The 113,206-nt window shown below is 67.9% G+C and carries 99 protein-coding genes and 1 pseudogene (2 of these 100 running past the window's edge); 50 read left to right on the forward strand and 50 right to left on the reverse strand.

The genetic code is table 11. From position 1 onward, the window contains the following. From ISP14_RS05045 to ISP14_RS05060, 4 genes are all read right to left on the reverse strand, one after another. Positions 1 to 369: the 5' portion of a ubiquinone biosynthesis accessory factor UbiJ gene (locus ISP14_RS05045; RefSeq protein WP_404536803.1), read on the reverse strand. It extends 294 nt beyond the left edge of the window; 369 of the gene's 663 nt are visible here — the first part of the coding sequence; it begins with the start codon at positions 367 to 369; the stop codon falls past the left edge of the window. Positions 370 to 440: 71 nt separating this feature from the next. Next, entirely contained in the window at positions 441 to 908 is a 468-nt protein-coding gene (gene trmL / locus ISP14_RS05050; RefSeq protein WP_404536804.1) for a tRNA (uridine(34)/cytosine(34)/5-carboxymethylaminomethyluridine(34)-2'-O)-methyltransferase TrmL, read from the reverse strand. 49 nt (positions 909 to 957) lie between these two features. Continuing rightward, positions 958 to 1,146: a hypothetical protein gene (locus ISP14_RS05055; protein ID WP_404536805.1), complete on the reverse strand. Its 189-nt coding sequence runs from the start codon at positions 1,144 to 1,146 to the stop codon at positions 958 to 960. A 35-nt stretch (positions 1,147 to 1,181) separates the two neighbouring features. After that, the gene (locus ISP14_RS05060) at positions 1,182 to 1,385 is read right to left on the reverse strand and encodes a hypothetical protein (protein WP_404536806.1); all 204 of its coding nucleotides are present in this window, start codon (positions 1,383 to 1,385) and stop codon (positions 1,182 to 1,184) included. 252 nt (positions 1,386 to 1,637) lie between these two features. On the opposite strand from ISP14_RS05060, the pseudogene ISP14_RS05065 reads away from it, so the two are divergent. Next, a pseudogene (locus tag ISP14_RS05065) lies at positions 1,638 to 4,509 on the forward strand (M16 family metallopeptidase). A gap of 94 nt (positions 4,510 to 4,603) precedes the next feature. Further along, positions 4,604 to 5,011 carry a DUF4156 domain-containing protein gene (locus ISP14_RS05070; protein ID WP_404536807.1) on the forward strand — a complete coding sequence of 136 codons (408 nt, stop codon included), beginning with the start codon at positions 4,604 to 4,606 and terminating at the stop codon, positions 5,009 to 5,011. A gap of 87 nt (positions 5,012 to 5,098) precedes the next feature. Here the strand turns inward: ISP14_RS05070 and ISP14_RS05075 are convergent, their stop codons facing one another. Further along, positions 5,099 to 7,180, reverse strand: coding sequence for a S46 family peptidase (locus ISP14_RS05075; RefSeq protein ID WP_404536808.1), 2,082 nt, complete (start codon positions 7,178 to 7,180; stop codon positions 5,099 to 5,101). 212 nt (positions 7,181 to 7,392) lie between these two features. Between ISP14_RS05075 and ISP14_RS05080 the strand changes: the two genes are divergently transcribed. The 6 genes from ISP14_RS05080 to pssA all read left to right on the forward strand — a co-directional run bounded on the left by ISP14_RS05080 (position 7,393) and on the right by pssA (position 14,159). After that, entirely contained in the window at positions 7,393 to 7,887 is a 495-nt protein-coding gene (locus tag ISP14_RS05080; RefSeq protein WP_404536809.1) for a MarR family transcriptional regulator, read from the forward strand. Between the two features lie 21 nt (positions 7,888 to 7,908). Next, positions 7,909 to 10,014 (forward strand): FUSC family protein, encoded by a 2,106-nt coding sequence (locus ISP14_RS05085; RefSeq protein WP_404536810.1) that lies wholly within the window; start codon positions 7,909 to 7,911, stop codon positions 10,012 to 10,014. Continuing rightward, a complete protein-coding gene (locus ISP14_RS05090; RefSeq protein WP_404536811.1) occupies positions 10,004 to 10,201 on the forward strand; it encodes a DUF1656 domain-containing protein in 198 nt (65 codons plus the stop codon). Before ISP14_RS05085 ends, ISP14_RS05090 begins: the two co-directional genes overlap by 11 nt. A gap of 25 nt (positions 10,202 to 10,226) precedes the next feature. Beyond that, a complete protein-coding gene (locus ISP14_RS05095; protein ID WP_404536812.1) occupies positions 10,227 to 11,258 on the forward strand; it encodes a biotin/lipoyl-binding protein in 1,032 nt (343 codons plus the stop codon). A 5-nt stretch (positions 11,259 to 11,263) separates the two neighbouring features. After that, positions 11,264 to 12,712: an efflux transporter outer membrane subunit gene (locus ISP14_RS05100; RefSeq protein ID WP_404536813.1), complete on the forward strand. Its 1,449-nt coding sequence runs from the start codon at positions 11,264 to 11,266 to the stop codon at positions 12,710 to 12,712. A 61-nt stretch (positions 12,713 to 12,773) separates the two neighbouring features. Continuing rightward, a complete protein-coding gene (gene pssA / locus ISP14_RS05105) occupies positions 12,774 to 14,159 on the forward strand; it encodes a CDP-diacylglycerol--serine O-phosphatidyltransferase (RefSeq protein ID WP_404536815.1) in 1,386 nt (461 codons plus the stop codon). Between the two features lie 134 nt (positions 14,160 to 14,293). Here the strand turns inward: pssA and ISP14_RS05110 are convergent, their stop codons facing one another. Continuing rightward, the gene (locus ISP14_RS05110) at positions 14,294 to 14,500 is read right to left on the reverse strand and encodes a YdcH family protein (RefSeq protein WP_367843160.1); all 207 of its coding nucleotides are present in this window, start codon (positions 14,498 to 14,500) and stop codon (positions 14,294 to 14,296) included. A gap of 104 nt (positions 14,501 to 14,604) precedes the next feature. Between ISP14_RS05110 and ttcA the strand changes: the two genes are divergently transcribed. From ttcA to ISP14_RS05130, 4 genes are all read left to right on the forward strand, one after another. Then, positions 14,605 to 15,435 carry a tRNA 2-thiocytidine(32) synthetase TtcA gene (gene ttcA, locus ISP14_RS05115; RefSeq protein ID WP_404536816.1) on the forward strand — a complete coding sequence of 277 codons (831 nt, stop codon included), beginning with the start codon at positions 14,605 to 14,607 and terminating at the stop codon, positions 15,433 to 15,435. Positions 15,436 to 15,499: 64 nt separating this feature from the next. Beyond that, the gene (locus tag ISP14_RS05120) at positions 15,500 to 16,702 is read left to right on the forward strand and encodes an amino acid aminotransferase (protein ID WP_404536817.1); all 1,203 of its coding nucleotides are present in this window, start codon (positions 15,500 to 15,502) and stop codon (positions 16,700 to 16,702) included. Between the two features lie 158 nt (positions 16,703 to 16,860). Further along, complete coding sequence (locus ISP14_RS05125) at positions 16,861 to 17,778, forward strand: recombination-associated protein RdgC (protein ID WP_404536818.1); 918 nt, start codon at positions 16,861 to 16,863, stop codon at positions 17,776 to 17,778. Between the two features lie 132 nt (positions 17,779 to 17,910). Continuing rightward, complete coding sequence (locus tag ISP14_RS05130) at positions 17,911 to 18,681, forward strand: M48 family metallopeptidase (protein ID WP_404536819.1); 771 nt, start codon at positions 17,911 to 17,913, stop codon at positions 18,679 to 18,681. 70 nt (positions 18,682 to 18,751) lie between these two features. Here the strand turns inward: ISP14_RS05130 and ISP14_RS05135 are convergent, their stop codons facing one another. Next, complete coding sequence (locus ISP14_RS05135; protein ID WP_404536821.1) at positions 18,752 to 19,186, reverse strand: hypothetical protein; 435 nt, start codon at positions 19,184 to 19,186, stop codon at positions 18,752 to 18,754. Positions 19,187 to 19,423: 237 nt separating this feature from the next. Here ISP14_RS05135 and ISP14_RS05140 point away from each other — a divergent pair, with 237 nt between their 5' ends. Both ISP14_RS05140 and ISP14_RS05145 read left to right on the forward strand, forming a co-directional pair. Next, positions 19,424 to 20,002 (forward strand): methyltransferase family protein, encoded by a 579-nt coding sequence (locus tag ISP14_RS05140; RefSeq protein ID WP_404536822.1) that lies wholly within the window; start codon positions 19,424 to 19,426, stop codon positions 20,000 to 20,002. A gap of 396 nt (positions 20,003 to 20,398) precedes the next feature. After that, entirely contained in the window at positions 20,399 to 21,484 is a 1,086-nt protein-coding gene (locus tag ISP14_RS05145) for an NHL repeat-containing protein (protein ID WP_404536823.1), read from the forward strand. A gap of 75 nt (positions 21,485 to 21,559) precedes the next feature. Here ISP14_RS05145 and ISP14_RS05150 read toward each other — a convergent pair whose 3' ends face one another. Further along, on the reverse strand, positions 21,560 to 22,546 hold the full coding sequence (locus ISP14_RS05150) for an alpha/beta fold hydrolase (RefSeq protein WP_404536824.1): 987 nt from the start codon (positions 22,544 to 22,546) through the stop codon (positions 21,560 to 21,562). A gap of 124 nt (positions 22,547 to 22,670) precedes the next feature. Further along, on the reverse strand, positions 22,671 to 24,536 hold the full coding sequence (locus ISP14_RS05155; RefSeq protein ID WP_404536825.1) for a M1 family metallopeptidase: 1,866 nt from the start codon (positions 24,534 to 24,536) through the stop codon (positions 22,671 to 22,673). 146 nt (positions 24,537 to 24,682) lie between these two features. Here ISP14_RS05155 and ISP14_RS05160 point away from each other — a divergent pair, with 146 nt between their 5' ends. From ISP14_RS05160 to ISP14_RS05175, 4 genes are read left to right on the forward strand one after another with little or no spacing between them, the layout of a single operon-like run. Beyond that, positions 24,683 to 25,366, forward strand: a complete 684-nt coding sequence (locus ISP14_RS05160) for a DUF3348 domain-containing protein (RefSeq protein ID WP_404536826.1) — start codon at positions 24,683 to 24,685, stop codon at positions 25,364 to 25,366. Positions 25,367 to 25,377: 11 nt separating this feature from the next. Next, the gene (locus ISP14_RS05165) at positions 25,378 to 27,540 is read left to right on the forward strand and encodes a DUF802 domain-containing protein (RefSeq protein ID WP_404536828.1); all 2,163 of its coding nucleotides are present in this window, start codon (positions 25,378 to 25,380) and stop codon (positions 27,538 to 27,540) included. Further along, positions 27,537 to 28,184 carry an OmpA family protein gene (locus ISP14_RS05170; RefSeq protein ID WP_404536829.1) on the forward strand — a complete coding sequence of 216 codons (648 nt, stop codon included), beginning with the start codon at positions 27,537 to 27,539 and terminating at the stop codon, positions 28,182 to 28,184. The genes ISP14_RS05165 and ISP14_RS05170 overlap by 4 nt, the downstream gene beginning before the upstream one ends. Continuing rightward, on the forward strand, positions 28,174 to 28,857 hold the full coding sequence (locus ISP14_RS05175) for a DUF2894 domain-containing protein (protein WP_404536830.1): 684 nt from the start codon (positions 28,174 to 28,176) through the stop codon (positions 28,855 to 28,857). The genes ISP14_RS05170 and ISP14_RS05175 overlap by 11 nt, the downstream gene beginning before the upstream one ends. Here the strand turns inward: ISP14_RS05175 and pip are convergent. The 3 genes from pip to ISP14_RS05190 form a co-directional block, all read right to left on the reverse strand. Then, positions 28,848 to 29,801 carry a prolyl aminopeptidase gene (gene pip / locus ISP14_RS05180; RefSeq protein ID WP_404536831.1) on the reverse strand — a complete coding sequence of 318 codons (954 nt, stop codon included), beginning with the start codon at positions 29,799 to 29,801 and terminating at the stop codon, positions 28,848 to 28,850. The two genes, ISP14_RS05175 and pip, sit on opposite strands and share 10 nt — an antisense overlap. A 34-nt stretch (positions 29,802 to 29,835) precedes the next feature. Continuing rightward, positions 29,836 to 31,533: an acid phosphatase gene (acpA, locus tag ISP14_RS05185; RefSeq protein WP_404536832.1), complete on the reverse strand. Its 1,698-nt coding sequence runs from the start codon at positions 31,531 to 31,533 to the stop codon at positions 29,836 to 29,838. 172 nt (positions 31,534 to 31,705) lie between these two features. Next, a complete protein-coding gene (locus tag ISP14_RS05190) occupies positions 31,706 to 32,200 on the reverse strand; it encodes an Lrp/AsnC family transcriptional regulator (RefSeq protein ID WP_404536833.1) in 495 nt (164 codons plus the stop codon). A 126-nt stretch (positions 32,201 to 32,326) separates the two neighbouring features. Here ISP14_RS05190 and ISP14_RS05195 point away from each other — a divergent pair, with 126 nt between their 5' ends. From ISP14_RS05195 to ISP14_RS05205, 3 genes are read left to right on the forward strand one after another with little or no spacing between them, the layout of a single operon-like run. Next, positions 32,327 to 33,238 (forward strand): DMT family transporter, encoded by a 912-nt coding sequence (locus ISP14_RS05195; protein WP_404536834.1) that lies wholly within the window; start codon positions 32,327 to 32,329, stop codon positions 33,236 to 33,238. After that, positions 33,235 to 34,071 carry a PhzF family phenazine biosynthesis protein gene (locus ISP14_RS05200; protein WP_404536835.1) on the forward strand — a complete coding sequence of 279 codons (837 nt, stop codon included), beginning with the start codon at positions 33,235 to 33,237 and terminating at the stop codon, positions 34,069 to 34,071. Before ISP14_RS05195 ends, ISP14_RS05200 begins: the two co-directional genes overlap by 4 nt. Positions 34,072 to 34,123: 52 nt before the next feature. Beyond that, positions 34,124 to 34,813 (forward strand): glutathione S-transferase family protein, encoded by a 690-nt coding sequence (locus ISP14_RS05205; RefSeq protein WP_404536836.1) that lies wholly within the window; start codon positions 34,124 to 34,126, stop codon positions 34,811 to 34,813. Positions 34,814 to 34,867: 54 nt separating this feature from the next. On the opposite strand, the gene ISP14_RS05210 is transcribed toward ISP14_RS05205, so the two are convergent. The 7 genes from ISP14_RS05210 to ISP14_RS05240 form a co-directional block, all read right to left on the reverse strand. Continuing rightward, entirely contained in the window at positions 34,868 to 35,488 is a 621-nt protein-coding gene (locus ISP14_RS05210; RefSeq protein ID WP_404536837.1) for a hypothetical protein, read from the reverse strand. A 98-nt stretch (positions 35,489 to 35,586) separates the two neighbouring features. Continuing rightward, positions 35,587 to 36,264: a Pr6Pr family membrane protein gene (locus tag ISP14_RS05215; RefSeq protein WP_404536838.1), complete on the reverse strand. Its 678-nt coding sequence runs from the start codon at positions 36,262 to 36,264 to the stop codon at positions 35,587 to 35,589. Between the two features lie 49 nt (positions 36,265 to 36,313). Next, positions 36,314 to 36,952 (reverse strand): TMEM175 family protein, encoded by a 639-nt coding sequence (locus ISP14_RS05220; RefSeq protein WP_404536839.1) that lies wholly within the window; start codon positions 36,950 to 36,952, stop codon positions 36,314 to 36,316. A gap of 10 nt (positions 36,953 to 36,962) precedes the next feature. Beyond that, positions 36,963 to 37,715, reverse strand: coding sequence for a bifunctional demethylmenaquinone methyltransferase/2-methoxy-6-polyprenyl-1,4-benzoquinol methylase UbiE (gene ubiE, locus ISP14_RS05225; RefSeq protein ID WP_404536841.1), 753 nt, complete (start codon positions 37,713 to 37,715; stop codon positions 36,963 to 36,965). A gap of 27 nt (positions 37,716 to 37,742) precedes the next feature. After that, on the reverse strand, positions 37,743 to 40,427 hold the full coding sequence (gene plsB, locus ISP14_RS05230; protein WP_404536842.1) for a glycerol-3-phosphate 1-O-acyltransferase PlsB: 2,685 nt from the start codon (positions 40,425 to 40,427) through the stop codon (positions 37,743 to 37,745). 94 nt (positions 40,428 to 40,521) lie between these two features. Beyond that, positions 40,522 to 41,475 (reverse strand): hypothetical protein, encoded by a 954-nt coding sequence (locus tag ISP14_RS05235; RefSeq protein ID WP_404536843.1) that lies wholly within the window; start codon positions 41,473 to 41,475, stop codon positions 40,522 to 40,524. Positions 41,476 to 41,822: 347 nt separating this feature from the next. Beyond that, a complete protein-coding gene (locus ISP14_RS05240; protein ID WP_404536845.1) occupies positions 41,823 to 42,692 on the reverse strand; it encodes a 5'-nucleotidase, lipoprotein e(P4) family in 870 nt (289 codons plus the stop codon). 125 nt (positions 42,693 to 42,817) lie between these two features. Between ISP14_RS05240 and ISP14_RS05245 the strand changes: the two genes are divergently transcribed. After that, on the forward strand, positions 42,818 to 43,852 hold the full coding sequence (locus ISP14_RS05245) for an AI-2E family transporter (RefSeq protein ID WP_404536846.1): 1,035 nt from the start codon (positions 42,818 to 42,820) through the stop codon (positions 43,850 to 43,852). 9 nt (positions 43,853 to 43,861) lie between these two features. Here the strand turns inward: ISP14_RS05245 and ISP14_RS05250 are convergent, their stop codons facing one another. Together ISP14_RS05250 and ISP14_RS05255 are read right to left on the reverse strand one after the other, a co-directional pair. Beyond that, on the reverse strand, positions 43,862 to 45,451 hold the full coding sequence (locus ISP14_RS05250) for a tetratricopeptide repeat-containing sulfotransferase family protein (protein ID WP_404536847.1): 1,590 nt from the start codon (positions 45,449 to 45,451) through the stop codon (positions 43,862 to 43,864). 144 nt (positions 45,452 to 45,595) lie between these two features. Then, a complete protein-coding gene (locus ISP14_RS05255) occupies positions 45,596 to 47,575 on the reverse strand; it encodes a UvrD-helicase domain-containing protein (protein WP_404536848.1) in 1,980 nt (659 codons plus the stop codon). Between the two features lie 113 nt (positions 47,576 to 47,688). On the opposite strand from ISP14_RS05255, the gene ISP14_RS05260 reads away from it, so the two are divergent. Genes ISP14_RS05260 through ISP14_RS05270 form a run of 3 tightly spaced genes read left to right on the forward strand, consistent with a single transcriptional unit; the run spans position 47,689 to position 50,604 of the window. Continuing rightward, positions 47,689 to 49,032: an NAD(P)/FAD-dependent oxidoreductase gene (locus tag ISP14_RS05260; RefSeq protein WP_404536849.1), complete on the forward strand. Its 1,344-nt coding sequence runs from the start codon at positions 47,689 to 47,691 to the stop codon at positions 49,030 to 49,032. Between the two features lie 18 nt (positions 49,033 to 49,050). Further along, positions 49,051 to 49,770, forward strand: a complete 720-nt coding sequence (locus ISP14_RS05265) for a thymidine kinase (protein ID WP_404536850.1) — start codon at positions 49,051 to 49,053, stop codon at positions 49,768 to 49,770. 60 nt (positions 49,771 to 49,830) lie between these two features. Further along, positions 49,831 to 50,604 (forward strand): hypothetical protein, encoded by a 774-nt coding sequence (locus ISP14_RS05270; protein WP_404536851.1) that lies wholly within the window; start codon positions 49,831 to 49,833, stop codon positions 50,602 to 50,604. A 75-nt stretch (positions 50,605 to 50,679) separates the two neighbouring features. Here the strand turns inward: ISP14_RS05270 and ISP14_RS05275 are convergent, their stop codons facing one another. The 6 genes from ISP14_RS05275 to ISP14_RS05300 all read right to left on the reverse strand — a co-directional run bounded on the left by ISP14_RS05275 (position 50,680) and on the right by ISP14_RS05300 (position 55,891). Next, entirely contained in the window at positions 50,680 to 51,279 is a 600-nt protein-coding gene (locus ISP14_RS05275; RefSeq protein ID WP_404536852.1) for a nitroreductase family protein, read from the reverse strand. Between the two features lie 168 nt (positions 51,280 to 51,447). Next, positions 51,448 to 52,275: a bifunctional DNA-formamidopyrimidine glycosylase/DNA-(apurinic or apyrimidinic site) lyase gene (gene mutM, locus ISP14_RS05280; protein ID WP_404536855.1), complete on the reverse strand. Its 828-nt coding sequence runs from the start codon at positions 52,273 to 52,275 to the stop codon at positions 51,448 to 51,450. Then, complete coding sequence (locus tag ISP14_RS05285) at positions 52,275 to 52,766, reverse strand: hypothetical protein (protein WP_404536856.1); 492 nt, start codon at positions 52,764 to 52,766, stop codon at positions 52,275 to 52,277. Before ISP14_RS05285 ends, mutM begins: the two co-directional genes overlap by 1 nt. After that, the gene (locus ISP14_RS05290; RefSeq protein ID WP_404536858.1) at positions 52,763 to 54,118 is read right to left on the reverse strand and encodes a GldG family protein; all 1,356 of its coding nucleotides are present in this window, start codon (positions 54,116 to 54,118) and stop codon (positions 52,763 to 52,765) included. The genes ISP14_RS05285 and ISP14_RS05290 overlap by 4 nt, the downstream gene beginning before the upstream one ends. Then, a complete protein-coding gene (locus ISP14_RS05295) occupies positions 54,118 to 54,858 on the reverse strand; it encodes an ABC transporter permease (RefSeq protein WP_404536859.1) in 741 nt (246 codons plus the stop codon). Before ISP14_RS05295 ends, ISP14_RS05290 begins: the two co-directional genes overlap by 1 nt. Before the next feature lie 274 nt (positions 54,859 to 55,132). Next, on the reverse strand, positions 55,133 to 55,891 hold the full coding sequence (locus ISP14_RS05300) for an ABC transporter ATP-binding protein (RefSeq protein WP_404536861.1): 759 nt from the start codon (positions 55,889 to 55,891) through the stop codon (positions 55,133 to 55,135). Between the two features lie 170 nt (positions 55,892 to 56,061). On the opposite strand from ISP14_RS05300, the gene ISP14_RS05305 reads away from it, so the two are divergent. Then, on the forward strand, positions 56,062 to 57,252 hold the full coding sequence (locus ISP14_RS05305; protein WP_404536862.1) for a DesA family fatty acid desaturase: 1,191 nt from the start codon (positions 56,062 to 56,064) through the stop codon (positions 57,250 to 57,252). 71 nt (positions 57,253 to 57,323) lie between these two features. Here ISP14_RS05305 and ISP14_RS05310 read toward each other — a convergent pair whose 3' ends face one another. The 3 genes from ISP14_RS05310 to rpmB all read right to left on the reverse strand — a co-directional run bounded on the left by ISP14_RS05310 (position 57,324) and on the right by rpmB (position 58,500). After that, complete coding sequence (locus ISP14_RS05310; protein WP_404536863.1) at positions 57,324 to 57,845, reverse strand: DUF3016 domain-containing protein; 522 nt, start codon at positions 57,843 to 57,845, stop codon at positions 57,324 to 57,326. Between the two features lie 239 nt (positions 57,846 to 58,084). Then, positions 58,085 to 58,252 carry a 50S ribosomal protein L33 gene (gene rpmG, locus ISP14_RS05315; protein WP_181303365.1) on the reverse strand — a complete coding sequence of 56 codons (168 nt, stop codon included), beginning with the start codon at positions 58,250 to 58,252 and terminating at the stop codon, positions 58,085 to 58,087. An 11-nt stretch (positions 58,253 to 58,263) separates the two neighbouring features. Next, positions 58,264 to 58,500 carry a 50S ribosomal protein L28 gene (gene rpmB / locus ISP14_RS05320; protein ID WP_192107688.1) on the reverse strand — a complete coding sequence of 79 codons (237 nt, stop codon included), beginning with the start codon at positions 58,498 to 58,500 and terminating at the stop codon, positions 58,264 to 58,266. A gap of 292 nt (positions 58,501 to 58,792) precedes the next feature. On the opposite strand from rpmB, the gene secB reads away from it, so the two are divergent. The 3 genes from secB (at position 58,793) to ISP14_RS05335 (ending at position 63,444) form a co-directional block, all read left to right on the forward strand. Further along, on the forward strand, positions 58,793 to 59,305 hold the full coding sequence (secB, locus tag ISP14_RS05325; RefSeq protein ID WP_404536864.1) for a protein-export chaperone SecB: 513 nt from the start codon (positions 58,793 to 58,795) through the stop codon (positions 59,303 to 59,305). Positions 59,306 to 59,314: 9 nt separating this feature from the next. Continuing rightward, a complete protein-coding gene (locus ISP14_RS05330) occupies positions 59,315 to 60,337 on the forward strand; it encodes an NAD(P)H-dependent glycerol-3-phosphate dehydrogenase (RefSeq protein ID WP_404536865.1) in 1,023 nt (340 codons plus the stop codon). Between the two features lie 92 nt (positions 60,338 to 60,429). Beyond that, positions 60,430 to 63,444: a DEAD/DEAH box helicase gene (locus tag ISP14_RS05335; RefSeq protein ID WP_404536866.1), complete on the forward strand. Its 3,015-nt coding sequence runs from the start codon at positions 60,430 to 60,432 to the stop codon at positions 63,442 to 63,444. A gap of 10 nt (positions 63,445 to 63,454) precedes the next feature. Here ISP14_RS05335 and ISP14_RS05340 read toward each other — a convergent pair whose 3' ends face one another. The 3 genes from ISP14_RS05340 to ISP14_RS05350 form a co-directional block, all read right to left on the reverse strand. After that, positions 63,455 to 64,138 carry an HAD family hydrolase gene (locus tag ISP14_RS05340; protein ID WP_404536867.1) on the reverse strand — a complete coding sequence of 228 codons (684 nt, stop codon included), beginning with the start codon at positions 64,136 to 64,138 and terminating at the stop codon, positions 63,455 to 63,457. A gap of 68 nt (positions 64,139 to 64,206) precedes the next feature. After that, positions 64,207 to 65,220 carry a glucokinase gene (gene glk / locus ISP14_RS05345; protein WP_404536868.1) on the reverse strand — a complete coding sequence of 338 codons (1,014 nt, stop codon included), beginning with the start codon at positions 65,218 to 65,220 and terminating at the stop codon, positions 64,207 to 64,209. Positions 65,221 to 65,316: 96 nt separating this feature from the next. After that, complete coding sequence (locus tag ISP14_RS05350; RefSeq protein ID WP_404536869.1) at positions 65,317 to 66,924, reverse strand: S53 family peptidase; 1,608 nt, start codon at positions 66,922 to 66,924, stop codon at positions 65,317 to 65,319. A 167-nt stretch (positions 66,925 to 67,091) separates the two neighbouring features. On the opposite strand from ISP14_RS05350, the gene hemB reads away from it, so the two are divergent. Beyond that, entirely contained in the window at positions 67,092 to 68,084 is a 993-nt protein-coding gene (hemB, locus tag ISP14_RS05355) for a porphobilinogen synthase (RefSeq protein WP_404536870.1), read from the forward strand. Between the two features lie 135 nt (positions 68,085 to 68,219). Here hemB and ISP14_RS05360 read toward each other — a convergent pair whose 3' ends face one another. Continuing rightward, positions 68,220 to 68,645, reverse strand: a complete 426-nt coding sequence (locus ISP14_RS05360) for a tautomerase family protein (RefSeq protein ID WP_404536871.1) — start codon at positions 68,643 to 68,645, stop codon at positions 68,220 to 68,222. 153 nt (positions 68,646 to 68,798) lie between these two features. Here ISP14_RS05360 and ISP14_RS05365 point away from each other — a divergent pair, with 153 nt between their 5' ends. Together ISP14_RS05365 and ISP14_RS05370 are read left to right on the forward strand one after the other, a co-directional pair. Continuing rightward, on the forward strand, positions 68,799 to 69,383 hold the full coding sequence (locus ISP14_RS05365) for a TetR/AcrR family transcriptional regulator (RefSeq protein WP_404536872.1): 585 nt from the start codon (positions 68,799 to 68,801) through the stop codon (positions 69,381 to 69,383). 163 nt (positions 69,384 to 69,546) lie between these two features. After that, a complete protein-coding gene (locus tag ISP14_RS05370) occupies positions 69,547 to 70,485 on the forward strand; it encodes an alpha/beta hydrolase (protein WP_404536873.1) in 939 nt (312 codons plus the stop codon). A 6-nt stretch (positions 70,486 to 70,491) separates the two neighbouring features. On the opposite strand, the gene ISP14_RS05375 is transcribed toward ISP14_RS05370, so the two are convergent. The 3 genes from ISP14_RS05375 to ISP14_RS05385 are packed head-to-tail and all read right to left on the reverse strand — an operon-like array spanning position 70,492 to position 71,787. Beyond that, entirely contained in the window at positions 70,492 to 70,872 is a 381-nt protein-coding gene (locus tag ISP14_RS05375) for a tautomerase family protein (protein ID WP_404536874.1), read from the reverse strand. Positions 70,873 to 70,903: 31 nt separating this feature from the next. After that, the gene (locus ISP14_RS05380; protein WP_404537135.1) at positions 70,904 to 71,455 is read right to left on the reverse strand and encodes a DUF4865 family protein; all 552 of its coding nucleotides are present in this window, start codon (positions 71,453 to 71,455) and stop codon (positions 70,904 to 70,906) included. Between the two features lie 5 nt (positions 71,456 to 71,460). Beyond that, positions 71,461 to 71,787 (reverse strand): carboxymuconolactone decarboxylase family protein, encoded by a 327-nt coding sequence (locus ISP14_RS05385; protein ID WP_404536875.1) that lies wholly within the window; start codon positions 71,785 to 71,787, stop codon positions 71,461 to 71,463. Positions 71,788 to 71,895: 108 nt separating this feature from the next. Between ISP14_RS05385 and ISP14_RS05390 the strand changes: the two genes are divergently transcribed. From ISP14_RS05390 to ISP14_RS05400, 3 genes are all read left to right on the forward strand, one after another. Then, positions 71,896 to 72,774: a LysR substrate-binding domain-containing protein gene (locus tag ISP14_RS05390; RefSeq protein ID WP_404536876.1), complete on the forward strand. Its 879-nt coding sequence runs from the start codon at positions 71,896 to 71,898 to the stop codon at positions 72,772 to 72,774. Between the two features lie 286 nt (positions 72,775 to 73,060). Next, a complete protein-coding gene (locus ISP14_RS05395; RefSeq protein WP_404536877.1) occupies positions 73,061 to 74,260 on the forward strand; it encodes a glycoside hydrolase family 27 protein in 1,200 nt (399 codons plus the stop codon). Positions 74,261 to 74,352: 92 nt separating this feature from the next. Then, positions 74,353 to 75,678, forward strand: coding sequence for an alpha-galactosidase (locus ISP14_RS05400; protein ID WP_404536878.1), 1,326 nt, complete (start codon positions 74,353 to 74,355; stop codon positions 75,676 to 75,678). Between the two features lie 76 nt (positions 75,679 to 75,754). Here ISP14_RS05400 and ISP14_RS05405 read toward each other — a convergent pair whose 3' ends face one another. Next, complete coding sequence (locus tag ISP14_RS05405; RefSeq protein ID WP_404536879.1) at positions 75,755 to 76,543, reverse strand: glutaminyl-peptide cyclotransferase; 789 nt, start codon at positions 76,541 to 76,543, stop codon at positions 75,755 to 75,757. A 98-nt stretch (positions 76,544 to 76,641) separates the two neighbouring features. Between ISP14_RS05405 and ISP14_RS05410 the strand changes: the two genes are divergently transcribed. Then, the gene (locus ISP14_RS05410; protein ID WP_404536881.1) at positions 76,642 to 78,480 is read left to right on the forward strand and encodes a monovalent cation:proton antiporter-2 (CPA2) family protein; all 1,839 of its coding nucleotides are present in this window, start codon (positions 76,642 to 76,644) and stop codon (positions 78,478 to 78,480) included. A gap of 105 nt (positions 78,481 to 78,585) precedes the next feature. Further along, complete coding sequence (locus ISP14_RS05415; protein ID WP_404536883.1) at positions 78,586 to 79,659, forward strand: glycosyltransferase family 9 protein; 1,074 nt, start codon at positions 78,586 to 78,588, stop codon at positions 79,657 to 79,659. A 25-nt stretch (positions 79,660 to 79,684) separates the two neighbouring features. Here ISP14_RS05415 and ISP14_RS05420 read toward each other — a convergent pair whose 3' ends face one another. Both ISP14_RS05420 and ISP14_RS05425 read right to left on the reverse strand, forming a co-directional pair. Next, positions 79,685 to 83,182, reverse strand: a complete 3,498-nt coding sequence (locus ISP14_RS05420) for an ankyrin repeat domain-containing protein (RefSeq protein ID WP_404536885.1) — start codon at positions 83,180 to 83,182, stop codon at positions 79,685 to 79,687. A gap of 79 nt (positions 83,183 to 83,261) precedes the next feature. Continuing rightward, the gene (locus ISP14_RS05425; protein ID WP_404536886.1) at positions 83,262 to 83,549 is read right to left on the reverse strand and encodes a YcgL domain-containing protein; all 288 of its coding nucleotides are present in this window, start codon (positions 83,547 to 83,549) and stop codon (positions 83,262 to 83,264) included. A 197-nt stretch (positions 83,550 to 83,746) separates the two neighbouring features. On the opposite strand from ISP14_RS05425, the gene ISP14_RS05430 reads away from it, so the two are divergent. After that, the gene (locus ISP14_RS05430) at positions 83,747 to 85,249 is read left to right on the forward strand and encodes an OmpP1/FadL family transporter (RefSeq protein WP_404536888.1); all 1,503 of its coding nucleotides are present in this window, start codon (positions 83,747 to 83,749) and stop codon (positions 85,247 to 85,249) included. A gap of 78 nt (positions 85,250 to 85,327) precedes the next feature. On the opposite strand, the gene ISP14_RS05435 is transcribed toward ISP14_RS05430, so the two are convergent. From ISP14_RS05435 to putA, 6 genes are all read right to left on the reverse strand, one after another. Further along, positions 85,328 to 86,737, reverse strand: a complete 1,410-nt coding sequence (locus ISP14_RS05435) for a coniferyl aldehyde dehydrogenase (RefSeq protein ID WP_404536889.1) — start codon at positions 86,735 to 86,737, stop codon at positions 85,328 to 85,330. After that, the gene (locus ISP14_RS05440; protein WP_404536890.1) at positions 86,731 to 89,193 is read right to left on the reverse strand and encodes a TonB-dependent receptor; all 2,463 of its coding nucleotides are present in this window, start codon (positions 89,191 to 89,193) and stop codon (positions 86,731 to 86,733) included. Before ISP14_RS05440 ends, ISP14_RS05435 begins: the two co-directional genes overlap by 7 nt. Positions 89,194 to 89,272: 79 nt before the next feature. Then, on the reverse strand, positions 89,273 to 90,415 hold the full coding sequence (locus ISP14_RS05445) for an SO2930 family diheme c-type cytochrome (RefSeq protein ID WP_404537137.1): 1,143 nt from the start codon (positions 90,413 to 90,415) through the stop codon (positions 89,273 to 89,275). 7 nt (positions 90,416 to 90,422) lie between these two features. Further along, on the reverse strand, positions 90,423 to 91,658 hold the full coding sequence (locus tag ISP14_RS05450; protein WP_404536891.1) for a parallel beta-helix domain-containing protein: 1,236 nt from the start codon (positions 91,656 to 91,658) through the stop codon (positions 90,423 to 90,425). 127 nt (positions 91,659 to 91,785) lie between these two features. Next, positions 91,786 to 92,871 (reverse strand): AraC family transcriptional regulator, encoded by a 1,086-nt coding sequence (locus tag ISP14_RS05455; protein WP_404536893.1) that lies wholly within the window; start codon positions 92,869 to 92,871, stop codon positions 91,786 to 91,788. 114 nt (positions 92,872 to 92,985) lie between these two features. Then, entirely contained in the window at positions 92,986 to 96,141 is a 3,156-nt protein-coding gene (gene putA / locus ISP14_RS05460; protein ID WP_404536894.1) for a bifunctional proline dehydrogenase/L-glutamate gamma-semialdehyde dehydrogenase PutA, read from the reverse strand. A gap of 210 nt (positions 96,142 to 96,351) precedes the next feature. On the opposite strand from putA, the gene ISP14_RS05465 reads away from it, so the two are divergent. From ISP14_RS05465 to ISP14_RS05485, 5 genes are all read left to right on the forward strand, one after another. Further along, positions 96,352 to 96,840, forward strand: a complete 489-nt coding sequence (locus ISP14_RS05465) for a DUF2244 domain-containing protein (protein ID WP_404536895.1) — start codon at positions 96,352 to 96,354, stop codon at positions 96,838 to 96,840. Between the two features lie 86 nt (positions 96,841 to 96,926). After that, positions 96,927 to 97,862 (forward strand): cytochrome c oxidase subunit II, encoded by a 936-nt coding sequence (gene coxB, locus ISP14_RS05470; RefSeq protein WP_404536896.1) that lies wholly within the window; start codon positions 96,927 to 96,929, stop codon positions 97,860 to 97,862. Positions 97,863 to 97,974: 112 nt separating this feature from the next. Then, entirely contained in the window at positions 97,975 to 99,591 is a 1,617-nt protein-coding gene (gene ctaD / locus ISP14_RS05475) for a cytochrome c oxidase subunit I (RefSeq protein WP_404536898.1), read from the forward strand. Positions 99,592 to 99,612: 21 nt separating this feature from the next. Next, positions 99,613 to 99,747, forward strand: a complete 135-nt coding sequence (locus ISP14_RS05480) for a hypothetical protein (RefSeq protein WP_404536899.1) — start codon at positions 99,613 to 99,615, stop codon at positions 99,745 to 99,747. A gap of 47 nt (positions 99,748 to 99,794) precedes the next feature. After that, on the forward strand, positions 99,795 to 100,682 hold the full coding sequence (locus tag ISP14_RS05485) for a cytochrome c oxidase subunit 3 (protein WP_404536900.1): 888 nt from the start codon (positions 99,795 to 99,797) through the stop codon (positions 100,680 to 100,682). A 229-nt stretch (positions 100,683 to 100,911) separates the two neighbouring features. On the opposite strand, the gene ISP14_RS05490 is transcribed toward ISP14_RS05485, so the two are convergent. Beyond that, positions 100,912 to 101,127, reverse strand: a complete 216-nt coding sequence (locus ISP14_RS05490; RefSeq protein WP_404536901.1) for a twin transmembrane helix small protein — start codon at positions 101,125 to 101,127, stop codon at positions 100,912 to 100,914. 56 nt (positions 101,128 to 101,183) lie between these two features. Between ISP14_RS05490 and ISP14_RS05495 the strand changes: the two genes are divergently transcribed. Genes ISP14_RS05495 through cyoE form a run of 4 tightly spaced genes read left to right on the forward strand, consistent with a single transcriptional unit; the run spans position 101,184 to position 104,564 of the window. After that, on the forward strand, positions 101,184 to 101,936 hold the full coding sequence (locus ISP14_RS05495; RefSeq protein WP_404536903.1) for an SURF1 family protein: 753 nt from the start codon (positions 101,184 to 101,186) through the stop codon (positions 101,934 to 101,936). Beyond that, positions 101,933 to 102,502, forward strand: a complete 570-nt coding sequence (locus ISP14_RS05500) for a hypothetical protein (protein WP_404536905.1) — start codon at positions 101,933 to 101,935, stop codon at positions 102,500 to 102,502. Before ISP14_RS05495 ends, ISP14_RS05500 begins: the two co-directional genes overlap by 4 nt. Continuing rightward, positions 102,502 to 103,665, forward strand: a complete 1,164-nt coding sequence (locus ISP14_RS05505) for a COX15/CtaA family protein (RefSeq protein WP_404536907.1) — start codon at positions 102,502 to 102,504, stop codon at positions 103,663 to 103,665. The genes ISP14_RS05500 and ISP14_RS05505 overlap by 1 nt, the downstream gene beginning before the upstream one ends. Continuing rightward, positions 103,662 to 104,564: a heme o synthase gene (gene cyoE, locus ISP14_RS05510; RefSeq protein WP_404536909.1), complete on the forward strand. Its 903-nt coding sequence runs from the start codon at positions 103,662 to 103,664 to the stop codon at positions 104,562 to 104,564. Before ISP14_RS05505 ends, cyoE begins: the two co-directional genes overlap by 4 nt. A gap of 9 nt (positions 104,565 to 104,573) precedes the next feature. On the opposite strand, the gene ISP14_RS05515 is transcribed toward cyoE, so the two are convergent. Next, the gene (locus ISP14_RS05515) at positions 104,574 to 106,172 is read right to left on the reverse strand and encodes a tetratricopeptide repeat-containing sulfotransferase family protein (RefSeq protein WP_404536912.1); all 1,599 of its coding nucleotides are present in this window, start codon (positions 106,170 to 106,172) and stop codon (positions 104,574 to 104,576) included. 455 nt (positions 106,173 to 106,627) lie between these two features. On the opposite strand from ISP14_RS05515, the gene ISP14_RS05520 reads away from it, so the two are divergent. From ISP14_RS05520 to ISP14_RS05530, 3 genes are all read left to right on the forward strand, one after another. Then, positions 106,628 to 106,834, forward strand: a complete 207-nt coding sequence (locus tag ISP14_RS05520) for a hypothetical protein (protein ID WP_404536915.1) — start codon at positions 106,628 to 106,630, stop codon at positions 106,832 to 106,834. A 174-nt stretch (positions 106,835 to 107,008) separates the two neighbouring features. After that, positions 107,009 to 109,648: a magnesium-translocating P-type ATPase gene (gene mgtA, locus ISP14_RS05525; RefSeq protein ID WP_404536918.1), complete on the forward strand. Its 2,640-nt coding sequence runs from the start codon at positions 107,009 to 107,011 to the stop codon at positions 109,646 to 109,648. A 245-nt stretch (positions 109,649 to 109,893) separates the two neighbouring features. Then, positions 109,894 to 111,552, forward strand: a complete 1,659-nt coding sequence (locus tag ISP14_RS05530) for a Na/Pi cotransporter family protein (protein ID WP_404536921.1) — start codon at positions 109,894 to 109,896, stop codon at positions 111,550 to 111,552. 53 nt (positions 111,553 to 111,605) lie between these two features. Here the strand turns inward: ISP14_RS05530 and ISP14_RS05535 are convergent, their stop codons facing one another. Beyond that, positions 111,606 to 112,226 carry a DedA family protein gene (locus tag ISP14_RS05535; protein ID WP_404536924.1) on the reverse strand — a complete coding sequence of 207 codons (621 nt, stop codon included), beginning with the start codon at positions 112,224 to 112,226 and terminating at the stop codon, positions 111,606 to 111,608. A gap of 79 nt (positions 112,227 to 112,305) precedes the next feature. Next, positions 112,306 to 113,206, reverse strand: partial view of a DNA primase gene (gene dnaG / locus ISP14_RS05540; RefSeq protein WP_404536926.1) — the 3' portion only. The gene runs 833 nt beyond the window's last position; the window shows 901 of its 1,734 coding nt (coding positions 834–1,734); the start codon falls outside the window, past its right edge; the stop codon is at positions 112,306 to 112,308.

A 113,206-nucleotide genomic window follows, 5' to 3' on the forward strand; every position in this document is an offset into this window, starting at 1 on the left:
TTTTTCCAGCCGCCGCGCGAGGTCGGCGTCGCCGGCGATCTCCACTTTGCCCGGTGCCACGCTGTCGTCGCCGCGGCGCAGCGCCATCGCCAGCAGGCTGCCGGGCGTGGCGGCCACACGCAGCGTGCTGGCGCCGGTTTCGCTTGCGTCCGGCGGTCCGACCTTGAGTTGGCCGTCCTCCACGCTCACGGCCAGCGCCAGTTCCGGGCCGCGCAAGTGCAGCAGCACGCGGCGGCCGTTCAGCGCGGCGAGCTTGTGCTGCGTGTCGGGATCGAGCGACAGCGTGTGGTTCAGCGCGGTTTCCAGCGCGCGTCCGGCCAGCTTGCGCAGCGGCGACGGCAGCCAGGCGTTGGGAGTGGGATCGGTCATGCCGCGATTGTAACGGGCGATGCCATCTCCCCAACCCCTCTGCCGCGCGTCCGCGGGCGGCAGGAGGCCTCTCAATCGGTGGCGCCGTCGAAACCCAGTTGTCGCCACGCCTCGTAGACGGCGACGGCGACGGCGTTGGAAAGGTTGAGGCTGCGGCTGTCCGGCCGCATCGGCAGGCGCATGCGCTGCGCCTCGGGAATGGCGTCGACCACCGCGGCGGGCAGGCCGGCGGTCTCGCAGCCGAACAGCAGTGCGTCGCCGTCGGCGTAACAGGCGTCAACATGGCGCGTGCGGCCGCGCGTGGTGAAGGCGTATACGCGCGGCTGGCCGATCGCGGCGAGGCAGTCGTCGAGACTGTCGTGCACCAGCACGCGGGCGTATTCGTGGTAGTCCAGGCCTGCGCGGCGCAGGCGCGCGTCGTCGAGCGCGAAACCGAGCGGTCGTATCAGGTGCAGCGCGGCGCCGGTATTGGCGCACAGGCGGATGACGTTGCCGGTGTTCGGCGGAATCTCGGGACGGAACAGGATGACATGCAGCATCCGGCGATTATCGCGTGCACAGTGGCGCGCGATCCAATCATGCGGGCGATCAGCCGCGCGACAACGGGCACTGCAGGTTGTTCGCCACGACGCAGGGGCTGGTCGAGATCGCCAGTGCGGGGGAGGCGGCCGGTTGCAGCGAGGCCGGGCTGGCCGTCAGCATCGAGCCCAGCACCAGGGTGCAGACCAGCAGGCAGGCGGCGAACAGGCCGTGCAGCATCAGGGTTTCGTGTTTCATGATGGTTCTCCGGGAATCGTGTCGTGGGGATGGGCTCAGCCCGGCAGCCGCGGGCAGATCACGCCGTCGGCGGGCAGTGCGCATTGCGCGGGCGAAGCCAGCAGGGCGCTGCCGACATTGCCGCTGGCGGCCAGCTGCAACGACGAGGGGACGGCTTTCAGCATCGCGCCCAGCACCAGGGTGCAAACCAGCAGGCAGACGACGAACAGGCCGCTCAGCATCAGGTTCTCGTATTTCATGGTGTGTCTCCGACAAAGGTAGGTAGGTCCTGCACGTAACGAAGTGCAATCCGCGTGCCAACTGGAAAATCAATCACAAGCAATTGAATTTGCTTTACTTTATAAATAGGAGGCAGCGGCTGGTCGCTTGTCCGCGGACAGTCGGACGGTTGGACCGGACAGCCGAGCGGACGCCCGTGCCCTTCGTCACTACCAAGAACTTGCGATCTCCCCTAGCCTCGGGCGACACCCGACCCAAAAAGGAGCATCACGATGGGAAGCAAGCCCCTGGCCCTGCTGATCGCGGGCCTGATGAGCGTCGCTGGCGGTGTCGCGCCGGGCGTGGCAGAGGCCGCGAAGAGCGCACCGGCCGCCCATGGCGTACCGGAAATCGCCTATACCCGCTTTACCTTAGCCGAACGGCCTCACGGTGATCGTGCACGAGGACCACAAGGCGCCGGTGGTGGCGGTGAGCATCTGGTACCACATCGGTTCGGCCGACGAACCCAGGGGCAAGACCGGCTTCGCCCATCTGTTCGAGCACCTGATGTTCTCGGGTTCGGAGCACCACAAGGGCACTTATTTCCAGCCGTTCGAGCTGGCTGGCGCCACCGACATGAACGGCACCACCTGGTTCGACCGCACCAATTACTTCGAGACCGTGCCGACCACCGCGCTGGACATGGCGTTGTGGATGGAATCCGACCGCATGGGCCATCTGCTCGGCGCGATCGGCCAGAAGGAGCTCGACACCCAGCGTGGCGTGGTGCAGAACGAGAAGCGCCAGGGCGAGAACCGGCCCTACGGCCGCGTCGACGAAAACATCCTCGCCAACACCTACCCTGCGAACCATCCCTACCAGCACGACACCATCGGCTCGATGGCGGATCTCGACGCGGCTTCGCTGGCCGACGTGAAGCAGTGGTTCCACGACAACTACGGCGCCGCCAACACCACCCTGGTGCTGGCCGGCGACATCACGGTGGCCGAGGCGCGCGCGAAGGCGATGAAGTACTTCGGCGATATCCCCGCCGGCCAGCCGGTAGCGCACCAGCAGTCGTGGATCACCCCGCTGGCCGGATCCACCCGCGGCGTGCAGCACGATCACGTGGCGCAGCCGCGCATCTACCGGACCTGGGTGGTGCCGCAGCTGGGCAGCGATGCGGCGATCCAGCTCGCCCTTGCCAGCGCGGTACTGGGCGGCGGCAAGACCTCGCGGCTGTACCAGCGCCTGGTTTACCAGGACAAGTTGGTGGACGACGTTTCCGCCGGCATCGCTCCGTTCGCGCTGGCCAGCCAGCTCCAGATCCAGGCCGACGTGAAACAGGGCGTGGACCCGGCGAAGGTGGAGGCCGCCATCGCCGACGAACTGAAGAAGTTCCTCGCCGACGGCCCCACCGCCGACGAACTCGAACGCGCCAAGATCGGCAACCGCGCCCAGTTCGTGCGCGGGCTGGAGAAGGTCGGCGGCTTCGGCGGCAAGGCGGTGATACTCGCCGAAGGTCAGGTCTATCGTGGCAACCCCGGTGCCTACCGGCTCGATCTCGAACGCGCCAACGCGGCCACGCCGGCCAGCGTCAAGGCCGCGGCCGACCAGTGGCTGAGCAAGGGCGACTACCTGCTTACCGTGCTGCCCGCCGGCAAGGGCTTCGATCCGGTGGCGGAGGACAAGGCGGTGAAGCCGCTAGGCGACGTCGCCGGCCGGCCGCAGCCGAAACTGCCGCCCGCGCACCCGTACAGCGTCGCCAAGAGCGGGGTCGACCGCAGCAAGGGCGTGCCGGAGGTCGACACGTTCCCCGCGCTGAGCTTCCCGCAGCTCGAACGCGGCAAGCTCAACAACGGCATCGAGGTGATCCTCGCCCGGCGCAACACCGTTCCGGTGACCCAGGTGCAACTGTTGTTCGACGCGGGCTATGCCGCCGATCAGGGCCACAAGCTCGGCACCGCGAACTTCGCCGCCAGCCTGATGAACGAAAGCACCGGCAAGCTCGATTCGGTGGAGGTGGCCAAGACCAAGCAGCGGCTGGGCGCGATCACCACGGTCGGTTGCGGGCTCGACAGCTGCAGCGCCTCGCTCAACGCATTGAACGATCAGCTCCAGCCCTCGCTGACGCTGTTTGCCGACATCGTGCGCGATCCGGCGTTCAAGCCCGCCGACATCGAACGCGTGCGCGGGCAGTGGCTGGCCGACATCGCGCAGGAGAAGACTCAGCCGGTGGGGCTCGCGCTGCGCACCTTGCCGCCGCTGCTGTACGGCGCCGACCATGCCTACGGCATCCCGTTCACCGGCAGCGGCACCGAGGCCAGCATCAAGGCGCTGGACGCGGATGACCTGCGCCGGTTCCAGCACAGCTGGCTGCGTCCGGACAACGTGAAGATCCTGGTCGCCGGCGACACCACACTGGACAAGATCATCCCTGCGCTCAACACCGCCTTCGGCGACTGGCAGGCGCCGGCTGGCGCGATCCCGCACAAAAACATCGCCCAGGTCGCCGCGCAAGCCAAGCCGCGCGTGTTCCTGATCGACCGGCCCGACGCACCGCAGTCGCTGATCATGGCCGGCCTGCTCGCGCCGTCCACGCGCGCGCCGGATAACCTGTCCATCCAGGTGGCGAACGGCGCGTTCGGCGGCACCTTCACCTCGCGCCTCAACATGAACCTGCGCGAGGACAAGCGCTGGGCCTACGGCGCGCAGAGCTTCCTGATGGACGCCCAGGGCCAGCGGCCGATGCTGTTCTACGCGCCGGTGCAGACCGACAAGACCGCGCCGTCCGCCGCCGAGGTACTGAAGGAGGCGCGCGCGGTAATCGGCGACAAGCCGTTGACCGCCGCCGAGATCGCCAAGATCAAGGACCAGCGCGTCCGCGCGCTGCCGGGCAGCTACGAGACCACCAGCGCGGTGCTCGGCGCGATGAACGGCATCGTCGAATACGGCCGCCCCGACGACTATGTGCAGACGCTGAAGCCGAAGCTGGAGGCGATCACCCCGGCCGAAGCCGAGGCCGCGATCAAGCAGATCGTCGCTCCCGGGGCGATGACCTGGGTGATCGTGGGCGACCTCAAGCAGATCGAGGCGCCGGTGCGCGCCCTGAACCTCGGCGAGGTGCAGGTGATCGACGCCGACGGCAAGCCGGTAGCGAAATAAGCCTGCGTACAGGCGCGATCAAGCATCGCGCGCTAGCATGGAGGCCGGGCGGTTCGCCGCCCGGCCTTTCATCATCCAGACATCGGAGCCGTCCATGCGCAAGACCGTGCTGCTGCTTGTTCCCACCCTGCTGCTGGGCGCCTGCACATGGGGCATCAATCCCACCCCGGCGTCGCAGAATGTGCGCACCGCATGGAACGGCGATGTCTCCGGCTGCCGCGACCTGGGCAAGATCACCGTCTCGGTGATGGATCACGTGGGTCCGGTGGATCGCAACGACATCAAGGTGCGCGATGAACTGCAGGTGATGGCGCGCAACGAGGCCGCCACCATGCACGCCGACACGATCAAGCCGCTGGCCGAGCCCAGCGACGGTTCGCAGCCCTGGGGCGCCTACCAGTGCGGCTCGCACCTGGTGACGCCGGCCGCCGCACCGGGTAACAACCCCGCCGCGCCTGCATCCAGCGGCGCCACGCAGACCTACCCGATCAAGGGCGGCTGAGTCCGCTCCGCCGAATCGCGAAACACAAAGGGCGCCGAATGGCGCCCTTTGTGTTTGTGGGCATCGGTACGCGCAGCGCGTGCCGGATTACAGATGCCCGTTGGCCAGCTCGTCTGCCAGTCGCGGCAGCCGGTAGACCTTGCGCACCGCTTCCATCAGCGCCGCGGTGTCCACCGCCACTGCACGGTTGTTGCTGCCGTCGTAGGTGAAGTCGCCGCCGATGGAGTGGATGTTGCCGTCGAAGATCAGGCCCACCGCGTGGCCGTCACGATCGATCACCGGGCTGCCGGAGTTGCCGCCGATGATGTCGTTGTCGGTGACGAAGTCGAACGGCGTCGCGAGAGCCAGCGAATCCTTCGCCTTGATCCAGCTGTCCGGCAGCTTGAACGGGTCGGCGCCGGTAGCGCGCTTGTAGGCGCCAGCGAAGTCGGTGAACGGCGGCACTTCGTGGTCACCCTCCTTCCAGCCGGCGACCTTGCCGTAGGACAGGCGCAGGGTGAAGGTGGCGTCGGGGTAGTTGCTGGTGCCTTCGCGCGCGAAGCGGGCCTGGGCGATCGCCTCGTCGGCCTTGGTGGTAGGCGCCTGCACCTCGTCCTCGAACTGCTTGCGCAGCTTGGTCGCGGTGGGCTCGATCCCGCGCACGAACGCGATCATCGGATCGGTGGACGCCTCGATGGCCTTCTCGCCGCCGTCCCATAACTGCTTGCGCACCGCGGGATCGGCCAGCTTGGTGCCGTCCACCAGGGTCTTCGCCAGTTCGTCGGGCGACTGCTTGCCCAGCGCCTGGTGTACGAACGCATCGTCGGCGCCGAGGATCTGGCGCATCTTTTCCATCGACCACGCCATCATGGTGCGTTCGTACTCGGGATACACCGGCACCTTGGCTTCCAGCGACTGCTCCACCGCGGGCAGGTTGGCGTTGCGGAACTGCGGCAGGCGCTCGGCGTCGGGCTTGGCGCGCTGGGCCGCACCGCGCACCAGGGTCATCGCGTCGGCGAACAGCTCGGTGCCCACGCCGAAGCCGCGGCCGCCGGCGATCATGCTGTAGCGGTCCTGCAGCTCCTTGCCCCGCTGCTGCGCCTTGGCCAGGTCCGCCCACGGATCGCCGTACTTCGCGCGGCGCGCCGGATCGGCAGCGATCCAGTCGCGTAGCGCGGCATCGTCCTTCTGCTTCTGCGCGATGAAGCGTTCGTTGGTGAGCGTTTCCAGCCAGCCCTTGAACACTTTCAGCGTGTTCTCGATGCCGAACTGCATGTCCTGCGCCTCCTTGGCCTGCTGCGCGCTGGCGCGGCTGTACTGCCACAGCACGCCGCGCAGGTCGGACAGGTAGCCGTAGACCGGAATCAGCATGTCGTCGCGCATGGCCGACAGCTGCAGCCACGGCGTCTGGCGCTGGGTGGAACCGGGGTTGCCGACCACGAAGGTTGGCTCGCCGGCCTTCGGGCCGTGCGTGTCGAACTTGAAGAACTGCGATGTCTTCGCCGGCTTGCCGTCCACGTAGGCGCGGAAGAAGGTGACATCGAGGTCGTAGCGCGGGAAGTTGAAATTATCGGGGTCGCCGCCGAAGAAGGCGATGCTCTGTTCGGGTGCGAACACCAGCCGCACGTCCTGATAGCGGCGGTACTTGTACAGCGCGTAGCGGCCGCCCTGGTATAGCGAGATCACGTCGCAGCGCCAGGTCTTCGCGTCGCCGGCCACGCATTGCTCTTCGATCTTGCTGTTGACCGCGCGCTCGGCCTTGATCCGCTCGGCGCCGCTCTTGCCGTTCGTCGCTGCGTTCACCTGGGTGGTGACGTCGGTGATCGACTCCAGCTGGTTGAGCTCCACGTCGGGGCACTTCGGCTCGTCCTGCTGCTTCATCGCCGTATAGCCGTCAGCCATGTAGTTGTGGCCACTGCCGGAAAGCTGGGACAGACAGGCATTGGCGCAATGGTGGTTGGTCATCACCAGGCCGTCGGCGGAAACGAACGAGCCGGAACAGCCCTCGGCCAGCCGCACCGCCGCGTGCTGGACCAGGTCGATCCACTGCGGCGTGGGCGTGAAACCGTAGCGCTGCTGCATCTGCTTCACCGGCAGATGGTCCAGCGTCCACATGCCTTCATCGGCCATCGCGCCGCCAGCGGCGCCCAGCAACAGACCGGAAAACCCAACGAGCAACCAGCGTTTCATCGCGTCCCCTCCGTGTGCGGGCGGATCGGCGCGGTTGGCGCGGGTCCGCAGTTGGCGTGTCGAACCGGCGGCCATCATGGCGCCTGCCACAGGGGTGGCGGAAGTGAAAGTCGGCAGGGGTACTTGCAGGTCGCCCGTCTGGGGCATAAAATTCACATCCATATATTTCATATGTGAAATATATACACAGACATCAAGAGCTACCTCCCATCATGAGCAGCTTCGCCCCCACCGAACAGCGCCTCGCTGTCACCTGCCGCCGCCAGCCCGCGTTTCCGCGCGAGCCGGCGGTGCTGGTGCGCCTGATCAAGCATCTGTACAAGCGTGTGCACGACGACGCCAACGCGCTGCTGAAACCGTGGGGAATCAGCCATCCGGAATACAACATCTTGATGATGCTGTACGGCACCGAGGGCTACACGCTGAATCCCTCACAGCTGGCCGAGGCGGCAGGGGAGAAGTCGGCCAACATCACGCGGCTTGCAGACAGCCTGTGCGACAAGGGGCTGATCGAGCGCACCGCGAGCGACGAGGACCGGCGCAAGGTCAGCCTGAGCCTGAGCAAGGCCGGGCTGGCGATGATCGACGACTTCATGCCCGGCATCTGCGCGTTGCTGGAACGCCAGACCGCCGGCTTGAAGCCCGCCGAGACGGCGCAACTGGAACGCCTGCTCAAGAAGTTCCTGGATCAGTTGGAACGGGACTGATGTTGGAGCAGGACTGAGACCATGGCACCGGCATCGACGAAGGTGGAGCAGGCGGCGCGCCGCTGGCCGACGCTTGCGGAGGCGTTCGCCGGCGAAGGCAGCACGTGGCTGTTCGTGCTCAAGTCGCTGCTGGCGCTGTACCTGGCCGCGTGGCTGGCGATGTGGTTGCGGCTGGAGCAGCCGGCCACCGCGATGATCACGGTGGGCATCGTGATGCACCCGCACAGCGGCATGGTGCTGGCCAAGAGTTTCTACCGCGCGATCGGCACGCTGTGTGGCAGCACCTTCGGGCTGGCGCTGCTGTGTGTGTTCCCGCAGCAGCGCGACCTGTTCCTGCTCTGCCTGTCGATCTGGGTGGCGCTATGCGCGGGTGGCGCCACGCTGTACCGCAACTTCATGTCCTACGGCTTCGTGCTGGCTGGCTATACCGCGGCGATCGTGTCGCTGCCGGCGATCAACGATCCGCTGGGTGTGTTCGACTCGGCGTTGATGCGCGTGAGCGAGGTGATGCTGGGCATCGTGGTGGCGGGCGTGGTCAGCGATCTGGTGTTCCCCGAACGGCTGCGTCCGGTATTGCGGCAAAGCGCCCGCGAACATTTCGCGCACTTCATCGACTTCGTGCGCGGCAGCACCGGCGGCAGCATTCCGCGCGCCGAGATGGAGCAGGCGCACCTGCGCTTCGTGCGCGCCGCGATCCAGCTGGAGAACATGCGCGCCTCGGTGATCTTCGAAGATCCCGAAATCCGCGCACGCAGCACCCGCATGCGTCTGCTCAACCAGCACAACATGGCCGCGGCGACCAGCTTCCAGTCGCTGCACCACCTCATCAATCGGCTGCAGCGTGAGGGCCGCACGGCCGAAGTGGATGCGCTGATCGCGCTGTACCGTCCGCTCGGCGCGGCGCTGACCACGGCGCCGGAGGATCTGCACGACCCTGCGGTGCTGGCGCCGCGCCTGCGCGAATGCGCGCAGCAGCTGCCGGCGCTGGAGGCGGAGTTGCGCGCGCGGCTGGCGCCGGGGCGCCCGCAGCTGGCCTTCGACACCGGCGCCACGCTGCTCAGGCGCTTCCTCGACGAACTGTGCGGCTACGTCGAGACGGAACTGGCGCTGCGCGAGCGCGTGCAGCGCGGCGGCGTGGAGCGCGTGCATTTCCGCCGCGGCAACGACGCCACCGGCGCCGCGGTGGCGGTGCTGCGCACCTTCCTCACCATGACCGTCTTGAGCACGTTCTGGATCGCCAGTGGCTGGGCCTATGGCGCCAGCGCGATGTTGCTGGCCACCATCTTCAGCGGCCTGTTCGCAGCGGCGCCGAATCCGCTGGCTTCCGCATTCAGCATGCTGGCCGGCTATACCCTGGGCATGCTGGCCGGTATCTATGCGGCGTTCTGGCTGCTGCCCGGCAGCGACGGTTTCATGATGCTGATCGCGGTGACCCTGCCGCTGCTGCTGGTCGGGCCATGGCTCAACGCCCGCCCCGAATTCGGTAGCGTGGGCGGCGGCTATGCCATCGGCATCGTCTACATCCTCGCGCTGAAGAATCCGATGATGTACGACCCGGCGCACGCGATGAACGACGCCATCGCACAGGTCGCCGGCGTGGCGCTGGCGGCGGTGGCCTTCGTGTTCGTGCCGCGCGTCACCGGCAGCGGCTGGCAGCGCCGCCGGCAGTTCCGCCGCCTGCGCGAGCAGGTGGTACAGGCGGCCAGCGCACCGCTGGAAGGTCTGCCGTGGCGCTTCGAGAGCATCAGCCGCGACCTGTTCCATCAGGTGATCGTGCACACCCGCCCGGGCAGCCGCCAGTCGCGCGAGTTGCTGGGCTGGGCGCTGGCCGTGCAGGAGAGCGGGCGCGCGCTGATCGAGTTGCGCCAGCAGCTGCATGCCAGCACCGCGCCGCCTGAAGTACACAAGGCCGTGGATCGCGCGGTGCAGGCGGTGGCGCAGTTGTACCGCAGCCCCGATGCCGCACGTCGCCAGTACGCCGAAGACGCCGTGCGCGAAGCGATCGACGTTTGCGCCGTCGCTCCCGCGCTGCGTCCGCACCTGTATCAATTGCTGGGTGCGCTGCGCGACGACGAATCGCCGCTGGCGACCTGGATGCCATCCATGGAGTCCCCCCATGCCCGGTGAAATCGCCATCTACGGCGTGCTGGTGCCCGGCCTGTTGCCGATCTTCCTCGGCAGCCTGCTGCTGATGGTGCTGCTGGACGTACTGATCGGCCGCTACGGCCTGTATCGCTACGTCTGGCATCCGCCGCTGTTCCGCCTCGCCCTGTTCGGCTGCCTGTTCGGCCTTGCCGGCTTGCTGCTCCGTTGACTGAAATCATGATCAGGCTTCACCCATGAACAAGACTTCGTTGATGCGTTTCCTGGTCACTGCCGTGGTGGTGGTGATCGCCGCTGTGCTCGGCCACGCGCTGTGGAAGCACTACCTGTATTCGCCGTGGACCCGCGACGGCCGCGTGCGCGCCGACGTGGTGCAGATCGCGCCGGACGTGGCTGGCCTGGTCGACGCGGTGCCGGTGCACGACAACCAGTCCGTGCACAAGGGCGACGTGCTGCTGGTGATCGACCCGTCGCGCTACCGGTTGGCGCTGGCCCAGGCCCGCGCCAACCTGGCCGCGGCCGGGGCCAGCGTGCATGCCGCCGAGGCCAACATCGCCGCGGCCACCGCTGCCACGGTCGCGCGCAAGACCGACTACGCGATGTACCGCGCGCAGGCGAAGCGGCGCATGCAGGTGCCGGCGGGCACCGTGGTGTCCAGCGAGACGCGCGACAACGCGGTCGCCGCCGCCGAAGCGGCGGAAGCGGCGTTGCACCAATCTGAGGCTGCGCTCAAACAGGCGCAGGCGGCGCACGACCAGGCGCTGTCGGCGCAGGTGCAGGCGCAGGTGGCAGTGCAGAACGCCGAACTCAATCTCGACCGCACCCAGGTGCGCGCGCCGGTGGATGGCTACGCCACCAACGTGCAGGTGCGCGTGGGCGACTACGCCAGCGCGGGTGCGCCGCGGTTGGCGCTGGTGGACGGCCACAGTTACTACCTCTACGGCTATTTCGAGGAAACCAAGCTGCCGCAGCTGCAGGTGGGCGATCCGGTGGACGTGCGCCTGATGGCCGGCGGCATCCACCTCGAAGGCCGCATCGACAGTATCGCGCGCGGCATCGCCGACCGCGACAACCCCGGCAGCCCGGAGCAGCTGGCCAACGTGAATCCCACCTTCAACTGGGTGCGTCTGGCGCAGCGCATCCCGGTGCGCATCGACATCGACGCGAGCCGGATGCCGGCGGGCAGCGTGCTGGTCGCCGGCATGACCGCGACCATCGAAGTGCACCCGCGCGACGGCGATCGCGCATCGCGGCAGACGCAGCCATGATACGCATGGCGCGAACGCTCGCGGTCATCGCGTCGGTGCTGGCGCTGACCGCCTGCGCGTCGACCCGCGGCCTGCATCCGGTCGGCCACGAAATCGCGCCGGACAGCCTGCAGACGCGGCAAAGCCTCGCCGGTGTGCAGGTGAGTCCCGCCGCATGGCCGCAGCAGGATTGGTGGCATGCGCTCGGCGACGCGCAACTCGATGCGCTGATCGCCGAGGCGCTGCGCGATAACCCTGGCCTTGCCGTGGCCGATGCGCGCGCGCGGCTGGCGCAAGCCGAGGCCCAGGCGCTCGACGCCGCACGCGATCCCAATGTGGAAGCCAGCTACGCCGCCACCGGCGCGCGGCTTTCCGAGAAGGAAGTCGGCCTGGTGCTGCCGGAGGCCGTGGGCACGTTCGCGTGGATGCAGAGCGCCGGCGTCGACTTCTCGTGGAACGTCGACTTGTGGGGCGGTCAGCGCGCCGCGTGGGAGGCCGCGCTCGGCCGCAGCCGCGCGGCGGAAGTGGATCGCCGCGCCGCGCGCATCCAGCTGTCGGCGAACGTGACGCTGGCCTGGATCCAGCTGCGCCAGGCCTTCGTGTTGCGCGATATCGCGCAGCGCGACGTCGAGCGCGCGGATCGCATCGCCGCGCTCACCCGCACCCTGGTCGCCAGCGGCATGGGCTTGCCCGACAACCTGTTGCAGGCGCGCACCGAAGCAGGCATTGCGCATCAGCATCTGGTAGCCGCCGACGCAGCCATCGACAGTGCACGCATCAGCCTTGCCGTGCTGCTGGGCAAGGGTCCGGATCGCGGCCTGCAGATTGCGCCGCCCGCCGAGGCGCAGCCGGTGTCGCTGGCAGTTCCGCCGGGCCTCGCGGCTAATTTGCTGGGCCGTCGCCCCGACCTCGTTGCCGCACGCTGGCGCGTGGAGGCGGCCGCACAGGACATCAAGGCGGCCAAGGCGCAGTTCATGCCCAACCTCAACATCAGCGCGATGGCCGGTTTCCTGGCGTTGGGCGATAACGTGCCGCTGTTCCAGTTGCCCGCGCGCACCTACAGCGTCGGGCCGGCGTTGTCGCTGCCCTTGTTCGACGGCAAGCGCTTGCGTGCCGGCCTCGATGCCCGCGATGCGCTGTACGACGGGGCAGTGGCCAACTACAACCAGACGCTGGTGCGCGCAGTGAATCAGGTGGCCGATCTGCTCAGTCTGTCGCGCGCCGCGCAGAGCCAGCTGCAGATGCAGCAGGACGTGCTGCGCAACGCGCGGCGCACCTACGACAACGCACAGATCGGCTACCAGGCCGGGCTGGGCACCGAGTTGAACACTCTGATCGCCCGCCGCGTGCTGCTCACGGCCGAGCAGAACGAAGCCGTGCTGCAGAGCCGGCAGGCCGAACTTGCAGTGCGCATGGTCGAAGCGCTGGGCGGCGGCTTCAAGGATGGCGAAACGCCGGCGACCGTCGCCAGATAAGCGCCGCCCGGGCGCCGCCACGGGTAGGCAAGTCCGCACCGGGTTTGCCATCATCCCGGGCATGAACAGCTTGTTGAATGCTCCGGGCCGCCTGGCGCGCCGTCTGTTGCCGCGTCGCCGCGACGCGGCAAGCCGGCTGCCCGCTTTTTCCGTGCCCGCCGCCGCCATCACGGCATTGCCCGATCCCGCGGCCTTTCGCCAGGCCTTGCTGCAGCTGATCGCACAGGCCGAGCGGCGCATCGTGATCGTGGCGCTGTACCTGCAGGACGACGACGGCGGTCGCGAAGTGCTCGACGCGCTGTACGCAGCCAGGGCGCGGCGCCCGGCGTTGCGGATCACGCTGTACGTGGACTGGCACCGCGCCCGCCGCGGCCTGATCGGCCAGCGCCAGAGCGAAGGCAATGCGGGCATGTACCGCGAGTACGCACGCCGGTTGGGCGAGGGCGTGGAGATCCGTGGCGTGCCGGTGCAGAACCGCGAGCTGCTGGGCGTGCTGCACCTGAAGGGCTGGGTGATCGACGATGCCGTGCTGTATACCGGCGCCAGCCTCAACGATGTCTACCTCGCGCGGCACGGTCGCTATCGGCTGGACCGTTACCACCTGCTGCGCCATCGCGGGCTGGCCGACGCGATGGCCGGTTTCGTCGAGCGCCACTTCGCCGGCAATCCGGCCGTGCCGCGGCTGGACCTGCCGGAAGCACCCGCCACCCGCACGCTGCAGCCGGCGATCCGCGAACTGCGCCAGTCGCTGCAGTCCGCCAGCTACGCCACGCCGGACGAAACGCCGCAAGCCGGCACGGTGGCGGTGACGCCGCTGCTGGGCCTGGGCCGCAACAGCAATGCGCTCAACGACGCCGTGCTGGAGCTGTTGCAGGAGGCGCGCGAACGGGTGGTGTTGCTCACGCCGTACTTCAACCTGCCGCGGCCGGTGCGTGCGGCGGTCGGTCAGGCACTGCGGCGCGGTTGCCGCATCGACATCATGGTAGGCGACAAGACCGCCAACGATTTCTACATTCCGCCGGAGCAGCCGTTCACCACGATCGGCCTGCTGCCCTACCTGTACGAAAACAACCTTCGCCGCTTTGCGCGCACGCATGCGCGCCAGCTCGCCAGCGGCCAGCTGAACCTGTGGCTATGGCGCGACGGCGGCAACAGCTATCACCTGAAGGGCCTGCTGGTGGACGACCACGCGGCGCTCGTCACCGGGCACAACCTCAACCCGCGCGCGTGGTCGCTGGACCTGGAGAACGGCCTGCTGCTGCGCGATCCCGCGCGGCACCTGCACGCGATGCACGAGGCCGAATGGGCGGAGCTGCGCCGCCACGCCACGCGGCTCGCCGACTACCGCGCGCTGGAAAGCCCGCGGCATTACCCGCCGGACGTGCGGCGCCTGCTGCGCCGGCTGAGCCGGGTGCGGCTGGACCGGCTGGTCAACTGGCTGCTGTAGGAGCGCACTCTGCCCGCGAAGTCTCAGCCAGGGGCTGACGACCAGCTATCCGCGGTCGAGGGTCGAATGGCGCAGTGAGCCGCGTGGGCTGTCGTCCGGGCGGCGAAAGGCATGAGGCGATACGGGGCCGGCGCTCAGGCGTCGAGGTCGGGGATCAACTTGCTTTCCAGCCGCGCGATATGGTCCTTCAGCAGCAGCTTGCGCTTCTTGAGGCGGGTGAGCTGCAGCTCGTCGCGGCCGATCGCGCTCGCCAGCTGGTTGATCGCGGCGTCGAGGTCGCGATGCTCCAGCCGGAGTTCGGCGAGCAACTGGGCAGTTTCGGCGTGGTCCTGTACCTGCATGACGATGTGCTGCGGTGCGGGCGATACCCCATAGTGTAGCGCCGCCGGAAGCGGGCGGAGCGGGCAGGTACAATAGGCGCCCCCCGTCCCCTCCTGACTCCGCCATGTCCGCGTTGCCCGAAACCCTTCCCGCGCCCGCCGCCGAGGTCGAGCGCCTCGCCACGCGGCTGCGTCACCAGGTCGGCAAGGCGATCACGGATTTCCGCATGGTCGAGGACGGCGACAAGGTGATGGTGTGCCTGTCCGGCGGCAAGGATTCCTACACCTTGCTGGACATGCTGCTGCAGCTGCAGGCCAAGGCGCCGGTGCGCTTCGAGCTGATCGCGGTGAACCTGGACCAGAAACAGCCGGGCTTCCCGGAGCACGTGCTGCCGGAGTACCTGACCTCGCGTGGCGTGCCGTTCCACATCATCGAGCAGGACACCTACAGCACGGTGACCCGGGTGATTCCCGAGGGCAAGACCATGTGCAGCCTGTGCTCGCGGCTGCGCCGCGGCTCGCTGTACACCTGGGCGGCGGCCAACGGCATCACCAAGATCGCGCTGGGCCACCATCGCGACGACATCCTCGCCACCTTCTTCCTCAACCTGTTCCACCAGGCCAGCTTGAAGGCGATGCCGCCCAAGCTGCGCTCGGATGACGGCCGCCACGTGGTGATCCGCCCGCTGGCCTACTGCCGCGAGAGCGAAATCGCCGAGTACGCTGCTCTGAGGGAATTTCCGATCATCCCCTGCAACCTGTGCGGCTCGCAGGAGAACCTGCAGCGCAAGCAGGTGCGGCGGATGCTGGACGAGTGGGAGCGCGACTTCCCCGGCCGCAGCGAGACGATGTTCCGCGCGCTGGGCAATGTGGCTCCGTCGCAGCTGGCCGACCGCAAGTTGTTTGATTTCGAGGGCCTCGGCGCGGGTGAGCGCACGGGCGGCGGCGAAATCTGAGATCATTGGGTGTTCGTCCGAATGGACGTCCATACTTCCATACGTGGCATCAGCGAGGAATAACGTGTCCATCTTTGCTTCCGTTGAAATGGCTCCGGGCGATCCGATCCTCGGCCTTACCGAAACCTACCTTGCCGATCCGCGCAAGGAGAAGGTGAACCTGGGCGTGGGCATCTATGTGGACGAGCAGGGCAAGGTGCCGGTGCTGGACGCGGTGCGCCAGGTGGAACAGGCGCTGGCGCGCGACAACCTGCCGCGCAGCTACCTGCCGATCGACGGCCTGCCCGCGTACAACCGCGCGACGCAGAAGCTGCTGTTCGGCGAAGGCGCGCCCATTCTCGACGCGGGCCGCGTGGCCACCGCGCAGACCATCGGCGGCAGCGGTGCGCTGCGCGTGGGCGCCGACCTGCTCAAACAGGTGCTGGGCGCGAACGCGAAACTGGCGATCAGCAACCCCAGCTGGGGCAACCACCACGTGGTGTTCCGCACCGCCGGCTTCCAGCTGATCGACTACCGCTACTACGACGACGCCAGCCACGGCCTCGACTTCGCCGGCATGCTGGCCGACCTCGGCAAGCTGGAACCCGGCACCGTGGTGCTGCTGCATGCCTGCTGCCACAACCCTACCGGCGTGGACCTGGACGCCGCGCAGTGGGCGCAGGTGGTGGCGTTGCTGAAGGACCGCGGTCTGCTGCCCTTCGTCGACATGGCCTATCAGGGCTTCGACCAGAACGCCACCGCGGATGCCACCGCGGTGCGCCTGTTGGCCGACTCGGGTATCCCCGCCTTCGTGGTGGCGAATTCCTACTCCAAGTCGTTCTCGCTGTACGGCGAGCGCGTCGGTGCGCTCAGCTTCGTGGGCGCGGATCGCGACGAGGCGGCGCGCCTGCTGTCGCGCATCAAGACCACCATCCGTGCCAACTACTCCAGCCCGGCCACCCACGGCGGCAAGCTGGTGGCGGGCGTACTGGAGAGCGCCGAACTGCACGCGTTGTGGGAGCAGGAACTGGGCGCGATGCGCGGCCGCATCCATGCGATGCGCGCGGCCTTTGTGGACAAGCTCGCCGCGCTGGGTGCGCCGGACTTCGGCTTCATCAACAGGCAGGCCGGCATGTTCTCCTACTCGGGCCTGAGCAAGGCGCAAGTGGACCGCCTGCGCGAGGAGTTCGCGATCTATGCGCTCTCCAGCGGCCGCATTTGCGTGGCTGCGCTCAATACCGGCAATATCGACTACGTGACCAAGGCCGTCGCGGCCGTCTGCCGCTGATGGCGTTGTCCCATCACCTGAACCGTTCGCGCTGAGCGTAGCCCGCACAGCGGGCGGAGTCGAAGCGCCATCGCACCGCGCGCTGCCCTTCGACTCTGTCCCTGCGGGACGACGCCCGGGGCGAACGGCGTTCGTGTCGAGCCTTTACTGGATAGAGCATGTTCTTCCGCAACCTCACGCTGTTCCGCTTTTCCCCTGCCGTCGCCGATGACCTGAAGCGCCTGGACGAAGCCCTGGGCGAGCATCGCCTGCGCCCCTGCGGCCCGCTGGAGATGTTCACCAAGGGCTTCGTGCCGCCGGTAGGCCGTGGCGACGAGGCGCCGCTCACCCTCGCAGTGAAGCACTGCACCTGGCTCACCGTGGGCGGTGAGGACAAGCTGTTGCCGGCCGCCGTGGTCAACGACGAACTGCAGCGCAAGGTGCGCAAGATCGCCGAGGAAGAAGGCCGCAAGGTGGGTGGGCGCGAACGCAAGCGCCTCAAGGAAGACCTGCTCACCGAGTTGTTGCCGCGCGCCTTCGTGCGCAGCTCGCGGATGTCCGCCTACGTCGACACCAAGCACGGCTGGCTGGTGCTGGATACCTCCAGCCGCAAGAGCGCCGAGAACGCGCTCAGCCAGGTGCGCGAGGCGTTGGGCAGCTTCCCCGCCGTGCCGCTGGCGCCGGAGGAAGGCCCGCGCGTGCTGATGACCGACTGGCTCGCCAACGGCACGCTGCCCGCCGGCCTCGCATTCGGCGACGAAGTGGAGCTGCGCGACCCGGCCAGCGCCACCGGCGCCATCGCCAAGTGCCGCCGTCAGGATCTCGATGCGGAAGAGGTGAAGGAGCACCTGCGCAACGGCAAGCAGGTATTCCAGCTCGGCCTGGTGTTCGACGACCGCATGAGCTTCGTGCTGGGCGAAGACCTGATCGTGCGCAAGCTGAAGTTCCTCGACGTGGTGATGGACGAGCTGGGCGACAGCTTCGAGGACGCCCAGGCCGAGGCCGACGCCGGCTTTGCCCTGCTCACCCTGGAACTGGAGCGGCTGCTCGCCAAGCTCGAGGAATGGTTCGGTTTGCCTCGTCCCAGCGACGGCTGAGATTGGCGCCAGATCACGCTTCCGTGGGGGCATGACCCGCAGCCCTTGCGTCGGGATGCGGTTCTCCCCACATACTGTCCGTCCGGGCACGCCCCTCCACGGCGTAGCTCCGGACGAGCAGGCAGCAGGATCATGGCGCAGCATCTCGAAGGCGACTGGCTGGAACTGGCGACCGCAGGCGGCAATACCATCCGCGTGCTCAAGGCCACCCATCCGCGTGCGCGGCGCCTGCGCCTCACCGTGACGCCCAAGGGCGCCCGCGTCACCTATCCCGACGGCACCCATCCGGCCCAGGTCAGCGCCTTCCTGCGCCACCACGCCGACTGGCTGGAACAGAAGCTCGACGAACTGAACCTGATCGTGAAGCCGTTGCCGCCGCTGCGCGTGGGGCATGCCAGCACGCTGCCGCTGCGCGGCGAGCTGGCCACGCTTGACTGGGCCGACGGCGCCTATCCGAAGATCGAGGCGCACGCCGAAGGCCTCACCCTGGTGATCCCGCGCCCGCACACCCGCGCCTTGCCGGTGGCGCGCGGCCTGCTCGCTTCGCATTTCGAATCCCTGATCCGCCGCGACGTGGCGCGCTGGCTGGCGTTCTACGTGCCGCAACTGGGGCTGGCGCCCACCGCGCTGAAAGTGCGGCCGATGAAGAGCCTGTGGGGCAGCCTCGACACCCGCGACCGCATCAACCTCGACCTCGCGCTGGCGTTGGCGCCGCCCGTCGCGTTGCGCTACGTGCTGGTGCACGAACTCTGTCATCTCCGGGTGCGCAGCCACGCACCACGCTTCTGGGCGCAGGTGGAAAGCCTGTTGCCTGACTGGCGCGAACAGCGCGACTGGCTGCGCGTCAACGGCGCCACGTTGAAGGCGGAGCTGGATCGGCTGGTGGCCGACGTGGCGGATTGAAGCGCTCGCGTAAGCCTGCCGCAGCGCATTCTCCGGGGCGCGACCAGATGGCCAGGTCCAATCGCAAGTATCAGTGCGGGTCGGTCCGATCCGCGGATATCCCGCGCCTCGCGTTCATTCGATGAAATGCCAGGTAGGCAAACGCCGCGAGCGCCAGGCATCCATATTCGTAGCTGACTCTTTTCAGACCGAGGGCGACGATATCTTTTTCGTAAACGACCACCGCCAGTGCCAACATCAGCAAGGGGTAGATGTACATGTACGCGTTGAGCGGTTTCTTGTAGCGAAGCAAGGTAAATACGGCCGGTATCGGAAGAGCGGCGCAGAGCAGATATCCCATCATCATCGTCGCGCCCATTCGGGCGCACTTTTCAAGCGGGCCGGAATCGCAGAAAAACACACTGATGAACATCATCCCGACGCCGAGGGCGGTCGGCCTTCCAATGGCAGGCACGCTCATCGCAAGCAAGGCGAAGCGGATGAACACCTCGAACTTTTCCCGCATGGCTGCGTCTCCTTGTCCATCGCGATGAGCGAACGACGTCTGCTTCGGGCCGAACACAGGCGCCCGGATCGAACTCGTCCGATCCAGGCGCCCATATATACGTCCCGGCCGTTATCGCGCAACGGTCCACCCGCTCCGGCCTGCGTGGCGTTCCGTCGAACGACCTGACAACCGTCACTCGATCATGGCATCGCGGCAGCGCATGCTGGCGGCATCGCTCCGGTGGGAGTCGCCGCCATGTCCTTTCCCTTCGCTACCGTCGTTGCCGCGGTCTGGCTGGTGTGGCTGCTGTACTGGTTCGTCAGCGCGTTCGGCAACAAGGCGGCCGCACGGGTGGACAGCTGGGGATCGCTGTTGGTGTACCGGATTCCGCTGCTGCTGGCCTTCTTGTTGCTGTTCGCCCATGGCGGCGGCACACACCTGGCCGGTTTGTGGCGGCGCTTCCTGCCGTGGTCGCAAGGCTGGGCGTGGCTGGGGCTCGCGCTGCTGCTGCTCGGGCTGGCGTTCGCCTGCTGGGCGCGGGTGGCGCTGGGCCGCAACTGGAGCGCCACGGTGCAGCTGAAGCAGGACCACGAGCTGGTCGTGGTCGGTCCCTATCGCTGGGTGCGTCACCCGATCTACACCGGCATGTTGCTTGGTCTGCTCGGCACGGCGCTGGTGTTCGGCGAATGGCGCGGCCTGCTGGCACTGGCACTCGTCGCCGCCGCGTTCTGGTTCAAGCTGCGTCACGAGGAAGCCTGGATGCGCGAACGCTTCGGTGCTGCCTATGTAGGCTACATGCGACGCACGAAGGCGCTGATTCCCGGTTTGTGGTGATCCCGGGAGATTGCGCGTCCGGCCTGGTGGCTGGTTGCCCGCATATGGGGCGTCTTTGCCTTGGACTCCGGCTGGGCTGGAGTGCCGTTCGTGACGCGAGGTTCCGGTCTGTTCACAACCATCCGACCAGCACGGGGCACTCAACTTGGCACCCGGCGTTTCATCTGCGCGCCGACGCTTTCGATTCGAGTGGCCGTTGCATAAGGCAAACGTAACGACCGCCTGAAGTGTCGTCGGTCGGACAGACAACGGCGGGATGGCTACACGGCAAGGACGGGAGGCTGCTACGCGGCAGGGTATCGCTCGCCATCGCGCCGGCCTCCGGGTCATGCATCGCGCTTGCCTCGCGGCGCCGACAGCCTTCTTTCGTCAGGCAACCCGAATGGAGGAATCTCCATGGCAAGCACCTCGATTTCCGTACTGATCACGCGCCGCCTCGCACTGGCCCTGGTCGTGGCCGGGATGGCCGCAGGCGGTTTGCAGATGAGGCCGGCATTCGCTCAAACCGACGGTGGCAACATCCTCGTCGCCGACCAGTTCAACAACCGCGTCGTCGAAATCAATCGCCAGACGCACCAAGTGGTGTGGCACTTCGGCAACGGCTCCGATCTGCCTGGCCCACACAGCGTGGTCGGTACCAACGACGCCGAACGTTTCGGCACGTTTACCCTGATATCCGGCACCGGCACGCCGCCGGGCCTGCCGGGTTGCGGCGACACGGTGAACGGTTGCCCCGACAACCGCGTGTTCATCGTCGACCACTATGGCGACATCATCTGGCAATACGGCCAGGCGGGCGTCGCGGGGGCGGGGCCGGACCAGCTCAACACGCCGGTGCAGGCATTGTTCCTGGTCAGCTTCCCGGGCCGGTACGGCCCGCACGTGCTGATCGCCGACCAGGCCAACCAGCGCATCATCCTGGTCAACCTGCGCAAGCAGGTCGTGTGGCAGTACGGCGCTACGGGCGTATCCGGCAACGGGCCGGGCCAGCTCAACAACCCGAACAGCGCCGAGGTGCTGACCAACGGCCACATCCTGATCGCCGACGAAAACAATAACCGGGTGATCGAGATCACACCGGCCGGGAAGCTGGTGAAGACATTCACCGCGCAAGGCACGGTGAGCGGCGCCGCCTTCGCCAGCCGACTGCCCAACGGCCACACGCTGATCACCGACTCCAACAACAACCGCATCGTCGAGGTGGACGGCAACGACAAGCCGGTGTGGCAGTACTTCACCAACACCGAGGCCGGCAGCAATCCGACGCCGTTGCCCACGCGGGCGGTGCGTTTGCGCAATGGTCATACGTTGATTAGCGACCAGTTCAACGATCGCGTGATCGAGGTCGACATGCTGGGCAAGACCGTGTTCACGCAAGGGGGCTTGAACACGCCGGGCAGCGGCTACGACCAGCTCAATGGCCCCTATGACGCCAAGCAGATCGGTGATTTCACCGGACTGACGCCGCCGTTCGGCGACTGAGGCGACGCGTATCTACCCGTGCCGGAATGCCAGGCCCCGCCACGTGGCAGGGCCTGGCTCTGATGAAGCGGACCCTCAGTGCGACAGCGCGAACGAGGTGAGGATCTGCGCGGTCTCCTCGGGCTTCTCCAGTTCCGGCATGTGGCCGCAGCCGTTGAGCGTGCTGGTGCTGATCGCCGGGGCGTGGGTGAGGCCGTTGCGCAGGCTGTCCTGCGCGGAGATGTCGATGATCTTGTCGTCTTTGCACCACAGGCCGAGCACCGGCATGGTGAGCTTGTCCAGGCGATTCTGCACGGCGAGGTATTGCGAGGGTTCGAGCAGTTCTTTGAACACCTTGGTGATGAAGGCGTGGTCCGCCACGTTGCGCGCCACCAGCACGTCGACAAAGCGGCCGGGGATCGCCGGCCGCTGCGCGAAGGCCAGGTCGGTGCCGCGCCAGAAGCCGGCGCGGTCGGAGAACACGAACGGATCCTTGCCGGCGAGCGTCTCGCGGGCGAAGGCGTTTTCCGTGAACTTCAGGCCGAACGCGTCGAACAGCGCCAGCTCGCCCACGTGCTCGGGATGCTCGGCGGCATAGGTGCCGGCGATCGCGCCGCCCATCGAGTGGCCGACCAGCAGGAAGCGGCCCAGGCCCAGCGTCTGCACGAAGGTCTGCAGCCGCGCGGCTTGGTTGTCGATGTTGTAGCTCGCGCTCATGTCGCGCGAGGACTCGCCCCAGCCCGGCAGGTCCGGGATGAGCAGGTGGAAGTGCGGCGTGAGCAGCTTGGCCAGCGGCAGCCACACTTCCTTGCTGTCGGCGAAGCCGTGCAGCAACACGATGGTGGGGCCTTCGCCACCCTCGTAATACGACCAGCGCGTGTCGCCGGCCTGCACCGTGTGTTTTTCGAGGTGAGCGGCCATCGCCTCGCGCGCGATATCGGCGCGGAACAGCCACTGCGGCGCGAACAGATAGCTGCCGCCCAGCAGCACGCCCAGCACCACGGCCACGATGGCGAGGAACTTCAGCCGGCGGAGCAGCATGCGCTGCCAGAGCGGGCGGGTGGTGGTGTCGGCGGTGGGCATGATCGTGATCCTGGGGGTGGTGCGCGCCTCCCCCATGTACGGGGAAGGGCAGGGATAGGCTTGCGCATTGGCGGGCGTCGGCGCGCCCTTCCGTCCCCCGCGAACGAGGGACGGGGTGTTCAGCCTACTTGGCGGCGGCTTGCTTGGTCTTCGCCTTGGCAAACAACCGCTCCACCGCTTGCTGGGTCATCGGGTGGTAACCGTCCTTCGCCTTGGCGTAAACCTGTTCGGCATAGGCCAGGCCATCGGGCGTTTTCGCGAACGCGCCGTACACCGGCATGGTGAGGTAGAGCCGGCCGATACGGGTCATGTGCTCGGCGGCGGCGGGCCACACGGCCTTGTCGCCGGCGGCGATGGCGTGCACGTACCAGCGCATGCCGATCTCGGCGTTGTGCGTGCCGGTGAGGTGCCAGGCGGCGTCGAGCTGCTGCATCTGTTCGAGCTTCGGCGCATCGGGCAGGCGGTCGAGGAAGTACATCCACTCCTGGGTGTTCCAGTCCTTCGCATCGAGCTTGGCGGCAGGCAGGCTACCGGCGAGGAAGGCGCCGCGCTCCTTGTCGATCATGTCGAAGCGCGGCGAGTCGGGCAGCGGCGCGTCCTTCGGGATGCCGGCGCCGTACACCCAGGCCCGCACTTCGTCCCAGCTCATCTTGCCGGGGTACTTCTCGATCAGGTTGGGCTTGAGGTACGCCAGCATCTGCTCGGTGGTGATGCTGTGCCAGGCGAAGTGGTCGAAGTAGCTCTTGAGGTAGGCGTCGAAGTGCTCGCGGCCGAATTTCTGTTCCAGCGTGCGCAGGAACCACGAGCCCTTGTCGTAGGCCACGTCGGAGAGCGCGTCATCGGCGCCCACGCCGCGCGGTTCGGGTGCCAGCTTCTGCGAGTTCGCAGGCATGTGGGCGATGGATTTCTGCAGCGCGCGGGCGGAAAGCAGCGCCTCCTCGTCGGCCAGGCGCTTGCCGTACAGCGCCTCGGTGATGCGGCCCTGCACGTAGGTGGTGAAGCCTTCGTTGAGCCAGCCGTCGCGCCATGCGGCATTGGTCACCAGGTTGCCCGACCACGAGTGCGCCAGCTCGTGCGAGATCACGCTGACCAGGCTCTTGTCGCCCACGATGATCGTCGGCGTGGCGAAGGTCATGTTGGGGTTTTCCATGCCGCCGAAGGGGAAGGACGGCGGCAGCACCAGCAAGTCGTAGCGACCCCAGCGGTAGGGGCCGTACAGCGACTCGGCCGTTTCGATCATCTTCTCGGTGTCGGCGAACTCGCTCGCGGCCTTGTCCACCACGGAACGCTCGGCGTACACCGCCGAACGCGGCCCGGTTTCCTTCACCGCGATGTCGCCGGCGGCGATGGCGAGCAGGTAGGACGGGATCGCGTGCGGCTGGTCGAACTTGAAGTCGCCGTCCAGCGGATGTTTCGCGTCGTTGAGCGCGCTCATCACTACGCGCACGTCCTTCGGCGCCGTGACGTGGGCGTCGTAAGTGAAGCGGATCGCCGGCGAATCCTGCAGCGGCACCCACGAGCGCGCATGGATGGATTCGGACTGCGAGAACATGAAGGGCAGCTTCTTGTCCGCCGTCTGCGCGGGCAGCAGCCATTGCAGGCCGGAGGCGTCGGGCGAGGTGACGTAGGCGATGCGCACCTGCGCCGGGTGCTTCGGCGTCTCGATGGTGAGCTTGCTGCCCAGTTCCTTGTCGGAGGACGCCAGCGCGTATTTCAGCGTTTGCGTCTTGCCGTCCGCGTCCAGCGCGTCGATGGAGGCGATCTTCAGATCGCGCGTGTCCAGCACCAGCGATACCGCTTTCGGATTCTTCCAGTCCAGCTTCAGCGTGGCCACGCCGTCCAGCTGCTTGTGCGGGAAGTCGATCTTCAGGTCCAGGTCGAGATGCGTCACCACCACTTGGTCGGGCTGGGCGTAGGAGTGCGGGTCGTTGGCGTGGGCGGCCAACGGCAGCACGAGGGCGCCGAGGGCGAGGAGGGGAAGCAGGCGCATGCAGCGGCTCCGGCAGGGAAACGGAATGCGGAGTATGCCACCGGCGCGCCGCCGGCCGCCTTGCTGAACGGCGCGGTGCCCGGGCTGCACCTGAAGGCGGCTGGCCGGCGCTGCCGTGTAAAATGCATCATTTTCAGTCTGATTCCATGGCGAAAGCTTCCACACGGGCGCCCGTGCTGGGCCCGGCGTTCATTCGCCTGCTGGCCCGCTTCGGCGATACCGATCTTCCGCGCACGCCGCCGGTGCTGACCGAACGGCTGGCCCAGTGGTTCGACTGGAACCGTGCCCTGGTTCTGTCGCGGGCGCTGGACGGCAGCCTGCCCGTTGCCGGAGACGGGCAGGATTTCGACGACGCGCAGGATGCCGAGTGCGTGGGCGTGCGCCAATCGCTGGTACAGGCGATCGATGCCGACATCGCGCCTGCCTCCGACTACCAGCCCTATCGCCAGCACTGCGTGGCCGCGCAGCGCGCGATGCAGGCGGCTACCGGCCTGCTGCGCGGGCGCCTGCGCGACATGCTCGCCCGCCAGTCGCCGGCCAAGGCGCGGCTGGCCGAGGTCGACGCAGTGATGGAGGCCACGCTCAGCCCGCGCGAACTGATGCTGCTGGCCAGGGTCCCCGGCCTGCTCGGTTTGCACTTCCAGCGCCTGCGCGATGCCGGCGCGCCATCCCGTGCCGGCGCCGATGCGCCGGACGACTTTCCCGCGACTCCCGCCGCCAGCCCGTGGCTGGCACGGTTCCGCCAGGACATGCGCATGGCGCTGCTGGCCGAACTGGAGGTCCGCTTCCACCCCATCGACGGCCTGCTCGCAGCGCTGCGCACCCGGTAACCGTATTGCCCATGTCCAGAAACCTTATCGCTCCCACCGTGTTCCTTGCCGGCCTGCTGGCCGTGTGCTGGATCGGCGTCGGCTACCTCGGCAACCACCCGCTGGCCGTCGCCGTCGCCGCGCTGATCGCCGCGTGCTATCTCGCCGGTGCGTTCGAACTGCTGCGCTACCGCGAGGCCACCGCCACACTGGTGCAGGCGTTGCCGTCCATCGAACAGGCCGGTACCGACCTCGGCGGCTGGCTCGGCCGCCTGCAACCGGGTCTGCGCAACAGCGTGCGTCTGCGCATCGAAGGCGAGCGCGCGGGCTTGCCCGCGCCGGCGCTGACGCCCTACCTCGTGGGCCTGCTGGTGCTGCTGGGCATGCTTGGTACCTTGCTGGGTATGGTGGCCACCTTGCGCGGCACCGGCCTGGCGTTGGAAAGCGCCACCGATCTGGAAGCCATCCGCAGTTCGCTGGCCGCGCCGGTCAAGGGCCTGGGCTTCGCTTTCGGCACCTCGATTGCCGGCGTGGCGAGTTCGGCGGCGCTGGGGCTGCTGTCGGCGCTGCTGCGCCGCGAACGCGCACAGGCCGTGCAGCAGCTGGATGCCGGCATCGCTGCGCACCTTGGCCAGCTCTCACCATCGTTGCAGCGCCGCGAGACCTTCCGCGTGCTGCAGGAACAGAACGCGCTGATGCCGGTGCTGGTGGAGCGCCTGCATGCGCTGGCCGAGACACTGGAACGCCAGCAGCAGGCCGCCGGCGAACGCTTGCAGGCCAGCCAGCAGGCCTTCCACCAGCGCACCGAGGCGGCTTACACGCAACTGGCCGCGACCCTGCAGCAGGCGCTGCACGATGGCATCGCCCAGCAGGCCAACGCCGTCGGCGCCACACTGCAGCCGGTGGTGGACACCACCATGGTCGGGCTGGCCGAACAATCCGGGCGCCTGCATGCGGCGATCGAACAGGCCGTGCGCAAGCAACTCGATGGCCTCGATGTCGCGGTGCAGGGTGCGGCCGGCGCGGCTCGCGACAGCTGGAGCGCAGCGGTTGCGGAGCAGCAGCGCGGCAACGCGGCGTTGGCCGATGGCCTGCAGCAGGCGCTGCAGCAGTTCGCCACGACCTTTGAGCAACGCTCGGCGGCAATGGTCGACAGCGTGGCCGTACGGCTGGAAGACAACACGGCCCGCACTGCCGAGGCGTGGAACAGCGCGCTCACCCGTCAGCATGAGGCGCACGACGCTCTGGCCCAGCGCAACGAACAGGCGCTGGTGGCCGCCTCGGCCAGCTTCGACCAGCACGCCCGCGCCCTGGTCGGCAACTTGCAGCAGTCGCATGGCGAACTGCAGTCGGCTTTCGCCGAACGCAGCGATGCAATGATCCAGTCGATGCAAGGCTCGCACGGCGAACTGCAGGATGTGTTGCAGGCACGCGACGCCGAGCGCCTTGCGCAATGGCGCGATGCCTTCGCCGCGTTGACCGGCGAACTCGGCCAGCGTTGGGAGCGCGGCAGCGAACAGGTCGCGGCACACCAGCAACAGGTCTGCGCCACGCTGGAAAAGACCGCGCAGGCGATGAGCGAACAGGCGCAGGCGCAGGCCCGCGACACCTTGGCCGAAATCGCGCGGCTGGTCGCCACCGCTTCCGAAGCGCCGCGTGCCGCCGCCGAGGTGGTGGCCGAGCTGCGGCAGAAGCTGACCGACAGCATGGTGCGCGACACCGCCATGCTGGAGGAGCGTGGCCGCCTGCTGGAAACCCTGCAGACCCTGCTCGATGCGATCAACCATGCCTCCACCGAGCAGCGCGGCGCCATCGACGCGCTGGTCGCCACCTCGGCCGACCTGCTGGAACGCGTCGGCAACCGCTTCACGGCGCAGATCGAGAGCGACACCGGCAGGCTCGACGAAGCCGCCGCCCACGTCACCGGCAGTGCGGTGGAAGTAGCCAGCCTGGGTGAGGCGTTCGGCGGTGCGGTACAGCTGTTCGGCCAGTCCACCGGGGCGTTGAACGAACGCCTGCAAGGCATCGAGTCGGCGCTGGACAAGTCGCTGGCGCGCAGCGACGAGCAGCTGGCCTACTACGTGGCGCAAGCGCGCGAGGTGATCGAGCTGAGCATGCTTTCGCAGAAGCAGATCATTGGCGAGCTGCAGCAACTGGCCGGCGCGCGCAGCAGCGCAGAGGCCGCCAGCGCATGAGCGACGAGATCGAGTTCGACGCTGAATCCAGCGCCACCACCTGGGCTGCGTTCGGCGACTTGATGTCGGTGCTGCTGGGTGCGTTCGTGCTGATCCTGGCGAGCGTCATCGGCACCCAGCTGTTGCTGCACAACCGGCTGGACGAGGAAGTGAAGCAGCGCCAGGCGGAGGCCGCCCGGCTCAAGACGCTGGAACAGGCGCTGGCCGCGCCGCTGGCCGCCGGCCGCGTGACCGTGATCGACGGCCGCATCGGCATCAGCGGCAACGTGTTGTTCGCGCTCAACTCCGACCAGCTGCAGCCCGCCGGCCGGGAGTTGCTGCAGAGCATCGCCGGCCCGCTGCGCGACTACCTGTCCGCGCGCGACGAAATCCTGATGGCCAGCGGTTTCACCGACAACCAGCCGGTGCGCGTGGCCAATGCGCGTTTCGCCGACAACCTGGAGTTGTCGGCCGCCCGTGCGCTGACCGTCACCCGCGCGTTGATTGCCGACGGCGTGCCGTCATCGTCGGTGTTCGCCGCCGCGTTCGGCGCCGAGCAACCGGTCGGTTCCAACGACGACGAAGCCGGCCGCGCGAAGAATCGCCGCGTGGAAATCGCGCCGGTCCCGCGCCAGCGGTCCGGCGGCAAGGTCGATGCGCACTGATCCGGCCGGTGTCCACGCGCGGCTCGATGCCTGGCGCCAGCAGGGGGTCGACCGTGTCGACCCGCTGCGCTTCGCGCTGATGAGCGCGCTGGCGCAACGCGCGGTACGTCACAACGGCCCGATACGGCACCGGCTGGACGCCCGCCTGCGCGAACTGGCCGATGCCTACGCCGACCTGCTCGCCGACCCTCCCGGAGCGAAGCCATCGCGAAGTGCAGGGGAAAGCCCGCTGAAGCAGTTGCTGGAGCAGTTCGCCGAGATGCCGCGCCTGAATGCCGCTGCGCTGGCCGCACCCGCGGCACAGGCGGGGGAAGCCGCTGGATCGGCGCCTGTCGCCGACGCCGCGCCGATGCCGGTGCTGGAGGAGTTCCAGCAACTGTGGAGCCGCATCCGCATCGACGGCCTGCTGCGCCAGTGCCTGGATTCGCTGTCCGAAGACGCCGGCCCCCTGCATTCCAGCGTGTTGACCTACCGCGCGATGATGCTGATGGGCGAAGTCTCGCCCGGGTACCTGCAACACTTCATCGCCTACACCGACGTGCTGACGTGGATGGAGCAGCTGGGCGGCGGCGCGGTCGCCGGCCACGATGCCGACGGCGCCACCGGTGCCCGCAAGCCTGCGCGTGCCGGTGGCGGCCGGCGGAAGAAGCCGCCGCCGCCGGATCAGCTGTAGCGGTCCGCCAGCTTGTCGGTGGCTTCGACCAGCGCATCGACGATGGCCGGATCGGCGGCGCTGTGGCCGGCTAGCACGATGCGCAGCGCGGCCTCGGGCCACGCCTCGTGCAAGTCGAGCGCGGTCTTCACCGGGCAGATGATGTCGTAGCGGCCGTGCACGATGGTGGCGGGGATGCGGCGTATCTTCGCGACGTCGCGCAGCAGCTGGCCGGGTTCGAGAAACATGCCGTGACGGAAGTAGTGCACCTCCAGCCGGGCCAGGCTCACCGCCTTGTGCGGATCGGCGAAATCGCCGCTGGCGTCGGGATCGTGGACCAGCGTGGTGCTGCCGCCTTCGTAGGCGCTCCAGGCCTGCGCGGCGGTGAGACGCGTCGCTTCGTCGTCGCTGTCGAGGCGTTTCCAGTACGCCTCGGTCATGTTGCCGCGCTCGGCCTCGGGGATGAAATCGCGGAAGCGGGCCCAGCGCTCGGGGAAGATGTAGCGTGCCCCGCCATCCGCTTCGTTGAACCAGCGCAACTCCTCGTCGCGGGCGAGGAAGATGCCGCGCAATACCAGGCCCAGCACGCGTTCGGGGTGCGCCTGGGCATAGGCCAGCGCCAGCGTGGAGCCCCAGGAGCCGCCGAACACCACCCAGCGCTCGATGCCGAGTTCCTCGCGGATCGCCTCGATGTCGGCGACCAGATGCGCGGTGGTGTTGTCGGTGAGATCGGCGAACGGCGTGGACTGTCCTGCGCCGCGCTGATCGAACAGCACCGCGTGCCAGCGCTTCGGATCGAAGAAGCGGCGGTGGTACGGCGCGATGCCCGCGCCGGGGCCGCCGTGCAGGAATATCACTGGCAAGGCATCGGGCGTGCCGCACTCCTCGACATACAGCGTGTGCCGCGCGTCGACGGCGAGGCGGCGGGTGCGGAAAGGTTCGATCTCGGGGTACAGCTCGCGCATGGTGCGTTCCGGGGGATGTCGGGTCTGCAGGGGATCAGGCGAATTGCAATGCCGCGGTGAGGTCGCCCGGCGCCGGGCCGCCGGCGTCGCGCATGGCTTCGTCTCGGATCGCGATGCCGGGCAACGGCTCCAGGCCGAAGCGGCGGTTGAGGAAGCGCTGGATCGAGCCGGTGTCGTAGATGGTGTGATCCACGTAGCCGCGCTTCGCGTGCGGCGAGATCACCAGCGCGGGGATGCGCGTGCCCGGCCCCCAGCGATCGCCCTTGGGCGGCGCCACGTGGTCCCACCAGCCGCCGTTCTCGTCCACGGTGATCACCACCAAGGTGTGCTGCCACAGCGGACTCTTCTGCAGCGCTTCGATGATGCCGGTGATGTGCGCGTCGCCGGCGGCCACATCGGAATAGCCGGCATGCATGTTGAGATCGCCCTGCGGCTTGTAGAACGCCACCGGGGGCAGCCTGCCTTTCGCGATATCGGCGATGAAGCGGTTGGTGGAGGCGTCGTTGCCGGTGCCGCCGTCGCGCAGGTGTCGCTTGCGTGCGGCGCTGCCGGGCGCGAACGCCTTGAAGTAGTTGAGCGGCTGGTGGTGGATCTGGAAGTTGGGGCCGTAGGGAAACGCGTCGTGGGTGCCGCGCACGCCCTTGCCGTCCAGCGCCAGTTGCCAGCCCCCGCCGTACCAGGCCCAGTCGACGCCGGCTGCGTCGAGCCGGTCGCCGATGGTGGCGTGCACCTGCGGCGGCAGCGTGCTGGGGTCGGTGGGATCGGCCAGCGACGGAGTCTTCGGATCCTCGGTGAAGGCGGGCGCATAGGGCGGACCCATCGTGTTCACTGCCCAGAAATCAGGCGTGAGCGCCATGCGCGAGGCGAACTTCGGTCGGCCCTGCATCGCGCTGGCGGGCGAATCCTCGGCCAGCTTGGGGAGGATGCCGGTGGGGTCGTCGCCTTCCAGTTCGGCGATCTGGAATTTCGCCGAGCCCTGGTCGGCGTCCGGAAAGAACGGCGGCTGCGCGGCGATGAGGTACTGGTGGTTGAGGAAGGAGCCGCCGAAGGCGCCCATGAAGAAGTTGTCGCACAGCGTGTACTGCCGCGCCAGCTGCCACAGTGCGAGCTTGTCCGCGCTGTCGCCGTAGTGGCCCATCACCAGCGCGCCGCTGTCACCCCAGGCCACGAAGCCATCGTTCCTGCCGCCGTTGATCTGCAGCTGGTTGTTGTAGAAGTTGTGGATCAGGTCGCGGGTAACCAGCGCCTGCGGCAGCGGCTCGCCCTCCGGCGTGGTGAGCGCGAAGGGCGCATTGGTGAGTCCGTGGATCGCGTCTTCGGTGATCTGGTACTCGCGGCCGTTGAGGGTTTGCTTGTGCGGCATCAGGCCGTGCCAGATCGGCGGCAGCGTGTCGAGCAGCTTGCCGTCGCGGTCGCGTTGCTGGAATTGCTCGGGCTTCAGCGCGGACAGCGGCTGCGCAAGACCGGGGAAACCGCCGAACAGGTTGTTGAAGCTGCGGTTCTCCGCGTAGATCACCACCACGTGGCGGATGTGCTTGCGCAAGGCGACATCCAGCGCGCTGTCGGCCGCGTCGGCCACGCGTGGGTCGTGGTTGAGCATGGAGGCCTTGCTGCTGCCCACGGCCAACGCAGCGCCGGCTATCGCGATGCCGCCCAGCAGCCGGCGCCGGGCCGGATCGATCGGTGCGTCGTCGATCGCGCTGGGTGGAACGGGCGGCAGCTTTTCGGTCATGGTGTGCACTCGTCAACGGCGAGAGGTAGGGAGTATGCACGCCGCGCGGCGGCCGCGGCTCAGGCGGAAGCGGCGCATGGGCCCGATCGGGGCCTGGCCGGCGCGACGGGACAGGCACGGTTCATGGATGAAGCACGCGAGGCGAACGGTGGAACGATTTCCCGGCACCGGTTCAGTCCAGCGGCAGCTTGCGCGCGGCATCCCACATCGCGCGGGTGATGGCGCGGTTCGCGTGCGGCGCCTGCAGCACGATCAAGGTGGTGGTGCTGATGCTGGCGTGGATCTTCAGCAGGCGGTCGAGCACGCTTTCCAGATGGCCGATGGACATCGCCACCACGCGCAGCAGGGCGGAATCCTCGCCGGCGAGGCGGCGGCAGTCCAGCACTTCGGGGATGTCGGCGACGATCAGGCCGATGCGTGCGCAGATGCCGCCGTCGCAGCGCAGCCGCACCATCGCCTCGATGCGGTAACCCAGTCGCTTGGGTTCCACCACCGCGCGATAGCCGGCGATCACGCCGGCTTCCTCCAGCCGTTTCACGCGCTCGGCCACGGCGGGCGCGGACAGGCGCACCTTGCGGCCCAGTTCGGCGTAGCCCAGGCGCGCGTCGCGCTGCAGGGCTTCCAGCAACTGCCAATCCTTGGCGTCCAGTTCGGGTTTCGATTCCAAGGCGGCATGCTCCGGTTTTTGTTTCGATCGATGGCGAAACATCGTGACGGCCTGTCGATGCATTATTCCTCGGCATCGCACGCAAGACTAGGATGCGCACTCCCCATCCGTCGCCGGAATCCCCCCATGAGCGTCACCGAGCGCCTCGATGCACGTGCCCTGATCTGCATCGCCATCGCGCTGATCACCTGGTCGTCGGCCTATGCCGCGATCGCGTACGCGCTGGCCTCGTTCACGCCGGGCGAGGTGGCGTTCTCGCGCCTTGCTATCGCCTCGTTGTGCTTCGCGGTGCTGCTGGCAGTCAAGCGTGTGCCGCTGCCGGCGCGACGCGACTGGCTGCAGCTGTTCGTGCTGGGGTTGATCGGGCTCACCACCTACCACGTCTGCCTCAACTGGGCGGAAACGCGCATCGCCAGCGGCACCGCGTCCATCATCATCTGCCTGGTGCCCGCGGCGACGGCGGCGGTGTCGGCGTTGTGGCTGCGCGAGCGCCTGAGTCTGCGCACCTGGACCGGCCTTGCCATCGCGCTGGTCGGTACGGTGCTGGTGGTGCTGGCCAGCGGCCAGAAGGTCGAGGCCGATCCGAAGGCGCTGCTGGTGCTGGTGTGCGTGCTGGCCTCGGCGATCTTCTTCGTGGGGCAGAAGCCGCTGTTCGCGCGCTCGGGCACGCTGGCGGTCACCGCCTGCACCTTCTTCGCCGGCACGCTGGGTTGTCTGCCGTTCGCGGGCGGCCTGCCGCAGGCGCTGGCGGCGGCGCCCTGGTCGCATGTGGTCGCGTTGCTGTGGCTGGGCATCGCGCCGAGTTTCATCGGCTACCTGGCCTGGAACATGGCCGTCCACCGCGCCAGTGCCTCGCGCGTGTCCAGCTTCATCTACCTTTCGCCGCCGATCGCCATCGTGATCGGCTGGGCGTGGCTGGGCGAAGTACCCGGCGCGATGGTGCTGGTGGGCGGTGCCATCGTGATCGGCGGCGTGGTGATGGCGAATGCGCGGCGCCGGGCTGCGCCGGCGCCTGCGGCGGTCTCGGAGCCGACGTGAGTTCCGGCGAGGTGCTGCGCATCGCAGCCTTCGCCGACGGCGATGCCGGCGGCAATCCGGCGGGTGTGCTGATCGCCGATGCCTTGCCGGACGCGGCGGCGATGCAACGGATCGCCGCCGAGGTCGGCTTTTCGGAAACCGCCTTCGCCACGCGCCAGGGCGATGGCTGGCGGGTGCGTTATTTCTCCCCCGAATCCGAGGTCCCGTTCTGCGGCCACGCCACGATCGCGCTGGGTGCGGCGCTGGCGCTCGCGCAGGGCGACGGCGTGTTCGCGCTGACCCTCAACGCGGCGAAGATCACCGTCGAAGGTCGCAGCGCGGACGGCGTCTTGAGCGCGGCGCTGCAATCGCCGCCGACCCGCAGCGCACCCGCGTCTGAAGCGCTGGTAGACGAGGCGCTGGCACTGTTCGGCTACACCCGCGAACATCTCGATCCACGCCTGCCGCCTGCGCTGATCCACGGCGGTGCGGATCATCTGGCATTGGCCCTGCGCAGCCGCGAAGCATTGGCGGCGATGGCCTACGAGCTGGACGCCGGCCGTGCCTTGATGCGCCGCGCCGGGCTGGTCACCATCCTGCTCGCCCATGCGCAGGCGCCGCAGTGTTTCCACACCCGCAACCCCTTCGCCTCCGGCGGTGTCTACGAGGACCCGGCCACCGGCGCCGCGACCGCGGCCTTCGCCGGTTACCTGCGCGATCTTGGCTGGCCGCACGGCGGCGACATCGAGGTGTTGCAGGGCGTGGACATGGGCTGCCCTTCGCGCCTCAAGGCCGAGATTCCGGCGGAGCCGGGCAGTTCCATCCGCGTCTCCGGCAGGGCGCGGCTGATATAGCCACGCGCGGCGAGGCCGACCGTATCGTTCGACAATCAACCGGGAGTGTGACGTGTACGAGCTCTATATCGCCAACAAGAACTACTCCTCGTGGTCGCTGCGGCCGTGGGTGCTTCTGCGCGGGCTAGGTATCCCGTTCGACGAGAAGCTGGTGCCGTTCGTCGGCGGCGCCGGGGTGAACTGGGATGCGTTCCGTACGTTCTCGCCGACCGGCAAGGTGCCCTGTCTGAGCGACGGCGACACCGTGGTGTGGGATTCGCTGGCGATCGCGGAATACCTGGCAGAGCGGCACGCCGGCGTGTGGCCGTCCGATCCGCTGGCGCGGGCATGGGCACGTTGCGCCGCCGCTGAAATGCACTCCGGTTTCGCCGCGTTGCGCAGCGCGTGCACGATGAACTGCGGCGTCCGTGTGCGCGTCGATGCGCCAAGCGAGGCACTGCGCAAGGACGTCGCCCGCGTCGACGAGTTGTGGAATGAGGGGCTGGCGCGCTTCGGCGGCCCATTCCTCGCCGGCGCGGCATTCACCGCCGTCGACGCGTTCTACGCGCCGGTGGCGTTCCGCATCCAGAGTTATGGCCTGCGGCTCGGCGATACAGCGATGGCCTATGCGCAACGCCTGCTCGACCTGCCTGCGATGCGCGAGTGGTACGAGGCGGCCCTGGTGGAGCCGTGGCGCGATCCCGAGCACGAGGACGAGGCGCGCGACGCAGGCAGTTGGCTGCAGGATCTGCGCGCGTCCTGATCGTGGATGCGCCAGCCAGCGCGGGATGGGTCCGCGCTGGCTGGGGTGCGTGGATCAGCGCTTGGCAGCGTTGTGCTTCACGCGGTAGATGCGTTTGCTGTTGCGGTTCTCGGCGTGCTGGATGCGCTTCTGTTCGCGCGGGCCGACGCGGCCATTGTTGGTGCCTGCAACGTGCTCCATGTGGTCGACGTGGGCCTGGCGGCCTTGCATGCGCGCATCCTCGCGGTTGGTGAGCTGACCGGATTTCACGCCGTTGGCCAGGCGCTGCTCCTGGTTGGCGTTGCGCTGCACGTCGGCCTGCAGGCGGCGCGATGAGGCCGAGTTCGGGTTGCCCTTGATCGCGTCGTGCTTGTCCTTGTAGATCGCTGCGCTGTCGCGGTTCTGCATGCGCTGGATCTGCGCGTTCTCGGCCTTGGTCATCGGGCCGTTGCGCATGTCGCGCTGTTCGGTGCGGTCCAGGTTCGCCTCGCGCTGTTCGAGGTTCGATGCCTGGCGCGTGCTGAGCTGGCCGGATTTCAGGCCTTGTTCGATGCGCTGCTGCTGGTTGGCGTCGCGCTGGGTATCGCTGGCTGCGTTCTGGGTGGGCGCGGTCTGCGCCTGCACGGCCGCCACACCGCCCAGCCCGCACAGGCTAAGCAAGCCAACGACCAGCCATTTCTGCGTATGGTTCTGCATGGTGTTCTCCTCCTCGTGGGTGCCGCCCGCTATACGGACGGTCTGAGTGCGGAGAACGGAGCATGGGCAGGGGCGATGACGATGTTTCCCGGCAGCGTTCAGCTGGCGCTGGGGAAAAGCGCGTGTCGACGCACCTGCCAGCGCGCCAGCGTGAGCAGCACCAGCGCAACCACCGCGAAGCCCAGCAGCATGCCGCAGCCGTCGAGCAGCACGCGCAGGTAGCCCAGAGCGGCCACATCGAGAAACGGGTAGGGATACCAGCCGTCCACTGCGCCGCGCGCCAGCGCGTACAGGAAATAGCCGATCGGGTAGAGCAGCCAGGCGCCAAGCTGGCGCCAGCGCAGCGCGCGCTTGTCCACCGCCAGCCACCAGTACAGCAGGCACAACACCGGCATCGCACGATGCAGGATCACATCGGCCAGCCACTGCCATCCCTGTGGATGCCACAGCGCATGCAGCAGCAGCTGGTAGACCAGCGCCACGATCACGATGCTCATCGCCAGTGCCGTGGCCGTGCCCGGCCGCAGGAAGAATCGTGCGAACGCGCCGCGTGGCCCGAGCGCCGCTGCCGCCAGCGCCAGGGTGACCAGCAGGTTGGTGATGATCGTGAAGAACCCCAGGCACAGCCACAGTCCCGGCAACCAGCCACGTCCGTACACCGTATCCAGCTGCGTCGAGAGCAGGTATTGCAGCAGCAAGGCGAAGGCGCCGAGCAAAGCCGAGGTGGCGGCGAGCAGACGATGCGTAGTGCGGGCCGGTTGAAGATCGGATGTCACGGGATGACCTTCAGGCAGTGTTGGCTTAGGGGCGTGACGAAGCGAGCCTTCAGTCGGCCATCGCGGCATTCATGCGCCGAAGGGCAAGGCGGCGGCCGATCGCGACATAGACGCGGGCGAGCACCGGGATCGTCAACAAGAGGAAGTTGTTGTTACCCGGCATATGCGGCGCCGCCAGCAGCGCGGCGGTGGCGGCCGTAGGCAGGGTCAGCGCGCGCCAGCGCATGGCGCTGACCTCCTCCGGCGGCACCCCGGGGCGTATCCGCCCGGGCCGGAGCGCGAGCTGGAACAGCAGCCATTGCAGCAGCCCAGCGGCGAGCAAGGTGGCTGAGTAGAACACTTCCGGTACGCGCGCGAGCGGGTTGGAGCTCATCAATGCCGTGGCGAAAGGCATGAAGGCGATCACCATCAGCAGCAGCATGTTCGGCCACATCAGCCGGGGCTCGTAGCTGTCCAACACGCCGAACAGCCGGTGGTGCGCGATCCACAGCGCGCCGATGGTCAGGAAGCTCAGCACGAAGCCCATGAAGCTCGGCAACAGGTGCATCAATGCGGCGAGGTAGGCGGCATCGTCCAGCGTGTCCAGCCGCGGCACGTGCACCTCGATCACCAGCAACGTGATCGCGATGGCGAACACGCCATCGGAAAAAGTCTTCAGGCGTTCCAGCTGCTGCGCGCCGTGGCTCATGCTTGGTCCTTCAGAACTTGTACGCCCGGTGGATCGCCACGATGCCGTTCGAGAGGTTGCGCACCTCGACCTTGCCGAAGCCGGCCCGCTCCATCATGCCTTTCAGCGTTTCCTGGTCGGGATGCTTGCGGATGGACTCGGCGAGGTACTGGTAGCTGCCGGCGTCGCCGGCGAACAGTTGGCCGAGCCTGGGCAGCACCTTGAACGAGTGGAAGTCGTAGAGCTTGCTGAAGAGCTCGCTCTGCACGCGCGAGAACTCCAGCACCAGGGCGCGGCCGCCGGGCTTGAGCACGCGGCAGATGTCGGCCAGTGCCTTGTCTTTGTCGGTGACGTTGCGCAGGCCGAAGGCCATGGTCACCGCGTCGAAACTGTTGTCCGGGAACGGCAGGCATTCGGCGTTGAGCTGGGCCCAGCGCAGGCCGCCGACCAGGCCGCGGTCGGTGAGGCGGTCGCGGCCCACGCCGAGCATGGCGGCGTTGATGTCACCGACGACGACTTCGCCTTGTTCGCCAACCACCGGCTTGAGCAATGCGGCGATATCGCCGGTGCCGCCGGCGAGGTCCAGCACGCGGTCGCCCCTGCGCACGCCGCTGATCGCCACGAAGTGGCGCTTCCACAGACGGTGGACGCCGAACGACATCAGGTCGTTCATCAGGTCGTAGTTGCGCGCGACCGAAGTGAACACCTCGCCGACCAGCTTTTGCTTGTCGGCGACGGGCACGTCGCGGAAACCGAAATGGGTGGTGCCGGGCTGTTCGTTCATGGCGTCACGCAAAGAGAGGGTGGGTTGTTACAGCGGCAGGTCGCCCTGGGTGCCTTCTTGTTCGCCCGCATCCGCGGTGGCATCGACGGCTTGCGCGCGATGGCCTTCGTGCTCGGCAGCCACATGGCGCTGGTGCAGTTCCGCGCTGGTGTCGGCATCGGTGGAGGAGGCAGGCGGCACGGGTGCGGCGGGTTCGAGCGCGATCTCGTCGGTCACCACATCCCGCTCGCCGCCGGGGGTGATCTTGAGGATGGAATGGCGCATCTCGCGCGACAGGATCACGCGCGCGTCGCGCACCATGTCGTCCAGCGCACTGTTGTAGTCCAGCTTGCCGGACTCGTCGGTCCACACCACCTTGCGCTCGCGCAACTTCTGGATGAAGCCGCGGAACAGCGCCTTGTCGAAGAACTCCGGCGCGTTGAGCTCATTGAGCAGGGACAAGCGCTGCGCGGTAAGCGTGCAGGTGTTCTCCAGCTCGGCGGCGGTGAGTACGTGCGGGCCGTGCTTGGCCAGCGCGGCGACCGCGATGTAGTAGCGCTCGAAGGCCTGGATCAGGCTGCGCGCGATCATCCGCAGCTGGAAGGCGCTGTCGTCCTGGCCCGGCGCGCGCTCCAGCATGCGGCCTTCGCCGGTGGTCTCGAGCAGGCCGCGGCGCACGAAGAAATCAATGGTGGCCTGCAGCTGTGTGCCGAAGCCTTCCTCGTCCCAGGCGAGGAACAGCTCGCCCTGCAGGAACGGATAGATGATGCGGCCCAGCCGCTGCACCGAGGCGCGCGACATGCGCCGGTTGTTGAGGAAGCAGCAGGCCACCCACGCGGCGGCGGCGGCCAGGTGCAGCACGTTGTTGCGGAAGTAGCTGAGCAGCACTGCCTGCTCGCCTTCCACGTCGAGCACGTCGCCCAATGGGTGCTTGATGCGGCGGATCCAGCCCATCTGCTCGCCGTAGGCGATGATGCCGGCGGGGTCCATCGGCGTCAGCGTGACGCGGTCGGAGTAGGGCAGTTCAAGCAGTAGCGACTTGGTGAGTTCGAGCTGCGCCAACAGATCGTTCTCGGCCATCGCGTGCTTGGGCGTGGCCAGCAGGATGAGTGCGAGCAGATTGATCGGATTGACGTCCGCAGCGCGGTTGACGTTGATCTGGATCTTCTCGGCGACCCGGTCGATCACCCCGCCCAGCCATTCGGGGCGGCTGTCGGGATCGGCGCTGGCGCTGCGCCAGTCGGCGCTGGCCGCATCCAGCAGCGGGGTCAGCTCGATCGGTTCGCCGAAGTTGATCGTGACGTGGCCGTAGCGTTGCTTGAACAGCCCGCCGACGCCGCGCAGCAGGGCGAACAGGGTTTCCTTTTCCTTGGGCTGGCCACTGAGTTCGCCCGCGTAGCTCTTGCCCTCCATCAGCTTTTCGTAGCCGATGTACACCGGCTGGAACAGCACCGGCCGGCGCGGCGCGCGCAGGAACGCACGCACGGTCATCGACAACAGGCCGGCACGCGGCGCCAGCAGGCGCCCGGTGCGCGAGCGGCCGCCCTCGATGAAGTATTCCATTGGCACGCCGCGGTCGATCAGCTGCGCCATGTATTCGTTGAAGATCACCGAGTACATCGCGTTGCCCTTGAACGTGCGGCGCATGAAGAACGCGCCGCCGCGACGCAGGATCGGCCCGATCAGCGGCAGATTGAGGTTGACGCCCGCGGCGATGTGCGGCGGCACCACGCCGGACATGTGCAGCTGATAGCTGAGCAGCAGGTAGTCGGCGTGGCTGCGGTGGCTGGGTACGTACACCACTTCGTGTCCGGGCGCGGCGGCGCGGGCCTTATCGAAGTGGTGCATCGCGATGCCGTCGTACAACTTGTTCCAGAAGTTCGACAGCAGGAACGTGGCCGAGCGCACCACCGGGTGCGAGTAGTCGGCGGCGATCTCCAGCATCATCTTCTGCGCGCGGCGCCAGGCCTTGGCCTCGCTGATCTTTTCCTTGGCGGCGGTGGCGGCGATCGCGGCGCGCACCGGCTCGGCGCGCAGCACGTCGTCCACCACGGTGCGCCGGTGCGAGAGATCGGGGCCGATCACCGCCGCGCGGATGCGCCGGAAGTGAGTGCGCAGCACCCGCGCCAGCTTGCGCGCGAAACGCGGCGGCGGCAGCTCGCCGGACTCGGCCAGCACCTCGCGCAGCGACACCGGCTCGGCGAAGTGCACCACGGTGTCGCGGCCGTTCAGCAGCAGCGCCAGCAGGCGGCGGAAGCGGCCCACCATCACCCAGTTCTCGGAGAACAGCACGCTGAACCAGCCGGAATCGCGGTTCGGCGCGCGGCCCACGTAGATCGACACCGGCACGATCTGGATATCGCGGTCGGGCATGCCTTCCAGCGAATGCACCAGCTGGCCCAGCGGTTCGTTCGGCGAGCGGTGGCGCTTGCGCCCGAACAGCCAGCCGTCGCGGCGCATCAGCGCGAATACCGAGCGCTTGCGGCGGGTACCGGCCAGCGGCTGCAGCGGACTCGGCAGGCCGGCCTCGCGACAGGCGCGATCGAGGATCAGCGCGTCGGAAAAGCCGTCGCGCTCGATCACGTAGCAGACCGGCACGCCGGCCTTGAGCAGGGTGGCCGGTTCGGCCGGGTCGCGGCGGATGCGCACCCAGGGTTGCAGCAGCTGCCCGGCCAGGTGGAACCACCAGGGGGCGCGGCGACGTGGAGAATCCGCGATGGATATGTTCTGCATCCGCCTATTCTAGTGGCTTGCCCGGAAAACCATGCTCGGGCGTGTGGAGGGGACGCTCCTGATCCCCCTGCCCCGCGGGGAAGGGGGCGGACTCTCAGTTTTTCGTGGCGGCGCTGGCAGCCACGGCCGGGGCCGGAAGCGCCGCCAGCGCCGTACTGCCGGCCGCCGCCGGCTGCTGCAGGCGCTCGTGCGCCTCACGCACGCTGCTGATCAGCGACTCGCTGTACCAGCGGCCGTCCTGTTGCACCAGGGTCGATTCGGCGGACAGCGGCTTGCCGAGCAAGGTGTAGTCGATCTTCACCACCGCACGGCCATCCTTGTTGGAGAGGGTGCTGAGCTTGACCGAGTCCAGCGCCTCGTCCACCGACAAACCGTAGATCGTCAGCAGCTGTTTGAGGCCGGCGTAGCCGGTGGTGTATTTCGCCATTGCCGTATCGAAGTCCATCGTGCGCAGCTGCTCCGGGCTCTTGAGATCGAGCTTGCGCGCGGTGGCGACCACCACACCCACCGCCTGCTTCGCCCTGGCCTGGTCGAACCACGGCGCCTGCTGCGCCCACGGCGCCAGTACGTCGAGCAGCTGGTTCGCCTGGGCCTTCTGTTCGCTGTCCAGGTTCTTGTTCTGCGCTACGCCGTTCTTCAGCAGGGCGTCGCCCACGCTGATCATCACTGGCAGCTGGTCCTTGTACTGCTGCTCCATCTGGCCGAGTTTGGGCTGCATCTCGGCATAGAGCTTGTTCTCCGCGTCGGGGCCGGTGAGCTTCTGCACGGCCTCGTCGAATTTCGCCTTGTCCGCGGCGCTGACCGGCGGCTGGTTCGCGGCGGTGTGGCGGCTCCAGTCCGTGCGCAGGGTGGCGTAGTCGGCGGGCGGCAAAGCGTGCTTCCACAGACCGTCGAAGTTGCCAGCCTTGAGCAGGTCGATCGAGCCTTGCACGGCCGCTTCCGGCGTGCTGCCGCCGACCTGCGAGGCCTCGTCCTTGCTGTGGCACGCGGCCAGCGCCAGCACGGCGAACAGGGGCAGCAGGGCGTGGCGAAGGGAGTGGAAACGCATGGGCAGATCTCGCGATGCGGGAGAAATGGGGCGCCGACCGGCGCAACGACGGGTCAGGGTAAGCGGCGTTGCAAAGGGGGACAAGGGTCGACCGCAGGAATTTGCGGCATCCTGTTCGATTGTGCGGCTATGGGTGGCCACCCGTTTGAACATCCGCGGCCGGATGGCCGAGACACCTAAAGAAAACCCCGCGGGCGTGAGCCTCACGGGGCAATCCGGCAGGGCCGGAAGGGAAATGGCCTTGCCTGCAGAAACTGGAGGTCAGCAGCAGGTAGGCACGACAGATATTACTTGGCTGTTAAATCTAAGGCAATACTTTTGTTATTCGCTATAACTATTTGTTTTTATTAGTTGTAGCGCAGAGCGTCCAGCTTCTGCTGGCGCCGCACCGCCGGTGGCGCGCTCCAGTCGTTGTTGAACAGTGCCGGCTCCCAGGAGCCGTAGGTGGGATTGGGCAGCACGAACCAGCGCGTGCCGATCCAGCCCATGTAGCCGTCGATGGCCTGCTTGCGGCCCGCCTCGGTGTTCGCAACGACATCGACGAAATCGCCGAGCTGGTCGCCGAACTGCATCAGCACGCGGTACTTCTGGCTCACCAGCTGCCGGCGGCAACCCTTCTCAGTGCCGATTTGCTCGCAGCCGGGTAGCACTGTGCCTAGCCCGAGGAAGGCCGCGGGGCCGGCTACCGGAAAGCCCAGCTTGCGCAGATTTGCCAAGGTGGCCGTGTCCAGGTCGGTGGCGCGGTTGGACAGGTAGATCACCGCGACGCCGTGCGCTGCGGCGAATTGGGTGAAGGCCAGTGCACCGGGCATCGCGCGGGCGCGTTCCTCCTTGCACCACGCCGCCCAGCTGGCCTCGTCGTACTGGCCACCGCTCTTCACCAGCCGCGCCTGGTAGGGGGAGTTGTCCAGCACGGTCTCGTCGATGTCCAGCACTACCGCGGGCGGCAAGCCCGTGACGGGCGCCGCGCGATCCTCCTTTGACAACGCATCCCATTGCGGGTCGCGCAAGGCGGCCAGCAGGTGCGACTGGGCTTCGCGATAGGTCTGCAAGTAGATCAGATCGTGCTCGATCGCGGTCTGCGTCCACGCCACTGCGTTGAGGTTGTCGTCGGCGGCCGCCGCTGCCATCGGGGCCGCGGCAGGACGTGACGGCGTGGCGGCGCAGCCGGCAAGCAGGGCGGAGGCGGCCAGGGCCAGCGGCAGATGGAGTCGCATGAGACGGGTATCTCCGGAAAGGGGCGGCGAGTCTTGCAGGATTTTACGACAGCGGTGTGTCCGGGGCTGGCTGCCGCCGTCGCCGGCTGACAGACTGGCGATCATCCCCCATCGCCGGAACCTGCATGAACGATCCGACGCCCGCCGCGCCCCGCGCCGGCTCACCCGCCATCCGTGCCACCAGCTACGTGCTGGCGGCGCTGGCGCTGTGGATGGTGTTGCAGCTGCACCTGCTCTCAGCCCTGCTGGCGGGCCTGCTGGTGTACGAACTGGTACAGACGGCGGTGCCGCTGCTGGGGCGTCGCATTTCGGGCGACCGCGCGCGGATGGTGGTGGTGGCGGTGCTGGGCGCGGTGGTGGTGGGGTTGCTGGTGCTGCTGATCCTCGGCGCGGTCAGCTTCTTCCGCAGCGAGCTGGGCAACTCCGAGCTGCTGTGGCAGCAACAGCTGATGCCACTGGTGGACAAGGCGCGCCAGCAGCTGCCGGTGATGCTGGTCGATCATCTGCCGGACAGCGTGGACGACTTGCGCGACGGCTTGCTCGCGCTGGCCAGCAAGCACGCGACGACCTTGCAGACGGCGGGCAAGGGCGCGGCGCGTGTATCGGTGCACATCCTGATCGGGTTGGTGCTGGGTGCGATCGTCGCGCTCAGCCGCACCCGTCCGGCGCACCAGGTGGGGCCGCTGGCGGCGGCGCTGGGCCAGCGCTGTCAGCGCCTGGCCGTGGCGTTCCACGACATCGTGTTCGCGCAGATCAAGATCTCGCTGGTCAACACCGTGCTCACCGCGATCTTCCTGCTTGGCGTGCTGCCGCTGCTGGGCATCCACGTGCCGCTTTCGAAAACCCTGGTGGCGATCACCTTCATCGTCGGGCTGCTGCCGGTGGTCGGCAACCTGCTTTCCAACACCGCCATCACCATCGCTGCGTTGTCGGTGTCGCTGGGCGTGGGCATCGCCGCGCTCGGCTTCCTGATCCTGATCCACAAGCTGGAATACTTTCTCAACGCCCGCATCGTGGGCTCGCAGATCCATGCGCAGGCATGGGAGCTGCTGATCGCCATGCTGCTGCTGGAGGCCGCGTTCGGCCTGCCCGGCGTGATCGCCGCGCCGATCTACTACGCCTATCTCAAGGGCGAGCTGGAAGCGCAGCGCTTGATCTGAGGCAGCGGCTCAGCTTGCATCCCCGATGCCGGCGCCGGCCAGCAGCCAGCGCAGATCGCGCAGCTGGGGTTCGTAGTGTCGCCAGTGGCCGATCGCACGCTGGTAGATCGGCGCGCGCACCTGCCAGGCATTGGGCGTGTTGACCGGCGTGGTATTGCTCTCCGAACGCAGGCAGGCGTCGTCCCAGGGCAGTCCGCAGAAGTCCAGCAGTTCGCGCGTGGCGGCTTCGGTGTTTTCCACCAGCGATTCGTAGCGCACTTCGTGGATGCGGCCGGGCAGCACCTTGCGCCAGTGCGCCATCAGGCGGTCGAACTGGATGACGTAGCGACCGATATCGCTGAGGTCGAAGGAATAGTCGTAGAAGCCCGATTCCTGGTCGAACAGGTGGCGGAAGTTGCCGATGCAGGTGTCCAGCGGGTTGCGCCGCAGGCAGACGATCTTCGCGTTTGGCAGCGCGCGGGCGATCCAGCCGGCGTAGAGGAAGTTGTGCGGCATCTTGTCGATGAAGCGGGGCGTTTCGCCGCTCACCGGCCGGGTGCTGGCGAGATAGGCTTCGCCGAGCTGCCGCCAGTCGATGTGCTGGGTGCGTGCGACGAGGTCGGCCTCGCCCAGCAAGGCGGTGGGACACCCCGAGGCCCGCTGTATCAGGGTGGGGAAGTTCTGCAGTTCGCCGGCGGACCGCACGTCGGGATGGCTGGAGAGCACGCGGTCCAGCAAGGTGGTGCCGGTGCGCGGCATGCCGATGATGAAGATCGGCTCGTTCGTGGGGTCGCCCGTGGCGGCGTCCGCGTCGGCGGCGGGAAAGGCCCGGACCAACGCGTCGAACATCGCCTCGTCGCGCGCGAACGTGTAAGGCCGCATGCGGCGGCCGGCTGCCTTGCCCTGTGTGTAGTGTCCGAACGCGGCCGGGTAGTCGGCGAGATCGTCGCATTCCTTGCCCAGCGCGATGTTGAGCAACAGCTGCGCGCCGGGATCGTTGCCGTGCTGCTGCAACAACTCGCGCATCCGTGCGACGTGGTTGTGTTCCGCGGTCTGTCGCTGCAGCTGGGCGAGCAGTACGTGCGCGTACCAGTGGCGCGGCTCGAGCCGGATGCAGGTTTCCAGTTCGTGCTCGGCGCCTTCGACATCGCCGAGGGCATTCAGGGCGTAGGCGAGGTTGAGATGGGCGATCGCGTGCTCGGGCGTCAGCGTCACGGCGCGGCGGAAGGCGTTGGCCGACTGCATCAAGGCGTTGGCCTGCCGGTAGACCATGCCCAGCGTATCCAGGGTGTGCCCATCACTGGGCGACAAGGTCATCGCGCGGTCCGCGACCAGGCGCGCCTCGCGGAATCGGCGCGCCAGCGCCAGCGCTTTTGCGTATTGCGCGGTGTAGTCGGCGCGGCGTGGCTCCAGGTGGGTGGCCTTCAGCAGGTGTTCCAGCGCCTTCGGCATGTGCTGCACGTACTGCATCTGCACGAGGGCCACGCCGATCATGAAGTGCGCGCGCGCATCATCCGGAGCGGCGGCGAGCACCTGGATGGCGCGTTGCTGCACGCGCGGCCAGTCGTTCTGGTTGAAGGCAGCGACGAGCTTGCTGAAAGCCCGGGTCGAGTCGATCACGGAATCCCCCTGGCGCCGGGGAAGGGAAGAGGCCGGCCGCCATCGGCACACTGAAAGGCACCCGGGCGTGGATGTCAACGGGCAGGGGGCCTGCCTCGGTTTGCCCTGCCTCGTGGCCGCCGGGTGGCGGTGCCGGGCGGGGGGTCACGTACCGGCCAGCATCGCCTTGATCCGCGCCATGTGCGATTCGGCGGTCTCGCGCACCGCTTCTTTGTCCGCCTCGGGGTCCTTGCCCTGCCAGTGCAGGTCGTCCTGCGGCAATTCGTGCAGGAAGCGGCTGGGCTGGTTGCTATGCACCTCGCCGTAGCGCTTCGTCTTCGCCGACCAGGACAAGGTGAGCAGCTCCTTCGCGCGGGTAATGCCCACGTACATCAGGCGGCGCTCCTCGTCGATCCGGCCCTCGTCAATGGCGCCGTCGTGCGGCAGGGTGCCGTCCTCGCAGCCCACGATGAAGACGAAGCGGAACTCCAGGCCCTTGGCTGCGTGCAGCGTCATCATGCGCACGGCGTTGCCGGGATCGTCGCGGTCGGCATGGCTGAGCAGGGCGAGCTGGGCGGCGAGGTCGCCGGCACTGTTGCCCTTCTGCATCGCGCGGAACCAGTCGGCGAGTTCCTGCAGATTGCCGAGCTTGCGCTCGCGCACGGACGGATCGGGCGTGGCGGCGGCGAGCTGCGCCGCGTAGCCGGTGCGCTTAAGGATGCGTTCGACCAGATCCGCCGCGCTTTCGTGCAGCGAGGCGCTGCGCAGCTCGTCGAGCAGGTCGGAGAACGCGGCCAGGGCGGCGGCCGGGCGCGGCGTGAGCTGGCGCAGCACGCCGTCGCTGCGGCTGGCTTCCAGCAGCGAACAGTGTTTTGACTGCGCCAGCTGGCCCAGCTTTTCCAGCGTGGTGGCGCCGATCTCGCGCTTGGGCACGTTCACCACGCGCAGGAAGGCGGCATCGTCGCTGGGGTTGGTCAGCAGGCGCAGGTAGCAGAGCAGGTCCTTCACCTCGGCGCGGTCGAGGAAGCTCAGCGCGCCGGTGAGGTGATAAGGCACCCGCGCCAGGCGCAGTGCCTTTTCCAGCGGCCGCGCCTGGAAGTTGCCGCGGTAGAGGATGGCGATGTCGTGCCAGCGCGCCTTGTGCTTTTCGGCCAGGGTGGCGGCGAGCGAGGCGATCTTCTCGGCCTCGTGCTCGGCCTCTTTGCACTCCAGCACGCGGATCGGCGCGCCTTCCGGGTGCTCGCTCCACAGCTTCTTTTCGTGCAGGTGCGGGTTGTTGGCGATCAGCTTGTTCGCCGCGCGCAGGATGCGCTTGCCGCAGCGGTAGTTCTGTTCCAGCTTGATCACGCGCAGCTCGGGCCAGTCGCGGCCGAGCTGGTCGATGTTCTCGGGGTTGGCGCCGCGCCAGGCATAGATCGACTGGTCGTCGTCGCCCACACAGGTGATGCGGCCGCGCTCGCCGGCCAGCGCCCTCAACAGGCGGTACTGCGCGTCGTTGGTGTCCTGGTATTCGTCGACCAACAGGTAGCGCAGGCGTTCGCGCCAGGCGTCGCGGCACTCGGTATCGCTTTCCAGGATGCGCAGCGGCAGGCGGATCAAGTCGTCGAAGTCGACTGCATTGAAGGCGGCCAGGCGCTGCTGGTACATGTCGTAGATCGTCGCTGCTTCCAGCTCGCGCGGGCTGCGCGCGGCGGCCAGCGCTTCTTCCGGCGACAGGCCGGCATTCTTGGCGCGGCTCAGCAGGTTGCGCAGGCCGAACAGCACGTCCGGCTTGACGCCCTTGGGCGCAAGTTCCTTGACGATGCCTTCGCTGTCGTCCGCGTCCAGCACCGAGAAGCCGCGGCGCAGGCCGGCGCGCGCGTGCTCGATCTGCAGAAACTTCAGCCCCAGCGCGTGGAAGGTGCACACGGTGAGCGAGGCGGCGTCCTCGCTGCTGATCAGCTTGCCCACACGTTCGCGCATTTCGCGCGCGGCCTTGTTGGTGAAGGTGATCGCGGCGATCTTCGCCGCCGGCAGCTTCCGCCGCTGGATCAGGTGGGCGATCTTCTGGGTGATCACGCTGGTCTTGCCGGAGCCGGCGCCGGCCAGCACCAGCAGCGGGGTGTCGCAGTGTTCGACGGCGGCCAATTGCTGCGGGTTGAGCATGGATCGAGGCAATGCGTGAGCGGCGGCCGATGGTAGCAGAGCGGACGCGCCGGACCAGGCCGGTCATAATTGGCGGACCAATCGCCAGGGTGGCGAAATACGAAGGACGCAGCATGACGGATCGGCTGGATGAAAGGGACGTCGAACCATGCGACGTGGTGGTGATCGGCGGCGGCCCGGCCGGCAGCACAGCGGCGACGTTGCTGGCGCGGCAGGGTTACCAGGTGATCGCCCTGGAGAAGGAGCGCCACCCGCGCTTCCACATCGGCGAGTCGCTGCTGCCGATGAACCTGCCGGTGTTCGAGCGGCTGGGCGTGCTGGAGAAGGTGCGCGCGCTGGGCGTGCATAAGGCTGGCGCCGATTTCGAGGCGGACAACGAGCGCGGCTACAACACCTACGCCTTCAGCGAGGTGGTCGGACGCAGCCCGCCGCACGCCTTCCAGGTGTGGCGGCAGGATTTCGACCGGATGCTGTTCGAACATGCGCGCGAGGCCGGCGCGGATGCGCGCGAGGGCCACGAGGTGCTGCGCGTCGAGCAGGCCGGGCCGCGCGAGTCCTGGCTGGACGTGCGCCGCGACGACGGCGGCCATTGCCGCATACGGGCGCGCTACGTGATCGACGCCAGCGGCCGCGACGCCTTCCTCGCCGGCAAGAAGAAGCTCAAGCGCCGGAACGCGGAACACCAGAGCGCGGCGATCTTTGGCCACTTCCACGGTGTCGAGCGGCGCGAGGGCGCGGACGCGGGCAACATCAGCATCTACAGCTTCGCGCACGGCTGGATGTGGCTGATCCCGCTGCCCGACGGCGTGACCAGTGTGGGCGCGGTGTGCCGGCCGGACTATCTCAAGCAGCGCAAGGGCCGCACGGTGGACTTTCTGCGGGAAACGCTGCAGCAGGCGCCAGCGCTGTGGCGGCGGCTGGAGCGGGCCGAGCTGATCGGCGACGAGGTGCGCGTTACCGGCAACTACGCCTACGACGCCGCATGCATGGGCGGGCCGGGCTGGGTTCTGGTCGGCGACGCGTTCGCCTTCCTCGACCCGGTGTTCTCCTCCGGCGTGTACCTGGCGATGAGCGGTGCCGAGCGGGCCGCCGCGCTGGTCGATCAGGCGCTGCGCGAACCCCATCGCGAGAAAGCGCTGCTGCGCGCCCTGGAACGGCGCCAGCGCAAGGGCATGCGGCGCTTCGCGTTCTTCATCTACCGCTTCAACGGGCCGGCGATGCAGTGGCTGTTCCGCCACCCCAGCCGCAAGTGGAAGATGGAGCAGGGTGTCACCTCGATGCTGGCGGGCGACGTGTTCGATTCGTTCCCGGTGTGGTGGCGCATCCAGCTGTTCCGGCTGGTGTACCTGGTCTGTGCGCTGCGCGATCGCCGGGGCTGGCTGGCTGAGCGCCGCGAGCGGCTGGCGCAGGCGAAAACCCGTTTCAGCGGCGGCACCTTGCCGGTGGACGAGGCCTGACGCGGTACCATCGGCGCCATGGCCAAGCTCTATTTCTATTACTCGGCAATGAACGCCGGCAAGACCACCACGCTGCTGCAGAGTGCGTACAACTACCACGAGCGCGGCATGCGGACGCTGATCCTCACGCCGGCGATCGATACTCGCACGCGGGAGATGCCCTCTCCTGGCGCTGCGCGCCACCCTCTCCCGCAGGCGGGAGAGGGAAAAGGGGCGCCGCCTGCGGCTGCGGACTACCCCATGGGTGTGGTGGCCTCGCGCATCGGGCTGAAGGCGAATGCACGGCGCTTCGCCGGTGAGGAGAACCTGCTCGCCCTGGTCGAGGCCGACATCGCCGCGCACGGCAGGCTCAACTGTGTGTTCGTGGACGAGGCGCAGTTCCTTACCCGCGCGCAGGTGTGGCAGCTCACCGACGTGGTGGACCGGCTGCGTATCCCGGTACTGGCCTACGGCCTGCGCACCGACTTCCGCGGTGAGCTGTTCGAGGGCAGTGGCTATTTGCTGGCCTGGGCCGACGAGCTGCAGGAAATCAAGACGATCTGCCACAGCGGCAGCAAAGCCACCATGGTGGTGCGCGTGGACGAACAGGGCCGCGCGGTCACCGACGGCCCGCAGGTTGAGATCGGCGGCAACGACCGCTATGTCTCGGTGAGCCGCGCCGAGTTCAAGAAGATCACCGAAGGCCACGGCCGCATCGAGTTGCAGCAGAGCGTGCTGCCCTTGGGCGAGCGGCACTGAAGAATCCGCGCCTCGCGGATTTTTCGACACAAGTTACCCAGGTTTTTCCAAGGCAGACAGATGACCGAAGCACAGCAAACCCCCGAGTGGCTGCGCCCCTACTGGCAACCTGGCGCCGACGAGGACGCGCTGCTGCAGTTCTACGTGTTCGGCAAGTTCGAGCGCGAGCTGGTGATCCCGGCCATGCGCTACGGCAGCCCCGGCCTGCCCGAGGGTGTGAGCCTGCAACGCTTCCAGAATCTGGAACTGCGCAAGTGGGAGGGCTACCCGCTGGCCGGCACGCTGGGTGAGATCCTGCGCGACGAGGTGCCCGAGACGTTCGAACAGGCACGCATCGCGCCCGATGTGCTGGTGATCCGCGGCCAGCTGCCGGACGGCGCCAGCCTCGACTACCTGCGCGACACGCTGGGCGTGCTCGCCGCCCTGCTCGACATCGGCGGCCGCGCCATCCTCGATCCGCAGATTCTCTCCCTGTTCGACGTGGAGGCGTGGCGGGAGCGGTACCTGGTGAAGGACGGCGCGCCACCGCGCAATCATGTGCTGATCCTGCGCAGCGACGAGGCGGACGGCGGACGCTCGCACGTGCACACCCGCGGCATGCGCAAGTTCGGCCGCCCCGACCTGAGCTTTCGCCAGGTGCCGCCGCAGGAGCTGGATCGCGTCGGCGCGCTGTGCGAGAAGCTGGTGGAGATGCAGGCGCTGGGCGTCCGCTTCGTCGCGGGGCAAGCGTTGGAAGTGGAGGGCATGGAGCAGGTGCTGATCGCGCAGCCCGGCGGCCGCTTCGACGATCCGGAGTTCAACAACCGGCACGTGGCATTCCGCTGGCCGTTCTGACCGGCGTCGCTACCTGCAGAAAGCGAAGAGGGCGGCCATGGGCCGCCCTCTTCGCAAGCATGATGCGAGCGAATCTCAGCCCGCGTCGATGAAGCGCTGGCTATCGTCCATGAAGGCCTTCTCGCCGAAGCCGGCTTCGTGCGAGCCGAACGGCATCTGCGCACGCAGCTTCCACGATGCCGGGATGCTCCAGGTCGCGCGGGCGGCGTCATCCACCAGCGGGTTGTAGTGCTGCAGGCTGGCGCCGATGCCGGCGTCGGTCAGCGCCAGCCACACCGCGAACTGCGCCATGCCGGCCGACTGCTCGGACCACACCGGGAAATTGTCCGCATACAGCGCGAACTTCTCCTGCAGGCCTTTCACTACGTCCTGGTCTTCATAGAACAGCACGGTGCCCACGCCGGCGGCGAAGCTGTCCAGCTTGGCGGCGGTCTGCGCAAAAGCCTCGGCCGGCACGATCTTGGCCAGTGCATCCTTGGCCAGCGCCCAGAACTTCACGCTCTGCTCGCCGAACAGGATCACCGCACGCGAGCTCTGCGAATTGAACGACGACGGCGTGTGCTTGATGGCGTCCTTGATGAGGTGATTCAGCGCAGCCTTGTCCATGCCCACGTTGCGGCCCAGCGCGTACTGGGTGCGACGCTTCTTGAAGTGTTCGATTACGGCGTTGCTCATGGGGATTCCTCCACGAAAGGAAAAGCCGAACCCGCGGAACGGAGGGCCGTTCCGATCTCGTGTGCGTGTCCGGGATGGCGCTTATGTTGGACGCGCCGCGCGGTGCCGGGTAGCCGGCAATCCGTGGTTACTCTGTTTCCCGTGGGAAACGCCGGCTCGCAGGACGCCCTAGCGCTGGCAGCGCGGGCACCAGAACGTCGAACGCTGCCCCAGCGTCACTTGCCGGATCGCCGTGCCGCATACCTTGCACGGCTCACCCGCGCGCCCGTAGACCATCAGTTCGCGGAAGAAATAGCCCGGCGCACCGTCGGGGGCGAGGAAGTCGCGCAGCGTGGTGCCGCCGCGTTCGATGGCCCAGGCCAGGATGCGCTTCACCTCGGCGGCCAGCCGCGCGTAGCGGGCGCGCGACACGCTGCCGGCTTCGCGGCGCGGATCGATGCCGGCGGCGAACAGCGCCTCGCTGGCGTAGATGTTGCCCACGCCCACCACGATGGCATTGTCCATCAGGAACAGCTTCACTGCCGCGCTACGGCCGCGCGACAACTGCCACAGCAGGTCACCGTCGAAAGCATCGGTGAGCGGCTCGGGGCCGAGTTTCGCCAGCAGCGCGTGGGTGGTGCCGGGCGCCTGCCAGAGCAGGCAGCCAAAGCGGCGAGGATCGGTGAAGCGCAACACGCGCGGACCTGCGTGTGCGCCGCGCGCAAGCACGATGTCCACGTGGTCGTGCGGGCCGACGGGCACGTCCGGCGGCAGCACGCGCAGCATGCCGCTCATGCCCAGGTGCAGCAGCGCGCTGCCGGCCTCGGTATGCAGCAGCAGGTATTTCGCGCGGCGTTCCACGGCATCGATGCGTTGACCGGGCAGCAGCTCGGAGACTTCGCGTGGAATCGGCCAGCGCAGATCCGGTCGGCGCAGGGTCACGGCCGTCACCCGGCGGCCGACCAGGTGCGGTTCGATGCCGCGGCGGGTGGTTTCGACTTCGGGCAGTTCGGGCATCAGTGCAAGCCGAGGTTTTGCTGCTTCTGCTGTGGTGCCTGCGGCATGAAGCGCAGCGATACCAGTGCCACGCGCTCGCCCACCTGCACATAGCACTGTGGCCCGGTGGCGGACATCGCGCCAAAGGCGAGGCGATGGCCGTCCAACGCGAGCACGGCCTTGGGCGGCGCGAGGCCGATCTTCGCGGCGTCGAAGTCGCCGATGGCGCGCCATTCCAGCACCGGCGCGCCTGCGGCTTCGACCAGCGTTTCGAGGTAGCGATCATCCTCGCGCCGGCCGTCGTCGCGCCACCAGTGGCCGTCATGTTTCGTGTAGTTCGCGGTGGCCGCGTTGCCGAGTTGCAGCGTCACCTGCGTGACCGCCGCCGGGTCGAGCGCGAGCAGGTTGCCTGGGGCGTCGCGTGCATCGTTCTGCCATTGCCAAAGCGCCAGTGCGACCAACACGGTCGCGCCGAGCAGCATCAGCAGGCGTGAACGCGCGGCACGCGTCATGCGCGGCGCCGGCGCCAGGCGATCAGGCCGCCGATCGCGAGCAGCAGCAACGGCAAGACCACCATGAAGCCGATGCTGGCGACGTTGAGTTCGGCCTGGTCGATGCGCAGCACGCGATCAGGCACGCCTTCGTGCGGCACGTTGATGAGCGCATCGTCGCCGAGCAGCCAGTTGAAGATGCGTTCGCCCAGCGCGCGGTTGCCGCCTTCGCCGAGATAGGCGTTGGAGAGGAAGTCGCCGTCGCCGACCGCTACCGCGCGCTGCTCGCGCTTGTCCGGGCTGGGCGAGAGCCGGTCCAGCGCGAAGGCGAAGTCCAGCGGGCCCTTGAACTCGCCGGCTGCGGCGTCGTAACGGATGGCCGAAGGGTGCGCGTTATCGATGGGATGGAATTCGGTCCAGCTCTGCGCGCTGGAGCGCAGCAGCGGCGTGGCCGTCCAGCCGCCCGCGCCGGTGCGCGCCAGCGCGGCGACCTGCGGGAAGCGTGTGGCGAGCTGGAAGCCGCGGGTGATCGGGTTGGGCGGATACATGCCCACCGCCAGCAGGCGCGGGTCGTCGAGGCCGAGCGCGGCGCCGCCGCCATCCACCAGCACGCCCGGCAGCACCTGGATGCCCAGCGCATCGGCCAGCGGCGCGAGGCCGAGGTCGCCGTTCGCCGGATCGCGCAGCCATAGCAGGTTGCCGCCGTCCTGCACGTAGGCGACCAGCGCCCGCACCGCACCCGCGGGCAGCGCTTCGGTGGGGCTGGCCAACACCACGAGGTCCGTGCCCTGCGGCACGGCGGTCGCCTGCGCGAAACTCAGCGGCACCGCGCGCAGGCCGCTCTCCGCGAGCTGACCCATCAGCGTGCCCATGTCGGCGTTGCCCTGGCCGCCGGGCAGGCGTTCGCCGTCGCCGGTGACGAAGGCGACGATGCGGTCGTTGCCGCGGATCAGCCGTTCCAGCGCGTTGGTGACGCTGCTTTCGGAAAGCTCAGTGAGCCGCTGTTGGTGGCCGCGGTAATGCAGGATCAGCTCGCCGTCCACGCCGATGCCCAGCTCGCGCATCTTGGCCGGGTCCTGCTGCGGATCGACGAAGCGCAGCGCGAGGTCGGGCTTGACCTGCTGGTAACGCTGCAGGAAGCCGGCGATCGCGGCGCGCAGGTCGCCTTGCGGTTTTGCGTAGCTGACGATTTCGACCGGACCGTCCAGTTTCGCCAGCACGGCGCGGCTCTGCGGCGATAGGCTCAAGCGGCCGTTCGCGGTCCAGTCGGCCACGTGCGCATAGCGCGTGCCGAGGTAGCCGATGGCACCCGCGCCGATGAGCAACAGCAGCGCAAACAACCAGCCGTCGAGGCGTTTCCACAGACGCTGCATCAGCCGCGCTCCTTGTCGGCCGCGAGCCGGCGGGTAGCCAGCGCGAGGCATACCGCGATCAGCAGCAGGAACCACAGGATGTCCGTCGTGGAGACCAGTCCGCGCAGCAGGTTTTGCACGTGCGTGCTCATCGCCAGCCAGTTGATGGCGCCATTGTCGAAGCCGGCCAGCTGCGCGCCGAAGTTCACCGTCAACAAGGCCAGCCCCAGCAGCAAGGCCACCACGGCGGCGATCGCCGGGTGCGTGGTGAAGGCGGAGGCCGCGATGGCAAGCGCAGCGAGCGCGGCGAGCATCAGGGCGATGCCGAGCGTGGCGGCGGCCAGCTTGCCCCAGTCCGGCGTGGTGGCATGCGCGAGCGAAAGCGGCATCGCCAAGGCCAGCAGCAGCCATAGCAGCAGCCACAGCAGCAGCACGGCGTACTTGCCCAGCACGATGCGCGAGGCGGGTACGCCGGCGGCGAACAGCAGCGGCAAGGTACCGTTGCGGCGTTCGCCGGCCAGCGTGGACATGCCGAGCAGCGGCACCACCAGGAGGGCCAATTCCCCGAGCTGGCCCAGCAGCGGCACGGCCACCAGATCCACGTAGCCGGGGCTATCCGGTTGCGCCGCGCGCTGGATCTCGCCGGCCAGGAATTCGCCGAGCAGGCGGGTGAAGCACCAGCCCAGCCAGGCCAGGCTCAGCGCCAGCAGCACCCAGGTCAGCGGTTGCACGCGCAGGCGGCGCGTTTCGAGACGGATCATTGAAAAGAGCCTGCTCATGGTCTCCAAGTGCCCCGCGTGGTCATCGAGTGGCCGTCAAGTGGTGGTGCGTGGTGCAGCGCCTGCCTGGCTGGCAGGCCAAGCCGCGCGCTGCTGCATGGCGGCCACTCGATGGCCACCCATGGGGCCGGGTCTGTTTGCCCCCATGCCTGCGTCATCACTCGGTCGTGGACGGACGTCCACTCCCTCGCTCTTCCTTGGCCTGCGCGCAAACAGTTCCCGGCGCGGGGCGCTTGGAGATCATGAGCAGGCTCTATCATGCGGCGCGGGCCGCCGGGCTGGTGCCTTGCATGGCGATCTCGAAGAAGCGGCGCTCCAGCGCGGCGTGGTCATCGGCGCGCACCGGGCCATCGTGGCGCAGGCGGCCCTCGTGCAGGATCGCCACGCGGTCGCACACCGCAGTGACTTCGACCAGCACGTGGGTGGACAGGATTACCGCAGTGCCGGCGGCGGCCTGCTCGCGGATCAGCGTACGCAGCGCGGTGACCTGCACCGGGTCGAGTGCGTTGGCCGGTTCGTCCAGCACCAGCAGGGCGGGGCGGTGCAGCAGCGCGCAGGCCAGGCCCAGGCGCTGGCGCTGGCCCTGCGAAAGCACGCCCGCCAGCCGCCGCGCCAGCGGTTCGAGTTCCAGCCGTTCGACGATGGCTGTCCGGGCGGTGCGCAAGGCTGCGCCACCCAGGCCGCGCAGTCGGCCGTGGGCGTCCAGGTGTTCGGTCACGGTGAGTTCCGGCCATACCGGCGCGCGCTCGGGTAGCCAGCCGATCAGGCGGCGCGCCAGTTCGGGACGTTCCAGGAAATCCTCGCCGTTCAGGCGAATGGCGCCGCTATCGGGGCGCAAGGCGCCGGCGACCATCGACAGCGTGGTGGACTTGCCCGCGCCGTTGACGCCCAGCAGGCCCAGCACCTGGCCGCGCGCCAGTGCCAGATCGAGGTCTTGCACGGCCACGCGTCCGGCGCGGCGGCGGGCGATGCGGTCGAGTTGCAGCACGGGTGGCGCGGAGTTGACGGAAGTCATTGCGCGATTGTCGATGCGGCCCCATCTTCACACAACCGGCCGCGGTCACGGACCGGCGATGTCTGGACCGGAGCGGCTTAACGAAAGCGCAAGTCGGCGTGCCCTAACATGCTGGCGGGTATGGCAAACCCCTTCTAGACTGCCCTTACTTTCACCCGAGTTCCCTCCCGATGTCCGATACCGTGCTGAACTTCCTGTCCAGCGGCCTGATGCACGCCAGCTGGGTCGGCATGCTGGTCTACCTGCTGGTGGCGACCCAGCTCACCATCTTCACGGTGACGCTGTACCTGCACCGCAGCCAGACCCATCGCGGCGTGGACTTCCACCCGGCGCTGGCGCATTTCTTCCGCTTCTGGGGCTGGCTCAGCACCGGCATGGTCACCAAGGAGTGGGTGGCGGTGCATCGCAAGCACCACGCCAAGGTGGAGACCGAGGAAGATCCGCACAGCCCGGTGATCTACGGCATCAAGAAGGTGTTCTGGGACGGCGTGTCGCTGTACCGCGACGCCTGCCACTCCAAGGAAGACATGCAGCAGTACGGTCGCGGTACGCCGGACGACTGGGTCGAGCACAAGGTCTACGGCGCCCATCCCTACTGGGGCCCGGCGTTGATGGTGGTGATCGACATCGCGCTGTTCGGCGTGATCGGCGCGGCGATCTGGGCCGTGCAGATGATCTGGATCCCGTTCTGGGCCGCCGGCTTCGTCAACGGCATCGGCCACTGGGCCGGCTACCGCAACTTCGAGAGTGCCGACACCTCGCGCAACTTGTTGCCGTGGGGCTTCTGGATCGGCGGCGAAGAGCTGCACAACAACCACCACGCCTTCCCCAGCTCGGCGAAGTTCGCGCTGCGCAAGTGGGAATTCGACATCGGCTGGGCGGTGATCTGCGGTCTGCGCTCCGTGGGCCTGGCCAAGGTGCTGCGCGTGGCGCCCACGCTGGACGTGCGCCCCAACGTACCGCTGCCCGACGCCGAGACGCTGAAGGCGGTGCTGACCCATCGCTTCCAGGCGATGACCGATTACTACCGCGGCGTGATCGTGCCCACCTTGCGCGACGAAGCGGCCCACGCCGGCGAAAGCATCAAGGCCGTGCCGCGCCGCATGCGCCGCGCGCTGGCCGACGGCGGTCGTTGGCTGGATAGCGACGGCAGCAGCAAGCTGCAGGCCGTGCTGGCCAAGCGCCCGAACCTGCGCGTTGTGTGTGACTTCCGCAACCGCCTCGCCGCCCTGATGGAGCAGCGTGGCGCCGAGCAGACGTTGAAGGGGCTGCAGCAGTGGATCGTCGAGGCCGAGCAGAGCGGTATCCGCGCGCTGCAGGACTTCGCAGCCAAGCTCAAGAGCTACGCAGTCGCCGCCTGACCGGGCATCGGCGCTTTGCTATAAAAAGGCCCGCCATCAAGGCGGGCCTTTTGTTTGTGCGGGCGGGGACCTCAGAGCTGGTCCGGTCCCTTGCGCAGCCAGCGGTCGAGTAATGCTTTTTCGTAGCGCAGGCCGTCACTGACCGATGTATTGATGCTGTCGGAAAGGAAGGCCGGGTCGCGCAGTTTGCGCGTACCTTCGCGCAGCACCCCGCCGTTGGCGTCGAGCAACTGGAAGCGCAGGTCGATGCGCGGCGGATAGATGTCCTTGACGATGCGTACGTTCTGCAACGGACCGGGACGCCACGGCTCGAAGTTGCCGGCGCGGTCGATGTCGGTCACCACGACGGCCAGGTGTTCGCCGGGCGGTAGCATCTTGCCGGCACGGGTCTCGATGTACGACTTGAGAATATTCAGGTAATCGTCGCTGCCAAGCTGGGGCGCCATCGAGCGCAGCTTGCGTGTTTCGCTGAACTGCTCGGGGTGGTCGTAGGTGACGGTGACGTTTGTGGGCACGGCATCTTTCGCCATCGCGGGCGCTCCGAGCAGCGCGAAGGCGGCGAGCAGCACGTGCAGGACGATGCGGCGGTTCATGGCGGTTTCCTCCGGCGAGGGTGGGCGGTGTCGCCCGGATGCAAACCATAACGCCGCTGCTTTGCCGTGGTGTACCGATGGTGTGGTGGTACGCGCGCCCGGTTCAGCTGCATCGGCAAGAAAATCGTCCGGACCGCTATTCCGACGCCGCGTCGGGGATGGGCCGAAAGGTGCTGCCATGGATGGCAGCCACAAAAAAACCCGCCACTTGGGCGGGTTTTTCCGGAAGCGGCGATCAATTACTTGATCTTGCCTTCCTTGTAGATCACGTGCTTGCGCACGACCGGATCGTACTTCTTGAACTCGAACTTTTCCGGCGTGTTCTTCTTGTTCTTCTGCGTGGTGTAGAAGTGGCCGGTACCGGCCGAAGAAATCAGGCGGATCTTGTCGTTTGCACCCTTAGCCATGACTGTTCTCCTTAGACCTTCTCACCGCGGGCACGCAGCTCGGCGATCACGGCCTCGATGCCCTTCTTGTCGATGGTGCGCAGCGCGTGGTTGGAAACGCGCAGCTTGACCCAGCGGTTCTCGCTGGCGACCCAGAAGCGACGCTCGTGCAGGTTCGGCAGCCAGCGGCGGCGGGTCTTGTTGTTCGCGTGCGAGACGTTGTTGCCGGTCTGCACACCCTTCTTGGTGACTTGGCAAATGCGGGCCATGATGAGCTCCGTAATATTCTGTTGACCGCCCGTTGGCCAGGGCGACATCGGCCCAGCGGCGCCATGCGCCACGCGATGCTGGAGGGTGTTGCGCTTGCTTCGCCGCGAGGCCCGTATCGCGTAGCGGGCTCCCCGAATGGCTCGGGTCGGCAGTGACAAGCCGCGCATTATCCCGCAGAAACAGGCCTGTGCGCAATCCACCGGGCCGGCCCGCGCCCCGGCGCGTATGCACGGGGACGGCAGGTATGAAACAATCAGCCTCTTTTGACGCCAGACCTATAGAGGGATTCCCATGGCAGAAGTCATCGCCAACGGCCAGGCCAGCGCGCAGGGCAACGCGCCGCAGCTGGTGCTGCAGAAGATCTACGTGAAGGACGTTTCCTTCGAGGTGCCGGGCGCGCCGCAGATCTTCCAGGAGTTCAGCGGCGAGAGCGACCAGGCCGCGCCGCAGGTGCAGCTGAACCTGGGCCACAAGGCCATGGACCTCGGCAACGACCTGTACGAAGTGGTGCTCAGCGTCACCCTGACCTGCACGCTGGGCGAGCGCACCGCCTACCTCGCCGAGGTGGAGCAGGCCGGCCTGTTCAGCATCTCCGGCTTCGCCGAGGGCGATCGTTCCGGGGTGATCGGCAGCTACTGCCCGAACCTGCTGTTCCCGTACGCACGCCAGGTGATTTCCTCGATGGTGCTGGAAGGCGGCTTCCCGCCCTTCCTGCTGCAGCCGATCAACTTCGACGCTCTGTACGCCGAACAGCAGCGCCGCATGTCCGGCGGCGGGGACGCACCGGTCACGCTCAACAGCTGAGCACGCCGCATGACGCATCCGACCCTGGCGGTACTCGGTGCCGGCTCCTGGGGCACGGCGCTCGCCGCCTTGACGGCGCGCAACGGCGTACCGACCCGCTTGTGGGGCCGCGATCCGGACGCGCTGGCGGCGATGGCCGCGGCGCGTTGCAACCAGCGCTACCTGCCCGGCATCGAGCTGCCGGCGGCACTGGCCTACGAGCCGGACCTGGCCAGCGCGGTGCGCGGCGCCGGCATCGTGCTGCTGGTGGTGCCCAGCCACGCCTTCGCCGCGATGCTGGACGATGTCGCTCCGCTGCTCGATGACGGTACGGCGATCGCCTGGGCCACCAAGGGCTTCGAGCCGGGTACCGGGCGCTTCCTGCACGAGCTGGTGACACGGCGCCTGCCGGGCCGCCCGGCCGCGGTGATCACCGGACCCTCGTTCGCCAAGGAAGTGGCGGCAGGCCTGCCCAGCGCGGTCACCGTGCATTCCGAGGACGATGCCTACGCGCAACGCCTCGCCGGCTTGCTGCACGCGCCGAACCTGCGCGCCTATTCCGGCCGCGACATGCTTGGCGCGGAACTCGGCGGCGCGATGAAAAATGTGCTGGCGGTAGCCACCGGCATCGCCGACGGCATGGAACTGGGCCTCAATGCGCGTGCTGGCCTGATCACCCGCGGCATGAACGAGATGTTGCGCCTCGGTGTGGCGCTGGGCGCGCGGCCGGAGACCTTGATCGGCCTGTCCGGCCTCGGCGACCTGGTGCTCACCTGTACCGGCGACCTCTCGCGCAACCGCCGGCTGGGCCTGGCGCTGGGCAAGGGCGTCGCTATCGACGAGGCGGTGCGCCAGATCGGCCAGGTGGTGGAAAGCGTGCTCACCGCCGACGAAGTGGCCCGGCTGGCCGACCAGCATGCGCTGGACCTGCCGATCAGCGCCGGTGTGCGCGCCGTGCTGCACGGCGAAGTCACCCCGGCCGAAGGGCTGAAGATGCTGATGGCGCGCGAGCAGAAGCCCGAATACCCGCACGGCCTGTTCGGCAACAGCTGAGCCCTGGCGCGCGAACGCGCATCCCGACACGCGAACTCCGCTACAGGCCTGCTAAGCTCGGCGTTTTGGTTGTCGCCACGGGGCGCATGCGCATGCAGCAGCCGGACGGGAAACAGCACGCCATGCCGCTCGCGGGCCGCGACGAGCGCCTGCCGTCCGCCTGGCAGCGCCTGCTGGAACTGCCCAGAGCGTCGGGCGGCGACGAATCGGTAGTGCTGGGCTTCTTCCTGGAAGTGATGCCGGAGGAGGGTGCCGCATGGGCGCACCTCGAAGTGGCGCCGGTGCTGCTGACCGTGGCCGAGCACGGCCGCTACGCCCGGCCGGCGCCGCTGGACAGCCGCCAGCTGATCCAGGCGCCGTTGCCGCCGCACGAGCAGCGTCTCGCCGCCGCCGTGCTGGGCCTGCCGCAGAGCCTGCGCAAAGGCCGCAGCTATGCGCGGCTGGGCGGTCACGTCGGCGATAGCCTGCTGATCGAATTGCTGGATACTGCGCCGTGCTTCCTCGGCGGCCTCGCCGGCCTGCGCCTGTCGCGCGGCAAGGCGCACCCGCTCAACTGGCACTGGCATCTGGAAACGGACGGCAGCCAACGCCTGTTGCCGCAGCTTCCACACAGCCAGCGCCTGTTGCGCATCGACGGGCTGTGGTACCTCGACGCCGAGCACGCCACGCTCGGCCATCTGGAGGCGGCGCCCGAGGAAACCGCCTGGCTGGAGCTGCCGCCGCTGAAGCACGAATACGGCCGCCGGCTCGCCGAGACGCTGCCGGCGAGCCGGTTGGCCGCGCGCATCCCGCCGCCGCAGGTATTCGACGAGCTGCATCGCGCCGAGCTGGCGGCCAAGCCGGTGCTGACCCTGCATGCGCTGACCCGCCACGCGCGCCTCGCCGCCGGTACGCCGCCGCTGGCCTGGGCGCGGCTGTCCTTCGATTACGCGGGCGAACGCCTGCCCGGCCGCGGCGGCGAGCCGCTGGTGCGTCGCGTGCGCAACGGCCAGCTGGTGGAAATCGCGCGCCGCCGCGCCGAAGAGCTCGCCACCATGGAGCAGCTCGAACGCACCGGCCTCACGCCCGCGGTGGATACCGAAGGCCTGCCCTGGGACATGGCCGATACCTTGCCCGACGATGCCTGGTTGTTCCCCGGCACCGGCCACGCCGGTGCGCTGGAAGTGAACACGCCCGCACGCTGGCTGGCGCTGCGACCCAAGCTGGAAGCCGAAGGCTTCGTGCTGGAGTACGCGCCGAGCTTCCCGTTCGAGGTGCTGGAGGGGCCGGTGCGCTGGTATGGGCAGGCTGCCGAGGATGCCGACGACCACGCCTTCGATCTGGAAATCGGCATCGAGCTGGAAGGCAAGCGTCACAACCTGCTGCCTGCGGTGGCGCAGGCGCTGGCCGAGCACCAGTTGAACCTCAGTCCCGCGCCGAACGAGCCGGAGGACGCGGTGTGGTACGCGCCGGTCGACGAGCGCCGCCGCGTGCCGGTGCGCCTCAAGGTGTTGCGCGGCCTGCTGGCACCGCTCGCCGAATACCTGGAGAAGCCGCGCAAGAAACTCCACCTGCCGCGCGTGCAGGCGGGACGGCTGGAAGAACTGGTCGAGGCATTGCCGGGCGACGGCGCGCTGGAGGCGCCCGAGGCGCTGCGCGGCTTCACCGCGCGTCTGCGCGATGCCGCCGAACGCGCCAGCGACGCGATTCCTTCGGGGCTCACGGTGGAACTGCGTCCCTACCAGCGCGAAGGCTTGCGTTGGCTCAATGCGCTGGCCGAGGCCGGCGTGGGCGGCGTGCTCGCCGACGACATGGGCCTGGGCAAGACCTTGCAGCTCATCACCCACCTGCTCGCGTTGAAGGAGCACGGCGCGCTCAACCAGCCTGCGCTGGTGGTGGTGCCCACCAGCTTGATCCCGAACTGGCAGGCCGAGATCGCGCGCTTCGCGCCATCGCTCAAGGTGCTCACCTTGCACGGCCCGCAGCGTGCCGAGGCCTTCGCCCAGCTGGGCGCGCAGGACATCGTGCTCACCAGCTACGCGCTGCTGCCGCGCGACGTGGTGCCGCTGCGCAAGCAGTCGTTCGCGCTCACCGTGCTGGACGAGGCGCAGCAGGTGAAGAACCCGCGCACCCAGGCGCGCCGCGCCCTGCTCAGCCTGCGCACGCGCCGCCATGTCTGCCTCACCGGCACGCCGCTGGAAAACCACCTGGGCGAACTCTGGTCGCAGGTGGATCTGTCCGTGCCCGGCCTGCTCGGCGACGAGAACGCGTTCCGCCGTTACTACCGCGTGCCGATCGAGAAGCAACGCGACGAGGAGTGCCAGCAGCGGCTCAACCGCCGCCTGGCTCCCTTCATCCTCCGCCGCACCAAGACCCAGGTGGCCGCCGAACTGCCGCCCAAGACCGAGATCACCCGTCGCGTGGTGCTGGAAGGACGCCAGCGCGAACTGTACGAAGGCCTGCGCCTGTCGCTGGCCGAGGAACTGCGCGAGGTGATCGCCCAGCGCGGTATCCAGCATTCCGGCATCGTGGTACTGGATGCGCTGCTCAAGCTGCGCCAGGTCTGCTGCGACCCGCGCCTGGTGAAGCTGGAAGCCGCGCGCGGCGTGCACGGCTCGGCCAAGTTCGAGCTGCTGATGGACATGTTGCCGCCGTTGCTGGACGAAGGCCGCAAAGTGCTGCTGTTCTCGCAGTTCACCGGCATGCTCAAGCTGATTGCGCACGAACTGGACCGCCGCCGCATCCCCTACGTCACCCTCACCGGCGAAACGCGCGACCGCGCCACGCCGGTGCAGCAGTTCCAGCAGGGCGAAGTACCGTTGTTCCTGCTCTCGCTGAAGGCCGGCGGCGTGGGCCTCAACCTCACCGCCGCCGATACCGTGATCCACTACGACCCGTGGTGGAACCCTGCCGCCGAGGCGCAGGCCAGCGACCGCGCGCATCGCATCGGCCAGGACAAGCCGGTGTTCGTGTTCCGCCTGATCACCGCGGGCACGGTGGAGGAGCGCATCGAAGAGCTGAAGGCGCGCAAGGCCGAACTCGCCGAGGCCGTGCTGGAAGGCGGCGGCAGCCGCGAGAAGCTCAGCTTCGACCAGTCCGATCTGGACGCACTGCTGGCGCCGGGCTGAGCGCGCGGATTCAGCCGCGCGCCGCCACCTCGTCGATGCGCTTGAGCATGTCCGCCGGATCCTCGTACACGCGGAACGCGCCGGAGCGGGCGAGTTCTTCTTCGCCATAACCGCCGGAGAGCAAGCCGATGCCCAGCGCGCGGGCGCGCTGCGCGGCGAGCATGTCCCACACGCTGTCGCCCACCACCATGGCTTTGTGGATGTCCACGCCCAGCCGCTCGGCGGCGGCGATGAACAGATCGGGATCGGGTTTGGCGTGGCGCACCTGGTCGCGGGTCACCACGGGCACCTTGGAGGGATCGACGCCGAGTGCCTCGAGATTGTGGATCGCGGTGCGCATCTGGCCGCTGGTGGCGATCGCCCAGGGAATCCCCTCTGCGGTGAGGTATGCCAGCAATTCGCGCGCGCCGGGCAGAGGCTTCACTCCGCCTTGCAGGTGCAAGCGGTTGAAGGCGGTCGCATGCGCGTCGTACAGCCGGGTGCGGCGTTCCTCGCTGATTTCCTGCCCGATCTCGCGCAGCAGCATGCGGGTGAACAGACCGCCGCTCATACCGATGCGGCGGTGGATGCGCCACACCGAGAGGTCGATGCCTTCGCTGTCCAGCGCTTCCTTCCACGCCAGCACGTGCTGGTAGACGCTGTCGACGAGGGTGCCGTCGAGGTCGAACAGGAAGGCGTTTTCGTGGCGTGACATAGGCAATCCGTGTCGAGGGCGAAACGGATGATGGTGCTGGTGCGCGCGTTATGCGCGCGTAAGTACCTTCAGTGCGACGACCGCAGGCTTTGGCCGGCAGCGCGCAGGGCGATCGCCGCCGCACCGAGCAGGCCCGGTTCCGGGTGCACGATCGCCAGCGTCGGCACCCGCTCCATCGTCTCGCGGAAGCGGCCTTTGGCTTCGAAGCGTTCGCGGAAACCGCCGCGATGCAGCCACGGCAGCAGAAACGGCAACACGCCGCCGGTGAGGTAGACGCCGTCCCAGCCGCCCAGGCTCATCACCAAGTCGCCGGCGACGCTGCCGAAGATGCCGGCCAGCGTCTCCACCGTGCGCACGCACAGCGGGTCGCTGCCGTCCTCGGCGTGTGCGGTGATGTCCTCGGGCGTGTATTCCTCGGCCGGCTGGCCGGCGATGTCGGCGAGTGCGAGGTAGAGGTTCACCAGGCCGTTGCCGCAGATCATGCGCTCGTTGGAGACGCGGCCGAAGCGCGCGTTGAGCCGATGCAGGATCTCGATGTCCTCGGTGGTGTGTGCGGCGAAGCCGGCGTGGCCACCTTCGCTCTCCAGCACGATCCACTGTTCGTCGCGCCACAGCAGGCCGGCCACGCCGAGGCCAGTGCCCGGCCCCATCACCACGAAGGTCTGGGGGTGCTCGCTGCCGAGTGCCGGCGCCGTCAGCGTGCCGACTGGCGACAATGCGTCGGCGGCCAGCAACGGCACCGCCATGCTCTGCGCGGCGAAGTCGTTGACCAGTTGCACCGCGTCCATGCGCAGCTCGGCCTGCAGTGCCGGCGCTGAAATCGCCCACGGATTGTTGGTGACCTTCACCGTCTCGCCGCCGGCGATGCGTCCTGCCGCGGCGATCACCGCCTGCGAGGCGGCGCAGCCGGTGTCGGCGAAGTACTGCCGCGCGGCGTCGGCCAGCGCGGGGAAGTCTTTCACCCGGTAACGCCGGATGCTGTCCATGACCAGCGGCGTGGCAGTGTCGGCGCCGGCCAGCGCGAAGCGCACGTTGGTGCCGCCCAGGTCGGCAAGCAGGGTGGAAGGGGTTCCGTGGGGCATCGGGGGGACAGCCTGTGGCAACGCGTAAAGGGTAAGCGTGCCTTGTCAGGCCGGTGCGCGTCCACTGTATGCATACGTATGGTGCGCGTAGACGACTCAGGCGTGCCGTCCCCGCCCGGGATGGTGCTTCTTGCCCGATCCGGCAGAAGGCGCGCCCGCCGCGGGCGGGCTCTGTGCCGCCAGCGCGGCCAGCAGCATCTGGCCGTCCGGGCTGCCCAAACCGGTGCAGGCATCCCAACCCGTGGCCGCGGCGTAACTGCCGTTGTTGCCTTGAGTGATGTCGTGGAAGGCGGTTTCGCCGATCTGGTAAAGCGCGGCGTGCACATCGCCCACGGCGCGCCCCAGCGACTGGTTGCAGCGCGCCAGCAGCGCAGCCCACAGTGGCGCCACTGCGCTGGTGCCGCCGATCACTTCGTCCTGCCCGTCCACCCGCACCTGGTAACCGGTGAGCGGGTCGGCGTCGCCGGCGACGTCGGGAACGCCGCGGCCCGCGTAGCCGTTTGCCGCCTTCGGTACGTTGCTGCCTTGCTGCCATGTCGGCAGCGCGTAGTCCACGCTGACGCCGCCGCCGGTGGCGCCCTCGTTGGCGGCGGTCTCGTTCCATACCGTTTCGCTGGTGATCGCGCTTGCGCTGGCGGTCAGCGTGGTGCCGCCGCAGGCCAGCGAATACGGACTGGAGGCGGGAAAATCCACGTGTGGCTGGCCGTCGCTCTCGCCGTCGCTGGAGCCGCTGTCGCCCGCGGCGGCGGTCACGGTGACGCCGAGTGCGGCGGCGTCTTCCAGCGCGCTCTGCATCGCGGCGAGCGAGCTGGCGCTCCAGCTGTCCTCCGGCCCGCCCCAGCTGATCGAGATGATCGATGGTTTGCGCGTGGCGTCGTGCGCCGCCTGCGAAATCGCTTCGTAGAAACCCTGGTCGGTGTTCGGCGCGAAGTACACCGCGATCGCCGCGCCGGGTGCCAGTGCGCCCACCATCTCGATGTCCAGCATCACTTCCGGATCGGCCGCGCCGCCCGGGCTGTTCTTGCCGCCGGCCACCGACACCGCGGTCACCGTGGGCGGCGTGGCGATGCCCAGCGCGGTGAAGTAAGTGGTGAGGTCGGCCTGGCTGAAGCCGCCGCCCAGCTCGATCAGCGCCACGCACTGGCCGCTGCCGTCGGTGTTCGGAGGGAAGGCGTAGAGCTGCCCCATCTGGAGTGGCGTGTAGGTCTGGTTCGGCGTCGCCAGCGCCTTGCGGAAGTGCGCCTTCGCCACCGGGCGGCGATCCAGGCCCAGCACCGCGAGTACCGAGGGCGCGAGCTCGGCCGGCAAGGTAGCTGCTTGTTCGCAACCCACGACGTAGCGGCTCAGGCCGGGCAGCCGGTAGCGTCCGAGCTGCACGCCGAACGCGCGCTGCAGCGCGTCCACCGAACCACTGAGATGCATCACGCGCCGATGCGGTTCGCAGCCGGTTTCTTTGAGATTGTGCAGGTTGGCGTAGTTGCGCAGCTTGTTGATGTCGGCCGGGTCGGCGCCGCAGTGCGCGCCGAATTCGCCGCGTGGCCAACGCGGGGACTGTGGCCATGCCGCCGGGACAGGCGGTTCGCCCATGCGCCGGAACACCACGGTGACCTTGAGCGGCGTGCGACTGGTGTGCGGGCCGAGGTAGCGCGCCCCGGCGGGAAGGGGACGGCCGGCATGAAGGGCGTGATGTGCGGGGGTATTCATGACGATGGCTCCGGTGGACACGCGGCGAGCCTGCACCGAGCCGTGTGTGCATGGCGTGCGTTTGATGTTGACGCTTCGTATGCCGCTGCTGCGGCAAACCGTCCCCATCGGCCGTGCTTCACGGCGTGCGGCGCTAAAATGCGCCGACATTCACGCGAGACCACGTCATGAGCTTTCCCGCGATCCGTCCACGCCGCATGCGCCGCGACGCCTTCTCCCGTGCGCTGATGCGCGAGCACAGCCTGTTGCCCACCGATCTCATCATGGTGGCCTTCGTGATCGAGGGCGAAGGCAGGCGCGAGGCGGTGCCATCGATGCCGGGCGTAGACCGGCTCTCCATCGACGAGCTGCTGAAGCTTGCCGGCGAATGCGTGCGGCTGGGCATTCCCGCGCTGGCGCTGTTTCCCTCGCCGGGGCAGGACGTGAAGAGCGAGGACGCGCGCGAGGCGTGGAACCCCGACAACCTCATGCACCGCGCCACTCGCGCGTTGAAGGCGAAGTACCCCGACCTGGGCCTGATCGGCGACGTGGCGCTGGATCCCTACACCACGCACGGCCAGGACGGCCTGATCGACGCGCACGGCTACGTGATGAACGAGCCCACCGTCGAGGCGCTGGTGAAGATGTCGCTGGCGCAGGCCGAGGCCGGCATGGACGTAGTGGCGCCCTCGGACATGATGGACGGCCGCGTCGGTGCGATCCGCGAGGCGCTGGAGGAAGCCGGCCATATCCACACCCGCATCCTCGCCTACTCAGCGAAATATGCATCTAGCTTCTACGGCCCGTTCCGCGATGCGGTGGGTTCGTCCGCCAACCTCGGCAAGGGCAACAAGCACACCTACCAGATGGACGTCGCCAACAGCGACGAGGCGCTGCGCGAAGTCGAGCTGGATATCCAGGAAGGCGCGGACATGGTGATGGTGAAGCCGGGCCTGCCTTACCTCGACGTGTTGCGCCGGGTGAAGGATGCGTTCGGCATGCCCACCTTCGTGTACCAGGTCAGCGGCGAGTACGCGATGCTCAAGGCCGCCGCACAGAACGGCTGGCTGGACGAGAAGGCCGTGGTGCTGGAAACGCTCACGGCGTTCAAGCGCGCAGGCGCCGATGCGATCCTCACCTACTTCGCAGTGGATGCGGCGAAGTGGTTGCGCGGAGAGTGAACCCAGCGCCATTCGCAGAACGGGCCTGTCATCCATAGACAGGCCCGCAGTACGGCCACTTTTCAAGGTGCTTCGATCACCGGGGCGCCGTTCCTGACGGTGTAGGCCATCAGAGACTTCAGGGGCCTGTGGGTATCAGCCCGTGGCGGCCTGCTGGATCGCGGCGCCCAGCTCTTCGTTGGTGTATGCCTTGCCGCCGATGCCCCAGGCTCCGTCGAGCGCGTAGGTCACGTTGACGAAGGTGCGTTCGCGCGGGTGCGGGCTGGCCTTGAGCCGGTCGATGATGTCGGTGACTTCGCCGACGAAGGCCTGCTTGACGCTGGCGTCGGGAAACGTCGTCGCCGGTACCTTCACCTCGACGACGGCAAGCGACTGCGGCCGGCCGCCGGCGTAGCTGGCCGACTCCGGGCTCACCGTCACGTGGCCGATGACGTTCGGCGTCATGAAGGCGTTGCCGTCGAGGCCATGCGCGCGCAGCAACGCATCGGCGATGAGGGGAAACACTTCGCGCTCGCCTTGCGGGGTGAGCAGGCCTTGGCTGAGCTGAATGGAAATGGGCATGGCAATAACTCCTAGGAAATCCGGTGGATTGATCGGGTCGTAAACCTTGCGACTGCGCCACGCTCGCCATATAACGACCGTGACGCGGCGATCGTTTCATAACGATCGTTATGTAGTCAAGCGCCACATTGCGATCGTTATCCGGAGGCTCCGATGGCACACAAGGCGGGACAGAAAGAAGCGGGCAGGGCGAAGATCCTGCAAAGCGCGGGGCGCGCGTTCCGCAGCCAGGGGTTCGGCGGCAGCGGCGTCGATGGCCTGGCCAAGGGCGCGAATGTGACGTCGGGGGCGTTCTATGCGCACTTCAAGTCGAAGGCCGATGCTTTCCGCGAAGCGGTCGTCGTGGGGATGGCGGATCTTCGGCATGGCGTCGAGCAGATGCGCGAGCAGCTGGGCAGCCGCTGGCGCAGCGGCTTCGTCGACTTCTACCTGGGCGACCGCCGTACCTGCGACCTGGCCGACAGCTGCGCCCTGCAAAGCCTCTCCAGCGAAGTGGCGCGTGCCAGCGACGAGGCAAGGCATGCGTACGAAGTGGAGCTGCACACGGTCATCGAGGCCATGGCCGCCGGGCTGGCCGGCAAACCCAAGGCGCGGCGCGAGGAGGCGATCGCGCTGCTGGCGCTGCTCGTGGGCGGGGTCACGATGGCGCGTGCAGTGCAGGACCCCGCCACCAGCGATGCGATCGCCGCGGCCGTGCGCAAGGCGGCGCTCGCGCTGGAAGGGCCGGAAGCGCGTTGATGCCATCGCAGCGGCGGGTCGCGGTGCCGATAGTGGCCGCAACGATCTTGCCCGCAAAAAACCACAGCGGCGGCCGCGGCCGGGCCGCGTCAATCGGCAAGCTGGCGTCTGGTTTTCCGCCTTGAACACGCATGCCTGGCCAGATGCCAGGCGAGGGAGTGTCATGAAGCTGTGGAGCGTTGCATTGTTGCTATGGGTCGCGGGTGCCAGCGTGCACGCGGAGTCGGCGGCATGGCAGCCGGGCGCCGGCCACGTGCAGATGCCGCTGTGGCCAGGCACGCCGCCCGACATGAAGGCGATGCCGGGGCCGGAGAAGGCGGAGACGGGCAGCACGCTGCTCGCCGGCAAGACCGTGACCGCCGTGCGTAACGTGTCGCAGCCCACCATGACGGTCTATGCGCCGCAGGGAAAAAACACCGGTGCTGCGGTGGTGGTGATCCCGGGTGGTGGCTTCGAGATCCTGGCCATCGACCTGGAAGGCACCGAGATCTGCGACTGGCTGACCTCGCGCGGCGTCACCTGCGTGCTGCTCAAATACCGCGTGCCGAGTGCACCGTACGACTGGCACAGCGACAGCCGGCCGCACAACTATCAGGTGCCGACCATGGCGCTGGAGGACGTGCAGCGCACGATGGGCCTGGTGCGCCTGCACGCAAAGGCATGGAACATCGATCCCCGCAAGGTCGGCGTGGTCGGTTTCTCCGCCGGCGGCTACCTGGTGGCGGAAATCAGCACGCACTTCGACAAGCGCTTGTACAAACCGGTGGACGCGGCCGACAAGGAAAGCGCGCGCCCGGATTTCGCGATGGCGATCTATCCAGGGCACCTCGCGCTGGACAACGGCAAGTTGAATCCCAACGTGCCAGTCAGTCACGACACGCCGCCTACCTTCATCGTGCAGGCCGAGAACGACAACGTGGATGGCGTGCAGCAGGCGTTGGTCTATTTCGCCGCGCTGAAGAAGGCCGACGTCCCGACGGAGATGCACCTGTATGCGCAAGGCGGCCATGCCTTCGGCGTGCGGCGCACGGACAAGCCGATCACCCACTGGACCGATCTGGCGGATGCGTGGATGCGGACGATCGGCGTGCTTCCCCGCTGAGGCCGTTCACGCGTACTGCGCGATGCCATTGCCGAACGACCAGTTTTCCTTGGCCGTCTCCAGCAGGTTGATGAAAACATCCTCGGGCCGCAAACCGGGGTCGGCGGCGAGCTTTTCGGCCACGCAGCGATAGAACGCCTGCTTCTGCGCCACCGTGCGTGAGTTGTTGCAGGTGATCTGCACGATCACCAGATCGTCGCTGCGCGCGATGCCGAGGTAATGCGGGTCGCAGTCGAACTCTTCGGCATCGTGCTGGTGGATCAGGATGAAGCGGTCGTCTTCCGGCACGTTGAAGGTTTCGCGCATGGCAGCGTAGATGCCGTTGCGCAGGGCGGCGAGATGGGCCGCGGACTTGCCGCGGCGCAGCGAGATACGGACGAGTGGCATGGGTTTTCTCCAGCGGTTGTCGTGCGGTGCGTCACCGCGGTTGCGATAAGTGGCCGACGCGGTAGGCCTGTCCTGCGCCAGCGAGTTCGGTGCGCATTTCCGGCCAGAGCCGGAAGCGCACCAGTGTCCAGTCGGCCGGGTTGCAGGCCGTCACCGCGGCAAGCGCGCCATCCGCCATGGCAGTGCGCGCGGCCTCGGCCTCCTTGCGCTGCCACGCCGCCAGGTCCGCGTGCCCGGGAAGCGGTGCGATCTCCCGCGTGGCAAAGGTTGCACCACGCAGGTCGCCAGCCAGTTCCGCCTGCCATGGTATCCAGCTGTACACCTTGGGGCGTCCGAAGTCGTGCGACAGCGCGGCGAAACCGGCGCCGCCGAGGAAGGCGCTCATGCCTGCGCTGTCGCGCCACAGGTAGAACGGTGCGTAGAGGTTGTCGCTGCCGGGCAGCGCGCCATCGTCCCGTGCGGCGTACAGCCACGCCTTGAATGCGAGGCCGGGGAAATCGTCCAGCAGATGGCCCTTGTCCGCGATGCGGTGGCGGATGATCGCCATGTCGTAATCGGCGGGCAGGGCGATGGTGTATTGCATCGCGATCACGATGTGCGCTCCTCTCGCAGCTTGCGCAGCACGCCGATGGCCGAGAACGCGCTTGGCCAGCCGGCGTAGAACGCGAGATGAGTGATGAGTTCGACCAGTTCATCGTCGCCAAGGCCGTTGTCGCGGGCACGGTCGAGGTGGAACGGCAGCTGCTCGGTGCGGTTCAAGGCGACAAGCGTCGCCACGGTGGCGATGCTGCGTTCGCGCGGGCCGAGTTCCGCACGCGACCAGATGTCGGCAAACAGTACCTCGTCGGTGAGGGCGGCCAGTTTCGGAGCGATCTCGCCGATGCTCTTGCGTGCGTAATGCGGGTCGTGGGCCATCTGGGAAATCTCCGGCGTGCATTTGACGGAAGCCACGATAGCGGCCGATGATGGTCCTGAAAATCGGGAAATTCAGCACTCATAATCCCGAAAAATAGGATCGTAGCCATGCCGCGCCTCAACTTCGATATCGACACCTTGCGCAGCTTCGCGACCGGCGTCGAACTGGGCAGCTTCGCGCAGGCGGCCGAGCGCCTGAACCGCTCCACCTCGGCGGTGAGCGCGCAACTCAAGAAGCTGGAGCAGCAGGCCGGCACGCCATTGCTGCGCAAGGCCGGTCGCGGCATGGCGCTCACCGAGGCGGGCGAAACGATGCTGGGCTACGCGCGGCGCCTGCTGGAACTGAATGACGAGGCTGTCGCCGCCATCCGCGGCGTGGAACTGGCGGGACGCGTACGGCTTGGCATGCAGGAGGACTTTGGCGAAAGCCTGCTGCCCGCGGTGCTCGGCGGCTTCACGCGGACGCATCCCAAGCTGCGCATCGAGGTGCGCATCGCGCGCAACGCGGAGTTGCTCGACGGCGTGAACAAAGGAAAGCTTGATCTGGCGCTGGCATGGGAAGCCGACGCGGCAGGCGCGCGCGCCGAACGCGTCGGGCGGTGGCCGGTGCGCTGGATCGGCGCGGCCGCAGCGTCGGCGACGAAGCCATACCGGCGCGGCGAGCCGCTGCCGCTGGCGGTGCTGGAATCGCCCTGTCTGCTGCGCAGCGCCGCCATCGATGCCTTGGATCGCGCCGGCATCGCCTGGCGCATCGCCTTCAGCAGCGCCAGCCTCGCCGGGACCTGGGCAGCGGTGAGGGCGGGATTGGGCGTGAGCGTGCGCACGCCGCTGGGGCTGCCGGATGGGGTCCAGGCGTTGACCGCGAAGGAAGCCGGGTTGCCCGCGTTGCCGATGCTGGGCTTGTCGCTGTATCGCGCTGAAGCAGAACCTGCACCCGCCGTGGCGCAACTGGCGCGCATCATCGTGCGGACGCTCGCGGCGCGCTGACCGCGGCCTGCACTTCCGGGAACGCTCGCCGGCGTTGGGCTGCGCATTTCCGGGGCGTGCCGCATGATCCTGGGCGGCTTGCCAAATATTGTATGTTTATATGATGATCGGTCATCTTACGTGAAGCGTCGCCCGTGGGGAGCGAGCTCATCCGGCAGTGAGCACCGGTCGATGACGGGCAACTCCGCGGCTGTCCCGCCAGGATTCGGCGGTACGGTTTTGGCCACACGTCGCACGCATACCCACCGCAGTGATTCGGAAGTCCTTGTCTCGGGAGTATCTGTCCATGAAGCGCGTGAACCCGTTCGTCGCCAAAGTCACCTTGTTTTCCGTGCTGTGCCTCGGCCTTTCGTTGCCGGCCGCCGCAAGTTCGCCGGAACGGCTGGGCGCCGTTCCGCAGATGGGTTTCAACAACTGGAACTCCACGCATTGCCGCGATGAGTTCAATGAACAGATGATCCGCGGTATCGCGGACAAGATCGTCAGCCTGGGCCTGCGCGATGCCGGCTATCGCTATGTCAACGTCGACGATTGCTGGGCGAACTGGCAGCGCGACAAGAACGGCAAGCTGCAGGCCAACCCCAAGCGCTTCCCTAGCGGGATGAAGGCGCTGGCCGACTACATCCATTCGCGCGGCTTCAAGTTCGGCGTCTATTCCAGCGCCGGCACCTCCACCTGTGAGCCGCTGCAGGAAAATCGCGGCTTCCCCGGCGGCCTCGGGCACGAGAAGGAAGATGCTGCGAGCTTCGCCGCTTGGGGCGTGGACTATCTCAAGTACGACAACTGCAACAACCAGAAGATCGCTGCCTTGCAGCGCTACACCGCGATGGCCGACGCGCTGCGCGCCACCGGCCGGCCGATCTTCTTCAGCGTCTGCGAGTGGGGCGAGAACAAGCCGTGGCTGTGGGCCGGCAAGCCGCCGGTCGACGCACAGTCCTGGCGCACCACCGGCGACATCAGCGACAACTATGCGTCGATGCTGAAAGTCTTCAAGCAGAATGTGGTGCTCGATCGCTACGCAAGGCCGGGGCATTGGAACGACCCGGACATGCTCGAGGTCGGCAATGGCGGCATGACCGATGTCGAATACCGCAGCCATTTCAGCCTCTGGTCGATCATGGCGTCGCCCCTGCTGATCGGCACCGACCTGCGCAAGATCAAGCCCGCGGCCTTGGACATCCTGCTCAACAAGGAAGTCATCGCTGTCGATCAGGACCTGCTCGGCGTGCAAGGACACCAGGTGCGCGACGCCAGCGGCATCCACGTGATCGTCAAGCCGCTCAAGGACGGTAGTCGCGCCGTGGTGGTGTTCAACGAAACTGACAATGCGCAGGACGTCAGTGTGACCCCGGCCGAGATCGGCCTGAAGGCGGGACGCTACGAGACGCGCGATCTGTGGCTGCACAGCGACCACGCCGGCGACGGCAGCATCGCGGTCAAGCTGCAGCCGCACGCCAGCGCCATGTATCGCATTCGCGGCGCGTAACCCTCGGTCGCGCCTTTGGACGCCCTGCAACGGGCGGCCAGGGGCGCCTGATCGGTCGTGTCCGGAATACCAACGCGTTAAAGGAAATCATCATGCCCAACATGCGCGTTGGAATTCACGGCCATGCATCCGTGCCGTGTGCGCTCGCGTTCCTGCTGTTACTGTTGCTGCCGGCAATGCGCGCCGCGGCACAGACGCCGCCGGGCAACGAGCCGGGCAGCCAGAAGCTGTTCAACATGGAGATGGGGCCGAACCGATCGATCTTCCGGCCGTCCCTTGATCCGGCCCGCACCGCCAACGGCCTGGCCATGACGCCGCCGATGGGCTGGAACAGCTGGAACAGGTTCGGCTGCCACATCGACGAGAAAACCGTACGCGCGGTCGCGGACGCGATGGTGGCGAGCGGCATGCGCGACGCCGGTTACCAGTACGTCGTCATCGACGACTGCTGGCAGGACAAACGGGATACCGACGGCAACATGATGCCCGACCCCGCCAAGTTCCCCTCCGGCATCAAAGCGCTGGCCGACTATGTGCACTCGAAAGGGCTGAAGTTCGGCATCTACTCGGATGCAGGCAGCATGACCTGCGGCAGGCGCCCTGGCAGCCAGGGCCACGAGTACCAGGACGCCGTGGCCTATGCCCGCTGGGGCGTCGACTACCTGAAGTACGACTGGTGCTTCACCGGCACGCGCAACAGCGAAGAGGCCTACGCGCTGATGGCGGACGCGCTGCGCTCCACCGGGCGCGACATCGTGTTCTCGATCTGCGACTGGGGCATCAGCCGGCCCACGATGGTCGACAAGTCCATGCCGTGGGAATGGGGCGCCAAGATCGGCAACCTGTGGCGCACCACCGAGGACATCTACGATGCCTGGGCGGGGCGCAAGGGCACCAGCCTGGGCATGGTCAACATCCTCGACCTCACCGAATCGCTATACGCCTATGCCGGCCCGGGACACTGGAACGACCCGGACATGCTGGAAATCGGCAACGGCGGCATGAGCGACGTCGAATACCGCGCGCAGTTCAGTCTGTGGGCGATGATCGCCGCGCCTCTGATCGCCGGTAACGATATCGCCCACATGAGCGACGCGACCCGCGCCATCCTGCTCAACCGCGACGTGATCGCCGTCGACCAGGACAACCTGGGTCGCGCGGGGCACCGCGTGCGCAAGAACGGCGATCTGGAAGTGTGGGCCAGGCCGCTGGCCGACGGCGGCCGGGCGGTGGTGCTGTTCAACCGCGGCGAGCATCCGGCGGACATCACCGCGGACTGGACCGACCTGGGTTTCCCGGCCACGGCTGCGCTCAAGGTGCGCGACCTCTGGGCGAACAAGTCGCTGGGTCGCGCCAGCGGCCATTTCACCGCGAATGTGGCGCCGCACGGCGTGGTCATGGTGCGGCTGGGCATGTGACGCGGCGGCTGCTTTCCTGGAGCCGATCCAGCCGGTAACCGCCGCCACGGCGGCACCCCGGGCCGAGGTCGCGGCATCAATGCTTGCGTCTGGATCCGGTCAGTTTGATCTCGTACAGCCTGGGCCAGCACTTGCCGGTGACGAACAAGCGGTCGTGCTGCTCGTCATAAGCAATGCCGTTCAGCACATCGTTGGTGGGGTCGGCCAGCTGCTCCGGCTTCGGCACCAGCCCGGCCAGTTCGATCCAGCCCACCACCTTGCCGCTGGCCGGGTCGATGCGCGCAATGCGCGTGGTGAGCCACACATTGGCGTAGATCTGCCCCTTCACCCACTCCAGCTCGTTGATGTTCTCCAGCGGCTGGCCATCGGCGGTGACGTTGATCTGGCCGGTCTGCTTGAGTGTGTCGGGATCGAGGATGCGGATCACCGGCGTGCCGTCGCTCATATAGAGCCGGCTGCCGTCGCTGGTGAGCGCCCAGCCTTCGCCGGCATAGGGAAAGCGCGCCTGCGGCTTCAAGGTGGCGAGGTCGTAGATGAAGCCCTCCTGGTTCTTCCAGCTGAGCTGGAGCAGCTTGTCCTTCCACACCGCGATGCCTTCGCCGTAGTCCGGCCACGGTGTGGGCGATTGCTGCAGCACCTTGCCGGTCGCCAGCTCCACCTTGCGCACGCTGGAGCTGCCTACCTGGCCGGTGCTTTCGTAGAGATGGCCATCCAGATACAGCAAGCCTTCGGTGTAGGCCTGCGTGTCGTGCGGGTAGCTGTGCACCACGTGGTAACCGTAGACGGGGATGGCGTCGTGCGCGTGGGCCGGCGCGATGCAGGCCAGGGCGAGTGCGGCAGTGGCGATGGCGGCGAGGATTTTCATGACCGTGGATGATCCCATGTCGCGGCCTTGCGTGGCAGCACAGCCGGTGAATGCGGCCGCGTGGAATAATCGGGCCTGGCGAACGGACCGGAGTGCACGTGGACAGCCATCATTTCCTGCAGATTGCCGTGGTGTTCCTGCTTGCCACGGTGGTCGCGGTGCCGCTGACCAAGCGTTTCCGGCTCGGTTCGGTGCTGGGCTACCTGCTGGCCGGCATGGCGATCGGGCCGCAGGCGCTGCGCCTGGTGGGCGACACCGCGGGCGTCGCCGCGATCTCCGAGTTCGGCGTGGTGCTGATGCTGTTCGTGATCGGCCTGGAACTGTCGCCGCAGCGGCTGTGGGTGATGCGGCGCCCGGTGTTCGGCACCGGCTTGTTGCAGGTGCTGGCCACCAGCGCGGTGATCGGCACGATCGCCTGGTGGCTGCTGGGCTTCCCGCCGGGCGCGGCGCTGATCGTGGGCGGCAGCCTGGCCTTGTCGTCCACCGCGTTCGGCCTGCAGATCCTCGGCGAACGCAAGGAGGCCGGATCCGCCTACGGGCGCCAGGCGTTCGCGATCCTGCTGTTCCAGGATCTGGCGGCGATTCCCTTGATTGCCGCAGTGCCGCTGCTGGCCAGCAGCGCGGCCAGCCATGGCTTCGACATGATGGGCGCGCTGCGCACGGTGGGCGTGATCGCCGCCGTGATCGTCGGCGGCCGCTACCTGCTGCGGCCGGTGTTCCGCTTCGTGGCGAAGGCGGATGCGGTGGAGGTTTCCACCGCCACCGCGCTGCTGGTGGTGATGGGCGTGGCGTTGCTGATGGAGCTGGCCGGCGTATCGGTGACCTTGGGCGCCTTCCTTGCCGGTGTGCTGCTCGCCGATTCGGAATACCGCCACGAGCTGGAATCCAACATCGAGCCGTTCAAGGGCTTGCTGCTGGGCCTGTTCTTCATCAGCGTGGGCATGTCGATGGACATCTCGCTGCTGCTGCGCGCGCCGCTGCTGGTGCTGGGCCTGGTGGCCGCGCTCCTGCTGTTGAAAGGCGCCCTGCTGTGGCCGCTGGGGCGCATCGTGGGGCGCCTGGAGCGCGGCGATGCGTTGCGCCTCGCCGTGCTGCTGGCCTGCGGCGGCGAGTTCGCGTTCGTGGTGCTCAAGCTCGCCGGCGAGCAGGGGCTGATCAGCGCGCGCCAGCACAACCTGCTGGTGCTGGCGATCACCTTGTCGATGGCGCTGACGCCGTTGCTGGTGGCGGCGCTGGCGAAACTGCTGGGTGCACACAAAGTGCGCAAGCCGGCGCGCGCTTTCGACACCATCGTGGCGCACTCGCCGCGGGTGATCCTGGCCGGCTACGGCCGCATGGGGCAGATCGTGGCGCGCGTCCTGCGCGCGGAAGGCATCCCGTTCGTGGCGCTGGACCATTCGGTCGAGCAGATGGACCTGATCCGCCGTTTCGGCCGCTGGAGCGACATCTTCTACGGCGACCCCGCGCGCCCCGAGCTGCTGCGCGCCGCGCAGGCGGACAAGGCCGAGGTATTCGTGCTGGCCAGCGACGAACCGGAATCCAGCCTGCACGTGGCGCGCGTGGTGCGGCGCATGTACCCGCACCTGAAGATCGTGGCGCGTGCGCGCAACCGCCAGCATGTGTGGCGGTTGATGGACCTGGGCGTGGACGAGCCGATCCGCGAGACGCTGTACTCCAGCCTGAAGATGAGCAAGCAGACGCTGATCGCACTGGGCCTGACGCCCGAGCGCGCGATGGATCGCGTGGAACGCTTCCGCCGGCAGGATGCCGAACTCATCAAGGCGCAGTACCTCGTCTACGACGACGAAGCGAAGCTGGTACAGACCACGAAGGAAGCGCTGGCCGACCTCGACAAACTGTTCGAGGCCGACGACGAACCGGAGGCGCGCGAGGCGCGCGAGCGCGATCCGGAGACGCCGCAGATGAGCGCGGACTGACCTGTGCGATGCGCATTTCGTCGCTCGATCTTGCGGTGATCGAGGGGTTCCTTCGACGCAAATTCCTGCCGTCAACGAGGCATTGCATGCAGCGTTGCGCTGAGTATGCCTAACGCGCCACATCCGCTCGTCATCCGCTTCGGCCGCCTCGGCGACACCGTGTTGCTGCAGCCGCTGTTGCACAAGCTGCAGCAGCGCTACAGCCAGCCCTGCGACCTGTTCGCGATCGGGACATGGCCGGAGAAACTGTATGCAGAACAGCCCGAGGTGGCCGATGTGTTCACCCTGCGGGCGCCGCGCCGGCCGCTGCTGCTAAGCCGCGAACGCTGGCGCGCGATCGGTTGGCTGCGCCAGCGCCGCGATGCCCCGGTCTATGTGTGCGAGCCGCAGCCGCGTGCGCTGATGCGCATCCAGAGCATGCTCAGGCTGGCTGGCGTGCCGGCGGCGCAGAGGACTTACCTGGTCGATCTGCCGCTGCGGGAGCGCGAGCACTGGGTCGATCACCTGCTGCGCTTCGGCGACTGCACGCCTCCCGCCTTCCATGGCCGCTGCGACGCGCTGGCCGTCGATCCCGGTGCGGCGCCGCAGTTGCGGATCGATGTCGCGGCGCGGTACGACTGCGAGCGCTGGCTGCAGGCGCGCGGTCTGCATGACCGCCCGCTGGTGCTGCTGCAGCCGGCCAACAAGCGCACCCTGCGCTGGAACGGGGTGCGCGCGATCGAGGACGACGACAAGGCCTGGCCGGTGCAGTGCTGGGCGGCGCTGGCCTGGACGATCCTGGAGACGCTGCCGTCGGCACGCGTGTTGTTGTGCGGCAGTCCGCAGGAGGCCGACTATCTGGAAGGCATCCGCGCTATCGCCGCCAGCGAGGCGGTGATGTCGGTCGCCGACGAATTGCCGCTGCCGCGCCTGAAGGCGTTGCTGGGCATGGCGCACAGCATGGTGTCGGTGGACACCGGGCCGGCGCATCTCGCCGCGGCGGTGGGGTGTCCGCTGGTGGTGATGTTCGGGGCGGCCTCGCCAGCGCACTGGGCGCCGCGCGCCGCGCCAGGCGGCATGGTGACGGTGTTGGGCGGCCCGCCGCACGGCACGCGGGTGGATGCGCTCGGCGTGGAACAGATTGCCGACGCGTGGCGCAGCTTGCCGCCGCGCCATACGCGCTGGCGGGCGGTGGCCTGACGCCGCTCAGGCCTGGTGCATGCCGTCACTCCGCCGGCTGGGCAGGCTGACGCAGGGTCTGCCGCACGCTGGGAATCGCGCTGGCGCGTACCGCCAGTTCATGGGCGATATCGACGTAACCGAGCTGGCGCGCCACGTCGGCGGCGGTGCGGCCGAACGCATCGGCGGCGCCGCGGTCGGCGCCGCGCGACAACAGCACACGGGCCGGCGGCAGCAGCGCGTGCATGGCGCAGGCATGCAGGGCGGTGACGCCGCGCTGGTCGGCGTGCGCCACCTCGGCACCGGCTTCCAGCAGCACCGGCACCAGCGCGCCGAGGTGGGTGGCGTCGCAGTCGCTGCCGGGGCGCAGGTGGGCGCCGAGCAGCAGCAGCAGCGCGGTCTTGCCTTCGCCGTCGGCGTGGTTGACGGTGGCGCCGTGCTTGAGCAGTACGTCGAGCAGGCGCCGCGCGCGCAGACTATCGTTGTGCTCGAAGCCGTATTGCGCGGCGGCATGCAGCGCGCTGCGGCCGCGCGCGTCGACGGCGTCCACGGCGGCACCGGCGGCGAGCAGCGCTTCGGCCAGCTCGGGACGCCCCATGGCAGCGGCGACCATCAGCGCGGTGCTCTGGTTCGGCAGGCGCTGGTCGACATCGGCCTTGCGTTCCAGCAGCAGCGCCACCGTGCTCTCGCGGCCACCGGCGACGGCGGCGGCCAGCGGGGTGATGCCGTTCGCCGCGGCCAGCGCGGGATCGGCACCGGCATCGAGCAGGCAGGCAGCGATTTCGCGATGGCCGGCGCCGCAGGCGTGCAGTAGCGCGCTGGCGCCGTGCGCATCGACGGTGTCGACCGCGAATCCCAGTTCCAGCAGGCGCTGCACGGCCGTCAGCGCGCCGGCCTGCGCCGCCGTGGGCAGGTCGTCGGCGCGCAGTGGGCGGCGTGGACGCGGCCAATGGCCCCAGTCCAGCCAGCGCTCGATCGCCGGATGTTCCAGCGCCAGGCCCAGCGGCGTCTCGCCATTGGCGTCGGCGGCTTCCGCGTCGGCGCCGTGGGCGATCAGTGCGCGCACCAGCGGCAGCGCGGCCTCGCCGTATTCCAGCGCGGCGAACAGCGGCGTGCGGCCGTCGCGGTCGCGGCAGTTGGGATCGCAGCCGCGTGCCAGCAGAGCGTGCAGCAGATCGCCGTGGCCGTTCACTGCGGCCAGTTGCAGTGGCGTGCGGTCGCGTGCGTCGGCGCCGAACGGATCGCCGCCACGTTCGAGTAGGGCGAGCGGCAGCGCGGCACCTTGCGCCGAACCGCCCAGGCGCTGCAAGGCCTGTGCGAGCAGACCGGCGCCGGCCGGCGTGGCGCCGGCCTGCAGCAGGTCTTCCACCGCCTCGGTGGCGGCAGGCAGCAGCAACAGCAGCGCATCGAACAGGCGGCGACCCAACGGCGGCAGCGCGGATGGCGCGGCGTGTTCGCCGTCGATCGCGGCGGCCAGCTCGTCGCCGTGCTCGTCGTCGGGCTGTTGTGCGGCGAGGCGTGCCTCGGCATCGAGGCCGTGGTCCAGCAGCCAGCGGCGGGCCTGGCTCTGGCCGGGCTGGGCGAGTTCGAGATAGAGCTGGGCCAGTTGCGCCTGCGGCCAGTCACGCGCGCGCGTGGCGAAACCGGAGACGATCGCCCAATGGCCGAAGCGCAGCGCGTCGAGCAGGTGCGCGGGTGTGTCGGCGCCGGAGGAGATCGCGGCATCGCCGAGGCTGGCCGGCAGCGGAGTTTCCGGGTCGAGCAGGGCGACCAGGTCCCAGCGGCCGGCGGCGGCGGCATGGTCGAGCGCGCTGCGGCCGTCGCTGCCCGGCGTCTTCGGTTCGGCGCCCAGCGCGAGCAAGGCGCGCACGGTGTCGGCGTGGGCGCGCGGCGACTGGCAGGCCAGCGTGAGCGCGTCGCGGCCATGACTGTCGCGGGCGCGCGCGTCGGGCTGCGCTTCGGCGAGCCGTTGCACGATGGCCACGGCGCCGGCGCGCGCGGCTTCCATCAGTGCAGTGCTGCCGTGGCGGTCGGCCAGCGTGGCGTCTGCACCGGCTGCGCACAGCGCGCGGGCGATCTGCTCGTGGCCTTCGGCCGCGGCGGCGATCAGCGCGCTGCGGCGGCGCGCGTCCACCGCGTTCACCGCGGCGCGGTGCTTGAGCAGCAGTTTCACGCCGGCGGGATCGTCGTCGGCGATGCCGGCGGCGGCGACCAGGGCGGGTTCGCCGTTGGCCGGCGCCGGCTTGGCGCCGCGTTCCAGCAGGAACTTCGCCAGCGGCCAGTTGGCGGCGCGGCAGGCCACCACCAGCGGGCTGGCACCGGTCCGGTCCAGCGCGTTGATCGGCGCCTCGGCATCGAGCAGCATCGCCGCCACCATCGGTTCCTCGCCGAGCACCGCGCCGTGCAGCGCGGTGCGGCCCTCGGCGTCGGTGGCGAGCGGATTCGCACCGTTCGCCAGCAGGGTCATGACCGCTTCGGAGCGGCCGTGCCAACTGTCGCGGGTGGCAGCGAGCAGCGGAGTGAGTCCTCCGCTGGTGCGGTTGACGTCGGCGCCGCGGGCAATCAGCGCGCGCAGCAGGCGGGTATCCGGCAGCAGCGCGGCGAGCATCAGCACGGGACGCTGGTCGCGATCGCCGGCCAGGGGGGCGGTTGCCGGATCGGCACCGGCCTCGACCAGGGCCAGTGCGCGCTCGATATCGCCGTCGCGGGTGGCGGCGAGCAGGGCAGCGGCTTGTTCGGGGGTGCCGGCGGTGCGCTCCTGTTCGCTCAGCGGAGCCGCAGCGACAGGTGCGGCCGGCCTGGCGCTTGCCGGTGCATGATCGCCGGCGGCGGCGTGCCGGCGATGGCGGTCGTGCTGGGCGCACAGCAGCGTGCGCAAGGTGCGGTTGGCCACGATCAGGCAACCCAGCGGCAGCAGCAACACGCCATAGAGCGCCAGCGCGGCGATGCGCAGTTCGGACGGCAACATGCCGTACAGGCCGCTCAGCGCGATCGCGCCCCAGGCCAGCACCAGCAGGGCCAGCGCGGCGGGCAGGAAGTGGCTGAAAAAGCGCTCCTCGCGCGCCAGGTGGCGTCCGAACATCAGGCTGCGCAAGGTGGCGGTGAATATCCACGAGCCGTCGTGCTTCGCCGGGTAGGCGTCGTCCCACACGAACACCAGGCCGAAGGCAGGCCACGGCCGCCACAGCACAGCCAGCGCCAGCACCAGGGTAGCGGCCAGGGCCAGCGTGGCGGCGAGGCTGTGCGACTGGCTCAGCGCCAGCATCGGCCAGGCGACCAGCACGAACACGATCACCGCGTAGCCGGTGAACATCACCAGGTGCGCGGCGCCCCGGCGCAGCACGGTGCGCGCGAAGCTGGGCTCGGGATCGAAACCGATCGCGTGGCAGACCGCGGCCATGGTCAGCGCGTTCGCCAGCAGCAGCGGGATCAGGGTCAGCGGGTGGGCGACCATGCCGGCCAGCGCCACGGCGATCAGTCCGGGAACGAACCAGGCGAGTGCCTGCAGGAACGGAGGGCGTCGGCGCGATTTGGTCTGGGTCATCGTCACAGTATAGGAATCGTGATGGACACAGACGGTAACCTCACGTTAACGCGGCGGCCAGCGCGCCGCATCGTCACGCTCAGGGTGCGTCGGGCAGCGTCGTACCGTAGCCGGGATGGTTGGCGGCAGCCAGCGCGTGCTCCGGCGGCAGTTGCAGGTGCCAGCCCCGTTCGCGCAGATGCGCCAGCACTTGCCTGGCATCTTCGCGCGGCAGGCGCCGCTGTTCGTCCAGCGGCAACTCCAGCGCGAAACGCAGCACGCCCAGCATGCCGCGCAGCGGTTCAGGCAACACGCTGAAGTTGTCGCGTTCGGCCAGCCATAGATAGGTGTCGGGTTTGCGGCGGCTGGCGTAGACGAAACACTGCATTGAGACTTTCCTCTGATTCACGGCGGCGCGGGCCGGCCATTATCGCGGGGGAATGCGGCGGCGATTGCTGCGCCAGCACTTGCAACACCCGGAATGAGCGGGCACAGTGCCGCGGAAGCATGTTAAACGCCCGTATGAATTTCGTGTGAAACCCGTAGGGCGCACGAACCTTCCATCTCGATCCGCAGGAGCCCGTGATGCACAAGTCTTCCCGTTCCCTCTCTGGCGCCGCCCGTCCGTTGGCGCTTGCCGCGCTCAGCGTGGCCGTTGCCGGCGCGCTGGTTGCACCCGGCATGGCCCATGCCAGTGCCTTCCAGCTGAAGGAGAACAGTGCCCAGGGCCTCGGCCGCGCCTACGCTGGCTCCGTCACGGCCGGCAACGACGTGTCGGTGGTGGAGAACAACCCGGCGGCGATGAGCGACCTCGACGGCACTTTCGTGCAGGCGGACATCACCGCGATCAACTTCAGCGCCAAGTTCAGCGGCAGCTCGCATGACGTGCTGGGCAACCCGATCAGCGGCGGCAACGGCGGCGACGCCGGCACCACGCTGCCGGTGCCCGCGCTGGCCATCGCCACCAAGCTCAACGACCAGGTCAATCTCGGTATCGCGTTCGACGTGCCATTCGGCTTCCAGACCGAATACGACAGCAACTGGATGGGTCGCTACGACGCCATCAAGACCTTGCTGCGCTCGTATGACACCACGCTGTCCGCCTCGTTCAAGATCAACGACCAGTGGAGCATCGGCGCAAGCGCCATCGCCGAGCGCACTAACGCCGAACTGACCAACGCGATCAATTTCAACGCCGTGGGCCTGGGCATCCAGCAGGGCATCGGCGAGAAGACCGCTGCGGCCATCGCGCAGATCCAGGCCGCTGCCGCGGCCGGCCTGATCCCGCCGGCGCAGGCCGCCGCCATGGCGCAGGCCGCTGCCGCGCAGGGCCAGGCCGCCGCTGCGGGCGTGGCCGCGCTGACCCCGCCGGGTTCGGATGGCTACGCCAGCGTCAAGGGCAACAACTGGGCCTGGGGCTGGCAGCTGGGCGCCTACTGGAAGCCGACCGCGAATGACCGCGTGGGCCTGGACTACCGTTCGCGCATCACGCACGACATCGACGGCACCGCCAACTTCACCACCACCCCGGGCTACGACCTGCTGCTGCAGAACCCGCAGCTGTCGGGCAGCATCCCGGCGTTCCAGCACACCGCCGGCACGGCGCGTCTCACCAATCCGGCCACCGCCACCTTCAGCTACTGGCACCAGGAGTCGAAGTTCGGCATCGGCGCCGACGTGACGTGGACGCAGTGGAGCGTGATGCGCAGCCTCACGCTGGTCTACGCCAACCCGACGCAGCCGACCACCACGCTGCCGTTCAACTGGCGCAACACCTACTACGTCTCCGTGGGCGGCGAGTACTACGCCACCGACAAGCTGACCCTGCGTGCCGGCGTGTCGGTCGACCAGGCGCCGATGAACGCGGTCAACCGCGATCCGCGCGTGCCCGATGCGGCGCGTCACATGGCTACGTTCGGCATCGGCTACAAGGCGAGCGAGAATTTCCAGATCAACGCCGCCTACGCGCACATCTTCGTCAGCCACGCGGGCATGAACGGTTCCACCGACGCCACCGGCGACGTCCTCGCCGGCAACTTCGACGACTACGGCAATCTGCTGAGCGTGTCGGCACAGTACAAGTTCTGATCGCATCGCGATCGGGCGTCTGCCAACGAACCTCCCCGCGCGAGCGGGGAGGTTTTTTCATGCCTGCGCCACGGATTCTCAGCCGCGCTTGAGCAACAGATCCAGCATGCGCCGGAAACGCGCGCCATATGGCGGATTGAGCAGGCCGGCACCGTTCCAGCGCGCCTGGCGGAACACGGGCTTCAGGTGCGAGAAGGTGCGGAAGCCGGCTTCGCCGTGGTAGCCGCCCATGCCCGAGGCGCCCACGCCACCGAACGGCAGTTCGTGCTGGGCGATGTGATAGAGCGTGTCGTTGACGGTGACGCCGCCGGCGTGGGTGCGGGCCAGCACGCGGTCGATCAGTGACGGGTCCGTTTCGAACAGATACAGCGCGAGCGGGTGCGCGCGTGCCCGCACGTAGGCGATGGCTTCGTCCAGCGTCTCGTAGGGCAGCAGCGGCAGCAGCGGACCGAAGATTTCCTCCTGCATCACCGTCATGTCGTCACGCACGTTTGTGAGCAGCACGGGCGGCAGCAGGCGGCGCGTGGCGTCGGGCGAGGCGTCGCTCAGGGATTCGATGGCGGCGCCGGCGGCTTTCGCATCGTCGCGCAGCGCGGATAGTCGCGCGTAGTGGGGGTCGGTGGCGATGCTGGCGTACTGCGGGTTGCGCGCAAGGTCGGGATACAGGCGGGCCACCGCCGCGCGTGCGGCGGCGGTGAATTCCGCGATCTGCGCGCGCGGCAACAGCACGTAGTCGGGCGCGATGCAGGTTTGCCCCGCATTGACCAGTTTGCCGAACAGGATGCGTTCTGCAGCCTGTTCCATGCGTGCGCCGGGGCCGAGGATGGCGGGGGACTTGCCGCCCAGTTCCAGCGTCACCGGAGTGAGGTTGGCGGCCGCCGCGCGCATCACGTGGTGGCCCACGGCGGTGGAACCGGTAAACAGCAGGTGGTCGAACGGCAATGCAGCGAAAGCCTGGCCCACCGCGGCGTCGCCGTTGATCACCTGCGCTTCGTCGTTGCGGAAGTATTTCGTGATCAGCTCGGCGAACAGGGCGGAGAAGCGCGGCGTGTATTCGCTCATCTTCAGCATCACGCGGTTGCCGGCGACCAGCGCATCCACCAGCGGCCCCGCCGCGAGATAGAGCGGGTAGTTCCACGGCACGATGATGCCGACCACGCCCAGCGGCTGCGGGCGCAGCTCGGTGCGCGCCGGCAGGAACAGCAGATCGGCGAGCCGCCGCTTCGGCCGCATCCAGCGCTTGCCGTGGCGCAGGGCATGGCGCACGGCCGAGAGGCTGGGGAAGACTTCCAGCAGTTCGGTCTCCTCCGCCGGGCGGTTGCCGAAGTCGGCGTGGATCGCGGCGGCGATGTCGTGGCGATGCGCGTGCAGCAGGCGCTCAAGTGCGCGCAGGCGTTCCGCACGCGTGGTCCAGTCCGGCAGCGGGTCGCGGGTCTGGGCATCGCGCATGCGCTGCAAGATGGCGGAGAGATCCGGCACGGTTACCACCTCGCGTGCAGTTCCATGCCCCAGGTGCGCGGCGGCATGATGTTGGCGTAGGGCGTGCCGAACACCTGCCCGGCGGTATTGTCCACGCCGTAGACGTAGCGGTGGTTGAACAGGTTGCTGGCGAAAAGGGCGACGCCCCAGCGGTCGTGTGCCGCGTCCCAACCCAGCCGCACGTCGGTGCGGTTCTGCGCGGTGCCCACGGAGAAATTGGGGCTCATCTGGCAGGTGCCCTGTTGCTGCGAACCGCTGTTGCAGCGCGTGCTGGAGCGGTAGCCGTAGGTCCAGTTGAAGCTCACGTCGCCGTTGGCCACGTCGTGCCACGTATAGCTGGCATGCGCCGTATAGGAGTACTTCGGCGTGCCGGTGGGCTGGTTGCTGACGTCGATGCCGTTCTGCACGGTATTGAGGTAGGTCTGGTCGATGTAGGCGGCATTGAAGCCGATCTGCAGCGCTTCGATCGGCTGCCATTGCAGCTCAAGTTCCGCGCCGGTGGCCTGTTCGTTGCTGCTGCTGATGCCGTAATGCGGGATGGTCGTGTCGGTGAACAGAATCAGGCTTTGCTGATTGAGATACCGGTAGTGGTAGACCGAGCCGTTGAGCAGCAGGTTCTGATCCGGGAATACGGTCTTGATGCCCGCTTCGTAGTTCCACACCGTCTCGGGCGCATAGGTCGAATTGAACTGTTGGAAGCCGAAGCCGCCGGCCTGGTAGCCCTTGGCCACCGAGACGTAGCCCATGATGTTCGGCGTGAACTTGTAGTCGAGCACTGCGCGCGGGCTGACGTCGGTCCAGCTGCGGTTGGCGTTCACCAGCACGCCCACCGGCGAGCCGGTGCCCTGGGTGAAGATGACGTTCTGGCCGAACGCAGCCAGGGCGTACTGCGCCTCGGGCGGCAGCAGCGCGGTGATGCCGGCGTTGTTCAGCGCCAGCACGGTGGCATCGAACTGCGGCGCGTCGCGCGGCGGGTTGTACCAGCTGAAGCTCTTCTGGTCGTGGGTGAAGCGCACGCCGGTGGTGAGGTTGAGCCGGTCGTTGAGGTGCCAGATCACGTCGCCGTATACCGCCCACGACTTGTAGTTCTCGTCGTTCATGATGCGCTCGCGCCACATGTCGCCGAGCAAGGTGTACGGCAGGCCCATCGCGGCCAGTCCGTTGCTGATGTCGGTGAGCGGGGTGCCCACGCCCATCACGTTCTGGGCCAAAGTGTCGAGGCTGTCGGTGGTGACGCCGGCCTCGCTGGTCTGGCGCCCCTGCTCGCTGTACCAGCTGGTGCCGGCCACCCAGTCGATCAGGTCGGTGTTGCCGCTCAGCTTGAACTCCTGGTACCAGCTGTTGTTGTGCTCGTAGTTGCCGGTTTCGAGGTAGTCGACGATGTGGTTGGTGCCGTCGTAGTCGCCCAGGTTCACCGTGTCGAAGTTGCGCCACGCGGTGGTGGAGGTGAGGTTGCCCCAGCCGAAGCTGTGGTCGATGGTGAGCGTGGAGCCGTCGAAGCGGCGTTTCTCGATGGCGTTCACCGCGTCGTTGTACAGCGGCGTGTGCAACGGGTTGAGGAAGGTGGTCGGATCGGCCGGGAAAGGCGCGCGCTGGTTGGTGTCGTTCGACAGCGGGACCAGCCCGAACGCCGGATGCGGCGGCTGCTTGAGCTGCTCATGATCCCAGGACAGCAGCACGCGGGTATCGGGCGTGAGGTTCCAGCGGAACACCGCACGCGTGCCCCAGTCGTCGTTGACGCCGTAGTGCTTGCCGGTGGCGGCATCCTTCACCCAGCCGTCGCTCTGGTTGTCCATCACGCTGACGCGCAGCGCCATGTCCTGGTTGAGCGGGAGGTTGACCAGCGCGTCGCCGTAGCGCTCGCCGTAGTTGCCGAAACGCAGCTTGCCGCTGGCCTCGAAATGATCGCTGGGCTCGTTGGTGACGATGGAAATGGCGCCGCCCGCCGCGTTGCGGCCGAACAAGGTGCCCTGCGGACCCTTCAACACCTCGATGCGCTTGAGGTCGTTGAAGGCCAGCAGCGTGCCGCCGGTGCTGCCGGCGTAGACGCCGTCGACGTACACGCCTACCGGCTGGTCGACGCCCATGCCGAAATTGCCGGAGGACTGCACGCCGCGCAGTTCAAACGAAGGCTGAGTGGGCTGGGTGGCGCCCACCACCAGGCCGGGCACGAAGATGTCGATCTTGCTGATGTCGGTGGCGGCCAGCGTGTCGACCTGCTTGGCCGAGACGATCTGCAGCGCGATCGGCACGTCCTGCACTTCCTGCGCGCGGCTCTGCGCGGTGACGGTGACGGCACCGAGCTGCTTGGCCTTGTCGGCGTCGGACTTGGATTTCGCGGGCGTGGCGTTCTGCGCGGGCGCGGCGGCCTGGTCGGCCAGCACCGGCAAAGGCGCGCACAGCAGCAGGGCGGTACCACCGTACAGCATCTGGCGCACTATCGCGGACAATGGTCGTTGGCGCATCGTCATACCCGTTCTCCCCAGGCTTGGTCACGCATGACGCGGCGGCCGCGCCGAAAGTTTTCATCCCCTGCGACGGCGCTCAACGCACGATGTCGCAGTTCCCCTTGAGCGAAAGAATCCACGCGCGGATCAGCGCTTCGCCCTCGCGATCCACGGTGCTGCGGCCGATCTCCGGCATCATCACGCCGGGTTGGGCGGAGCCGATGCGGTGCATGATGATCGACGCGTCCGGCTTGCCGGGCACGATGTCGAACAGGCGTCCGCCGGTGGCCGGTCCGGCCGCCTCGGGCGACTTGCACAGGCCGAGGTGGTGGTCTTCCGGCACGTCCGGGCCGAGCGAGAAGCCGGTGACGCTGGCCTCGCCGTTCGGGTTGTGGCACATCGCGCAGTTGACATCGAGCCAGGCGCGCGCACGCGCATCGAGCGAGGCGCTGGGGTCGCGCCAGTCGGCGTTCTTCGGCACGTCGGCGAGCTTGGGCAGGTCCATCAGGTAGCCGATGGCGACCAGGTGTTCCAGCTGGTTCTCGCGGCCGCTGCCGTAGTCGTAGTCGCGGTTGAGGTGACGCGCCTTCGGGCCGATCGGCAGGATGCTGCGGCCGATCATGTCGGCTTCGTGGCAGTTCACGCACTGGCCTTCGTCGGGCACCACGTAGTTGAAGTCCTCGCGCTGGTTCTGTGCATCGACCAAGGTGAGCGCCTGCACGTCGCCGGTGCGTACCAGCGTGGCTTCGGTCTGCGCCTGGTTCCACACGTAGACGAAGGGTGTCCAGCCTTCCTTGCGGCGCACCAGCAGGCGCGTTTCGACCAGGTGCACGCTGGCGAGGTTCAGGTCCTGGCCGGTGAAGTCGCCGGAGTAATCCAGCGTGCGCGCCACGTCGCTGAACTTGCCGTCGGCGGCGCGCGGGTAATAGAAGGTCTTGGTGACGACGGTGCCGATCGGGAAGTCGAACGTGTTCTTCGCGTCGTACTTCGCCGACACGCCCTTGGGCATCCAGACCGTGCGCAGCTTGTGCACGTAATCGGTGAACAGCGGCGTGTTGAGGCTGTAAGGCACCACGCCGGCGTTGAGTTCCAGCTTGCCGTCACGGGCTTCGACCATGTGCCAGTCGCTGAGCCGGAGCGGCTTGCCGTCGGCGTGGAATGCCGGCGGTGCCATGCCGCGCTGGCAGCCGGCCAGCAGAAGCAGCGCCAGCAGCGCGGCGTGTTTCGCAAACTTCACCATCACGCCCTCAAATCTTCGGCTCGGGGTTCAGCGTCACCGCCGGCAGCTTGTCGAGCGTGCACTGGAACGGCTTCATGTCGGTGTTGGGGTGCTTGTAGCCGTTGGGGCCGTCGGCATTCACCACGCCGCTGACGTCTTGCAGGCAGATGCGGTCCTGCGGCGGCAGCGTCTTGTCGGTGAATTTCGGATCGCTGTAGCCATCCCACAGCACGTCGGGGAAATGGCCGCTGATGCCGAACATGGCGAGCTTCAGCGTCTTGAAGTCCAGGCCGCTGGGCGAATCGCCGCCGCCCTTGAGGCGGTTGCCGTAGATGAAGATGCCCTTCGGGTACGGGTCGTAGCCGGCCGCTACGCCGGTCTTGCTGGCGTAGTTGGTGGAGTAGAAGCTGGAGACGATGATGTTCGCCGTCTTGTTGTCGGCGATGTCGTTGTCGAAGATCTCCACCTTCGGGTTGGAGTTCACCACCACGCCCGAGCCGGCCGGCACGCTGGCCACCGCCGAGCCGTTGGCGGCGAAGTTGTCGTGGTTGTTGGCGACCACGTGGTTCTTGAACACGCGCGTGCCGCCGCCTTCCATCAGCAGGTCGGGCATGTTGAACACCAGAATGCCGCCGGAGTTGTTGGTGGCGGTGTTGCCGTACACGTCGGCATGTACCGTGTTCTCGATCTCGATGCCGGCCACGTTCTGTTCGGCGCGGTTGTTGCGCACGATCACGTTGGTGGACTGGCCGACGTAGATGCCCGAGTCGGAGGCGCCGATGGCTTCGGAGTCCTCGATCAGCACGTTCTGCGTCTTCACCGGGTAGATGCCGTAGGGACCGTTGCTGGTCTTGGAGCCATCGGTCCACTGCGTGCGCACGCCGTGGATGGTGATGTTCTTGCCGTGGTTGATCTTCAGCGCATCGCCCTTGGTGTCCTCGATGGTGAGGTTCTCGATGGTGAAGTCGTTGGCGTTCACCAGCAGGCCTTCCGGCCCCACCACCTGGCCCTTGAACGAGAGCACGGTCTGGTCCTTGCCGGCGCCCTTGATGGTCACGCCGTCGGTGCGCAGGCTGAGGCCGCGCTTCAGGCTGTAGTGGCCGGCGGGGATGTCGATCACGGTGCCGGGCTTGGCGTCCAGCAACTGTTCCTGCAGCTTCGACTCGAAGCTGGCGTCGGAGGCATTCTGCGGTGCGGGTGCCTGCTGGCTGCTGCACCCGGCGAGTACGGCGACGAGCGTGGCGGCGATGAGCGTCTTGCGCATGATCGTTGAACTCCCCATTCGAACGGCATTGCGGATACGTCACTGTCCCGCAACACGTTGCAATTGGGGAGGGCAAAACGGCCAACGCGTGGGGGGTAAAACGGCCAGTGTTGACCGCGGAAGGCCGTCAGGCGGCGGCGCGGCGGGCTTCCTGTGGCGCCATGCCGGTCCAGCGCTTGAAGGCACGGCGGAACTCGCGCGGATCGCTGAAACCTACCTCGCCGCCGATCTCGGCGACGCTCAGACTGCCGGCTTGCAGCAGCTGCAGGGCACGTTCGGCGCGCACGCGGTCGTGGATCTCGCGGAACACGCGCCCGCTCTCGGTGAGCCGGCGCCGCAGGGAGCGTTCGCTGAGGTTGAGCGTGCGCGCTACATCGTTGAGGGTGGGCTGCTGGCGCAGTTGGCTGCGCAGCAGGCGTTCCACCGCCGCGACGATCTCCTGGTGCGGTTCGCCGCCGTCCGCCGTGCGCTGCTGCGCGCACAGCGCCAGCGCCTGTTGCGCCGTGAGCGGGTTGTAGCCCGGCAAGGGACGGGCCAGCCACTGCGTGTCGATCAGCAGGCGGCAGCGCGGCGCGTCGAAGCGCAGCTCGCAGCCGAACAGCCGCGCATACTCGTCGGCGTGCTGCGGACGCGGATAGGCAAGCTCCACGCGCAGCGGACGCAATTCGGCACCGACCAGTTCCCGCGCGATCAGCGTCGAGCTGGCGAACAGTTCCTCGCAGAAGAACGGCAGCAGGCTGGCGTCGTCGAACAGCGGCAGCGCGACCATCGCCACGGCGTGCTCGTCCACCGGCTCGAACGCGAGGTCGAGCAGGCAGCCGCAGATCTTGTGGTGCGCGATGCCAGCCAGCATCGCTTCGCCGAAGGTGCGCGAGGTCATCATCGCCAGCCCCAGCAGGCCGAAGCCGCCGAGGTTGCCCTCGCGGCCGATGCGCAGGCCCGCGTCCGGCACGTCCAACGCCGCCAGCGCACGGTGCACGAAGATGCTGGCCTGGCGGTAGGACACGCGCAGCGCCGGGTCGGCGATCTGCGCGCGGTTGAGCGCCAGCCCCGCGAACCAGGAGCGGCTGTCCACGCCCTGCGCATCCGCCATCTGCACCAGGTAGAGCAGCTTGTTGGTGGGAAACTCCGCGACGGTAAAGCGCGGGTCTTCCGTCGCCGGCGCGAGGTGCGCCGCGGAATGGAAGCCGATCATGCCGGCGGGACGTGCCATGGTGCCGTTGCTCCGACGCGGGCGGGCCATTGCGGCCCGCGATCCGGACTTTCTAGCACGCTTGCGCCGCCGACCGCTTGCGCAATGCACAAGCGGCGGGGGCGGATGCGGCGTTTACTCGCCGATGGTCAGCAGCGAGGCGTTGCCGCCGGCGGCGGTGGTGTTGATGGTGAGCGTGCGCTCGCCGGCGAAGCGCAGCAGATAGTGCGGGCCGCCGGCCTTGGGGCCGGTGCCGGAGAGGCTCTCGCCGCCGAACGGCTGCACGCCGACCACCGCGCCGATCTGGTTGCGGTTGACGTAGCAGTTGCCGACGCGGGCGTGGCTGCGGATGTATTCCACGGTGTCGTCGATGCGGCTGTGCACGCCGAGGGTGAGGCCGTAGCCGGTGGCATTGATCTGTTCCACCACCTGCTTCAGCTCGCTGCCCTTCCAGCGCAGCACGTGCAGCACCGGGCCGAACACCTCGCGGGTGAGCGTGGCGAGCGCGGGGATCTCGTAGGCGCGCGGCGCGAAGAAGGTGCCGTGGGCGGCGACGTCGGCATCGAGCTTCGCCTCGGCGATCTTCTTCGCTTCCTTGTCCATGCGCGCGGCGTGGTCGACCAGGATCTGCTTGGCGTCCTCGTCGATCACCGGGCCCACGTCGGTGGTGAGCTGGCCGGGGTCGCCCACCTTCAGCTCGGCCATCGCGCCGGCGAGCATGCCGACCACCTTGTCGGCGATGTCTTCCTGTACGAACAGCACGCGCGCGGCCGAGCAGCGCTGGCCGGCGGACTGGAACGCGGAGGCGATCACGTCCTTGACGATCTGCTCAGGCAGGGCGGAGGAGTCGGCGATCATCGCGTTCTGGCCGCCGGTCTCGGCGATCAGCGCGGCGATCGGCGCGTTGCGCGCGGCCAGTGCGCGGTTGATCGCCCAGGCGGTTTCGGTGGAGCCGGTGAAGGCCACGCCGGCCACGCGCGGGTCCTTGGTCAGCGCAGCGCCGACCACGGCGCCGTCGCCGGGCAGGTATTGCAGCACGGCCTCGGGCACGCCGGCTTCGTGCAGCAGCTTCACCGCGGCATAGCCGATCAGGCTGGTCTGCTCGGCGGGCTTGGCGATCACGCTGTTGCCGGCGGCGAGCGCGGCGCTGACCTGGCCCAGGAAGATCGCCAGCGGGAAGTTCCACGGGCTGATGCAGACGAACACGCCGCGGCCGTTGAGGAACAGCTGGTTGCTCTCGCCGGTGGGGCCGGGCAACTGCTCGGGCTGGCCGAACAGGCGGCGCGCCATGGTGGCGTAGTAGCGCAGGAAGTCGGCGGCCTCGCGGATTTCGGCGATGGCGTCGGGCAGGCTCTTGCCAGCCTCGCGCACGCACAGCGCGATGAACTCGGCGCGGCGCGCTTCGAGTTGTTCCGCAGCATGTTCAAGAATCGCGGCGCGGCTGGCGGCGGGCAGGCGATCCCAGTCGGGCTGGGCCGCGACGGCATTGGCCAGCGCCTTGTCCACCAGCGCGGCGTCGGCGCTGACGTAGCTGCCCACGACCTGGCGGCGGTCGGCCGGGTTGGTCACCTGCACGGTCGGGCCGTTGCCCTTGGCGCCGGGCACCAGCGGTTCGGCGTTCCACGGACCGCACTTGGCGTTGACGGCTTCGGCGGTGGCCTTCAGTTCGTTGTCGTTGGAGAAGTTGATGCCCATGGAATTCTTCCGGAGTTCGCCGAACAGATTGACCGGCAGGGGAATGCGGGGATGCGGGATGGAGGCGAAGCGGCGCACGGTTTCGCAGGGATCGGCCACCAGTTCGCGCACCGGCAGCGACTCGTCCACCACGCGGTTGACGAAGCTGGTGTTGGCGCCGTTTTCCAGCAGGCGGCGCACCAGGTAGGGCAGCAGGTCTTCGTGCGTGCCCACCGGCGCGTACACGCGGCAGGGCACGTTGAGGTTCTGCGGGCCGATCACCTCGGCGTAGAGGTCGGTGCCCATGCCGTGCAGGCGCTGGAATTCGAACGGCCGGCCGCGCGCGATGTGATGCACCGCGGCGATGCTGTGCGCGTTGTGGGTGGCGAACTGCGGGTAGATCAGCTCGACGCCGGCGTCGAACAGCTTGCGCGCGCAGGCCAGGTAGGAAACGTCGGTGTTCGGCTTGCGCGTGTACAGCGGGTAGCCGGCCAGGCCTTGTTCCTGGGCGCGCTTGATCTCGGCATCCCAGTAGGCGCCCTTCACCAGACGCACGTACCAGCGACGATTTGCCGCACGTGCGGTCTCGATCAGCCAGTCGATCACGAACGGGGTGCGCTTGGAGTAGGCCTGCACCACGATGCCAAGGCCGTTCCAGCCTTGCAGCGAGGGGTGGGCGAAGACGTCGCCGATGATGTCCAGCGAAAGTTCGAGGCGGTCGGCTTCCTCGGCGTCGACGGACAGCGCAATGCCCTGCTTCATCGCCAGCTGCGACAGCTCCAGCAGCTTGGCGGTGAGATCGCGGCGGGCGATCTCGCGCTTGGCCACCTCGTAGCGCGGGTGCAGCGCGGACAGCTTCACCGAGATCGACGGCGCGTCGGTGTGGTTGGCGAACGGGCCGCGCGCGCCGATGCGGGCGATCGCGCGACGATAGTCTTCCTGGTAGCGCTCGGCGGTCTCGCTGGTGAGTGCGGACTCGCCCAGCATGTCGTAGGAATAGCGGTACACCGCGTATTCCTTCTTGGCGCAGCGGTCCAGCGCCTCGTCGATGGTCTGCCCCATCACGAACTGGTGGCCCATGATGCGCATGGCCTGGCGCACCGCGAGGCGGATCGCCGGCTCGCCGGCGCGGCCGGCCAGGCGCTTCAGCGCGCCGGTGAAGTCGCGGCGGGTCTCCTCGGCCAGGTTCACCAGGTGGCCGGTGAGCATCAGGCCCCAGGTGCTGGCGTTGACGAACAGCGACTCGCTCTGGCCCAGGTGCTTTTTCCAGTCCGCGTCGCCCAGCTTGTCGCGGATCAACTTGTCGGCGGTGGCCTTGTCGGGAATGCGCAGCAGCGCTTCGGCCACGCACATCAGCAGCACGCCTTCCTCCGAGGAAAGATCGTACTGGCGCATGAAGGATTCCACCGCGCTCTGGTCCTTGGCGCGGGCACGCACGCGGGTCACCAGGCCGGCGGCGACGTCGATCACCTGCTCGCGCTCGGTGGGCGGCAAGGTGGCCTGGGCGAGCAGGTCGTTGACCGCTTCGGTTTCGTCGCGCAGCCACGCGGCGGTGATGCGCGCGCGGGCCGGCTCGGCGCCGGCGGGGAGTTCGGGGCTGAGGATGGGTTGGGTCACGGCGGAGTCGATGCGATGGGGGAAGCGGTTGGGAACGCGCGATTGTACGCCGTGCGCCGCTCCACCGCCGCAACCCGCTGCCGCGGCGCAGGGTACGCGAGGGTATGTGGCGTGTGCGGCAAAAGTGACCAGGCTCAAGCCCCTGCGACATTCTTGCCCCTTGCGTCCATGCGACCTATCATCGAAGCGCTCTTGGCACGCCGGATCTCCATGATCGTGCTACGACCAGCCGCCGCCGGCTTGCCGCGCGTGACGATATGGCTCAGGCCCAATCGCACGCTAAGTCGACGCGGCCTGCGTCGGCTCATCATGCTTCTGGTCGCGCTAGCGCTGACGACCGCCGTCCTGGGCGCGTGGCAGGGGAATGTATTCGCTCCGCTGTTCGCCCTGGTCGAGTCGTCCGCCGTGGCTGTCGCCTTGTGCGTGGCCTGGCGGGCGGGCGACCGCAGCGAGCGCATCACCCTCGACGACAGGTCGCTGGAGGTGCAATCGTTGCCGGGACGGCAACGCGTGCGTTTCCAGCCTTATTGGGTGCGCGTGCGGCTGGAGGAGGGGGAAAGCGGATGTCGCCGCCTGTTGCTGTCGTCGCACGGGCGCGAGCTGGAGATCGGCAGGTTCCTTGCCGAACAGGAACGTGTCGAGCTGTTGCGGAAACTCACGGTGTTGCTGGAAGGATTCAACGACCAGTCGCGCGGATAGGTTCAACAAAGGGCGAGAGCATGACATCTGGCAGCATCAGGACTGACGGGACCGGGCCGAATCGTGGCCGATCCAGCCGTGGCAGGATGACCGGCATCAGGCGCGCCGTGGCGGCGTCGACGGCCCTCGTGCTGGCGCTGTGCGCCGGTCTTGCGCAGGCCGGTCCGCAACCGTGGCAGCTCAATATGAAGCGCGGCGTGACCACCTGGTCCGGCGAGCCGTACTTCCTGAACAACGTCGCGCTCGGCGTGTGCGTGGTGATCGGCATCCTGGTGTTCGGCGCGATGTTCATCGCCATGTTCCGCTTCCGCAAGTCGCGTGGCGCGGTGGCAGAGAAGTGGTCGCACAACACCGCGGTCGAGATCGTCTGGACGACGATCCCGGTGATCATCCTGGTGGTGCTGGCGTGGATGGCCACCGGTGGCCTGGTCTCGTTCGCCAACACCACCGGCTCGCAGATGACGATCAAGGTCACCGGCTACCAGTGGAAGTGGCGCTACGACTACGTCGACTACCTTGGCAAGCCGGTCAGCAAGGTCGGCTTCATGTCCAAGCTCGACGCGCTGAGCGACAAGACCCGCCAGCTGGGTTCGGGCATGGACCCGTACGCGGTGAAGACCGGTGACGAGAACACCTACCTGCTGAACGTGGACAAGCCGCTGGTGCTGCCGATCCACACCAAGATCCGCTTCGTGATCACCAGCGACGACGTGATCCACTCGTGGTGGGTGCCGGCGTTCGGCTGGAAGATGGATGCCATCCCCGGCATCGTTAACACCGCGTGGACCAACATCAACGAACCCGGCACCTATCGTGGCCAGTGCGCCGAACTGTGCGGCCAGGACCACGGCTTCATGCCGATCGTGGTAAACGCGGTATCGCAGGAGGACTTCGCGAAGTGGCTGGCCACGCAGGAGCAGGCGTCCGCGCCGGCGCCCGCTGCGCCACCGGCCGCCGCCTCCAGTGCCGCCGCGCCGGCAACGGCGCAGGCCGCGGCACCCGCGCACGGCGGGCAGGGCTGAGCCCGGGCGCGATCGCAGTCAAGACGTGTTGCGGCCGTCCTGGCCGCGAAAATTCCGGAGAGCAGCCGCCCGCGGCTGCGCCATCGACAGACTCAGGCAGAGGTGCAAGGCCATGGCCCACGAAGCCACCCACGATCACCACGATGACCATCACCACGCACCGCAGGGCTTCTTCCAGCGCTGGGTGATGTCCACGAACCACAAGGACATCGGCACGCTGTACCTGATCTTCTCGCTGACGATGTTCTTCATCGGCGGCAGCTTCGCGATGGTGATCCGCGCCGAGTTGTTCAAGCCGGGCCTGGACCTGGTGCAGCCGTACTTCTTCAATGAGATGACCACCATGCATGCGCTGGTGATGATCTTCGGCGCGATCATGCCGGCCTTCGTGGGCCTCGGTAACTGGATGATCCCGTTGATGATCGGCGCGCCGGACATGGCGCTGCCGCGCATGAACAACCTCTCGTTCTGGATCCTGCCGTTCGCGTTCGCGCTGATGCTGTCCACGCTGTTCCTGCCGGGCGGCGGCCCGGCCGGCGGCTGGACGATGTACCCGCCGCTGTCGCTGCAGAGCGGCTCGCTGGCCTACGTGGTGTTCGCGGTCCACCTGATGGGCATCAGCTCGATCATGGGCGCGATCAACATCATCGCCACCATCCTCAACATGCGCGCGCCGGGCATGGATCTGCTGAAGATGCCGGTGTTCGTGTGGAGCTGGCTGATCACCGCCTTCCTGCTGATCGCGGTGATGCCGGTGCTGGCCGGCGCGGTGACCATGCTGCTCACCGACAAGTACTTCGGTACCAGCTTCTTCAATCCGCACGGCGGCGGCGACCCGGTGCTGTACCAGCACGTGTTCTGGTTCTTCGGCCACCCCGAGGTGTACATCATGATCCTGCCGGCGTTCGGGATCATCTCGGAAGTGATCCCGACTTTCGCGCGCAAGCCGATCTTCGGTTACCGCGCGATGGTGTACGCCATCGCCAGCATCGCCTTCCTGTCGTTCATCGTGTGGGCGCACCACATGTTCGCGGTGGGCCTGCCGCTGGGCGCGGACATCTTCTTCATGTACGCGACGATGCTGATCGCGGTGCCGACCGGCGTGAAGGTGTTCAACTGGGTGGCCACGATGTGGGGCGGCTCGATGACCTTCGAGACGCCGATGCTGTTCGCGGTCGCCTTCGTGATCCTGTTCACCATCGGCGGCTTCTCCGGCCTGATGCTGGCGCTGGTGCCGGCCGACTTCCAGTACCACGACACCTACTTCGTGGTGGCGCACTTCCACTATGTGCTGGTGACCGGTGCGGCGTTCGCGATCATGGCGGCGACGTATTACTGGCTGCCGAAGTGGACCGGCCACATGTACAACGAGTTCTGGGGCAAGGTGCACTTCTGGTGCAGCGTGATCTTCGTGAACGTGCTGTTCTTCCCGCAGCACTTCCTGGGCCTGGCCGGCATGCCGCGCCGCATCCCGGACTACAACGTGGCGTTCGCGAACTTCAACATGATCAGCTCGATCGGCGGCTTCCTGTTCGGCGCCGCGCAGCTGATCTTCCTCGGCGTGGTCGTGCACTGCGCGTTCTTCTCGAAGAAGAAGGCCACCGACCGCGTGTGGGAAGGCGCGCGCGGCCTGGAGTGGACGCTGTCCTCGCCGCCGCCGCACCACAGCTTCACGGTGCCGCCGGTGGTGCACGACGAGGAACTGGCGCACGGCCACGTGAACGACTGACCGGCGCACGGGACACGACACATGGCCAACCACACTGCGGACGGACAATTTGAACGGAGGCGCCGCCACGGTGTGCGTCGTACCGTGACGGTGCTGGCCATCGTGGTTGGCGCGTTCTACCTGCTGTCGTTCGCGCAAATTCTGTTGATGAAATAGTCGAGGCGGTTCATCGCCTCACCGGGGAAACTCCACGGAGTCTCAGCATGGCCCAGCAACACGACATCTACTACGTACCGAGCAAGAGCCAGTGGCCGATCGTGGCCGCGGTGGTCATGTTCCTCACCGTGTTCGGCGCCGCGCACTGGCTGAATGCCGAGCCCGGCGAGTCCGGCTTCGGCAAGACGATGATCACGATCGGCGCGGTCGGCATCCTCGGCATGTTCTTCGGCTGGTTCCATTCGGTGATCAAGGAATCGCTGGCCGGCCTGTACAACCCCCAGGTGGACACCTCGTTCCGCATGGGCATGATGTGGTTCATCTTCTCCGAGGTGATGTTCTTCGGCGCGTTCTTCGGCGCGCTGTTCTACATCCGCACGTTCTCGGTGCCGTGGCTGGGCGGCGAGGGCCACGGCGTGCTCACCCACCAGTTCCTCTACGACAGCTACAGCGGCGCCTGGGGCGCGGCCGGCGGCAACGGCCCGCTGCACGTCGGCGGTGCCTTCAGCACCGTGGCGCCGTGGGGGCTGCCGCTGCTGAACACGCTGATCCTGCTCACCTCCAGCGTCACCGTGACGATCGCGCACCACGCGCTGCGCGCCGGTCATCGCGGTCGCATCCTGCTGTTCCTCGGCCTCACCGTGCTGTTGGGTGCGGGCTTCCTGTACTGCCAGGCGCACGAGTACATGGAGGCGTACAAGGAGCTGAACCTGACCCTGCACAGCGGCGTCTATGGTTCCACCTTCTTCATGCTCACCGGCTTCCACGGCCTGCACGTGACCCTGGGCACGATCATGCTGGCGGTGATCTGGCTGCGCGTGCTGAGGGGCCACTTCAGCAAGGAGCACCACTTCGGCTTCGAGGCGGTGGCGTGGTACTGGCACTTCGTCGACGTGGTCTGGCTGTGCCTGTTCCTGTTTGTCTACATACTTTGACGCTACACCCCGTCGCGGAAGGCAAAAGTCAAAAACCGGCCATCCATGGCCGGACTATTTAATTTCACGCGACGTCGTGTCGCGGAAAGCGAAGATCAAGAACCGGCCATCCATGGCCGGACTCTTCAAGAAGGCATCGCTCCGGATCGGTTCCGGATATGAAAAAGCCCGCCGGATGGCGGGCTTTTTCATGCTGCGAGGGGGAATGGTCGCCGTCGGGCGGTTACAATCACTGGCCGACGTCGTGCGGTTGCAGCCAGCCCATCCAGATGCCGAACACGACCATGCCGATCAGCAGCAGCGACAGCGCGATGCGGCGGGTCAGCGCCCAGGCCATGCGCCGGTCGTCGTTCTTGTCGGTCATCATGTAGTACAGCGCCTGGGCGAGGCTGAAGACCACCACCAGCAGCAACACCACCACCGCGTATTTGTAGATGGGACCCACGTGATTGATCCGGTCGTATACGGTGCTGGCAGTATAGCCATCGCGGGCGCCGCACCATGCTAGGCGGCTTCCGCCGTCCGCCATGGTGGGCGATCCTGCTGACGGCCGTCGCAGCCGTGCTTTTCGTGCGCCTGGGCGTCTGGCAGCTGCATCGCGCCGCCTTCAAGGACGACCTGCTGCGACGCTATGCCGCGGCCGCAGTCGCGTCACCGCAAGGCTTTGCCGCGGTGGCCGCGCACCCGCCGCCGGATGCCTACCCGCGGGTGCAGCTGCAGGGCCGCTACCTGGCTGACCGCATCTATCTGCTGGACAACCCGAAACACGACGATCGCGGCGGCGTGGAAGTCTACGTGCCGTTGCGCGTGCCGGGCGCCGACCGCTTGCTGCTGGCGGACCTGGGTTTCCTGCCCGGCAACGGCACCGACCAGACGCCGCAACTGCCGCCGTTGCCGGAAGACATGCAGGACTTGCACGGCCTCTACCTGCCGCCGCCGGGGCAGGGCTTCGCGATGGGCGGCAACGCACTCGCGCGGCAGGCGCACTGGCCGAAGAAGACGATCTATCTCGATCTGCAGCAAGTCGCCGCCGACCTCGGCGCGGCGCTGTATCCGCGTGTGGTGAGCCTGGATGCCGACCCGGCCTCGATCTACGTGCGCGTGCACGCGCTGGATTTCGGTGACATGCCGCCGGCGCGGCATCGCGCCTACGCGTTCCAGTGGTTCTCTTTCGCGATCGCCGTGGTGGTGATCCTCCTGGTGCTGAACCGCAGGCGCGGTTCGCGCAAATCCCGACCGATGGACTCCCGATGAATGCCGCCGATCCCGCCGCGCTCCGCAAGAGCCGCCTGAAGCTGTTGCTGGTTGCCTCGATCTTCGCCGTGCCGTTCGTGCTGGCGATGGCGCTCACGTTGGCCGGCTGGCAGCCCGGCGCCCGGGGCAACGGCCTGCCGGTGCTGCCCCAGCGCAACTTCGCCCAGGAGCAGCTGCCGGTGCGCCTTGCCGACGGCAAGGACTGGGCCTGGCGCGACAGCGAACCGCGGCTCACCCTGGTGGCGCTGCCGGGACCGGACTGCGCCACGCGCTGCTATGCCACATTGACCGCGATGGCCAAGGCGCGTGTGATGCTCAACCGCAACCAGTCGCGGCTGCGCCTGCTGTACGTGGGGGCGCCGCCCACGGATGCACAGCGCGACGGCATGGCGAACTACTGGCAGGTCGGCAGCGACGTCGACGGCAAACTGGCGCAGTGGCGCCCGAGCGAGCCGGACAGCGTCAGCGCGCTGCTGGTGGAATCCGATGGCACGGCGCTGGCGCGCTATCCTGCCGGTTTCGATTCCTCCGGCCTGTTCCGGGATCTGAGCAAGGTCATCAAGTAATGTCGTTGCGTGTCCAGAAAATCCTGCGCTGGCTGTCGCTGCTGGCGGCCGTGTTCGCGTTCGGGCTGGTGATGTTTGGCGGCTTCGTACGCCTGTCCAACGCAGGCCTGTCCTGCCCGGACTGGCCCACCTGCTACGGCGAGGCCACCTGGCCGCAGCATGCGCAGGCGGTGGCGAAGGCTGACGCGACCTTCCCCGATCGTCCCTATGAGGCGCACAAGGCCTGGCGCGAACAGGTGCACCGCATGCTGGCCGGCACGCTGGGTGTGCTGGTGCTGGCCTTGGCTTTCGCGGCGGCATGGCGGCGGCGCTGGGCGCAGCTGTCGCTGGTTGCCAGTGCGGTGCTCGCCGCGGTGGGCGTGGCGATGTACATGCGCGGTGAACACCACTGGTCCTCGCTGCTGGCGGTGTGCGCGATCGCGCTGCCGCTGGCTGCGGCGCTGGCGCTGCAGCGTCCCGCAGCATGGCGGGTCTGCCTGGTGGCGCTGGGCGTGATCATCTTCCAGGCGATGCTGGGCATGTGGACGGTGACCTTGCTGCTCAAGCCCATCGTGGTGACCGGGCACTTGCTGGGCGGCATGGCCACGTTCGCCTTGCTGGGCTACGCGGCCGTGCGCTTTGCCGGCGTGGGCGCGGCGGACGATGCGCTGGCGGGGCTGCGCCGGCTGGTGATCCTCGGCATCGTGCTGCTGGCCTGCCAGATCGCGCTGGGCGGCTGGACTTCGTCGAACTACGCGGCGCTGGCCTGCGGCTTCGGCGATGCGGCGTTCCCGAAATGCCTGGACCAGTGGTGGCCGCCGGGCGACTACCACCAGGGCTTCATCCTGTGGCGCGGCATCGGCGTGGATTTCGAGGGCGGCATTCTCGACCAGAGCGCGCGCACCGCGATCCAGATGGCGCACCGGATCGGCGCGCTGGTGGTGTTCTGCTACCTCGGCTGGCTGTCGCATCGGCTGGCGCGGCATAGCCTGCGCTGGTGCGGCATCGCGGTGGCGACGGCACTGGTCTGCCAGGTGCTGCTGGGCATCAGCAACGTGCACTTCGGTCTGCCGCTGCCGGTGGCGACGGCGCACAACGGTATGGCGGCGCTGTTGCTGTTCACCCTGGTGGCGACGATGGCGCGCACGCAGCGCAGGCATGACGTCGCGGGAGTCCTGCGATGAGCATGCTGGGCGAGTACCTGCAGCTGACCAAGCCGCGCGTGGTGGCGCTGCTGGTGTTCTGCGCGGTGATTGGCATGTTCCTCGCCGTGCCCGGCATTCCGCCGTGGCGGGCGCTGGTGTTCGGCACGCTGGGCATCTGGCTGGCCTCCGGCTCGGCGGCGGCGTTCAACCACCTGATCGACCAGCGCATCGACAAGCTGATGGCGCGCACCGCACGGCGCCCGCTGGCCACCGGGCAGCTCAAGCCGTGGCAGGTGCTGGTGTTTGCGATCGCGATCGGCGTCGTCTCGATGCTGGTACTGGCGCTGCTGGTGAACGGCCTCACCGCCTGGCTCACCTTCGCCGGGCTGATCGGCTACGCACTGGTCTACACGGCCTACCTCAAGCGCGCTACGCCGCAGAACATCGTGATCGGCGGCCTTGCCGGCGCGATTCCGCCGGTGCTGGGCTGGACCGCGGTGACCGGCGCGTTGCATCCGTTCGCACTGCAGTTGTGCCTGATCATCTTCGTGTGGACGCCGCCGCACTTCTGGGCGCTGGCGATCTTCCGCCGCGACGATTACGCGCGCGCCGGCGTGCCGATGCTGCCGGTGACCCACGGCGTGGCCTACACGCGCTGGCAGGTGCTGTTCTACACCGTGCTGCTGGTGCTGGTGACCCTGCTGCCGGCGATCACCGGCTACAGCGGCTGGCTCTACCTTGGCGGCGCGGTGGTGTTGGGCGCGGGCTTCCTGTACTACGCCATCCGCCTGTTGAATCCGCCGGACGATTTCTTCGCGATGCGCGTGTTCAAGTATTCGGTGATCTACCTGATGGCGCTGTTCGCCTTCCTGCTGGCCGACCATTGGCTGGCCGTGCCGCTGCTGGATCACGCGCTGGCCTGGCAGCGGGCGGCTTGAGCCATCGGCTCAGTCGCGGGTGGCGATGCCCGCGTCGTTGAGCAACTGTTCCAGCGGTGCCAGCAGCTCGCCGTATTTTTCCCAGCGGCGGACCGCATTGCGATGGATCGGCTCGCGCGCCTGGACGGTGCTGGCGGTGGCCACCGCCGACGGATTGCGCTCGAAATGCAGGCAGGCCTCGTGCCACGGCAAGCCGCAGAAGTCGAGCAGGCGGCGCGTGCTCGCTTCCTGTTCGGCTACCAGCGTTTCGTAGTCGATTTCCAGGATCCGCCCCGGCAGGACCCGGCGCCAGTGCGCCATCATGCGTTCGAACTGGATATAGAAGCGGCCGATGTCGAGCAGGTCGAACGAGTAGCCGTGGAACGCCGAGTTCTCCTGGAACAACTCGCGGAAGTTGCTCAGGCAGGTGTCCATCGGGTTGCGGCGCAGGCAGATGATCGTTGCCTTGGGCAGCGCATGCGCGATGAAGCCGGCATGCAGGAAATTGTGCGGCAGCTTGTCGATGAAGCGCGGCTTGCAGGCTGTCTGCGGCCGGGTGCCGTCGATATAGCGCAAGCCGAGCAGCTCGAGGTCGACGTTCCTGGCGCCGTCGACCACGGCCGCGCTGAGCAAGGGAGCCTGCCTGGCCTCAGACAGCTGCTTCACGGCCCATGGGAAATTCGTCAGCTCGCCGGCGGAATGGACCTGGGGATGGCTGGAGATGATCCGCTCCACCAAGGTGGTGCCAGAACGTGGCATGCCGACGATGAAAATCGGTTCGTCGCTGCCATAGCCTTGCGTATGCGGGCGCGGCTCCGGGAAGGCGCGGATGAGCGCGTCGACCAGCGCGCTGTCCTGCGTGCTGTCGTAGCGGCGGTGGTGGCTGCGGGCCGCTTTGCCGCGGGTGAAGTGCGCGAACGCGTCGCCGAACTCGCCCAGGTCCTCGCATTCCTTGCCCAGCGCCATGTGCAGGTGCATCTGCGCTTCGTCGTTCGTCGCGTGTTCGTGCAGCAGCGCCTGCAGCTGCGCGACATGGTTGCGCGCGGCGGTCTGCCGGCGCAGGCGTGAGCGCAGGCCGTAGGCAGGCCAGAAGTCGGGCTGCAGCGCGAGGCAGGTATCGAACGATGCCTCGGCCTGGTCGATGTCGCCGGTGAACGCCAGCGTGACGCCGAGGTTGAAATGGCACAGCGGGTGCTGCGGTGCCATCGCCACGGCGCGCCGGAAGGCGATGTTGGCCCGTTCGTGCACGTTGCAGTCCATGTAGGTCATGCCGAGCAGGAGCGGCGTCTCTGCCGCGGTCGGTGGCCGGGCGGAGGCGATGTTGGCTACTTGCAGGGCTTCGCCAAGGCGCCTGGCCCGCGCCAGGGCGCGGGCGAGATGCGTGAGGTACTCGGCGTTGCTCGAATCGAGCGATGCGGCCTGGCGCAGGTGGTCCAGCGCCGGACCGAGCTGATTGAGTTCGAGCAGGGCACGGCCGGTCAGGTGCTGGGCCGCTGCATGATCCGGTTGCAGCCGCATCGCCTGTTCGGCCAGCGCGCCGGCCTTGGCCGGTTCGCGGTTGGCCAGGGCCGCAGCGGCCTGCGACACGAGGGCTTCGACTTGCGCAAGGGTGTGCGGAGCTGGATTCATGAGCGGTTCGCCGTGTATCGCCATGCTGCGTGCCTGAACGGCATCGCCGTGGCCGACAATGGTGCCCGTTTTCCGCGCAGCGTCCCAGCGATGCCTTGATCCAAACCGTGGTGGCGGACAGCCCGATGGCCATGCGCGCCGGCCGCTTCGACACGAAGGGACGCGCTCCGCGAGCGCGCGGCCGAGCCGAAATGGATTGACACTTTCGCACTGCAGCACCACAATGCGCGGGCCGTACGGCACGCCGTGTCGAACGGCATCCTGTCCTGACTAACCAAGGCATATGGACGTTTACCCTAGTCGCAACGTCGACATCCGCTCGCATCGGGTGCCGGCAATGCATAACAAGCTGAACGCCTGCGGCAGCCGCCAGCGGTCGGCCGGTTCTTTCCTAGACTAGGAAACGCCGGCTCATCTCCGACGGCGCCGCGCGCCGTAACCGAGGAGATGGGCCCATGAAGCTCCTTCGCGATTTTCTCCGTCTGCGGGCTCCCCGCCGCAGCCTGTTCGCCGCACGCCGCGATGCGCGCCGGCGCGACTTTGTCGTGACCGTGCCGGCACCGCTGGTTGCTCCGTCCGTCGAGGCACCGCGCCAGATCGAAAAGCGTGCCGTCGCATCGTTGTCTTCGCCGCGTCATCTGCAACTGGCATCCAGTCATTGATGCACGCGCGCGCGCTCCGCAGGTGCTGGCCTCCGCCAGTGCGGCGGGGGTGCAGTCTGTGTCCGGTGGTCCGAGCGGCCGCCGCCAGGTCCACGGTGGACGTTCCGCCCAGGTAGTCGGCAGGCGCCGACACGCTGCCGCGGCGCGGATTCCCTCGAACAACGGTAGCGATCCATGAGCAAGTCCTTCTCCCGCTCGACCGTCAAGGCTGCAGCGCCCGCCCCGGCGCATGTGCTCGCGGCGCAGGAAGCGTTTCGCGACAACGATGCCTTGCTGGCCGCGCTCGAGACGTCCGCGCACGGCCTGGACGAGGAGCACATCACCGAACGGCTGCATCGCGACGGCGCCAACGAGGTGTCGCACGAGAAGCCGCCGCACTGGTCGGTGCAGCTGCTGCGTGCGTTCAAGAATCCGTTCATCATCGTGCTGCTGGTGCTGGCCGGCGTACAGCTGTTCACCGATGGCGATGACATCACCGGGCCGATCATCATTGCGGTGATGGTGGGCATCAGCGTGCTGCTGAGCTTCACTCAGGAATATCGCTCCTCGCGCGCCGCCGAGAAGCTGAAGGCGATGGTGCGCAACACCGCGACGGTGACGCGGCAGGCTTCCGACGGCCACAGCGAGCAGATCGAGGTGCCGGTGGGCGAGCTGGTGGTCGGCGACATCGTGCACCTGGGCGCCGGCGACATGGTGCCCGCCGATCTGCGCCTGCTCACCGCCAAGGACTTGTTCATCAGCCAGGCGATCCTCACCGGCGAATCGCTGCCGGTGGAGAAGGCCGCACCGGCGCACGCGCAAGGCGGCGAGGCGACCAGCAACCCGCTCGACCTGCCCACGATCTGCTACATGGGCACCAACGTGATCTCCGGCACCGCCACCGCGGTGGTGGTGGCCACCGGCGCGCGCAGCTACCTCGGTTCGCTGGCGCACAGCATGACCGGGCAGCGCGTGCAGACCAGCTTCGACCGCGGCGTGAACTCGGTGAGCTGGCTGCTGATCCGCTTCATGGCAGTGATGGTGCCGATCGTCTTCCTGATCAACGGCCTGGACAAGCACAACTGGACCGAGGCGTTCCTGTTTGCGCTCTCGGTGGCGGTGGGCCTGACGCCCGAGATGCTGCCGCTGATCGTCACCGCGAACCTCGCCAAGGGCGCGATCGCGATGTCCAAGCGCAAGGTGGTGGTGAAGCGGCTCAACGCGATCCAGAACTTCGGCGCGATGGACGTGCTGTGCACCGACAAGACAGGCACGCTGACGCTGGACAAGATCGTGCTGGAGCGCCATCTCGACCTGGATGGTGAGGAGTCGGAAGACGCGCTGGAATACGGCTACCTCAACAGCCGCTTCCAGACCGGCCTGAAGAACCTGATGGACAAGGCGGTGCTGGAGCACCGCGACCTGGAGCCGACCGCGGCGCGCTTCCGCGTGGTGGACGAGATCCCGTTCGACTTCCAGCGCCGGCGCATGTCGGTGGTGGTGACCGATGGCGGCCGCGAGCACCTGCTGATCTGCAAGGGCGCGGTGGAAGAGATGCTGGCGATCTGCGCCCATGCGCAGGTCGGCGGCACGGTGGAGCCGATGACCGACGAGCGCCGCCGCGAGATCAAGGCGATGACGCACCGGCTCAACGAGGACGGCCTGCGCGTGCTTGTGGTGGCGGTGCGCCGCGAACCGGCTGCCGAACGCGCCTGGAGCGTAGCCGATGAAAGCGGGCTCACCGCGGTGGGCTGCCTTGCCTTCCTCGATCCGCCGAAGGACTCGGCCGCCACCGCGATCGGCGCCCTGCACCAGCACGGCGTCGAGGTGAAAGTGATCACCGGCGACAACGAGGCGGTGACGCGCAAGATCTGTCGCGAGGTGGGGCTGGACGTCACGCACTCCGTGCAGGGCCGCGACATCGAGCCGATGGACGACGATGCGCTGGACGCGCTGGTGAAGCGCACCACGGTGTTCGCCAAGATGTCGCCGCTGCAGAAGGCGCGCGTGGTGAAGTCGCTGCAGCGCCAGGGCCACACCGTGGGCTTCCTCGGCGACGGCATCAACGATGCGCCGGCGCTGCACGACGCCGACGTCGGCATCTCGGTGGACACCGCCACCGACATCGCCAAGGAGTCGGCCGACATCATCTTGCTGGAAAAGAACCTGATGGTGCTGGAGGAGGGCGTGCTGGAAGGGCGCGTCACCTTCGGCAATATCATCAAGTACATCAAGATGACCGCCAGCTCGAACTTCGGCAACATGTTCAGCGTGCTGGTGGCGAGCGCGTTCCTGCCGTTCCTGCCGATGCTGCCGCTGCAGATCCTGGTGCTGAACCTGCTGTACGACATCTCGCAGCTGTCGATCCCCTTCGATCGCATGGACGACGAATACCTGCGCAAGCCGCGCAAGTGGGACGCCAGCGACATCGGCCGCTTCATGGTGTGGATCGGCCCGGTCAGTTCGATCTTCGACATGACCACGTTCTGGCTGATGTGGCACGTGTTCGGTGCGAACGGGCCGGCGCACCAGGCGCTGTTCCAGTCCGGCTGGTTCATCGAGAGCCTGCTCACGCAGACCCTGATCGTGCATATGATCCGCACCCGGCGCATCCCGTTCCTGCAGAGCGCGGCAGCGGCCCCGGTGCTGGGGCTCACCACCGCGATCATCATCATCGGCATGGTGATCCCGTACACCGGGCTGGGCGCGAAGATCGGCATGCTGCCGTTGCCGCCGGTGTACTTCGCCTGGGTGGCGGCCACCGTGCTCACCTATTGCGCGCTGACCCAGCTGGTGAAGCTGATCTACATCCGTCGCTACGGGCGCTGGCTGTAAGTTGACCCCTCTCCACGTCGGGTAGAGGGCGGCTTCCCGTTCTCGCCCTGAGCCGTTGGTCACCCAGGGCAGAGCGGGTAGCCGCCATGGGTGGCCGCGCCATGGGAACGGGGTGGCCGAAGGGCGGTCGGCGCTTCGACTTCGCTTGCTGTCGCAAGCTACGCTCGGCGCGAACGGCATAAAGGGCGCCGGCCCACGGTTCCGCCATGGCCGAACCGTGGGCCTCATTCAATCCGGAGCACATCATGAAAGGAACCCTGGTCCTGCTGGACATTGCAGGCTACGTGGCCCTGCTTCTGTGGGGCACGCACATGGTCACCAGCGGCGTGCTGCGCGGCTACGGCAGCGCGCTGCGCCGCTGGCTGGGGCGTTACCTCAGCCATCGCTCCGCCGCGTTCTGCTTCGGCCTCGGCATGACCGCGCTGCTGCAGAGCAGTACCGCTACCGGCATGATGGCCACCTCGTTCGCAGCGAACGGCTTCCTCGGCCTGGTGCCTGGGCTGGTGGTGATGCTGGGCGCAAACGTGGGTACCACCCTGGTAGTGCAGCTGTTGTCGTTCGACATCGCGCTGGTGGCGCCGGTGCTGGTGCTGGCCGGTTTCGTGGTGTACCGGCGCAGCGACGACGCACGCTACGAGAACCTCGGCCGTTGCGCGATCGGGCTGGGCCTGATGCTGCTGGCGCTGCACATGCTGGTGGTGTCGATGGCGCCGGTGGAAGACACCGCCCTGCTGCGCACTGCGCTGCACAGCCTCGCCAGCGAGCCGGTGCTGGCCTTGCTGGTGGCGGCGCTGCTCACCTGGGCCTGCCATTCCAGCGTGGCAGTGGTGCTGCTGGTCACCTCGCTGGCCACCGCGCACGTGGTCGACGCGCAGGGCGCGCTTGCCCTGGTGCTGGGCGCGAACCTGGGCGGCACCTTGCCGGCGCTGTTCGACGCCAGTACACCGCTGGCGCGCCGCCTGCCGCTGGGCAACCTGCTGGTCCGTGCGTTCGGCTGTGTGGTCTGCGTGCCGCTGTTGCACCCGCTGACCGAGCTGTTGTCACAGCTGGGCGACTCGCCGGCGCGCATGGCGGTGAACTTCCACACGGGCTTCAACCTGGCACTGGCGCTGGTGTTCATCCTGCCGGTGCAGCGACTGGCGCAGCTGCTGGTGCGCCTGTTGCCCGAGCCGCCGCAGCCGGCCGATGCCGGCGTGCCGCAATACCTGGACGAGGGTGCGCTGGACGCCGCCAACGTGGCGCTGGCGAACGCCGCGCGCGAAGCCATGCGCATGGCCGACATGGTCGAGAACATGCTCAAAGGCCTGGTCGAGGTGTTCGGCAAGGACGATCGCGTGCGCGCCGCCGCGATCGGCCGGATGGACGCCATCCTCGACCGGCTCGGCGTGGCGATCCGCGAATACCTTGCCGAGTTGGGCAACGAGTCGTTGAACGATGAGGATGGCGAGCGCAGCCAGGAGATTCTCGGCTTCGTGATCAACATCGAGCACGTTGGCGACATCACCGCGAACAACCTGATGGAGTTCGCCGCCAAGAAGGCCGAACGCGGCCAGGATTTCAGCGCCGACGACATCCAGGACCTGGCGCGCATGCACGCGCAGGTGATGGAGAGCCTGCAGTTGGCCTGGGCGGTGTTCCTGCGCAGCGACCGGCGTGCGGCGCAACAGCTGGTGGCGCGCAAGGAAGTGCTGTGGCGGCTGGAGAACGAGATCTCCGAGCGGCACATCCGCGCATTGCGCGAGCGTCGCGACGATGGCGGTGCCGGCGACGTCTACCTGCGCATCCTGCGCGACCTGAAGCGTATCCACTCGCACCTGGCTTCGCTGGCTTATCCGGTATTGGAACGCGCGGGCATGCTGCAGGACAGGCTGCGTGCCACCGCGGCGGGCGAAGCGTCGCGCTAAGGGCCCGTTCGATACATCACCGTGGCGCCGGCCGCGCGGCGATATTGAACCGGCTAATCGTCCTGGCTGATGCGTTGGCGGCGATGCCGCCACCACAGCCACAGCACGCACAGCAGCGCGAGGCCGAGCAGCAGCCACATGCTGTTCTGGCCGCGCTGCATCCACTTCATCAGCCACACGTGGTTGTCGGCGCCGAAATAGCCCAGGTACACCCACACCGGCACGCTGATCAGCGCGGCGATCGCATCGATCAGCAGGAAGCGCAGCAACGACACCCGCCGCGTGGCGCCGGCGGAGAGGTAGATGGTGGTGCGCATGCCGGGCAGGAAGCGGGCGACGAACAGCACGCGGTTGCCGTAGCGCGCGAACTTGTGCTGCACCACCTCGAAGCGCTCCGGCGGAAGCAGGCGGGCGATCCAGCGCCATTTCAGCATGGCGTTGCCGTAACGGCGGCCGAGCAGGAACACGGTGGCGTCGCCTAGCAGCACACCGATCATGCACATCGCGAACATCGCGTGCACGTTGGCGTAGCCCAGTCCCGCGATCACGCCGCCGGCGACCAGGGTGACGTCCTCCGGCAGCGGCAGGCCGAGGCCGCAGATCGTCAGCGCGATCCACACCGCGACGTAGCCGTTCTCGGCGAAGATCGTGATCAGTCGTTCAAGCAGGTCCATTGCTGTCTTTTAGATGAAAAACGTGACGCAGGCCATTCTTGCGGCGGCGAGGTGACTCGTGGTTGCGCAAGGGTCGTGGTCACTGGCGGCCCAGAAGCGGACTGATGCGTATCGAAAGAATATCGCGCAGTTCGGATTTCTCCTCCTCGCTCAGCATGCTCCTGTCCTTGGACATCAGCTCGGCCTTGCGCTGCACGATGGCCTCGCGCTCCAGCTTGGCCAGCGCATCGAGGAACTCGGTGCGCTGCATCTCCGGTTCGCCCGGGACGAGGGCGGCCATCAGCTTTTGCAGCGAGGGATACTCCGGGCGTTCGGCGAAATGCTCCACCAGCATGGCCGGGTTGATGCCGGGGCGGCTGCGTGCGATGTCGAGCAGTTCGGCGAGCAAGCCCACGCCGGGCTTGTCCAGGCGCTGGAAGCGGTAAGGCTTCTCCACCTGGTCGGCCACGCCGGGTTGGGCCAGCAGCAGGGCGATCGCGCTGCGTACCAGCGAGCGTTGCGCGGCCACCGGGCGCTGCACCGCGCGATGCGCGGCGGGATCGGCTTGCAGCCGCGCGCTGGCGCCGCTGCGCTTTTCCAGTTCCTGCGCCATCAGGTCGCGGAACGCGCCGTCGGGCAGCCGCGCGATCAGCGGCCGCGCGCGTTCGGCGAGGCGGGCGCGGCCATCGAGGCTGGCCATGTCCACGTCGCGCGCCAGTTCGTCGAAAAAGTAGTCGGACAGCGGCGTGGCATGCTTCAGGCGCTGCTCGAAGCCGTCCCTGCCTTCCTTGCGCACCAAGGTGTCCGGGTCCTCGCCATCGGGCAGGAACAGGAAGTAGGCCTGCCGTCCGTCGCGCAGCCGTGGCAGCGCGGCGTCCAGCGCTTTCCACGCGGCGGCGCGGCCGGCACGGTCGCCGTCGAAACAGAACACCACGTCGGGTGCGGCGCGGAACAGCAGTTCGGTGTGCTCGGGCGTGGTCGCGGTACCCAGCGTGGCTACC

Source organism: Dyella agri (assembly GCF_044904705.1).
Taxonomy (GTDB): domain Bacteria; phylum Pseudomonadota; class Gammaproteobacteria; order Xanthomonadales; family Rhodanobacteraceae; genus Rhodanobacter_A; species Rhodanobacter_A agri.

Coding starts and splice junctions, on each gene's coding strand:
- ISP14_RS05130 (WP_404536819.1), top strand. CDS start 17,911: ATGGCGCAGCATCTCGAAGGCGACTGGCTGGAACTGGCGACCGCAGGC.
- ISP14_RS05090 (WP_404536811.1), top strand. CDS start 10,004: ATGCCCGGTGAAATCGCCATCTACGGCGTGCTGGTGCCCGGCCTGTTG.
- ISP14_RS05415 (WP_404536883.1), top strand. CDS start 78,586: ATGCCTAACGCGCCACATCCGCTCGTCATCCGCTTCGGCCGCCTCGGC.
- ISP14_RS05080 (WP_404536809.1), top strand. CDS start 7,393: ATGAGCAGCTTCGCCCCCACCGAACAGCGCCTCGCTGTCACCTGCCGC.
- ISP14_RS05535 (WP_404536924.1), bottom strand. CDS start 112,226: ATGGACCTGCTTGAACGACTGATCACGATCTTCGCCGAGAACGGCTAC.
- ISP14_RS05370 (WP_404536873.1), top strand. CDS start 69,547: ATGAAGCTGTGGAGCGTTGCATTGTTGCTATGGGTCGCGGGTGCCAGC.
- ISP14_RS05075 (WP_404536808.1), bottom strand. CDS start 7,180: ATGAAACGCTGGTTGCTCGTTGGGTTTTCCGGTCTGTTGCTGGGCGCC.
- ISP14_RS05380 (WP_404537135.1), bottom strand. CDS start 71,455: ATGCAATACACCATCGCCCTGCCCGCCGATTACGACATGGCGATCATC.
- ISP14_RS05335 (WP_404536866.1), top strand. CDS start 60,430: ATGCAGCAGCCGGACGGGAAACAGCACGCCATGCCGCTCGCGGGCCGC.
- ISP14_RS05480 (WP_404536899.1), top strand. CDS start 99,613: ATGGCCAACCACACTGCGGACGGACAATTTGAACGGAGGCGCCGCCAC.
- ctaD (WP_404536898.1), top strand. CDS start 97,975: ATGGCCCACGAAGCCACCCACGATCACCACGATGACCATCACCACGCA.
- ISP14_RS05165 (WP_404536828.1), top strand. CDS start 25,378: ATGTCCAGAAACCTTATCGCTCCCACCGTGTTCCTTGCCGGCCTGCTG.
- ISP14_RS05100 (WP_404536813.1), top strand. CDS start 11,264: ATGGCGCGAACGCTCGCGGTCATCGCGTCGGTGCTGGCGCTGACCGCC.
- ISP14_RS05405 (WP_404536879.1), bottom strand. CDS start 76,543: ATGAAAATCCTCGCCGCCATCGCCACTGCCGCACTCGCCCTGGCCTGC.
- ISP14_RS05235 (WP_404536843.1), bottom strand. CDS start 41,475: ATGCGTTTCCACTCCCTTCGCCACGCCCTGCTGCCCCTGTTCGCCGTG.
- ISP14_RS05240 (WP_404536845.1), bottom strand. CDS start 42,692: ATGCGACTCCATCTGCCGCTGGCCCTGGCCGCCTCCGCCCTGCTTGCC.
- ISP14_RS05295 (WP_404536859.1), bottom strand. CDS start 54,858: ATGATCCGTCTCGAAACGCGCCGCCTGCGCGTGCAACCGCTGACCTGG.
- ISP14_RS05500 (WP_404536905.1), top strand. CDS start 101,933: ATGAATGCCGCCGATCCCGCCGCGCTCCGCAAGAGCCGCCTGAAGCTG.
- ISP14_RS05150 (WP_404536824.1), bottom strand. CDS start 22,546: ATGCCCACCGCCGACACCACCACCCGCCCGCTCTGGCAGCGCATGCTG.
- ISP14_RS05270 (WP_404536851.1), top strand. CDS start 49,831: ATGACCGAAGCACAGCAAACCCCCGAGTGGCTGCGCCCCTACTGGCAA.
- ISP14_RS05055 (WP_404536805.1), bottom strand. CDS start 1,146: ATGAAACACGAAACCCTGATGCTGCACGGCCTGTTCGCCGCCTGCCTG.
- ISP14_RS05290 (WP_404536858.1), bottom strand. CDS start 54,118: ATGCAGCGTCTGTGGAAACGCCTCGACGGCTGGTTGTTTGCGCTGCTG.
- ISP14_RS05245 (WP_404536846.1), top strand. CDS start 42,818: ATGAACGATCCGACGCCCGCCGCGCCCCGCGCCGGCTCACCCGCCATC.
- pssA (WP_404536815.1), top strand. CDS start 12,774: ATGAACAGCTTGTTGAATGCTCCGGGCCGCCTGGCGCGCCGTCTGTTG.
- mutM (WP_404536855.1), bottom strand. CDS start 52,275: ATGCCCGAACTGCCCGAAGTCGAAACCACCCGCCGCGGCATCGAACCG.
- ISP14_RS05395 (WP_404536877.1), top strand. CDS start 73,061: ATGAAGCGCGTGAACCCGTTCGTCGCCAAAGTCACCTTGTTTTCCGTG.
- rpmG (WP_181303365.1), bottom strand. CDS start 58,252: ATGGCTAAGGGTGCAAACGACAAGATCCGCCTGATTTCTTCGGCCGGT.
- hemB (WP_404536870.1), top strand. CDS start 67,092: ATGAGCTTTCCCGCGATCCGTCCACGCCGCATGCGCCGCGACGCCTTC.
- coxB (WP_404536896.1), top strand. CDS start 96,927: ATGACCGGCATCAGGCGCGCCGTGGCGGCGTCGACGGCCCTCGTGCTG.
- ISP14_RS05440 (WP_404536890.1), bottom strand. CDS start 89,193: ATGCGCCAACGACCATTGTCCGCGATAGTGCGCCAGATGCTGTACGGT.
- ISP14_RS05110 (WP_367843160.1), bottom strand. CDS start 14,500: ATGCAGGTACAGGACCACGCCGAAACTGCCCAGTTGCTCGCCGAACTC.
- ISP14_RS05195 (WP_404536834.1), top strand. CDS start 32,327: ATGAGCGTCACCGAGCGCCTCGATGCACGTGCCCTGATCTGCATCGCC.
- ISP14_RS05485 (WP_404536900.1), top strand. CDS start 99,795: ATGGCCCAGCAACACGACATCTACTACGTACCGAGCAAGAGCCAGTGG.
- ISP14_RS05310 (WP_404536863.1), bottom strand. CDS start 57,845: ATGAACCGCCGCATCGTCCTGCACGTGCTGCTCGCCGCCTTCGCGCTG.
- rpmB (WP_192107688.1), bottom strand. CDS start 58,500: ATGGCCCGCATTTGCCAAGTCACCAAGAAGGGTGTGCAGACCGGCAAC.
- ISP14_RS05445 (WP_404537137.1), bottom strand. CDS start 90,415: ATGGTGAAGTTTGCGAAACACGCCGCGCTGCTGGCGCTGCTTCTGCTG.
- ISP14_RS05140 (WP_404536822.1), top strand. CDS start 19,424: ATGTCCTTTCCCTTCGCTACCGTCGTTGCCGCGGTCTGGCTGGTGTGG.
- ISP14_RS05135 (WP_404536821.1), bottom strand. CDS start 19,186: ATGCGGGAAAAGTTCGAGGTGTTCATCCGCTTCGCCTTGCTTGCGATG.
- ISP14_RS05095 (WP_404536812.1), top strand. CDS start 10,227: ATGAACAAGACTTCGTTGATGCGTTTCCTGGTCACTGCCGTGGTGGTG.
- ISP14_RS05060 (WP_404536806.1), bottom strand. CDS start 1,385: ATGAAATACGAGAACCTGATGCTGAGCGGCCTGTTCGTCGTCTGCCTG.
- ISP14_RS05505 (WP_404536907.1), top strand. CDS start 102,502: ATGTCGTTGCGTGTCCAGAAAATCCTGCGCTGGCTGTCGCTGCTGGCG.
- ISP14_RS05385 (WP_404536875.1), bottom strand. CDS start 71,787: ATGGCCCACGACCCGCATTACGCACGCAAGAGCATCGGCGAGATCGCT.
- ISP14_RS05160 (WP_404536826.1), top strand. CDS start 24,683: ATGGCGAAAGCTTCCACACGGGCGCCCGTGCTGGGCCCGGCGTTCATT.
- ISP14_RS05255 (WP_404536848.1), bottom strand. CDS start 47,575: ATGCTCAACCCGCAGCAATTGGCCGCCGTCGAACACTGCGACACCCCG.
- ISP14_RS05340 (WP_404536867.1), bottom strand. CDS start 64,138: ATGTCACGCCACGAAAACGCCTTCCTGTTCGACCTCGACGGCACCCTC.
- ubiE (WP_404536841.1), bottom strand. CDS start 37,715: ATGAACGAACAGCCCGGCACCACCCATTTCGGTTTCCGCGACGTGCCC.
- ISP14_RS05530 (WP_404536921.1), top strand. CDS start 109,894: ATGAAAGGAACCCTGGTCCTGCTGGACATTGCAGGCTACGTGGCCCTG.
- ISP14_RS05260 (WP_404536849.1), top strand. CDS start 47,689: ATGACGGATCGGCTGGATGAAAGGGACGTCGAACCATGCGACGTGGTG.
- pip (WP_404536831.1), bottom strand. CDS start 29,801: ATGCGCGAGCTGTACCCCGAGATCGAACCTTTCCGCACCCGCCGCCTC.
- ISP14_RS05360 (WP_404536871.1), bottom strand. CDS start 68,645: ATGCCCATTTCCATTCAGCTCAGCCAAGGCCTGCTCACCCCGCAAGGC.
- ISP14_RS05285 (WP_404536856.1), bottom strand. CDS start 52,766: ATGACGCGTGCCGCGCGTTCACGCCTGCTGATGCTGCTCGGCGCGACC.
- ISP14_RS05400 (WP_404536878.1), top strand. CDS start 74,353: ATGCCCAACATGCGCGTTGGAATTCACGGCCATGCATCCGTGCCGTGT.
- cyoE (WP_404536909.1), top strand. CDS start 103,662: ATGAGCATGCTGGGCGAGTACCTGCAGCTGACCAAGCCGCGCGTGGTG.
- ISP14_RS05455 (WP_404536893.1), bottom strand. CDS start 92,871: ATGGCACGTCCCGCCGGCATGATCGGCTTCCATTCCGCGGCGCACCTC.
- ISP14_RS05070 (WP_404536807.1), top strand. CDS start 4,604: ATGCGCAAGACCGTGCTGCTGCTTGTTCCCACCCTGCTGCTGGGCGCC.
- ISP14_RS05375 (WP_404536874.1), bottom strand. CDS start 70,872: ATGCCACTCGTCCGTATCTCGCTGCGCCGCGGCAAGTCCGCGGCCCAT.
- ISP14_RS05430 (WP_404536888.1), top strand. CDS start 83,747: ATGCACAAGTCTTCCCGTTCCCTCTCTGGCGCCGCCCGTCCGTTGGCG.
- ISP14_RS05495 (WP_404536903.1), top strand. CDS start 101,184: ATGCTAGGCGGCTTCCGCCGTCCGCCATGGTGGGCGATCCTGCTGACG.
- ISP14_RS05515 (WP_404536912.1), bottom strand. CDS start 106,172: ATGAATCCAGCTCCGCACACCCTTGCGCAAGTCGAAGCCCTCGTGTCG.
- acpA (WP_404536832.1), bottom strand. CDS start 31,533: ATGACCGAAAAGCTGCCGCCCGTTCCACCCAGCGCGATCGACGACGCA.
- ISP14_RS05520 (WP_404536915.1), top strand. CDS start 106,628: ATGAAGCTCCTTCGCGATTTTCTCCGTCTGCGGGCTCCCCGCCGCAGC.
- ISP14_RS05425 (WP_404536886.1), bottom strand. CDS start 83,549: ATGCAGTGTTTCGTCTACGCCAGCCGCCGCAAACCCGACACCTATCTA.
- ISP14_RS05175 (WP_404536830.1), top strand. CDS start 28,174: ATGCGCACTGATCCGGCCGGTGTCCACGCGCGGCTCGATGCCTGGCGC.
- ISP14_RS05450 (WP_404536891.1), bottom strand. CDS start 91,658: ATGCGCAAGACGCTCATCGCCGCCACGCTCGTCGCCGTACTCGCCGGG.
- secB (WP_404536864.1), top strand. CDS start 58,793: ATGGCAGAAGTCATCGCCAACGGCCAGGCCAGCGCGCAGGGCAACGCG.
- ISP14_RS05275 (WP_404536852.1), bottom strand. CDS start 51,279: ATGAGCAACGCCGTAATCGAACACTTCAAGAAGCGTCGCACCCAGTAC.
- ISP14_RS05300 (WP_404536861.1), bottom strand. CDS start 55,891: ATGACTTCCGTCAACTCCGCGCCACCCGTGCTGCAACTCGACCGCATC.
- trmL (WP_404536804.1), bottom strand. CDS start 908: ATGCTGCATGTCATCCTGTTCCGTCCCGAGATTCCGCCGAACACCGGC.
- ISP14_RS05210 (WP_404536837.1), bottom strand. CDS start 35,488: ATGCAGAACCATACGCAGAAATGGCTGGTCGTTGGCTTGCTTAGCCTG.
- ISP14_RS05220 (WP_404536839.1), bottom strand. CDS start 36,952: ATGAGCCACGGCGCGCAGCAGCTGGAACGCCTGAAGACTTTTTCCGAT.
- ISP14_RS05330 (WP_404536865.1), top strand. CDS start 59,315: ATGACGCATCCGACCCTGGCGGTACTCGGTGCCGGCTCCTGGGGCACG.
- ISP14_RS05125 (WP_404536818.1), top strand. CDS start 16,861: ATGTTCTTCCGCAACCTCACGCTGTTCCGCTTTTCCCCTGCCGTCGCC.
- ISP14_RS05155 (WP_404536825.1), bottom strand. CDS start 24,536: ATGCGCCTGCTTCCCCTCCTCGCCCTCGGCGCCCTCGTGCTGCCGTTG.
- ttcA (WP_404536816.1), top strand. CDS start 14,605: ATGTCCGCGTTGCCCGAAACCCTTCCCGCGCCCGCCGCCGAGGTCGAG.
- ISP14_RS05365 (WP_404536872.1), top strand. CDS start 68,799: ATGGCACACAAGGCGGGACAGAAAGAAGCGGGCAGGGCGAAGATCCTG.
- ISP14_RS05465 (WP_404536895.1), top strand. CDS start 96,352: ATGATCGTGCTACGACCAGCCGCCGCCGGCTTGCCGCGCGTGACGATA.
- ISP14_RS05420 (WP_404536885.1), bottom strand. CDS start 83,182: ATGACCCAGACCAAATCGCGCCGACGCCCTCCGTTCCTGCAGGCACTC.
- glk (WP_404536868.1), bottom strand. CDS start 65,220: ATGCCCCACGGAACCCCTTCCACCCTGCTTGCCGACCTGGGCGGCACC.
- ISP14_RS05170 (WP_404536829.1), top strand. CDS start 27,537: ATGAGCGACGAGATCGAGTTCGACGCTGAATCCAGCGCCACCACCTGG.
- ISP14_RS05265 (WP_404536850.1), top strand. CDS start 49,051: ATGGCCAAGCTCTATTTCTATTACTCGGCAATGAACGCCGGCAAGACC.
- ISP14_RS05085 (WP_404536810.1), top strand. CDS start 7,909: ATGGCACCGGCATCGACGAAGGTGGAGCAGGCGGCGCGCCGCTGGCCG.
- ISP14_RS05145 (WP_404536823.1), top strand. CDS start 20,399: ATGGCAAGCACCTCGATTTCCGTACTGATCACGCGCCGCCTCGCACTG.
- ISP14_RS05390 (WP_404536876.1), top strand. CDS start 71,896: ATGCCGCGCCTCAACTTCGATATCGACACCTTGCGCAGCTTCGCGACC.
- ISP14_RS05305 (WP_404536862.1), top strand. CDS start 56,062: ATGTCCGATACCGTGCTGAACTTCCTGTCCAGCGGCCTGATGCACGCC.
- plsB (WP_404536842.1), bottom strand. CDS start 40,427: ATGCAGAACATATCCATCGCGGATTCTCCACGTCGCCGCGCCCCCTGG.
- mgtA (WP_404536918.1), top strand. CDS start 107,009: ATGAGCAAGTCCTTCTCCCGCTCGACCGTCAAGGCTGCAGCGCCCGCC.
- ISP14_RS05350 (WP_404536869.1), bottom strand. CDS start 66,924: ATGAATACCCCCGCACATCACGCCCTTCATGCCGGCCGTCCCCTTCCC.